Annotated in this window: 95 protein-coding genes and 1 tRNA gene (1 of these 96 running past the window's edge); 60 read left to right on the forward strand and 36 right to left on the reverse strand. The window is 34.3% G+C overall.

Translation table 11 applies throughout. From position 1 onward, the window contains the following. Positions 1-98: 98 nt before the first annotated feature. The 5 genes from pheT to recG form a co-directional block, all read right to left on the reverse strand. On the reverse strand, positions 99-2,519 hold the full coding sequence (gene pheT / locus ACSVH5_RS00005; protein WP_438059417.1) for a phenylalanine--tRNA ligase subunit beta: 2,421 nt from the start codon (positions 2,517-2,519) through the stop codon (positions 99-101). Positions 2,520-2,693: 174 nt separating this feature from the next. Beyond that, a complete protein-coding gene (locus ACSVH5_RS00010; RefSeq protein WP_438059418.1) occupies positions 2,694-3,995 on the reverse strand; it encodes a TolC family protein in 1,302 nt (433 codons plus the stop codon). Positions 3,996-4,182: 187 nt separating this feature from the next. Further along, positions 4,183-7,278, reverse strand: coding sequence for an efflux RND transporter permease subunit (locus tag ACSVH5_RS00015; protein ID WP_438059419.1), 3,096 nt, complete (start codon positions 7,276-7,278; stop codon positions 4,183-4,185). Positions 7,279-7,380: 102 nt separating this feature from the next. Continuing rightward, the gene (locus ACSVH5_RS00020) at positions 7,381-8,439 is read right to left on the reverse strand and encodes an efflux RND transporter periplasmic adaptor subunit (RefSeq protein WP_438059420.1); all 1,059 of its coding nucleotides are present in this window, start codon (positions 8,437-8,439) and stop codon (positions 7,381-7,383) included. A 305-nt stretch (positions 8,440-8,744) separates the two neighbouring features. Further along, complete coding sequence (gene recG / locus ACSVH5_RS00025; RefSeq protein ID WP_438059421.1) at positions 8,745-10,853, reverse strand: ATP-dependent DNA helicase RecG; 2,109 nt, start codon at positions 10,851-10,853, stop codon at positions 8,745-8,747. A 154-nt stretch (positions 10,854-11,007) separates the two neighbouring features. Here recG and ACSVH5_RS00030 point away from each other — a divergent pair, with 154 nt between their 5' ends. Further along, positions 11,008-11,454 (forward strand): YhcH/YjgK/YiaL family protein, encoded by a 447-nt coding sequence (locus tag ACSVH5_RS00030; protein WP_438059422.1) that lies wholly within the window; start codon positions 11,008-11,010, stop codon positions 11,452-11,454. A gap of 11 nt (positions 11,455-11,465) precedes the next feature. Further along, entirely contained in the window at positions 11,466-12,011 is a 546-nt protein-coding gene (locus tag ACSVH5_RS00035; RefSeq protein ID WP_438059423.1) for a DUF1697 domain-containing protein, read from the forward strand. A gap of 362 nt (positions 12,012-12,373) precedes the next feature. Here the strand turns inward: ACSVH5_RS00035 and ACSVH5_RS00040 are convergent, their stop codons facing one another. After that, on the reverse strand, positions 12,374-13,111 hold the full coding sequence (locus ACSVH5_RS00040) for a diphthine--ammonia ligase (RefSeq protein ID WP_438059959.1): 738 nt from the start codon (positions 13,109-13,111) through the stop codon (positions 12,374-12,376). Between the two features lie 308 nt (positions 13,112-13,419). Between ACSVH5_RS00040 and ACSVH5_RS00045 the strand changes: the two genes are divergently transcribed. Beyond that, positions 13,420-15,486, forward strand: coding sequence for a M1 family metallopeptidase (locus tag ACSVH5_RS00045; protein WP_438059424.1), 2,067 nt, complete (start codon positions 13,420-13,422; stop codon positions 15,484-15,486). A 65-nt stretch (positions 15,487-15,551) separates the two neighbouring features. Here ACSVH5_RS00045 and ACSVH5_RS00050 read toward each other — a convergent pair whose 3' ends face one another. Then, positions 15,552-16,073, reverse strand: coding sequence for a hypothetical protein (locus tag ACSVH5_RS00050; protein ID WP_438059425.1), 522 nt, complete (start codon positions 16,071-16,073; stop codon positions 15,552-15,554). Positions 16,074-16,501: 428 nt separating this feature from the next. Here ACSVH5_RS00050 and ACSVH5_RS00055 point away from each other — a divergent pair, with 428 nt between their 5' ends. Beyond that, on the forward strand, positions 16,502-17,269 hold the full coding sequence (locus ACSVH5_RS00055) for a sulfite exporter TauE/SafE family protein (protein WP_438059426.1): 768 nt from the start codon (positions 16,502-16,504) through the stop codon (positions 17,267-17,269). A 32-nt stretch (positions 17,270-17,301) separates the two neighbouring features. Here ACSVH5_RS00055 and ACSVH5_RS00060 read toward each other — a convergent pair whose 3' ends face one another. The 3 genes from ACSVH5_RS00060 to ACSVH5_RS00070 all read right to left on the reverse strand — a co-directional run bounded on the left by ACSVH5_RS00060 (position 17,302) and on the right by ACSVH5_RS00070 (position 21,578). After that, the gene (locus ACSVH5_RS00060; protein WP_438059427.1) at positions 17,302-17,766 is read right to left on the reverse strand and encodes a hypothetical protein; all 465 of its coding nucleotides are present in this window, start codon (positions 17,764-17,766) and stop codon (positions 17,302-17,304) included. Positions 17,767-18,066: 300 nt separating this feature from the next. After that, entirely contained in the window at positions 18,067-19,251 is a 1,185-nt protein-coding gene (locus ACSVH5_RS00065; RefSeq protein ID WP_438059428.1) for a cytochrome-c peroxidase, read from the reverse strand. Between the two features lie 155 nt (positions 19,252-19,406). Beyond that, positions 19,407-21,578: a DPP IV N-terminal domain-containing protein gene (locus ACSVH5_RS00070; RefSeq protein WP_438059429.1), complete on the reverse strand. Its 2,172-nt coding sequence runs from the start codon at positions 21,576-21,578 to the stop codon at positions 19,407-19,409. 231 nt (positions 21,579-21,809) lie between these two features. Here ACSVH5_RS00070 and ACSVH5_RS00075 point away from each other — a divergent pair, with 231 nt between their 5' ends. From ACSVH5_RS00075 to ACSVH5_RS00090, 4 genes are all read left to right on the forward strand, one after another. Next, the gene (locus ACSVH5_RS00075; RefSeq protein WP_438059430.1) at positions 21,810-22,658 is read left to right on the forward strand and encodes a hypothetical protein; all 849 of its coding nucleotides are present in this window, start codon (positions 21,810-21,812) and stop codon (positions 22,656-22,658) included. After that, positions 22,649-23,233, forward strand: a complete 585-nt coding sequence (locus ACSVH5_RS00080) for a hypothetical protein (RefSeq protein WP_438059431.1) — start codon at positions 22,649-22,651, stop codon at positions 23,231-23,233. Before ACSVH5_RS00075 ends, ACSVH5_RS00080 begins: the two co-directional genes overlap by 10 nt. Before the next feature lie 257 nt (positions 23,234-23,490). Continuing rightward, the gene (locus tag ACSVH5_RS00085) at positions 23,491-25,824 is read left to right on the forward strand and encodes an ATP-dependent helicase (protein WP_438059432.1); all 2,334 of its coding nucleotides are present in this window, start codon (positions 23,491-23,493) and stop codon (positions 25,822-25,824) included. Between the two features lie 98 nt (positions 25,825-25,922). Beyond that, positions 25,923-26,543: an L-threonylcarbamoyladenylate synthase gene (locus ACSVH5_RS00090; RefSeq protein WP_438059433.1), complete on the forward strand. Its 621-nt coding sequence runs from the start codon at positions 25,923-25,925 to the stop codon at positions 26,541-26,543. Positions 26,544-26,649: 106 nt separating this feature from the next. On the opposite strand, the gene ACSVH5_RS00095 is transcribed toward ACSVH5_RS00090, so the two are convergent. The 3 genes from ACSVH5_RS00095 to ACSVH5_RS00105 form a co-directional block, all read right to left on the reverse strand. Next, positions 26,650-27,483 (reverse strand): OmpA family protein, encoded by an 834-nt coding sequence (locus tag ACSVH5_RS00095; RefSeq protein WP_438059434.1) that lies wholly within the window; start codon positions 27,481-27,483, stop codon positions 26,650-26,652. A gap of 66 nt (positions 27,484-27,549) precedes the next feature. After that, complete coding sequence (locus tag ACSVH5_RS00100; RefSeq protein WP_438059435.1) at positions 27,550-28,542, reverse strand: glycosyltransferase family 2 protein; 993 nt, start codon at positions 28,540-28,542, stop codon at positions 27,550-27,552. 8 nt (positions 28,543-28,550) lie between these two features. After that, complete coding sequence (locus tag ACSVH5_RS00105) at positions 28,551-29,015, reverse strand: type I restriction enzyme HsdR N-terminal domain-containing protein (protein WP_159685233.1); 465 nt, start codon at positions 29,013-29,015, stop codon at positions 28,551-28,553. Positions 29,016-29,107: 92 nt separating this feature from the next. Here ACSVH5_RS00105 and holA point away from each other — a divergent pair, with 92 nt between their 5' ends. The 8 genes from holA (at position 29,108) to ACSVH5_RS00145 (ending at position 37,198) form a co-directional block, all read left to right on the forward strand. Continuing rightward, positions 29,108-30,112 carry a DNA polymerase III subunit delta gene (holA, locus tag ACSVH5_RS00110; RefSeq protein WP_438059436.1) on the forward strand — a complete coding sequence of 335 codons (1,005 nt, stop codon included), beginning with the start codon at positions 29,108-29,110 and terminating at the stop codon, positions 30,110-30,112. 6 nt (positions 30,113-30,118) lie between these two features. Then, positions 30,119-32,137 (forward strand): type I pullulanase, encoded by a 2,019-nt coding sequence (gene pulA, locus ACSVH5_RS00115; RefSeq protein WP_438059437.1) that lies wholly within the window; start codon positions 30,119-30,121, stop codon positions 32,135-32,137. Between the two features lie 69 nt (positions 32,138-32,206). After that, the gene (locus ACSVH5_RS00120; protein ID WP_159685243.1) at positions 32,207-32,389 is read left to right on the forward strand and encodes a CAL67264 family membrane protein; all 183 of its coding nucleotides are present in this window, start codon (positions 32,207-32,209) and stop codon (positions 32,387-32,389) included. A gap of 25 nt (positions 32,390-32,414) precedes the next feature. Continuing rightward, a complete protein-coding gene (ettA, locus tag ACSVH5_RS00125) occupies positions 32,415-34,109 on the forward strand; it encodes an energy-dependent translational throttle protein EttA (protein WP_438059438.1) in 1,695 nt (564 codons plus the stop codon). 209 nt (positions 34,110-34,318) lie between these two features. Continuing rightward, positions 34,319-34,861, forward strand: coding sequence for a hypothetical protein (locus tag ACSVH5_RS00130; protein ID WP_438059439.1), 543 nt, complete (start codon positions 34,319-34,321; stop codon positions 34,859-34,861). Beyond that, positions 34,861-35,703 carry an ABC transporter ATP-binding protein gene (locus ACSVH5_RS00135; RefSeq protein ID WP_438059440.1) on the forward strand — a complete coding sequence of 281 codons (843 nt, stop codon included), beginning with the start codon at positions 34,861-34,863 and terminating at the stop codon, positions 35,701-35,703. The genes ACSVH5_RS00130 and ACSVH5_RS00135 overlap by 1 nt, the downstream gene beginning before the upstream one ends. A gap of 2 nt (positions 35,704-35,705) precedes the next feature. Further along, positions 35,706-36,539, forward strand: a complete 834-nt coding sequence (locus ACSVH5_RS00140; protein WP_438059441.1) for an ABC transporter permease — start codon at positions 35,706-35,708, stop codon at positions 36,537-36,539. After that, positions 36,539-37,198, forward strand: coding sequence for a hypothetical protein (locus ACSVH5_RS00145; RefSeq protein ID WP_438059442.1), 660 nt, complete (start codon positions 36,539-36,541; stop codon positions 37,196-37,198). The genes ACSVH5_RS00140 and ACSVH5_RS00145 overlap by 1 nt, the downstream gene beginning before the upstream one ends. Before the next feature lie 187 nt (positions 37,199-37,385). Here the strand turns inward: ACSVH5_RS00145 and ACSVH5_RS00150 are convergent, their stop codons facing one another. Next, positions 37,386-39,170, reverse strand: a complete 1,785-nt coding sequence (locus tag ACSVH5_RS00150; RefSeq protein WP_438059443.1) for an ABC transporter ATP-binding protein — start codon at positions 39,168-39,170, stop codon at positions 37,386-37,388. Between the two features lie 185 nt (positions 39,171-39,355). Here ACSVH5_RS00150 and ACSVH5_RS00155 point away from each other — a divergent pair. Continuing rightward, positions 39,356-39,430 (forward strand) — tRNA-Val (locus ACSVH5_RS00155). 357 nt (positions 39,431-39,787) lie between these two features. On the opposite strand, the gene recQ is transcribed toward ACSVH5_RS00155, so the two are convergent. The 5 genes from recQ to aroB form a co-directional block, all read right to left on the reverse strand. Beyond that, complete coding sequence (gene recQ, locus ACSVH5_RS00160) at positions 39,788-41,905, reverse strand: DNA helicase RecQ (RefSeq protein WP_438059444.1); 2,118 nt, start codon at positions 41,903-41,905, stop codon at positions 39,788-39,790. 82 nt (positions 41,906-41,987) lie between these two features. Further along, positions 41,988-42,380 (reverse strand): DNA primase, encoded by a 393-nt coding sequence (locus tag ACSVH5_RS00165; protein WP_438059445.1) that lies wholly within the window; start codon positions 42,378-42,380, stop codon positions 41,988-41,990. 8 nt (positions 42,381-42,388) lie between these two features. Next, positions 42,389-43,360 carry a deoxyhypusine synthase family protein gene (locus ACSVH5_RS00170; RefSeq protein ID WP_438059446.1) on the reverse strand — a complete coding sequence of 324 codons (972 nt, stop codon included), beginning with the start codon at positions 43,358-43,360 and terminating at the stop codon, positions 42,389-42,391. 84 nt (positions 43,361-43,444) lie between these two features. Next, positions 43,445-44,848, reverse strand: coding sequence for an arginine decarboxylase (locus tag ACSVH5_RS00175; protein ID WP_438059447.1), 1,404 nt, complete (start codon positions 44,846-44,848; stop codon positions 43,445-43,447). A 294-nt stretch (positions 44,849-45,142) separates the two neighbouring features. Then, on the reverse strand, positions 45,143-46,210 hold the full coding sequence (gene aroB, locus ACSVH5_RS00180; protein WP_438059448.1) for a 3-dehydroquinate synthase: 1,068 nt from the start codon (positions 46,208-46,210) through the stop codon (positions 45,143-45,145). A 92-nt stretch (positions 46,211-46,302) separates the two neighbouring features. Here aroB and ACSVH5_RS00185 point away from each other — a divergent pair, with 92 nt between their 5' ends. From ACSVH5_RS00185 to ACSVH5_RS00205, 5 genes are all read left to right on the forward strand, one after another. Beyond that, positions 46,303-47,472, forward strand: coding sequence for a proline dehydrogenase family protein (locus tag ACSVH5_RS00185; protein ID WP_438059449.1), 1,170 nt, complete (start codon positions 46,303-46,305; stop codon positions 47,470-47,472). Between the two features lie 251 nt (positions 47,473-47,723). Then, positions 47,724-48,470: a 3-oxoacyl-[acyl-carrier-protein] reductase gene (gene fabG, locus ACSVH5_RS00190; RefSeq protein ID WP_438059450.1), complete on the forward strand. Its 747-nt coding sequence runs from the start codon at positions 47,724-47,726 to the stop codon at positions 48,468-48,470. 92 nt (positions 48,471-48,562) lie between these two features. Next, positions 48,563-50,590 carry a hypothetical protein gene (locus ACSVH5_RS00195; RefSeq protein ID WP_438059451.1) on the forward strand — a complete coding sequence of 676 codons (2,028 nt, stop codon included), beginning with the start codon at positions 48,563-48,565 and terminating at the stop codon, positions 50,588-50,590. 30 nt (positions 50,591-50,620) lie between these two features. Next, entirely contained in the window at positions 50,621-51,517 is an 897-nt protein-coding gene (locus ACSVH5_RS00200; protein WP_438059452.1) for a LysR family transcriptional regulator, read from the forward strand. A gap of 74 nt (positions 51,518-51,591) precedes the next feature. After that, positions 51,592-52,569, forward strand: a complete 978-nt coding sequence (locus tag ACSVH5_RS00205) for a YeiH family protein (RefSeq protein ID WP_438059453.1) — start codon at positions 51,592-51,594, stop codon at positions 52,567-52,569. Here ACSVH5_RS00205 and ACSVH5_RS00210 read toward each other — a convergent pair. Beyond that, positions 52,566-54,665: an LTA synthase family protein gene (locus ACSVH5_RS00210; protein ID WP_438059454.1), complete on the reverse strand. Its 2,100-nt coding sequence runs from the start codon at positions 54,663-54,665 to the stop codon at positions 52,566-52,568. The two genes, ACSVH5_RS00205 and ACSVH5_RS00210, sit on opposite strands and share 4 nt — an antisense overlap. A 180-nt stretch (positions 54,666-54,845) precedes the next feature. Here ACSVH5_RS00210 and ACSVH5_RS00215 point away from each other — a divergent pair, with 180 nt between their 5' ends. From ACSVH5_RS00215 to ACSVH5_RS00250, 8 genes are all read left to right on the forward strand, one after another. Further along, entirely contained in the window at positions 54,846-55,283 is a 438-nt protein-coding gene (locus ACSVH5_RS00215; protein ID WP_438059455.1) for a thioredoxin family protein, read from the forward strand. Continuing rightward, on the forward strand, positions 55,280-56,260 hold the full coding sequence (locus ACSVH5_RS00220; protein ID WP_438059456.1) for an FAD:protein FMN transferase: 981 nt from the start codon (positions 55,280-55,282) through the stop codon (positions 56,258-56,260). Before ACSVH5_RS00215 ends, ACSVH5_RS00220 begins: the two co-directional genes overlap by 4 nt. Beyond that, positions 56,260-56,469, forward strand: coding sequence for a DUF4266 domain-containing protein (locus ACSVH5_RS00225; protein ID WP_438059457.1), 210 nt, complete (start codon positions 56,260-56,262; stop codon positions 56,467-56,469). The genes ACSVH5_RS00220 and ACSVH5_RS00225 overlap by 1 nt, the downstream gene beginning before the upstream one ends. Positions 56,470-56,505: 36 nt before the next feature. Further along, positions 56,506-57,822: a DUF3570 domain-containing protein gene (locus ACSVH5_RS00230; protein ID WP_438059458.1), complete on the forward strand. Its 1,317-nt coding sequence runs from the start codon at positions 56,506-56,508 to the stop codon at positions 57,820-57,822. A 2-nt stretch (positions 57,823-57,824) separates the two neighbouring features. Continuing rightward, positions 57,825-58,487 carry a response regulator transcription factor gene (locus tag ACSVH5_RS00235; protein ID WP_438059459.1) on the forward strand — a complete coding sequence of 221 codons (663 nt, stop codon included), beginning with the start codon at positions 57,825-57,827 and terminating at the stop codon, positions 58,485-58,487. 12 nt (positions 58,488-58,499) lie between these two features. Then, positions 58,500-59,879, forward strand: coding sequence for a sensor histidine kinase (locus ACSVH5_RS00240; RefSeq protein WP_438059460.1), 1,380 nt, complete (start codon positions 58,500-58,502; stop codon positions 59,877-59,879). Between the two features lie 238 nt (positions 59,880-60,117). After that, positions 60,118-60,267, forward strand: a complete 150-nt coding sequence (locus tag ACSVH5_RS00245) for a hypothetical protein (RefSeq protein ID WP_438059461.1) — start codon at positions 60,118-60,120, stop codon at positions 60,265-60,267. 25 nt (positions 60,268-60,292) lie between these two features. Beyond that, positions 60,293-60,772, forward strand: coding sequence for a hypothetical protein (locus ACSVH5_RS00250; RefSeq protein WP_438059462.1), 480 nt, complete (start codon positions 60,293-60,295; stop codon positions 60,770-60,772). A gap of 78 nt (positions 60,773-60,850) precedes the next feature. On the opposite strand, the gene ACSVH5_RS00255 is transcribed toward ACSVH5_RS00250, so the two are convergent. Further along, the gene (locus tag ACSVH5_RS00255) at positions 60,851-62,551 is read right to left on the reverse strand and encodes a putative transporter (RefSeq protein ID WP_438059463.1); all 1,701 of its coding nucleotides are present in this window, start codon (positions 62,549-62,551) and stop codon (positions 60,851-60,853) included. A gap of 295 nt (positions 62,552-62,846) precedes the next feature. Between ACSVH5_RS00255 and pckA the strand changes: the two genes are divergently transcribed. The 16 genes from pckA to rpsA all read left to right on the forward strand — a co-directional run bounded on the left by pckA (position 62,847) and on the right by rpsA (position 81,331). After that, a complete protein-coding gene (gene pckA / locus ACSVH5_RS00260; RefSeq protein WP_438059464.1) occupies positions 62,847-64,451 on the forward strand; it encodes a phosphoenolpyruvate carboxykinase (ATP) in 1,605 nt (534 codons plus the stop codon). Positions 64,452-64,808: 357 nt separating this feature from the next. Then, positions 64,809-65,666, forward strand: a complete 858-nt coding sequence (hisG, locus tag ACSVH5_RS00265; protein WP_024981796.1) for an ATP phosphoribosyltransferase — start codon at positions 64,809-64,811, stop codon at positions 65,664-65,666. Between the two features lie 92 nt (positions 65,667-65,758). Beyond that, positions 65,759-67,045 carry a histidinol dehydrogenase gene (gene hisD, locus ACSVH5_RS00270; RefSeq protein WP_438059465.1) on the forward strand — a complete coding sequence of 429 codons (1,287 nt, stop codon included), beginning with the start codon at positions 65,759-65,761 and terminating at the stop codon, positions 67,043-67,045. An 11-nt stretch (positions 67,046-67,056) separates the two neighbouring features. After that, a complete protein-coding gene (hisC, locus tag ACSVH5_RS00275) occupies positions 67,057-68,097 on the forward strand; it encodes a histidinol-phosphate transaminase (protein WP_438059466.1) in 1,041 nt (346 codons plus the stop codon). A gap of 14 nt (positions 68,098-68,111) precedes the next feature. Continuing rightward, positions 68,112-68,555, forward strand: coding sequence for a hypothetical protein (locus ACSVH5_RS00280; protein ID WP_438059467.1), 444 nt, complete (start codon positions 68,112-68,114; stop codon positions 68,553-68,555). A gap of 29 nt (positions 68,556-68,584) precedes the next feature. Continuing rightward, positions 68,585-69,721, forward strand: coding sequence for a bifunctional histidinol-phosphatase/imidazoleglycerol-phosphate dehydratase HisB (gene hisB / locus ACSVH5_RS00285; RefSeq protein ID WP_438059468.1), 1,137 nt, complete (start codon positions 68,585-68,587; stop codon positions 69,719-69,721). Between the two features lie 71 nt (positions 69,722-69,792). Next, positions 69,793-70,374, forward strand: coding sequence for an imidazole glycerol phosphate synthase subunit HisH (hisH, locus tag ACSVH5_RS00290; protein WP_438059469.1), 582 nt, complete (start codon positions 69,793-69,795; stop codon positions 70,372-70,374). A gap of 76 nt (positions 70,375-70,450) precedes the next feature. Then, positions 70,451-71,176 (forward strand): 1-(5-phosphoribosyl)-5-[(5-phosphoribosylamino)methylideneamino]imidazole-4-carboxamide isomerase, encoded by a 726-nt coding sequence (gene hisA, locus ACSVH5_RS00295; protein WP_438059470.1) that lies wholly within the window; start codon positions 70,451-70,453, stop codon positions 71,174-71,176. 234 nt (positions 71,177-71,410) lie between these two features. Next, positions 71,411-71,776: a four helix bundle protein gene (locus ACSVH5_RS00300; protein ID WP_438059471.1), complete on the forward strand. Its 366-nt coding sequence runs from the start codon at positions 71,411-71,413 to the stop codon at positions 71,774-71,776. Positions 71,777-71,829: 53 nt separating this feature from the next. Next, positions 71,830-72,585 carry an imidazole glycerol phosphate synthase subunit HisF gene (gene hisF / locus ACSVH5_RS00305; RefSeq protein ID WP_438059472.1) on the forward strand — a complete coding sequence of 252 codons (756 nt, stop codon included), beginning with the start codon at positions 71,830-71,832 and terminating at the stop codon, positions 72,583-72,585. A 39-nt stretch (positions 72,586-72,624) separates the two neighbouring features. Beyond that, on the forward strand, positions 72,625-73,221 hold the full coding sequence (hisIE, locus tag ACSVH5_RS00310; RefSeq protein ID WP_438059473.1) for a bifunctional phosphoribosyl-AMP cyclohydrolase/phosphoribosyl-ATP diphosphatase HisIE: 597 nt from the start codon (positions 72,625-72,627) through the stop codon (positions 73,219-73,221). A 218-nt stretch (positions 73,222-73,439) separates the two neighbouring features. After that, complete coding sequence (gene lon / locus ACSVH5_RS00315) at positions 73,440-75,893, forward strand: endopeptidase La (protein WP_438059474.1); 2,454 nt, start codon at positions 73,440-73,442, stop codon at positions 75,891-75,893. A gap of 155 nt (positions 75,894-76,048) precedes the next feature. Beyond that, a complete protein-coding gene (gene porQ, locus ACSVH5_RS00320; RefSeq protein ID WP_438059960.1) occupies positions 76,049-77,065 on the forward strand; it encodes a type IX secretion system protein PorQ in 1,017 nt (338 codons plus the stop codon). 75 nt (positions 77,066-77,140) lie between these two features. Then, entirely contained in the window at positions 77,141-77,836 is a 696-nt protein-coding gene (gene cmk / locus ACSVH5_RS00325; RefSeq protein ID WP_438059475.1) for a (d)CMP kinase, read from the forward strand. Positions 77,837-77,900: 64 nt separating this feature from the next. Next, positions 77,901-79,154 (forward strand): nucleoside permease, encoded by a 1,254-nt coding sequence (locus ACSVH5_RS00330; RefSeq protein WP_438059476.1) that lies wholly within the window; start codon positions 77,901-77,903, stop codon positions 79,152-79,154. 401 nt (positions 79,155-79,555) lie between these two features. Next, the gene (gene rpsA / locus ACSVH5_RS00335; protein ID WP_159685152.1) at positions 79,556-81,331 is read left to right on the forward strand and encodes a 30S ribosomal protein S1; all 1,776 of its coding nucleotides are present in this window, start codon (positions 79,556-79,558) and stop codon (positions 81,329-81,331) included. A 470-nt stretch (positions 81,332-81,801) separates the two neighbouring features. On the opposite strand, the gene ACSVH5_RS00340 is transcribed toward rpsA, so the two are convergent. From ACSVH5_RS00340 to ACSVH5_RS00350, 3 genes are all read right to left on the reverse strand, one after another. Continuing rightward, positions 81,802-83,652: a M56 family metallopeptidase gene (locus ACSVH5_RS00340; RefSeq protein ID WP_438059477.1), complete on the reverse strand. Its 1,851-nt coding sequence runs from the start codon at positions 83,650-83,652 to the stop codon at positions 81,802-81,804. Between the two features lie 5 nt (positions 83,653-83,657). Further along, positions 83,658-84,014, reverse strand: coding sequence for a BlaI/MecI/CopY family transcriptional regulator (locus ACSVH5_RS00345; protein ID WP_024982158.1), 357 nt, complete (start codon positions 84,012-84,014; stop codon positions 83,658-83,660). 134 nt (positions 84,015-84,148) lie between these two features. Further along, positions 84,149-85,366: an MFS transporter gene (locus tag ACSVH5_RS00350; RefSeq protein WP_438059478.1), complete on the reverse strand. Its 1,218-nt coding sequence runs from the start codon at positions 85,364-85,366 to the stop codon at positions 84,149-84,151. Positions 85,367-85,459: 93 nt separating this feature from the next. On the opposite strand from ACSVH5_RS00350, the gene ACSVH5_RS00355 reads away from it, so the two are divergent. From ACSVH5_RS00355 to ACSVH5_RS00375, 5 genes are all read left to right on the forward strand, one after another. Further along, the gene (locus ACSVH5_RS00355) at positions 85,460-86,062 is read left to right on the forward strand and encodes a DUF1684 domain-containing protein (protein WP_438059479.1); all 603 of its coding nucleotides are present in this window, start codon (positions 85,460-85,462) and stop codon (positions 86,060-86,062) included. Beyond that, positions 86,063-86,719 (forward strand): TatD family hydrolase, encoded by a 657-nt coding sequence (locus tag ACSVH5_RS00360; protein ID WP_438059480.1) that lies wholly within the window; start codon positions 86,063-86,065, stop codon positions 86,717-86,719. It abuts the gene before it with no gap. Between the two features lie 371 nt (positions 86,720-87,090). Next, positions 87,091-87,804 carry a tRNA threonylcarbamoyladenosine dehydratase gene (locus ACSVH5_RS00365; RefSeq protein WP_438059481.1) on the forward strand — a complete coding sequence of 238 codons (714 nt, stop codon included), beginning with the start codon at positions 87,091-87,093 and terminating at the stop codon, positions 87,802-87,804. A gap of 89 nt (positions 87,805-87,893) precedes the next feature. Continuing rightward, a complete protein-coding gene (locus ACSVH5_RS00370; protein WP_438059482.1) occupies positions 87,894-88,559 on the forward strand; it encodes an HAD family hydrolase in 666 nt (221 codons plus the stop codon). Between the two features lie 62 nt (positions 88,560-88,621). Beyond that, positions 88,622-89,467 (forward strand): DUF2911 domain-containing protein, encoded by an 846-nt coding sequence (locus tag ACSVH5_RS00375; protein ID WP_438059483.1) that lies wholly within the window; start codon positions 88,622-88,624, stop codon positions 89,465-89,467. 91 nt (positions 89,468-89,558) lie between these two features. Here the strand turns inward: ACSVH5_RS00375 and ACSVH5_RS00380 are convergent, their stop codons facing one another. Both ACSVH5_RS00380 and ACSVH5_RS00385 read right to left on the reverse strand, forming a co-directional pair. Continuing rightward, entirely contained in the window at positions 89,559-91,265 is a 1,707-nt protein-coding gene (locus ACSVH5_RS00380) for a sodium:solute symporter (RefSeq protein WP_438059484.1), read from the reverse strand. Between the two features lie 120 nt (positions 91,266-91,385). Next, a complete protein-coding gene (locus ACSVH5_RS00385; protein ID WP_438059485.1) occupies positions 91,386-93,917 on the reverse strand; it encodes a PIG-L family deacetylase in 2,532 nt (843 codons plus the stop codon). A gap of 552 nt (positions 93,918-94,469) precedes the next feature. Here ACSVH5_RS00385 and ACSVH5_RS00390 point away from each other — a divergent pair. After that, positions 94,470-95,429 (forward strand): alpha/beta hydrolase, encoded by a 960-nt coding sequence (locus tag ACSVH5_RS00390; RefSeq protein WP_438059486.1) that lies wholly within the window; start codon positions 94,470-94,472, stop codon positions 95,427-95,429. A 36-nt stretch (positions 95,430-95,465) separates the two neighbouring features. Here ACSVH5_RS00390 and ACSVH5_RS00395 read toward each other — a convergent pair whose 3' ends face one another. The 5 genes from ACSVH5_RS00395 to ACSVH5_RS00415 form a co-directional block, all read right to left on the reverse strand. Beyond that, positions 95,466-96,002, reverse strand: a complete 537-nt coding sequence (locus ACSVH5_RS00395; RefSeq protein WP_438059487.1) for a mechanosensitive ion channel domain-containing protein — start codon at positions 96,000-96,002, stop codon at positions 95,466-95,468. Positions 96,003-96,012: 10 nt separating this feature from the next. Continuing rightward, a complete protein-coding gene (locus tag ACSVH5_RS00400) occupies positions 96,013-96,594 on the reverse strand; it encodes a Maf-like protein (RefSeq protein WP_438059488.1) in 582 nt (193 codons plus the stop codon). Beyond that, positions 96,587-97,513, reverse strand: a complete 927-nt coding sequence (locus ACSVH5_RS00405; protein ID WP_438059489.1) for a geranylgeranylglycerol-phosphate geranylgeranyltransferase — start codon at positions 97,511-97,513, stop codon at positions 96,587-96,589. The genes ACSVH5_RS00400 and ACSVH5_RS00405 overlap by 8 nt, the downstream gene beginning before the upstream one ends. Positions 97,514-97,630: 117 nt before the next feature. Next, positions 97,631-98,158 (reverse strand): KdsC family phosphatase, encoded by a 528-nt coding sequence (locus ACSVH5_RS00410; RefSeq protein ID WP_438059490.1) that lies wholly within the window; start codon positions 98,156-98,158, stop codon positions 97,631-97,633. Next, on the reverse strand, positions 98,142-98,903 hold the full coding sequence (locus ACSVH5_RS00415; RefSeq protein WP_438059491.1) for a Rossmann-like and DUF2520 domain-containing protein: 762 nt from the start codon (positions 98,901-98,903) through the stop codon (positions 98,142-98,144). Before ACSVH5_RS00415 ends, ACSVH5_RS00410 begins: the two co-directional genes overlap by 17 nt. Positions 98,904-99,102: 199 nt before the next feature. Between ACSVH5_RS00415 and ccsA the strand changes: the two genes are divergently transcribed. Both ccsA and ACSVH5_RS00425 read left to right on the forward strand, forming a co-directional pair. Then, positions 99,103-102,294: a cytochrome c biogenesis protein CcsA gene (ccsA, locus tag ACSVH5_RS00420; protein WP_438059492.1), complete on the forward strand. Its 3,192-nt coding sequence runs from the start codon at positions 99,103-99,105 to the stop codon at positions 102,292-102,294. 132 nt (positions 102,295-102,426) lie between these two features. Then, positions 102,427-103,014: a glutathione peroxidase gene (locus ACSVH5_RS00425; RefSeq protein WP_438059493.1), complete on the forward strand. Its 588-nt coding sequence runs from the start codon at positions 102,427-102,429 to the stop codon at positions 103,012-103,014. Positions 103,015-103,205: 191 nt separating this feature from the next. On the opposite strand, the gene ACSVH5_RS00430 is transcribed toward ACSVH5_RS00425, so the two are convergent. Together ACSVH5_RS00430 and ACSVH5_RS00435 are read right to left on the reverse strand one after the other, a co-directional pair. Then, complete coding sequence (locus tag ACSVH5_RS00430; protein WP_438059494.1) at positions 103,206-104,153, reverse strand: tRNA dihydrouridine synthase; 948 nt, start codon at positions 104,151-104,153, stop codon at positions 103,206-103,208. Between the two features lie 251 nt (positions 104,154-104,404). Next, on the reverse strand, positions 104,405-104,902 hold the full coding sequence (locus ACSVH5_RS00435; RefSeq protein WP_438059495.1) for an N-acetyltransferase family protein: 498 nt from the start codon (positions 104,900-104,902) through the stop codon (positions 104,405-104,407). Between the two features lie 137 nt (positions 104,903-105,039). On the opposite strand from ACSVH5_RS00435, the gene menD reads away from it, so the two are divergent. Beyond that, a complete protein-coding gene (menD, locus tag ACSVH5_RS00440) occupies positions 105,040-106,698 on the forward strand; it encodes a 2-succinyl-5-enolpyruvyl-6-hydroxy-3-cyclohexene-1-carboxylic-acid synthase (RefSeq protein ID WP_438059496.1) in 1,659 nt (552 codons plus the stop codon). A gap of 76 nt (positions 106,699-106,774) precedes the next feature. Here the strand turns inward: menD and ACSVH5_RS00445 are convergent, their stop codons facing one another. Then, on the reverse strand, positions 106,775-108,067 hold the full coding sequence (locus ACSVH5_RS00445; RefSeq protein ID WP_438059497.1) for a mechanosensitive ion channel family protein: 1,293 nt from the start codon (positions 108,065-108,067) through the stop codon (positions 106,775-106,777). After that, positions 108,060-108,344, reverse strand: coding sequence for a DUF3817 domain-containing protein (locus ACSVH5_RS00450; protein ID WP_438059498.1), 285 nt, complete (start codon positions 108,342-108,344; stop codon positions 108,060-108,062). The genes ACSVH5_RS00445 and ACSVH5_RS00450 overlap by 8 nt, the downstream gene beginning before the upstream one ends. A 107-nt stretch (positions 108,345-108,451) precedes the next feature. Between ACSVH5_RS00450 and ACSVH5_RS00455 the strand changes: the two genes are divergently transcribed. From ACSVH5_RS00455 to ACSVH5_RS00465, 3 genes are all read left to right on the forward strand, one after another. After that, positions 108,452-108,985 (forward strand): DUF6155 family protein, encoded by a 534-nt coding sequence (locus ACSVH5_RS00455; RefSeq protein ID WP_438059499.1) that lies wholly within the window; start codon positions 108,452-108,454, stop codon positions 108,983-108,985. Between the two features lie 97 nt (positions 108,986-109,082). Beyond that, positions 109,083-110,621, forward strand: a complete 1,539-nt coding sequence (locus ACSVH5_RS00460; protein WP_438059500.1) for a DEAD/DEAH box helicase — start codon at positions 109,083-109,085, stop codon at positions 110,619-110,621. Between the two features lie 84 nt (positions 110,622-110,705). Then, complete coding sequence (locus tag ACSVH5_RS00465) at positions 110,706-112,019, forward strand: DEAD/DEAH box helicase (protein ID WP_438059501.1); 1,314 nt, start codon at positions 110,706-110,708, stop codon at positions 112,017-112,019. 232 nt (positions 112,020-112,251) lie between these two features. Here the strand turns inward: ACSVH5_RS00465 and ACSVH5_RS00470 are convergent, their stop codons facing one another. Further along, a complete protein-coding gene (locus ACSVH5_RS00470) occupies positions 112,252-112,758 on the reverse strand; it encodes a DUF2911 domain-containing protein (protein ID WP_438059502.1) in 507 nt (168 codons plus the stop codon). A 180-nt stretch (positions 112,759-112,938) separates the two neighbouring features. Between ACSVH5_RS00470 and ACSVH5_RS00475 the strand changes: the two genes are divergently transcribed. Next, positions 112,939-114,855 (forward strand): DUF294 nucleotidyltransferase-like domain-containing protein, encoded by a 1,917-nt coding sequence (locus ACSVH5_RS00475; protein WP_438059503.1) that lies wholly within the window; start codon positions 112,939-112,941, stop codon positions 114,853-114,855. A 1-nt stretch (position 114,856) separates the two neighbouring features. Next, on the forward strand, positions 114,857-115,343 hold the 5' portion of the coding sequence (locus tag ACSVH5_RS00480; protein ID WP_438059504.1) for a 3'-5' exonuclease. Its footprint extends 113 nt past the window's final position; only the first 487 of its 600 coding nucleotides appear in the window; its start codon is at positions 114,857-114,859; its stop codon lies off the right edge, out of view.

The following is a 115,343-nucleotide window of genomic DNA, read 5'->3' on the forward strand; positions in this document are numbered from 1 at the left end:
CTACGATAGTTCCAGATTAGTTACAATATTTCAAAAAAAATCGGTAAAGGAATATTCCTTTACCGATTTTATAATGAAATCTATATTCATGGAAAAAATTATCTCAAAACAGCTCCAAGTTTTGTTTCAAAATTCTTTTGCAGTTTAGACATGATTTTATCAATCTGAGCGTCTTCTAAAGTCTTTGCTGTATCTTGAATTGTAAAACTTAAGGCATATGATTTTTTGCCTTCAGGTAAATTTGACCCAGCATAGACATCAAACAAGTTGATTTCTTTTAGCAATGTTTTTTCTGTTTGTCTTGCAATTTTATAAATAGCATCGTAAGAGACTTCGTTGTCTAATAACAAAGCCAAATCTCTACGAACTTCTGGATATTTTGGAATATCGGTAAATTTAATTTTGCTTGACACTAATTTTAAAACAAGTGCCCAATTGAAATCTGCATAAAAAACTTCTTGTTTAATTCCAAAATACTTTAAAATTGACTTTTTAACAACTCCAAATTCAACTAAAGTTTCTTGACCTAATCCAAAAGCAATACCTTCTGAAAATACATCAGAAGTTACAGGAATACAATTTGTTTTTTGAATTCCTAATTTTTCTAAAATTGCAGTAACAAAACCTTTAAATAAAAAGAAATTAGATGGTTGTGAGGCTTGTGTCCAACTTTCTTGATTTCTATTTCCGGTTTGGAACAAAGTCAAATGTTTGATTTCTTCGTAACCAGAAGGGTAGTTGTGGTATGATTTTCCGAATTCAAATAGTTTTAAATCGGCATTTTTTCTGTTGATATTGTAAGCCAATGCTTCTAATCCTGAAAACAACAAGGATTGTCGCATTGTTGCTAAATCACTGCTTAATGGATTTAGCATCGTCACATTGTGTTCTTCCTTTAGTACAGTTGAAAGTTCCGCATAAGCAGCAGTAGTCAACGAGTTGGCCATCATTTCATGAAAGCCTTGTGCGTTCAATTGTGAAGCAATAGTGTTTTGAACTTTATAATCTTCTGTTCTTGGTGAATTAGCTACAGAAGCATTGATTTTTTTGGATAGACTAATATTGTTGTAGCCATAAACGCGAAGAATTTCTTCGATTACATCTATTTCTCTTTGAACATCAACACGATAGGAAGGAATTGTTAATCCCAAACCAGCATCAGAAACACTGTTTACTTTTATTTCTAAAGAAGCCAAAATTTGCTTGATGGTATCTTTTGGTAATTCTTGACCAATGATTTTAGCCACTTTGCTAAAGTTTAAGAAAACTGTAAAGTCTTCTATTTTCTTTGGATATACATCCACAATATCAGATGTAATTTCTCCACCAGCTACTTCTTGAATTAATAATGCCGCTCTTTTTAAAGCATATTCAGTGATGGTTGGGTCTATTCCACGCTCAAAACGGAAAGAGGCATCAGTGTTTAATTGATGTCTTTTAGCAGTTTTTCGAACGCTTACTGGATTAAAGTAGGCACTTTCAAGGAAAATTGCTGTTGTGTTTTCGGATACACCAGAATTTTTTCCTCCAAATACACCTGCGATACACATTGGTCCTTTGTCATCACAAATCATTACATCTTCTTCATGCAAAGTTCTTTCGACATCATCAAGAGTAGTAAATTTTGTTCCAGTAGGCAACGTTTTTACCTGTACTTTTCCGTTAATTTTATTAGCGTCAAAAGCGTGAAGCGGTTGTCCTAAATCGTGTAAAACATAATTGGTTACGTCAACAATGTTGTTTTTCGGATTGATTCCTATTGCTTTTAAGCGATTTTGTAACCATTCAGGTGATGATTTTACAGTAATTCCAGAGATAGTAACCCCGCAATATCTTGGTACTAATTTGCTTTCTTTTACATCAACATCTATTTTTAAAGTTCTTTTGTCAACTCTAAAATTACTAACAGATGGTGTGATTAATTCTACGTTAACGCCGCTTTGTAGCATTCCAGCTCTTAGGTCTCTTGCGGTTCCAAGATGACTCATAGCATCAGCACGGTTAGGTGTTAATCCTATTTCAAAAACTTCGTCATTTTCAATTTTAAATACTGTGGCAGCTTTAGTTCCTGGAACCAAAGTTTCATCTAAAATCATAATTCCATCATGACTTTCGCCAAGACCTAATTCATCTTCTGCGCAAATCATTCCGTGGCTTTCTTGTCCGCGTATTTTTCCCTTTTTTATGGTAAAAGGGTTTCCTTCTTTATCATACAAAACCGTTCCAATAGTTGCAACAGGTACTTTTTGTCCAGCGCCCACATTACTTGCTCCACAAACAATTTGAACGGGTGTCCCATCTCCTAAATCTACAGTTGTAACTTTTAATCGATCTGCATCTGGATGTGGTACACAAGTGAGTACGTGTCCAACTACAATGCCTTCTAAACCTCCTTTTACAGATTGGTATTTGTCTACAGTTTCTACTTCAAGTCCTAAATCTGTTAGTAATGCTGCTGTTTCTTCAGAATTCCAATCAATCTTAATGAATTGTTTGAGCCAATTATATGATATCTTCATTTGTCATTTTTAATAAGAATGCAAATATAAGGATTGCTGTTTGGTGTGAGAAACATTTTTTATGTTTTTACAATACAAAAAGTACATATTTGGGTATATTACTAAAGAAAGTAGACTTACTTTTGAAACAGTAAATGAGTAAAAACTTCTATTGTTAACTTGAATTTCTGTTTCTTAATAGGATATATTTCCCGCTAATTCTTTTAGTGCAATTTCAGATAATTTCGCTTGGTATTGTGCATTGCTATTTCTAACTCTTGCATTCACATAATTCAGTTGAGCGGCTCTAAATTCGATGGTTGTAATGGTACCAATTTTTAGCTTATCGATTGTTATAGCAAGATTTTGTTTGGCAATCGCTTCGTTATTTTGCTCCAAATTAATCAATTCTAAATTGGTCAAATACGTTTGATAAAAAGTAGACAGTTGCGATTCTAATACTTGAGATTGCTGCTCGATAGCTAGTTTTGTGTTTTCTAATTCAAACTTGGCTATTTTTTCATTTCTGTTTTGAGCAAAACCATCAAATATATTTAAGGTTGCTGAAAAACCGTAATTGAATCCTCTAGCTGCAAATTCACGTGTAAATCCTAAACTTGATTCTGTATTTTGAAAATTGTAACCTGTATTCAAACTCACTATAGGATATCTGGCGGCTTTGACTTGTTTGAGTTGCAATTCCGAAACATTTTTGGCAATAATTTGGGTTTGCAATTGTGGATTTTGCTGTTTAGCTAGTTCAATCAATTGTGGTAATACCAAAGAATTATCAACTTTGATTTCATTCAAAACCGTAAATTCTTTCTTGACATCTCTAGCCAGAATTTGATTCAATTTAATTTTGGTATTGGCATACAATTCTTTTTGTCGCAATAAGGTTACTTTATCGGTATTTAAATCTACCTGAGCATTCAAAACCTCTAATTTTGATGCTTTCCCAATTTTGAATCGATTTTCTGCCAATTGTAATCGCTGTGATGAAATCAGTAAGGTACTGTCAATGGCTATCAATTGCTGTTGTTGTTGCACCAAATCAAAATACGTAGCATTTACTTCGGCAATTTTTAGTAAAATCGTTTGTTTTAATCTTGTTTCGCCTAACTTTTGCAATTCCTTCAATTGATCGTACCTAGCAAACATTCTTAAACCATCAAAAATCGTCCAATCCAAACTCACACCATAATTTAAACTATTGTTTTTGGCATCTTTCAACGAATTTACTTGTCCGTTTTGCAAGGTTTGCGAACTATTCTGAATACGGTTATTATCCACTACCGAACCCGTTATCGTAGGCAACATACCAGCATTTCCCTCAGACATATTGACTTTATCTATGTTCAGGTTGTTACTCGCAATTTTTATTTCGAAGTTATTCTCCAAGGCTATTGCCACCGCGTCTTTTATAGTCAATACTTCTTGAGCATTTCCTAAAACACTGCCAAGCAATACCAAAAAAGCAATTATATTTTTTTTCATTTCTTATTTTCAACTACCAATTAAATTCTAATTTTCTAATTTGAGGAGCACCACATTTGTTTTCAAAACACGATTCCTCCCGCTATCCGCTATATCTTTTTTTATTTTTGAAAAGAAAAATAAAAAAAGGATGCCGCTGCTATCGGGGCTATACTACACCTTTCATTTTCATAAAACGTAGCCAAAATTATTTCGATTCGGCTTCGTATTCTGCAATATGGTCAAATTCAGGATAATGTTTTCTGGCTTTAGACCACATCAAATACAACGCTGGAATTACAAATAAAGTCAACACCAATGAAAAAATGGTTCCACCAACAATCACGACTCCCATACCAATTCTACTAGTAGAAGCGGCTCCAAGTGACAAAGCAATTGGTAACGCTCCTAACGAAATCGCCAAACTCGTCATCAAAATAGGACGCAAACGCGCTTCAGAAGCTTCCATAATCGCTTCAAATTTTGATTTGCCTTGTTCACGTAATTGATTTGCAAATTCTACAATCAAAATACCGTTTTTGGTCACCAACCCAATCAACATTACGGTTCCGATCTGACTGAAAATATTCCAAGTCTGATTAAACAACCACAACGAAAATAAAGCTCCAGCTACCGCCATTGGAACAGTCAAAATGATAATAAACGGGTCAATAAAACTTTCAAATTGTGCTGCCAAAATCAAAAATATCAAGATTAAAGCTAATCCAAAAGCAAAAGAAGTATTCGAACTACTTTCTACAAAATCTCGAGATTCTCCACCTAAGTCAGTAGTAAACGTATCGTCCAAAACTTTGGCTTTGATTCTATTCATCGCTTCAATTCCTTCGCCCAAACTTTTGCCTGGCGCTAATCCCGCCGAAACAGTGGCCGACATATAACGGTTGTTGTGATACAATTGCGGTGGATTACTTTGTTCTTGGATAGTCACTACATTATCCATCTGAATTAATTCTCCTTTGTTGTTTTTGACAAACATAGAAGTAATATCAAGTGGTTTTGTACGGTCTTCTTGGTTGAATTGTCCAATGACTTGGTATTGTTTTCCGTTTTGCATAAAATAACCAAAACGTTGTCCGCTCAACGAAAGTTGTAAGGTTTGTGCAATATCCAAAACCGAAATTCCTAAGCTTTCTGCTTTTTCTCTGTCGATGGTAACGGTAACTTCAGGTTTGTTGAATTTCAGGTTCACATCCGTAATCGCAAAAGTGGAATCTTTAGCAGCTTCTTCCATAAACAATGGAATTTTCTCTTCTAATTTTTTAAAGTTTGGCGCCTGAATAATGTATTGAATAGGCAATCCTCCACGTCGATTTACAGCGATTGTAGGTTGCTCAATCACAGCAGTTTTTGCTTCAGGAAATTGTTTGGTGATTTTGGTTAATTGTTCTGCAATTTCCTTTTGAGAACGCTTCCTTTCTTCTGGTGCTTTTAAGGCAATACGAACACGTCCGCTGTTTACCGTAGAGGCTCCAAAACCTGGTGATGTTATGATAAGTGAAACATTTTTCTCTGGAATGGAATCGTCTACAATCTTAGAGATTTCTTGCATAAAACGATCCGTATATTCGTAAGACGCACCTTCTGGAGTAGTCATTGACATTACGATGGCACTTCTATCATCATAAGGAGCCGTTTCTTTTTTCAAAAGCGAAAAGAATAGATAAATCAATCCAAAACAAGCAATTAGAATAGGGAAACTCAACCATTTCTTTTTCATAAAACGGCCCAATGATTCTGCATAGTTGCTGTTTAATTTTTCAAAATAAGGTTCGGTCATCAAATAGAATTTTGATTTCTTTTGAACCCCACCTTTCATTAAATAGGCATTTAGCATTGGGGTCAAAGTCAAAGAAACAAAAGCTGAAATTAAAACAGCTGCACCAATGACCACTCCAAATTCCCTAAACAATCGCCCCACAAAGCCTTCCAAAAATATAACAGGAAGAAAAACGGCAGCCAACGTAATCGAAATTGAAATTACCGCAAAAAAGATTTCATTCGACCCTTTTATTGCTGCTTCAATAGGAGACATTCCTTCTTCTACCTTTTTGAAAATATTTTCGGTTACTACAATTCCATCATCAACTACCAATCCTGTGGCTAAAACAATCGCCAACAACGTCAATACATTTATCGAAAATCCAAAAAGCCACATAATAAAGAATGTAGCAATCAAGGAAACAGGAATATCAATCAACGGACGGAAGGCTATAGCCCAATCTCTAAAGAATATATAGATAATTAAAATTACCAGAATGATAGAAATACCAAGAGTTTCAGCTACTTCAACTACCGATTTTTTCACGAAAATCGTACTGTCAATGGCAATGTTCAATTTGATATCCTTTGGTAAATCTTTTTGCAAAGAGTTATAGACTTTATAAAACTCTTTGGAGATATCTAAATAATTGGCTCCTGGCAGCGGAACTATCGCCACACCCAATAACGGAAGCCCAGATTGACTCATTTTGGTCTCTAAATTTTCAGCGCCTAGTTCGGCATTTCCAATATCGCTAAAACGGACAATTCTATCGCCCTCACTACGAATGATGATGTTGTTAAACTCTTCAGGTTTAGTTAGGTTTCCAACTGTTTTTACGGTCAAATCAGTATTGTTTCCGGTTAATTTTCCGGATGGTAATTCTACGTTTTGTTTGTTTAATGCAGCACGAACTTCTGCAACAGTACACCCATAAGCTGCTAATTTTACGGGATCAATCCACAAACGCATAGCGTATCTTTTTTGTCCCCAAATTTGAACGCCACTTACACCAGGAATCGTTTCTAGGCGTTGAGCAATTACATTCTCTGCAAAGTCACTTAATTCTAGTGCGTCTCTAGAATCACTTTGTACCGTCATAGAAATAATGGATTCTCCATTAGCATCCGCTTTAGAAACTACAGGAGGAGCATCTATATCTTGTGGTAAACTACGAACGGCTTGTGATACTTTGTCACGAACATCATTGGCTGCTTCTTCTAGATTTTTGCTTAAATCAAATTCAATAGTAATGTTACTACTTCCTTGTATGCTCGAAGAAGTTACATTTCGAATCCCATCTATAGAGTTTATGGCTTTTTCTAAAGGTTCGGTAATTTGAGATTCGATAATGTCTGAATTGGCACCAGTATAATTCGTTCTCACCGATACTTGAGCAGGGTCGATAGAAGGGAATTCTCGAACTCCCAAAAAACTGTAGCCAATGACTCCAAATAAAATGATAGTCAGGTTTAAAACTATCGTTAAAACGGGTCTTTTTATGCTTATGGTGGATAAACTCATTTTTTTCTTTTTCTATTTAAGTCCTTAGTCTTTAGTTCTTGGTTTTAATCTTCAGTTGTTTATGACTAATCACTAATGACTAGCTACTAATTACTAAAAACACTACTTAATTTTAACTTTTACTGGTGTTTCATCTTTCAAAGCCATTACGCCCGTGGTCAGTAAAGTATCTCCAGCTTTTAATCCTGAAAGAATCAAGATGGAAGCATCTGTTCTGGTAGAAGCTTCTACTTTTACTTCTTTAGCCATTCCTTTTTCTGAAATGAATACTTTTTTACCATTTTGAATCGGAACTATTGCTTCCGTAGGGACAATAATTGCATCGTTAATGACATCTAATGGTAATTCGACATTAGCAAAAGTTCCAGGGAAAAGCTTTCCTTCTTTATTATCGGCTATAGCTCTAACTTGTAAAGTTCGAGTTGCTGTGGCTACTTCAGGTTCGATAGCGTAAACAACACCGTGGTATTTTTGAGTGGTACCAGAAACGGAAAAAGTGATGTTGGTATTTAACTTGATTTGTGAAGCATATTTTTCTGGAACTGAAAAGGTAATTTTTAATTTTCCGATATTAACCAAATTCGCAACTAGAGTAGTAGGTGTAATGTAGGTTCCTGGAGAGATAGAACGCAATCCTATTTTTCCAGAAAAAGGAGCTCTTACTGATGTTTTTGCAATTTGAGCTCTAATTAATTGCACTTGAGCCTGCGTTGATTTGTGCTCGGCTCTTGCTACATCATATTCTTCTTGACTGATGGCTTCTTTTTGTAAAAGCAATTTAGCTCTTCTAGCATTTTCTGCGGCTAGACCTTCTTTAGTTGTTGCTTGAATGAGTTGGGCTTTTAATTCTTGGTCGTTGACTTTAAATAACATTTGACCTTTGTTTACAAAACTTCCTTCTTGGAACGAAATCGCTTCTACAATACCCGAAACTTCACTTCTAATTTCAACTTGTTCATTGGCTTCGATAGAACCTGAAAGCGATAAATTGTTTTTAAAAACTTGGGTTTTAATAACGATTCCACTTACGTTCATCGGTTTGTCTTTTCCTCCTTTGTCTTTTGAATCGCCTCCTTTTTTAGAATTCGAAACTACTCTGTAGGCTATAAAACCTCCAATAATAAGAACTAAAAGCGTGTAAACAAGGTTTTTTATTTTCATAAGGTTATTTATTTTTTTTGGTAATTCTTTGGGTGTGGAAAGCAGTTTGTTTTTAACCTTCTAAAGTAAGATAAATTGAATTTTAAACTTGCTTTTTTATTAATTAATTAAATGAGACATTAGAAATAATCAATGGTTTAGTTGGTTTTTGAAAAAAAGTTCAAAAACAAAAGTAAAGCATTTGTAAGAAAGCGATAATAAGAAAAAATAATTTAACATTTGTACATACAAATTAATAAAACAACTCGGAATCGTTTCGTTTTAAATCATAAATTCTTAAAAACAAAGAGAATTTAATAATAGATTTAACTAATATAGTTCCAAATATTTTTTTTCTTGGTAAGTTCCATAAAAACCATTCTAAGGATGTTGTTTTCTGGTTTTTGCATAGAAGGGTCGTCATTAAGGACTTTGAAAGCGTAATTTCTAGCCAAAAGCAATATGTCTTTGTCTTTGACCAAATCCGCAATTTGAAGGTTTAAAACTCCGCTTTGTTGGGTTCCCATTATATCTCCTGGTCCGCGTAATTTCAAGTCTACTTCGGCAATTTCAAATCCGTCATTGCTGTTGACCATAGTTTCCATTCTGATTTTACTATCGCTGGTCAGTTTGTGAGAAGTCATCAAGATACAATAACTTTGTTCAGCACCACGACCCACGCGACCACGCAATTGGTGGAGTTGAGATAGTCCAAAGCGTTCGGCACTCTCAATAATCATTACGCTGGCATTGGGCACATTTACACCAACTTCAATTACAGTAGTGGCTACCATAATATTTGTTTTTCCATCGGCGAAGCGTTTCATTTCGGCATCTTTTTCTGCAGGTTTCATTTTACCGTGCAAAATCGAAATGGAATAGTCGGGTAGTGGGAAATCGCGTGAAATACTCTCGTAACCATCCATTAAATCTTTAAAATCCATTTTTTCGGATTCCTGAATTAAAGGATACACAATATAAATTTGTCGTCCCAAAGCGATTTCATCTCGAATAAATTTCCAAACTTTCAAACGGTTGGAGTCAAAACGATGCACAGTTTGAATGGGTTTTCGACCCGGAGGTAATTCATCAATAACCGAAACATCTAAATCGCCATACAAACTCATCGCCAAAGTTCTAGGAATAGGAGTAGCCGTCATAACTAATACGTGTGGAGGGATGGAGTTCTTTTTCCACAACTTTGAACGTTGTTCTACTCCAAAACGATGTTGCTCGTCGATTACAGCTAGGCCTAAATTTTGAAACTGCACTTTGTCTTCCAACAGCGCGTGCGTACCGATTAAGATTTGCAAACTTCCATTTTCGAGTTCTTCGTGGATGATTTTTCGTGCTGCAGTTTTGGTAGAACCTGTTAGGATTTTGATATTAATATTTAAGGTATTGGCAAATTCTGAAAGCCCGATAAAATGTTGATTGGCCAAAATCTCTGTGGGCGCCATCAAGCAAGCCTGAAAACCATTGTCTATAGCCAAAAGCATACTCATAAAAGCCACAATCGTTTTGCCAGAACCCACATCTCCTTGAAGAAGACGATTCATTTGGGCATTGCTTCCCATATCGGTTCGGATTTCCTTGATTACTCTTTTTTGCGCATTCGTCAAATCGAATGGTAGGTGTTTTTGATAAAAATCGTTGAACAATTCGCCTACTTTTGAAAAAGGATGGCCTTTGATTTTGTGTTTGCGAATCAAATTTTTGGTTATCAATTGCAACTGAATGTAGAATAATTCTTCAAACTTCAGACGGAATTGCGCTTTGGCTAAGGCTTCGCTGTTTTTTGGAAAGTGAATATTGAATAATGCAGCATTCTTTGGAATCAATTTCAACTCTTCAAGCAAATATTGAGGTAAAGTCTCGGTAAACAAGGCCTGTGTTTCTAAAAACAATTGCTGCATCATTTTGTTGATGACTCTGTTGCTAATTCCTCTGTTGGTCAAAGTTTCAGTAGACGGATACACGGGTTGCATAGCCGAACGCAAGCTTTGTTGGTGCTCAGCGAGTAACTCAATCTCAGGATGCGCTATACTGAACTGACTGCCGTATTGGGTACATTTCCCAAAAACAACACACATTTCATTGAGTTTTAAGCTCTCTTTAATCCATTTGTGACCTTGAAACCAATTCAAATCCATTTGTCCTGTCTCGTCAACGAAAGTAGCCACCAAACGTTTTTGATTTTTACCAAACTCCACCGTTTTGATGTGGATAATTTTACCAACAATCTGTACCTCGGCTGTGGTGCCTTGCAATTCATTGATTTTGTAATAACGTGTACGGTCAATGTAGCGATTGGGGTAAAAATTGACCAAATCTCCATATTTGTGAATACCCAATTCTTTGCGAAGCAATGTCCCGCGAGTGGGACCAACGCCTTTTAAATATTCAATGGGAGTTTCTAGGAGGTTATTGGACATTTTTGAATTATCGGTTATAAGTTGTCAGTTATGAGTTACTTTCAATTTTTTTTTTAGCAAAGCGAAGATACTAGATTGTTTCTAGATTTGGAAATGGGTTTGTTTAGGAAATTCCTTCAATTCACAATATCTTTGGAAACTAAATACTAGAAATATGGTTATTGATAAAATAGAGAATTACCGATTATACAGCCAATTGACCCAACGTTTGGCTAAAGGTTTTGAGTTCATAACTACCACCGATTTAAAGGCTATTGCCTCAGGAAAGCACGAAATTGATTCGGATAAAATATTTGCGATTGTACAAGAATATGATACCAAAGACGAATCCGAATGTGTACTGGAAGGGCACCACAAATACATTGATATTCAATACGTCATCAGAGGAGTGGAGTTGATGGGTTTTGCGCCTTTGACCAATCAGAAAATGGTGGAAGAAGACTTAGAAAAGGATTACACCTTTTATGAAGGTGATACTTCGTTATTGAGAGTGGAAGAAGGGATGTTTACCTTGTTTTTCCCCGAAGATTTGCACCGTCCTTGTGTAAAAGTTGGAGAGGTTTCGAAAGTGAAGAAAGTAGTGGTGAAGGTTAAAATTTAATTCAAAAAAGAATGACAACACACTTAGCGCTTCTCCGTGGCATCAATGTTTCGGGTCATAATATGATTAAGATGGAGGTTTTGAAAGCAACTCTTGAAGCCGTTGGTTTTAAGAACGTGCAAACCTACATTCAGTCTGGAAATGTTTTTGTGGATAGCGAAGAGGAAAATCCAGCCAAGGTAGGTTTTATGATAAAGCAAGAACTATTTAAAACGCTGGGACTTGAAGTTCCAGTGGTGGTGATAGGAAAATCGGATTTGGAGGCTTGTTTTGCTAATAATTCTTTTTTGAAAGAAAAAGAAGTGGATTTGAAAAAATTGTATGTCGCTTTTGTTTCGATGGAATTGAAAAGTAACAGTATCAATGATTTAAAAATGAGTCAAGTGAAACCCGATGAAGCGCAGATTGATGGCAGCAGAATTTACATTAAATACGCTGTGGGCGCTGGGAAAACGAGATTCGACCAAAAATATATTGAAAAAAAATTAAACATCATTGCTACGATAAGAAACTGGAATACAGTGACTCAGCTTTTTAATTTGTTCGAAGAAAGATAAAATTTTAAAAAATAAAATAATTGACGCAGCCTCTTTCGATTATGACAATCTAAGCAAAGAGATGCAGTTTGTAGTAGAATACAATTGTTACCACAAAGATTACTTTGGGCTACAGCTTAAATTGTTTATAATTTGATTTTTTGGTTAATTTCAATTATGACGGCACCTTAAAGAGAACTCTAGAGCTTTTGCTTTATTGTTCTCTTTTTTTTAAGACCATTAACCCAAAAAGTACGGATGTAGCCTTTTAGCCCCGGGAGTAGCGGCATCCTTTGCTTTTCCCTTTAGAAAAGCAAAGATATAGCGAATCACGGAACCTTGATGGCTAAAAAGCCCCATTCTTCCTGCTCCTAATACAAGGCTTACTTAGGAATTAAATCGCAATACCAAAAGCCGTAATCAAAGGCATCTGAGGCGCTGGTGTCGCAAGCGGTATCGGACGTATCGGTGGTGGCTGGTTTTTCGTATTTTCGGTAGACTACTTCTCCGATTTCAAAATCAATGGGTTGTTTGAACAAGGGGCCGTCGAAAGTAAAGGTGTGGAATTCGCCATTTTCGCCACAAACATCGACGTTTTCGGGCAAATCGTTGATGAAATCTTGGTCTATGATGCGTCCCACAAAACTTTTGTCTAAATAGCGCTCGTTGACACAAACGACTATGGTTTTGAAACCTAAATCGATAAACTCTTGAATTAGATCTTTTGTTGGGATTTTCCATAACGGAAACACACCTGTTAGGTCCATTGTGGCGAGTTTGTCCTCGCGGTATTGGCGTAAATCTTCGAGGAAAATATCGCCAAAAATCGAGTGGGTGATGCCTCTGGTTTTGAGTTGCCTCAAAGTTGTAGCTAAGGCATTTTCGTAAACTTCCATCGTAGGCATTTCAGGAATTTCGACTATTTCGAGCGGTAAGCCGATGCTTTCAGCTTGCGATTGTAGCAATTCAACACGAAGACCGTGCATAGAAACGCGTTGGAATTTTAGATTGACACTCGTTAAAAGACAGTCGATTTCGAACTCAGGATTTTGTAGTGTTTTGTATAAAGCAAGTGCTGAGTCTTTGCCGCTGCTCCAGTTAAATAAAGCTTTTATTTTCAATTGGGGTTTGTTTTTGTAGGCCGTAAAATTATGAAAGTAGCCACGAATTACACCAATTGCCACTAATTATTTAAGATTATAATTAAATTACTCGAATTCTATTACAATCTGTTGATTTGTTTTAATATTTGATTCTATGTGGTTATTTTTTTTTATTCGTAATTAATAAATCAACATTAACATTAATAATTCGTGTCATTAAAACACATTTTAATTCGTGCTTCATTAGTGAATTCGTGGCGGATATTTTTAAAAGCGGACGCCCTGTTGTAACTTTGAAATTCAAATGCTATCGAAAATCTGTTTAGATGAAATATATTTTTCTTTTTTTAACCTCATTTATTTTTGCACAACAAACGCAATCGGTTGACTTTAAAACCGCCAACGGTCAATTGTTCGTCAACCCAAAGGACAAAACGATTTCGGGCACTGTTACTTACTTGTTTGATGTGTTGCAACCTATCGATACCATTAAGATTGATGCGCAAAATATGCAGTTTACCAATGTGAAATTGAACGACAAACCGATTTCTTTTACCACTAATGGAAAACAACTGTTGTTAATTCATCCGTTTAAAAAAGGAAAAAAATGGGTGCAGTTTTCTTATGAAGCCAAACCTAAGCAAACCTTATACTTTATAGGTTCTGAAGCGAATGCTAATTTACAGATTTGGACGCAAGGACAAGGGAAATACACCAGCCATTGGTTTCCGAGTTTTGATGATGTGAATGAAAAAGTGGTTTTTAACTTGGAAATTGTCTTTGATAAAAACTATCAAGTCATTGCCAATGGAACCTTGAAAGAGAAAATGACTAATGGCAATAACACTTACTGGCGCTATAGAATGCAAAAGCCTATGAGTTCGTACTTGTTGATGATGGCTATTGGTAAATTTGATAAAAAAACGCAACAATCCAATTCTGGCGTACCTTTAGAATGGTATTATGAACCTAAAGATGCAGCGTTTTTTGAACCAACCTATCGCCATTCGGAGGCTATTTTTAATTTTTTGGAGAAAGAAATAGATGTTAAATACCCTTGGAGGAATTACAAGCAGGTGCCTGTTAGAGATTTTTTATATGCAGGAATGGAGAACACTTCGGCAACGACTTTTTCGAGTCGGTATGTGGTGGATGCAGTTGGGTTTAACGACCGAAAATATACCAATGTCAATGCGCACGAATTGGCGCATCAGTGGTTTGGTGATTTGGTAACTGCCGAGAGCAGCAAACATCATTGGTTACAAGAAGGTTTTGCGACCTATTATGCGCTGTTGGCCGAGAAGGAGTTGTATGGAGTAGATTATTTTTATAGTTATTTATACGAAAAAGCACAGCAACTCAAATTCGCCTCTCGCACGGATACCATTCCTGTGTTGAATGCAAAAGCGAGTTCTTTGACCTTCTACGAAAAAGGCGCTTGGGCTTTATTTGTTTTGCATCAAAAAATAGGAGATAAGGCTTTTAAAAAAGCAATAAAAAACTACCTCAAGAAGCACGCTTTTCAAACGGTAAACACCAATGATTTTTTTGTAGAAATTGAAAAAGTTGCCGCTTTTGATACCAAATTATTTTCTAAAGTATGGCTTGAGGATTATAAATTCAATACGCTAGAAGCTAATGATTTACTTAAAAAGAATACAGCAATAAAAGTCCAGCTAGAACTAGACCAATTGCGCAACACTCCATTGGCAGAGAAGAAAGATTTTTTGATGAAAGTTTTGCAATCGGATGTCTATTACACTGTGAAAGAAAGTGTAATTTTTCAGCTTCGAAAAGAGTCCTACGACAATATAAAAGAGTTGTTAGCTGTGGCGATGGCAACAAAGAATTGGTCTATCCGACAGAAAATCGCAAACCTATTTCCTAAAGTTCCAGAAGCCTTCAAAGCCGATTATGAAACCTTGCTAACCGATGCTTCTTATCAAACGCAAGAAATAGCATTGTTTCAATTATGGAATAGTTTCGAGAATGACCGAGTTCGTTATTTGGACCAAACCAAGAATTGGAAAGGTTTTAACGATTATAACTTGAGAATTTTGTGGTTGGCTTTGGCTTTGAATACGCCCAATTACAATGCAGATGCTGCCGCTTTGTCTAAAGAATTGATTCAGTATTCTAGTCTTGATTTTGAAGCGAGTACGCGTCAGAATGCATTAGAGAGTTTGATAGGCTTTCAGATTATAAACCCTGAAGTATTGCATAATTTAGTCAATGCCACCACGCATCATTTATGGCAGTTTTCGAAATTTGGAAGAGACAATATTCGTAAATTATTAAAAGACCCAAAGTATAGAGCAGCTTTTGAAGAACTTTTACCTAAGTTGAATGAGAACGAAAAATCCCAACTTAACCGATTGTTAGTAGAGAAATAGTAATCGGTAACAGCTGTGAGTGATTGAATTACATTCAACTACTAACAGTTGTTAACCGAAAGCAATTACCATAAATCACTTACTTCTTGTTTGATAAATGCCAAAGCCGCGTTACTAGGCGATTGTTTTTCTAGCAAATCATTCAAAATCAACTCACGCATTTGATTGGCATTCTCTATAGATTCTTTTTTGGCAGCCATTCGAATCATTTGAATAGTTGCGTTTTTGGCAGTTAAAATAATACTCCAACATTCATCCGACATATACACTTGTTGCGTCAAATTATGTTCGAATTCTTGTTCGATGTGAGCGATAATCAATTGTTCATAGTCACTCTTTTCAGTCGAAATAGGAGCAATGCGAATCAATAACTGATTCAAACTAATGCGCTCCAAAAACAAAGTCATACGCTCATACGCCTGTAAACGGATGGGTAAAGCTGTTTTTTGAGCTTCTCTATGCAATAAAAAACGACGACGCCCAGCCTCGTCTTTGGTATGTAAATTAAAAAATTGATAGGCCACCACTCCAGTAATTAGTGAGGGTAAAGTGTAACTAGCTAGTTCAATAATTCTTGTTGCGTCCATAAGTATAATTGGGTTTGGGGCACAAAAATAAACTTTTTTGAATTAGGATTGTTGAATTATTGTTTAACTGATTAATCGGTTAATTGTTTAAAATTTGCAGTTAAGTTGTTTTACCACAAAGAACCACAAAGAAGGACCCAAGAAACACAAAGTTTTGTAATTGTCTTAGCGACACTTGCGTAAACCTTTGCGCTCCTTGCGGTTAAGTAATAGACACAAACTCCACAGATTTTCACAGATAGCTACTTCTATGTCCTTATTTGTCTTATATGTTAAAAAAAACAGTTAACTTAAAAAACTGTTATGACTTATATGTTTATATTTTTTGTACCCTTTGTGTTTAAATTATATAAAAATTCCTGATGATTACTACTCAAAATCATTCGATACTCCTATTTTTGCCGCAACCAATACAAAACCACCGCTCAATGGATGTTACTATCTTACTTTTGCTTTGTTTAGCCGCTTTTGCTGCGGGATTTATAGATGCTATAGTAGGAGGAGGTGGACTCATACAAACCCCCGTTGGACTCATTTTGTTGCCCAGTCTTCCTGTCGCAACCGTAATTGGAACCTTAAAAGTACCCGCATTTAGTGGTACCTCTTTTGCTGCTTTTCAGTACTTGAAGAAAGTGGATTTAAACTGGAAACTACTCGGAATTATGATGCTTTTGGCATTTCCGTCCGCGTTTTTGGGTTCAACTTTGCTGACCTATGTGAGCAATGATTTTATGAAACCACTTTTGTTGGTCGTGCTGTCGTTTTTAGTAATCTATACCTATGCCAAGAAAAATTTCGGACAGCAAATAGAAAAGAATATTTCTAATAAACGCCAATTGCTCAATGCTGTTGCCATCAGTTTTGTGGTGGGTCTGTACGACGGATTCATTGGTCCAGGCACGGGAAGTTTCTTGGTTGTGGCGTTTATTGCCATTATGGGGTTCGATTTTTTGCACGCTTCTGCGAATGCGAAAATGGTCAACTTAGCGACCAATTTTGGTTCGATTTGCTTGTTTATGCTCAAAGGCAAAATCATTTGGGCTATTGCGATTCCTATGGCGGCTAGCAATGCGCTCGGTGGATGGTTGGGCGCCAAATTGGCTATCAACAAAGGCAATAGTTTTATCCGAATCTTTTTTCTGGTGGTAGTCATTGGCACGTTAGTCCGATTTGCCTACGACGTTTTTTACAAATAAAAAAAGGAGAAATTATCTCCTTTTTGTGCTAATTATTCTTTACAATCCGTTTCAGAGAATTTGTATTTGACCTTTTCATAATCGATAGGTTGACCTTTCACAAAATAGGTTTTTCCTAAATAAGTTTCTATTTTGCCATTACCAAGGATGAGTTCCTTTCCTTTTTTGAGTAGGGCTAATGGGTTTTTAAAGATTGTTTTATCTGTTTGACCGGAGGTATAAGTATAATCAACTAGTAAAGTGTCTCCGCTAAATTTCCCAGTGATAGTGCCATCTTTAATAGGTGAATCAAATTCTTTCATTACCATCTTGCCGGTAATATGTCCATTTTTTAAGGTGTTAAGTTTTATATTAACGGTGTCCTTTTCATATACCGCTTGGTAACAAGTTACTTGTAAAGGTGGTTGCTCAATTGCTTTTGAATTGTCTACTTCTTTTTTACAACTTGCTAGGCCCAAACACGAAATGATCATGTAAATCCAAAAATTGTTTTTCATGTTTTCTATTTTTTGTTATTTAAATTTAGTCCTAATTTACAAAATAATATCAAGTTATTATAGAAGTCTTCGGAGATTTTTATTTCCATATAATATAACCCTAAAACAAATTCTTAATGAGCACAATCAGCTATATCTTAAGTTTTTAGTTCTTTGTGTTGTTATTTTATATTATCAGAATATACTTATGCATGAAAAATTGGGGGTAATTGCTGGCTTCATTACTGCTAAAGGTTTTATGTTGATCTTGATAAATTATTTTAGACTTAACTATCAAAAAGAAGTCGAAAAATAAATATTTTAAAAAGGGGAAGACCATTTTGGATCAGTATAAACAGCAGTACCAGTGAGGGTTTTAATAAAAGCAATAAGCGCGTTTACTTCAGTAGCGGTCAAATGTAATTGCTGACCAAATCCATTTGGACGTAAACGCGGATCTAAATTGGAATTGCCAGGCGCAATGTTTATGGTTCCGTAATGTCCAATAACATTTTGTAAAGTAGCTAAATTGCCAGTATGCATCATAGGTCCGTTAGGTTCGCCTTTTTGATTGAGTAAGTCTCGCAAGGAAGGCGCTTTTGTATTGGTTATATCAATTCCAGTTGCATTTAATACGCCAATTATTCCGTTGTTTCTGGAGTTGGGATCAATATCGAATTCAGGAGCACCGTGGCAAGCTGCACAGCCTAATCCTCCAGAAATTCTATTGCCTGTAGTATCAAAAACAGGTGGCGTTAAAAACAAATCTTTACCTTGATTTTCTTGAGCAGTAAAGTTATTGAAGTTTTGCTTATCATTGGTGGCTGAAGCTCTTCCAATATCGAATTTGGAATCAAAAGATTGAATGCTTCTGATAAATTGTGCCAAAGCCAATTGAATTTTGGTTTCGGTAATCTCCTCGGAACCATAAACAAATCGAAATAGTTCTTTATAGTATCCAATATTTTGCAATTTGTTAATTAGGCTTGCCAAATTAGCATCACCGTTGGTTCCACTAAATCCCATTTCGATATGATTCTGAATGGGTTGTGTTGTTTGATTTTCTAAACTTGTAGCTCTTTCATCCCAAAAGAATTTATTTTCATTTGAAAATCTAGAATTGACAAGTCGCATAGAATGTCTGGTTGTTGTTCCGTTAATTCCGATGCTAGCGACGGCATCATCCCCAAATGCATTAGCTTGTTTATGGCAAGAGGAACAAGAGATGGTATTGTTGGCTGATAAATTTTTATCATAAAACAAAACCCTTCCCAAAGTAGCTCCTTTATCAGTAATCGAATTGCCACTGGTATTGTCTTTTGTGATGTAAGAGGGAACATTTTGATTTTGATAATTAAACAACTTATTCAAATCTATTTTTCCAGAAAATGTTTTGGAAACATTTGGGTAAGAATCTATTGTATTATAATTAGTATCATTATCATTTTTAGAACATGAACTAATTATTACAGCAATACCTAAGAAAAATAAATGTAGTTTTTTCATAAAGTTTTTAATTAATTTAATTTTAGTATTTGAATAGATTTATGAAAAAAAGTTTAATGACTAATTGAAATTTTAACATTTACTGCTTTAAAAACAAGTTATTTATATAATAACTGTTGAATAAAAAAAGCAATGTGAGAACATTGCTTTTTTGGTTATTTAGGTTGAATCAAAAACTCCTTAGGAGGTTGTGCTTGCAGTAAATGGGTTACGAAATAATCCCATCGTTTGCGCATCATATAGAAAGTGTCTGCACCAAAACCATGACGAGCATTGGGGAAAAGGATGAAATCAAAATCTTTGTTGGCTTTTTGTAACGCTTGAATCACCAGATAAGTGTTGTAAGGTGGTACGTTGTCATCCATTCCGCCATGCGCTAATAATAATTTTCCTTTTAGATTTGCAGCAAAATTAGCATTGGCTTGATCTTCATAATTAGATTTTCCGTTGATGTCTTTGGTCAAAAGACCAATGTATCGTTCCCCCCAATCGTCTTCATAATTTCGATTTTCATGATTACCAGATTCAGAGATACCCACTTTGTAAAACTCTGGATATCTAAATAAGGCTGCTGCTGTAGCATAACCACCACCTGAATGTCCCCAAATCCCCACTTTGTCCAAATCCATAAATGGGTATTTAGTGGCTAATTGCTTAATTCCTGAAATTTGATCTTCTAAAGTGTTGTCGGCCATATTGCCATAACAAGCATCATGAAATGATTTAGAACGGTCTGGATTACAGGTTCCATCAATGATAACTACAATAAAACCCAATTCAGCCAAGGCTTGATGATCACTTCGTGCTGAGAAAAAATTACGACTGCCTACACCGCCACCTTGAGGTCCAGGATAAATGTAATTAACTACAGGATATTTTTTAGTTGGATCCAAATGAGTAGGCGTAAAGAGCAATCCGTATAAATCCCATTTTCCATCTCTTGATTTTACTTTGATGGGTTCCGGTGCTTTCCAACCCGTAGCTACAAGTTTTGAAATATCTGCTTTTTCAAGGGTTGCAATTAATTTCCCATTAGAACCTCTCAAAACCGAAACGGGTGCCACATTGGGTTGAGAATAAGTATCTACAAAATAGTCTCCATTGGGAGATAATGAGATGTTGTGGTTTCCATCTTCTGGAGTTAGTAATTGAAGGTTCTTTCCGCTGAAATCAATTCGGTAAAAATGACTGAAATAAGGATCACGACCTGTTTCCCTACCATTGGCTTCAAAATAAAGCACTCGATTTTTTTCGTCGACTTTTAAAAGTTGGGTTACTACAAAATTCCCTTTGGTAATTTGTGATTTTAATTTACCAGTTTTAGCATCATATAAATACAAATGTCCCCAATCGTCACGTTCACTGTACCAAATGATTTCATTGGAACTTTCTAAATAATGCCAATTTACTTTTCCCTGACCACTTTCGTATTGTGTGGCTACTTTTTCTTCAAAAATGTCTTTTACGGCGCCTGTTAGTGCATCGGCAATTCTGACTTTGGCTTCTTTATGATCACGTGAAGTAGAAACAAAGGCTAATTTTGTTCCGTCAGCATTCCATTCGTTATCATCAAAAGAACCGGAACAAGAAATATCATCACACAAAGTTCCTCTTCGTGGATCGGGAGCCATATTGAAGCGAATAACTTTTGGCGTCTCAACTTCGATAATCACACGCTCAATTTGAATTATTTTTTCATCACCAGGAAGCGGATATTTCCAAGCCTCCAATTTGGGAGCTCCCACATTGGTTGATACCAAATACATATCTTTTACGTGACGTTGGTCTTGTTGAAAAGTTGCAATTTTTTTAGAATCGGGAGACCATAATAAAATAGCTTTATTGCTGTGTTTCCATCCCGCATTATCGGTGGCATAGCCATAATCTTTTACGCCATCGAAGGTAAGTTGGGTTTCTTTTTGTGAAGCCAAATCTTTGACCCAAAGGTTCCAGTCTTTGATGAAAGCGGCTTTTTTACCGTCTGGCGATTTTACTTCAAAAGGAGTAACTGTATAAGTTGGGGTAGTAGGCGTATTATTTTCAGGAAGTAATGACTTTAAATCGGAGCCCGTTTTTCGAGTGCCATCAACTGTATGAATGACTACCATTTCTTTTCCGTTAGGAGTAGTATTGTTGTACCAAAAATCACCATTGGGTAACCAATTTGGGTTTACGTTACTATTGAAAACCAATTTATTGGTATTGAATCCTAAATAGTTTACTGCTTGTTCATAATCGGTTGAGGATAGTGTTTTGTTGCTATTTTGAGCTTGGATACTTAAGGCCAAAAGCATTAGTACAAAATACAATGAGCTTTTTTTAGTCATAGTGGGTAATTAATAATTGTTTAGTGGAGGTTAAATTTAATCAAATTCTATTTAAATATATTCGATTACTTTTTTTCATATTTTATAAAAAAATTAAATAAATCGAGATAAATTTAAATTTGTATCTTTGAAAATATTGATTATCAGTAATTTGTATTTTTTTAATAATTTATACTGCTCAATATTAATTCATGATCTAAATAATTACAAATTTTGATTAAACGAGAAAATATGAAATTATATTTGGTCATTTTACTTATGTTGTCTTCATTTATCACTTTTTCACAATCTGATGACAAAGACGTACTAAAACTTTTGGATAGTATAAAAGCATTTGATCCGATTGAAAATTTAAATTCTCAAGTTAATGAACTGTCTTTTGAACTTGCTAAATATCAAGGGGATTTTAGGAATTTGACACAAGAATATAAAATGCTAGAGGAATTTAGTTTGAGACAATTTCTGTATAGAAAAATTCTTGACCAACTAGAATCAGGTGCTATTCCTAATCTTTCCGAATTTGAACCATTTATTGCATCCAAAATGCGTAGTGTTTGGGGAGTGGAGAATTGGTCTCTCTTTGAAATAACTCCAAGCGGTAATAGTTTACCAATTACAATCTTTATTGATTCTTCTAGTGATATGAATCCTTATTTTAATGACTTTCCTGTAAGAGATTTAGGATTATCACTGTATAATGGAGATGCCATTCTTAAAAAACTATTTCCTAATGTGTTCCGAAAGATACAAAGCGGAAAAATTGTTTTTAAATTCAAACAATTAGCTCCTATGATTTTACAATTTATGGGGGTGCCAAGGCTTCAATTTCCTACTAATTTAAACAACTCTTCAAGTAAATCATTGGAAGCTAAACATAAGTATGCCGATGAACTTCTTGAATGGATTTCTTCAGCTTTAAGTGGCGCAATGAGGTCTGTGGGATATACTTCAGATGTTCTGGGGGATTATATGAAAATTGAAAAAAAAGCCTATACAAAACCAACGATTGATCAAAAAATTGCTTTAAGAATTCAGTATATCCAATTTCTCAAGAAAAAATATGATATGGTATGGAAATAAAAACTAAAAACACCTTATTTGGGGTACTATTACTATATGCAAGTGTAGTTAGTGTAAATGCACAAGATGCAATTGAATCCAAGGAGGATATAGTAACTGAATTTTTATCATCACATGATTCGATAAAGAAACAAAAAATAACGGTAGAAAGCCCACCTAAATTGGAATTTACTTTGGAAACCCCAACTGGAAATTCAGAACGTGATTCTATACAATTTTATAGACAGTTACAACAATACGATTTTGCCGCCATGCACCAACAGCGAAGCTTTGCTTGGCAATTTTACAGTAGTATTATCATTTTTGTCATGGTCATTTTTATTGTAATTATGGGACTTATTTTGTCATATAAACAATTTAAGCTCACGGAAATACAAATAAAATCTAATATTTCTAAACCAAAATCTGAAACTGTTGAAGTAGCATCTGAAACTACAAATATCGAAATTTCACAAACGGGCTTGAAAATCAATACAGGAGTTATTGGGCTTGCTATTTTATTCCTTTCTCTTGCATTTTTCTTTCTTTATCTTAAGTATGTTTATCAAATTGATGTCATAGATACTGGTCATTAGTATTTTATTCGGTTTGCATTTTTTTAAATTAATATAAATCTCGATTTGTAATTTTTCCATTTTTGAGTGAAATATTCGATACTGATTTGTCAACTATTACAGGCCATCAATCTAACAGCATGGAATTTACAGTATTTAGTTCACTCCCAATTTTTTGGTAATCAAATGCATTATTTTTTAAATCAGTAAATTGTAAGCGGCCATTCGGAATTCCTACTTAAATCCTTATTTTTGCCTATCTTAAATAAAAATCATTCATGCACCAATATATCGATCAGCTCAACGAAGCCCAACGTGAACCTGTACTTCAAAAAGATGGACCAATGATTATTATCGCTGGCGCAGGCTCCGGAAAAACTAGGGTTCTTACTATTCGTATAGCCTATTTAATGCACCAAGGTATTGATGCTTTCAATATTTTGGCTTTGACTTTTACCAATAAAGCGGCTAGAGAGATGAAAAATAGAATTTCTCAAATTGTAGGATCTTCTGAAGCCAAAAATTTGTGGATGGGAACCTTTCACTCGGTTTTTGCAAGAATATTGCGTTCAGAATCAGATCATCTGGGCTATCCTTCTAATTTCACTATTTATGACTCCCAAGATTCTGCTCGATTGATCTCGGCAATAATTAAAGAAATGCAATTGGACCGTGATATTTATAAACCCAAACAGGTGCTGAGTCGTATTTCGAGTTATAAAAATAGTTTGATTACAGTTAAGGCGTATTTTAATAATCCTGAATTGATAGAGGCCGATGCTATGTCGAAAAAACCTCGTTTGGGTGAAATTTATCAGCAATACGTTGAACGCTGTTTTAAAGCTGGAGCGATGGATTTTGATGATTTGTTATTAAAAACCAATGAGTTACTAACTCGATTCCCAGAAGTTTTGGCTAAATACCAAAACAGATTTCGATACATACTAGTAGATGAGTACCAAGATACCAATCATTCGCAGTATTTAATCGTACGAGCACTTTCGGATCGCTTTCAAAATATATGCGTAGTTGGGGATGATGCACAAAGTATTTATGCTTTTCGTGGCGCGAACATTAATAATATTTTGAATTTTCAAAAAGATTATGAAGGCGTTAAAACCTTTCGTTTAGAACAAAATTATCGTTCTACTAGAAATATTGTAGAAGCTGCCAATACCATCATCGATAAAAATAAAACCAAGTTGGACAAAGTGGTTTGGACAGCCAATGACTTTGGTCCAAAAATCAAAGTACATCGCAGTTTGACCGATGCAGAAGAAGGTCGATTTGTAGCGAGTACCATTTTTGAACAAAAAATGCAACATCAGTTACATAACGGTGCTTTTGCCATTTTGTATAGAACCAATGCTCAGTCAAGAGCTATGGAAGACGCTTTGAGAAAAAGAGATATTCCCTATCGTATTTACGGTGGATTGTCTTTTTATCAAAGGAAAGAAATCAAAGATGTGTTGTGTTATTTGCGCTTAGTCATCAATCCCAAAGATGAAGAAGCTTTAATTCGTGTTATCAATTATCCAGCGCGCGGAATAGGGGATACCACTATCGAAAAGTTGACTATAGCGGCCAATCATTACAAGCGTTCGATTTGGGAAGTGATGCAAAATGTTGATAAAATTGATTTGAAATTGAATTCGGGAACCAAACAAAAACTAGCCGATTTTGTGACGATGATTCAGAGTTTTCAAGTTATCAATGAAAATCAAGATGCTTTTTACATTACGGATCATGTGGCAAAAAAAACAGGTTTGGTTCAAGAATTAAAAAAAGATGCTACTCCAGAAGGAATGGCTAAAATTCAGAATATTGAAGAACTCTTGAACGGTATCAAAGATTTTACCGAAGGGCAAAAAGAAATTGATGGAGCTCGTGGTGCATTGTCTGAATTTATGGAAGATGTTGCCTTAGCAACCGATTTAGATAAAGATACCAGCGATGAAGATCGAGTGGCTTTAATGACGATTCACTTAGCAAAAGGGTTGGAGTTTCCTCATGTCTTTGTAGTAGGAATGGAAGAAGATTTGTTTCCAAGTGCCATGAGTATGAGTACCCGAAGTGAATTAGAAGAAGAACGTAGATTGTTTTATGTAGCTTTAACACGTGCAGAGCATCAAGCCTATTTGACCTATGCACAATCTCGCTACCGTTGGGGAAAATTAACAGATAGCGAACCCTCCCGATTTATTGAGGAAATCGACGGTCAGTATCTAGAATATTTAACTCCCGCTGAGAGCAATTATCGTTATAAACCACAAATTGATAGTGATATTTTTGGTGATGTAGATAAATCAAAACTTAGATTAGCTAAACCCGTTGCAGGTACTCCTCCTAAGTATAGTACTAGTAGTGAGCCAAAACCTGAAGCTGTTATTCGTAAGTTAAAGCCAATGGGAACTTCAAATTCCTCTGGAAGCACCAATTTGTTTGACAATCAATTAGTGGTTGGAAATGTTGTAATGCATGAACGCTTTGGTAAAGGACAGATTTTAAACTTAGAAGGAGCTGGAGCTGATAAAAAAGCCGAAATTAAGTTTGAAGTTGGTGGAATTAAGAAATTATTGTTGCGTTTCGCAAAATTAGAAGTGATTGGATAACATCAGTTAAAACTTTATAAGAAATTGTACTGTTTTTACTTATTAAATCTGTAACTTACTGGTATAAATTCTATCTTTCAATAAAAACATAATCCTAGATGGCACAATTTATTAAAATATACGAAGATAAGCCAAGTGAAGCTGCTATTGCGAAAGTAGTTAAAGTACTTCGTGATGGTGGATTAGTCATTTATCCTACAGACACTGTATATGGTTTGGGTTGCGATATAACTAATTCAAGAGCATTAGAGAAAATTGCCAAAATTAAGGGAATCAAATTAGAAAAAGCCAATTGGTCGTTTATTTGCCACGATTTGAGCAATCTTTCGGATTATGTTCGACAAATAGATACAGCTACTTTTAAGATTTTAAAAAGAGCTTTACCTGGACCCTATACTTTTATTTTACCTGGTAATAATAATTTACCAAAAGAATTCAAGAAAAAAACAACGGTTGGTATAAGGGTTCCTGATAATAATATTATTTTAGAATTAGTAAGACAATTGGGGAATCCTATCGTGTCAACCTCCATACGTGATGACGATGATGTAATTGAGTACACTACCGATCCTGAATTAATTTTTGAAAAATGGCAAAATTTAGTCGATATTGTGATTGATGGTGGATATGGAGATAATATTGGGTCAACCATTGTAGATTTGTCAGGTTATGAGCCAGTTGTAGTTAGAGAGGGAAAAGGGAGTTTAGATATTTTATAAAAAAAAAACATCAATTGATTATTATACATTGGTAGGTCTTTCGACCTACTTTTTTGCATAAAAAAAGCGCCTTTAAAAGACGCTTTAAAAAATAGTATTAAGAAATTTATTGTTGTTGTTTCTTCATTTCTTTTTCAATCATATCATAGAATTGATCAATTTTAGGTAAAACTACGATACGAGTTCTTCTGTTTTTAGAACGATTTTCTGGTGTGTCATTTTCTACTAAGGGTACATATGAACTTCTACCCGCGGCAATTAATTGAGCTGGTTTTACTCCTAAATCATTAGTTAATACACGGATAATAGAAGTAGAGCGTTTTACACTCAAATCCCAATTGTCTAATAAAACTCCGTTACTTCTGTAAGGAACATTATCGGTATGACCTTCAACCATACATTCAAAATCAGGTTTGTCATTTACTACTTTGGCAACTTTAGCTAAAACAGCTTTTGCTTTATCGGTTACTTCATAGCTACCACTTTTGAATAATAATTTATCAGCAATAGAAATAAAAACTACTCCTTTTTCTACATTGATTTCAATATCTGGATCGGAAATTCCAACGGAACTTTTTAAACTAGTAACCAAAGCGAGTGTTACACTGTCTTTTTTGGTTAATGCATCTTGCATTCTACTAATTTTTAAATCTTTCTCTTTGATTGTTTCTAATGCTTTTTCAATATTTTCAGCTCCTTTTGTTGTAAGAACTGTCATATCTTTTGAAGTATTGATTAATAATTGATTTTTCTCTTTCAATCCTTCTACAGTAGCTGCTAAACCTGCTTTCTCTTCTAAGCAAGAGTTCAATTTAACTGTAGCAGTATTTAATAAATCTTGAGTTTCTTTGTTTTTTGCTTCCAAATCGGTGTATTTCTTCTTAGATACACAAGAAGATAAAAGTGTCAAAACGCATAAGGCAATTACTATTTTTCTCATAATTTTTATTTTATTGATGTTTTACAAAGTTAAATTTTAATATGAATACCTAGGTATAAAATATTGTTAAACTAGCTTTTCAAAAACAGTGCCATTCTTAATAAAATAAGTATAGACGATACTATTTACTTTGAAATAGGATTCATTTTGAAAAGCGCCTCTTTTTTTAAAGTGCTTGCTAAAATACTGATAAAAAGCCAAATGCGCTTTCAAAATTGCCAAAAAATGTTTGGGTTTTCCTTTTGTTAAAAATTGAAGCCCTGCAACACCATCTAGTACCATTCGCATAAACAGTCGACGAAACAAAACCGATTTGGGTAAGTTTTTGGTGAGCATAAACAGTGAATTTCTGAAATTCAATTCGGTTTTTTTGGGATTACCTTGTTGTAATGTTGCTCCTCCTACGTGGTAAACAACGGAGTTTGGTACATACTTAATAATGTGACCTAAATTTATGGCTCTCCAGCACAAATCGATTTCTTCTTGATGCGCAAAAAAATCGGAATCAAATCCGTTTAATTCGTGATAAATCTCTGAGCGAATAAAGAAACAAGCTCCAGATGCCCAAAAAATTTCGATACTATTATCGTATTGTCCGTTATCTTTTTCAAGCGTATCAAAGATACGTCCTCTGCAAAACGGAAAACCATATTTGTCAATGAAACCACCTGCGGCACCAGCATACTCAAAGTATTCTTTGTTTTTAAAGTCTAATATTTTGGGTTGGATGATAGCTGTTTTGGGCTCGTTTTTAAACGTTTCGATAATTGGTTGTAACCAATTGGTAGTAACTTCAATATCTGAATTTACCAAAGCATACAGATCGGCGTCTACATTCTGTAAAGCTTCGTTGTAGCCCCCAGCAAATCCATAATTGGCTTTATTGATAATGATTTTTACTGAGGGAAAATTAGCTTTCACATAAGCCACAGAATTATCTGTAGATGCATTATCAGCCACATAAATGGTGGCTTCTGGTGAATATTGAATAATCGTTGGAAGAAATTGTTCTAAAAGAGATTGTCCATTCCAATTAAGTATAACTACGGCTAATTTCATGGGTGAATTTAAGAAGTTTGTTGAGATATGGGACCATATTCTGGGATTGATCTTAGGAATTCGTATTTTTCATTTTCGAAATCCATTGTACAATAATAATGATTCAAACCATTGGTTACCATCAAAAATTGGGATTGCAATGTCATGTTGTATTGTGCAATTTGATCAAAAGTAGCTTGACTTATAGTGATATGTGGAGCTTTACATTCTATTAATGCGTGAATAGCGCCATTAGGATTAAAAATTACAATATCATAGCGCTTTCGCAAACCATTAACGTGTAACACTTTTTCTACATTTATTAAGGATTTTGGGTATTTTTTTTCTTGCATCAAAAATTGAACTACATGCTGACGTACCCATTCTTCAGGAGTAAGAATGATAAACTTTTTACGTATTTCATCAAAAATAGACACTTTATTTTCGCTATTTTTGAATCGGAAAGAGTAAGAAGGAAAATTAAGTTCTTGCATACTGCAAAAATATAAAATTGTTTTAGGTTTTAAGTTTAAAGTTTCACGTTGTTGAAACAAGACCCGAAATTAGAAATCCGAATATAAATAGAATGGACGAAGTAATAAAGATTGTTAACGATATAAAAGCTGGAAATATTAAACCTATTTATTTTTTAATGGGTGAAGAACCTTATTATATTGATAAACTATCTGATTATATTGAGGAAACAGTTTTAACCGAAGAGGAAAAAGGATTTAATCAAACGGTTTTGTATGGTCGTGATGTCTCTGTAGAAGATATTGTAAGTACCGCCAAGCGTTATCCAATGATGGCCGAACGTCAAGTGGTGATTGTAAAAGAAGCTCAAGAACTTTCTAGAACCATTGATAAGTTAGAAAGCTATGCCGAAAATCCAATGCCTACAACCGTTTTGGTGTTTTGTTACAAGTATAAAACACTAGATAAACGAAAAAAAGTCACCAAAGTTTTGGCTAAAAATGGATTGGTGTACGAAAGCAAGAAATTGTATGAAAACCAAGTTGGAGATTGGATTAAAAGAGTATTGGCAGGAAAAAAATACGCTTTTGAACCCAAAGCTTCAGCGATGTTGGTCGAATTTTTAGGTACCGATTTGAGCAGAATCAACAATGAGCTTGAGAAACTTAAAATCATATTACCTGCTGGAAGTACTATTACAGCGCATCATATTGAGGAAAATATAGGTTTTAGTAAAGATTTTAATGTTTTTGAATTGCGAAAAGCGATTGGTGAACGCAATCAACTAAAAGCGTACACTATTGCTGAGAATTTTGCTCAAAACCCAAAAGACAATCCCCTAGTAATGACAACAGGATTGGTTTTTAGTTTTTTTGTGCAATTGCTCAAATATCATGGATTGAAAGATAAAAACCCCAAAAATGTAGCTGCTGTGTTAGGGGTTAATCCCTATTTCTTAAAAGATTATGATGTGGCTGTTAAAAATTATCCGATGAGAAAAGTTAGCCAAATTGTTGGCTCTTTACGAGATATCGATATAAAAAGCAAAGGAGTAGGAGCCAATGCACTTTCGAATGGTGACTTGCTTAAAGAAATGTTGTATAAAATTTTCAATTAAGTACATATGAATACTTTATTTAAAAATATCATTTTGAGTATTGGATTACTTTTAATGATGCCTTGGGCTAAAGCTCAAAATTCAAAAACGAATACAATAAAATATACCTCTTTTGATACTTATCCTGTGTATTTAAAAGAGGATTTAGGGGTTACTTATTCTCCTCAAAAGACGATTTTGAAGCTATGGAGTCCTAATGCTGAAGAAGTTCTAGTACATCTTTATGCAAAAGGTAATGGAGGAAATGCTATTGCTACAAAAAATTTAACTTACGAAACCAAGACAGGTGTTTGGGTAATCGAATTAAAAGGAGATTTACATAATACCTATTACACTTTACAAGCAAAACATGAAGGTAAATGGTCTAAAGAAATGCCCGATCCTTATGCCCGAGGAGTTGGGGTTAACGGTAACCGTGGGCTAATTTTTAATCCAAAAAGTAGTAATCCAACAGATTGGAAAAAGGACAAACAGCCTGAACTGAAATCTGTTGCTGATATTGTTTTATATGAAGCTCACGTTCGTGATTTTTCTATAGATGCTTCATCAGGTATTAAAAACAAAGGTAAATTTCTTGGTTTAACAGAAACCAACACTAAAAATAGTTATGGCGAAAGTACTGGATTAGATCATCTAAAAGAATTGGGAATTACCCATCTTCATTTGCTTCCAGTTTTTGATTACAAATCTATTGACGAAGCAAATTTAGATAAGCCACAATACAATTGGGGCTATGATCCACAAAATTATAATGCTATAGAAGGGTCTTATGCAACCAATCCTTTTGATGGGTTGGTGAGGATGAAAGAATATAAAGAAATGGTACTTGCCTTGCATCAAGCCAATATTAGATTGGTGATGGATGTAGTATATAATCACACTAGCTCCACTGATATTTTTGACCAATTGGTTCCAGGTTATTATTACAGAAATTGGACTGATGGTAAACGTTCCGATGCTTCTGCTTGTGGCAATGAATTTGCTTCTGATAGAATTATGGCGCGTCAATTCATGCTTTCATCGCTCAAATATTGGGTAAAGGAATATCACGTTGATGGTTTTCGGTTTGATTTGATGGCTATTCATGACATCGAAACTATGAATCTGATTTCAAAAGAACTCAAAAAAATTGACCCCACCATTTTCTTATACGGAGAAGGTTGGACGGCTGGGGACTCTCCACTTCCTTTGGAAAAAAGAGCCTTGAAAAACCATGTGAAGCAGTTGAATGATATCGCCGTTTTTTCAGATGATATAAGAGATGGGGTAAAAGGACATTGGTCTAATGTTGAAGATAAAGGATTTGTAAGTGGGAATAAAAATCTAAAAGAAATAGTAGAATTTGGTGTCGTTGCTTCTACCAATCACCCACAAATAAAGTACGATAAAAACAGAAGTTATGCTCAGTTTCCATATGCTGATAACCCAACTAAAGTTATTGGTTATGTTTCTTGTCACGATAATAATACTTTGTATGATAAGCTAAAAATTGCCAATCCTACTGGTTCGGAAAAAGAATTGGTGGCAATGGATAAATTGGCGAATACTATTGTTTTGACTTCTCAAAGTATTCCTTTTTTGCATATGGGAGTTGAAATGAAACGTACTAAAAAAGGAGTTGAGAATTCCTTTAATTCCCCAGATAGTATTAACAAAATCGATTGGAATTGGAAACATGAGAACAAAGAATTGTATCACTATTATAAAAATTTAGTAGCACTTCGTAAAGCGCATCCCGCTTTTAAAATGACTACAGAAAAAATGATACAACAGCATTTGGATTTTGTAAGCACAAATGATCCTCTGCTAGTAGGTTATACTTTGAAGAATTATGCAAATGGTGATGCTTGGAAAAATATAAGAGTGTACTATAATGGTGATGCTATTGCTAAAACAATTACTTTTGAAGGAACTTGGACTATTGCTTGTAATGGAGAAATAATTGCTCTCAATTCAGGGGAGAAGACTCAAAATCAAATCGTCACCATACCTTCTCATAGCACAATGATTTTATATCAGGAATAAGAATTTTGTTCCAAAATCTATAAAAATTAACGATATTTGCAGTTCCGAAAAAAATAAAATACCACGATTATGGGAATGAATAAAAATACCATCCTAGGATGGGCTACATTTATAATGATTTTAATGGGATTATTACTTATTGCATTGGGAGCTTTTCGCTACAGAGATGTATCTGGATGGGGATTTGCTGCGGTTGGAATTGGTTTTTTAGCCAATGCTTGGGTTTTTAGCTCTTTGAAAGGACGTGTATAAAACAATAAATAAATAAACTTAAAATATGTCAGACGATAAGAAGGTCATTTTCTCGATGCAGAAATTGAGCAAAACCTATCAAGGTGCAGATAAACCAGTGTTAAAAAACATCTATTTGAGTTTCTTTTATGGGGCTAAAATTGGTATTTTGGGTCTTAATGGCTCTGGTAAATCTTCTCTTTTAAAAATTATTGCTGGAGTTGATAAAAATTATCAAGGTGATGTGGTTTTTCAACCTGGTTATACCGTTGGTTATTTAGAGCAAGAACCAATTTTAGATGATTCTAAAACAGTAATCGAAATTGTTCGTGAAGGAGTTGCTGAAACTATGGCGGTACTTGAAGAATACAACCAAATCAACGATTTGTTTGGTCTTGAAGAAAACTATTCTGATCCAGACAAAATGGACAAGTTAATGGATCGTCAAGCGGCTTTACAGGACAAAATTGATGCTTTGGGTGCTTGGGAAATCGATACCAAACTAGAGATTGCGATGGATGCTTTGCGTACTCCTGACGGTGATACGCCAATCAAAAACCTTTCAGGTGGTGAGCGCCGTCGTGTAGCTTTATGCCGTTTGTTATTGCAACAACCCGACGTATTGCTTTTAGATGAGCCAACCAACCACTTAGATGCTGAATCCGTATTGTGGTTAGAGCAACATTTAGCACAGTATTCTGGAACTGTAATCGCCGTAACGCACGACCGTTATTTCTTGGATAATGTGGCAGGTTGGATTTTGGAGTTAGATCGTGGAGAAGGTATTCCTTGGAAGGGTAATTATTCATCTTGGTTGGATCAAAAGTCAATTCGTTTGGCCCAAGAGGAGAAAACAGCTTCTAAACGTAGAAAAACGCTAGAGCGTGAGTTAGAATGGGTACGTCAAGGTGCCAAAGGTCGTCAAACCAAACAAAAAGCGCGTTTACAGAACTACGACAAACTTTTGAATGAAGACCAAAAACAATTAGACGAAAAATTAGAGATCTATATTCCTAATGGCCCTCGTTTGGGAACCAATGTTATTGAAGCTAAAAATGTAGCCAAAGCTTTTGGAGACAAGCTTTTATATGACAACTTGAATTTTACTTTGCCTCAAGCAGGAATTGTTGGAATTATAGGCCCGAATGGAGCTGGTAAATCGACCATTTTTAAAATGATTATGGGAGAAGAACAAACGGATAGTGGTGAATTTACTGTTGGAGAAACCGTAAAAATCGCTTACGTTGATCAATCACACTCCAATATAGATCCAAATAAATCGATTTGGGAAAACTTTGCCGATGGGCAAGAATTGATTATGATGGGTGGTAAACAAGTGAATTCTAGAGCTTATTTGTCACGTTTCAACTTTGGAGGAGGCGAACAAAACAAGAAAGTATCAATGCTTTCTGGTGGAGAGAGAAACCGTTTACACTTAGCAATGACTTTGAAAGAAGAAGGTAACGTATTGCTTTTAGACGAGCCTACGAATGATTTGGACGTAAACACCTTACGTGCACTTGAAGAAGGTTTAGAAAACTTTGCGGGTTGTGCGGTTGTAATCTCTCACGATAGATGGTTTTTAGATCGTATTTGTACACATATCTTAGCTTTCGAAGGGAATTCTGAAGTATATTTCTTCGAGGGAAGCTTTACAGAATACGAAGAAAACAAAAAGAAACGTTTAGGTGGTGATTTGACTCCAAAACGTTTAAAATACAGAAAATTGATTAGAGGATAAACCAACTCAAAAAATTATTTTACATCCACTATTTACTATATCAGTAAGTAGTGGATTTTTTTATGTCGATATTTTATTTTCTATTTTGAAAAATTTTTCACTATAAATTAATAGATTTTTCTTATTTTGGTAATGTATTTATTTAGAGCTTCATAAACAATGCCTTTTGTTTTATAATCGTTCCATAATATAAATCCTTTCTTAATTTTATGATTGTATCCAATTTGCCCAAACAACCGCCATTATTTGTTTCCTATTTGAAGGTGGGTAAATTGCTGTACTATTCTTTACTATTATTTATACTTGAAGCTTGGTTTTATGGTGTGCAATTACGACATGCTTTACTACATCAAGGTTTGTTGCTAATCATTTTATGGTTACTATGTTTCTTGTTTGCCTTTGTGCATATTTTTTTGGTCTTGGCCGATGGTTGGTCTCGTTTTCAAAACTACAAAAGAGCCAAAGATCAGTTTTTTATTCACGGTTTCAACAGACGTATTTGTGATACCTATATTGTTTCAAAGTGTCAACGTATGGCTGCACTTGTGGCTGCTGAAGAGTTAGGGCTAGAAAAGCAGGTAGCAGAATATTATGCGCAAAAAGGCGTAAAATGGTATCATTTCGTACCTTATTTTATGGTTAAAGATCCTTTGTTTTTCTTTAAAAAAAAGTTTTGGAATCGTACTTTTTTGGAACCAAGTTATCGTTCAAAATATAATTTTAACTCGATTTATATGGAGACAATACTCTAATGAAAGTAAAAAATATATATAAATCATACGGGAATTTACAAGTACTACAAGGGATTTCTATGCACTGTGAGCCTGGAGAAATAGTAGGTTTGTTGGGAGCCAATGGTGCCGGAAAGACAACTTTATTCAAAATTATTTTTGGACTCGTTCAACCGGATAGCGGAACGGTTACTTTGCCTCAACATTACGCAAAACCATTAGGTGGAATTATCGAAAAACCGGGTCTTTATGAATATCTTTCTGCTGCTGAAAATATCAGGTTGTTTGCTGGTTTGCAAGGGATAAATACCACTAAAGAGTTTATTGCCGAATGCCTTTTACAAGTTGGTTTGGATATCCAACGAAAAGATCCTGTCAATCGTTTTTCGATGGGAATGAAGCAAAGGTTGGCCATAGCTATAGCATTATTAAATCAGCCTGCTGTTTTGGTTTTAGATGAACCTTTTAATGGGCTAGATCCAGTAGGAGTGACCGCTTTACGCGACTTAATATTAGAACTTTGTGAAAAGAAAAAATTAGCGATTATTTTGTCCTCCCATATTACTGAAGAATTGGCTAAATGCTGCCACCGTTTGTATGTGCTTAAAGGTGGGAAAATGATTCACAGCGGGCCTACTCAAGACATTCTTTCGACGCACACTGTTGGATATGCTTTGTATGGAAAAGGAATAAGTAAAGCTAAAACATTACAAAATTATTCTTTTAAGGTACGTGGACAAATGGTTTGGGTAGCCATTGGTTCCGATAAAATAAGCAAACTATTACAGGATTTACTCACCGAAGGGATAAATATAGAATCTTGTATTCCTGATTATAGTATGAAAGAACTTTTTGAAATATAGGTATGATGTGGCAATTGATGAGAATTGAATGGTTTAAACTTTTCAAACAGCAAAGAACCTATTGGGCTTTAGCTGCCATTTTAATTATCGAAGGATTGGTTTTGGTGGGAGCTTATTTTCAAGGTACAGAAATTATCGAATTGTTATTGGAGAACCTTCGAAAATCCTTTTATTTTAAGGGAAAATTGCTGAATGGCAATCTGATGATTTATCTATTATTGAATACACTTTGGTTTCATTTACCCTTGATTTTGATGATTTTAGTATCTGGAATGATGACCACAGAATACAAAGACAAAACGCTTCAAGCAACCTTTTTGCAACCTGTAAAAAAAGGGAGTTTTATCCTGTCTAAATATTTGGTTGCATTGCAACTAACGATTCTTGTTTTGGCTTTTCTAGCTTTAACTTCTGTTTTGCTGTCTAATATACTTTTTGGACAAGGAGATTTGATTGTGTATTTAGAATCACTCAATTTCTTCACCAATGAAGAAGCGAAGGAGCGTATTCTTTTTGCCTTTATTTCTGGAGGTTTTTCAATGTTGTTTTATACTGTGGTGAGTATGACATTGGCAATCATCATAAAAGAAGCCACAGCCACTTGGATTGCGTCTACTTTTTTTCTGGTTTTTACTAATTTATTGCTAAAAATAGATTTGAATTCTACTTTTTTAAATCAATGGACTTATGTAAAACTAATAGACAGTTGGCAATACTTTTTTTATCCTGAAGTGGAATGGGAACAAGTAAGTTTTAATGCTGTTTTGTTGTTCTTTTATACCCTAATTACGGCACTTTTTGGCATTTATTTATTTATTGAAAAAGACCTCGAATAATGCAAAAATATTTTTTCATTGCCCTTTTTATTACTAGTAGCTTTACTTGTTTTTCACAACAAATCGATAAAGATTTTTTGTTATTAAAACAACGAATGGATTCTGTGGCTTCATTTACTGCAAAATTAGTTTTGAATGTTGACGTTTCTTTTATCAATATGCCAACAAAGCAAGCTACGCTAAACTATAACCGTGGCAAGAGAATGAAAATTGATGCGAAAGATTTTGTGCTTTTACCCAAAAGAGGATTGGATTTTTCACTTAACAGTCTTACGGAATATCCTTATATCACTGTTGATAGGGGAAAAGAAGTGAAAAATGGTAAACTTTGTAAAGTACTAAATATTATACCGATCGATCCTAAAGCCGATTTTTCGATAGCCACTGTTTGGTTAGACCAAAAAGCGAAACGTTTGCATACCACTGAAATCAATACCAAAAAAGATGGCGCATATCAAATGGCGTTGGAATATCAAAAAGCAAAAGACGTTTTACCTCAAAAAGTTGAAGTGAGTTTTGAAATTGAAAAGTTAAAAATTCCAGTAAATTTTTTGGGAAAAGGTTCCTCTATTGACCGTAAAAAAATGAAAGATACTGCTGTTAAAAAAGGTAAAATATACTTACTTCTGCATTACATTTCCATAAAAATGGCTGTTTAACAACTCTAAAAATTCGCTTTGTTTCTTCACAGAAAACAGCAATAAGAAATGAATATTGTTTTGTAGTTTATGAAAAATTCATTTTTTTTTTTTTTTTTTTTGGCAATTAACTTTATTTCAGTTAATAATAAATATTTAATTAGAGTAACACTTTTGATATACTTCAAATTATTTAAAAGTGCATTTTTTAGAAATCGCTAAACTGCAGGTTGCTTAAATTTTTATAAATTCCATTTTCTATGGCAATCAATTCTTGATGCGTTCCTTTTTCAGTAATTTGTCCTTGATCTAAAACCAAAATTTGATCAGCACTACGAATCGTTGATAAACGATGTGCAATTATAATACTCGTTCTTCCTTCCATTAAAACTTCTAAAGCTTCTTGGACTAATTTTTCACTTTCGCTATCCAAAGAGGATGTTGCTTCATCCAAAATCAAAATACTTGGGTTTTTTAGCAATGCTCTTGCAATTGCAATTCGCTGCCTTTGTCCACCGGAAAGTTTAATGCCTCTTTCTCCGACCACAGTTTCAAATTGTTCTGGGAAACCTTGAATGAATTGTAGCGCGTTGGCTTGTTTAGCAGCCAACATAATTTCTTCGTCGGTAGCATTGGGTTTACCATAAGCAATATTTTCTTTAATGGTTCCTCCAAACAAAATTACATCCTGAGGAACAATGCTCATATTGCCACGTAAAGCCTCTAAATCATATTCCAACATGTTTTTGTTGTCAATGCTAATGCTACCTCCAGTAGTGTCATAAAAGCGCAATAACAAAGAGGCAATAGTAGATTTTCCAGCGCCACTTGGCCCAACAATAGCAATTTTTTGACCTGATAATGCGGTGAAACTTACTTCTTTTAAGACTTGAATTTCTTTACGCGAAGGGTAGGTGAAGGCAACATTTTCAAATGATACATCTCCTTTTATCTTTGGGAAATTTTGAATTTCTGTGCTATTGATTTTTTCTGGAATTTCTTCTAATAATTCAAAGACGCGTTCTGTAGCTCCAATGGCCTTCTGCATTTGCGCATACAATTCGGCTATGCCACCAGAGGAAGCACCAACATAACTCGAATAAAGAATAAAAGTGAATAATTCACCAACAGTGATTTCGCCAGCAATGCTTAATTGCACACCATACCAAACTACAGCTACTATTGTACCGAACAAACAAATAATAATAAAAGAAGCAAAATAACCACGTAATTGACCACCTTTTATAGCCACTTTTACGACTTCTTTAATTTTTGTAGTGTAGCGTTCAATTTCATACCATTCGTTGGCAAAAGCTTTTACTATACTAATACCTTGCATTGTTTCTTCGACCACAACTTGGCTTTCGGCTACTTGATCTTGAACTTTTTTAGAATATTTACGAATAAATCTACCGAAAAACACTGCTGCAAAACCAACTAGCGGAACAACAGAAATCATCATTATAGTCAACTTGATATTGATACTTGCCAACATCGCAAAACTCCCTATAATCAGAATGAATTGACGCAAAAACTCGGCAATAGTCGTAGTTAATGTGTCTTGAATTTGACTAATGTCGTTGCTGATTCGGCTGTTCAATTCGCCCACACGTTTTTGAGAGAAAAAAGACATTGGTAATTTGACCAAATTCGTATACAACGCTAATCTCACATTAGCCAAAGTGTTTTCAGTAAAATTAACGAAAAGCGACAATCTAAAAAATGAAAAAACAGATTGTAGAATTAGCACTAGTCCTAATCCCAAGGCTATTTGGTTAGCCAAACCACTATCTTTTTTATTGACACAGTCAACCAGCATTCCCATAAATTTAGGAAAAGCTAGTGCGGTTACGCTAGTAAGTAAAAGGAATACTAATCCGAGGTAAAACTTCCAAGTATTTTTGCCTGCATATTTGAAAATAATTTTGGCTTTGTTTATTGAAGAGGCTGTGATTTTTGCTTTTGGTAAATCGTTTTCTTTAAATCTTCCCATTGGATTTTTATTTATGTTTCAAATGTACCATTCTGAAAATGGAATTCAAAAAAATAATGGACTTAGTAGTTAAAACTAACATACTGGAAGTGAGGTTTTAACTTATTTATAGTCCCTTTTTTTGTTTTTTTTCGCTCCAAAGTCTTGCGAATACGAATTCTAGGTGTATATTTGCACACGCAATCGGGCGATTAGCTCAGCTGGTTCAGAGCACCTCGTTTACACCGAGGGGGTCGGGGGTTCGAACCCCTCATCGCCCACAAACAAAATCCGTAACAACTTGAAAGGCAAGTTTTACGGATTTTTTTGTTTTATTATCTCGAAATTTTTCCGAAATTATTTAATTCTTCTGGATATGTTGCAGTTTATTTTAAATTTAAAAATAGTTCAAAAAGGTTAGGTAAATTTAAATTACAACTAAATGCTTGTTTTCTTGAAGTCTGGGCTATACAAAAAAAAACACTTTTATTAGTAGGTAATAATTTGTAAACCAAGAGAACCATTACAATTAAATTTTTCAACTTTTTTATATTTTTTAGCTAGTTTAGTGAATGAATTTCATTTATTTTTTGCTATTTTATTTTAGTCAAATGTAATCTTCGATGTACTTGGTCGGATCATTGACTTCCTACTTGATTTTCTTTCTCAATAATAGCTAATGCTAATCGAATTTTTTCATAAGGAACTTGATCTTCAAAATAGTTGAAGTATGGCTTTAAAGCATTTGGATTTTCAAGTATGCTTTTGGCTTCCCTAATTTTGGTGATTTCTTCAAGACTGATGTAACTACTTAAGTCAATAGAATGCCCATCTAAATAAAGTTTGGCTAAATGCGATGCAATCGTGCTGACTCCTAAAGTTCTTTTTGTAGCAATTTCTTCCACACTCAAGCCGGTCTGAAATAATTCTAAGGTTTCTTTGTAGGTGTTGGATTCTTTTTTGGTTTTAGTCGTTTTATTTTTTTGAAACTCTATAATTGTCTTTATGAAGATATCACCATATTTTTCCAATTTTGCTTTACCAACTCCATCTATAGCAATAAATTCTGAGTCGCTCATCGGTCGTTGGGTCTCTAATTGTCTTAGAGTTGCATCATTAAAGATTATATAAGCAGGAACATTTTCCTCTTTTGCAATTTCTGCTCGTAGTTTTCTTAAAATTTCAAACAAGGAATTGTTTGTTGTTTTAAGAGTACGTTCTTTGGTTTCAAGTTTTGATTTTTGAAACTTTTGCACGGTGGTTAATTGCACTTTTTCCCCTTCAAATAATACTTTTTTTGCTAATGGTGTTAGTTTAATTTTGTTTTGTAAATGAAATGCAATTTCACAAAATCCAAGATTGATCAATTGTATAATGTATTGATTCCAATCCTGCCAAGAGATGTCCATTCCGATACCATAGGTTTTTAGATGTTGGTATTCTTTATCAAAAATAGAGGCGTTTTTGGAGCCTCTTAAAAAGTCAACGATTACTGCTAATGGCTCCGATTCTTTCAATCTTGCAATTGCAGACAAGGCCTTTTGAGCAATAACAGTTCCGTCAAAAAAAGCGGGAGGATTTTTGCAAATGTCACAATTTCCACAATTATCAGTAACCAATTCACCAAAATAAGAAAGTAAAATTTTTCTTCTACAACTCAAAGCATCAGCATATTGTTTCATTCGTTCCAATTTGGCCAATTGTACTTCGGCATTAGAACCTTCGGATGCAAATTTTTGTAACTGAATCATATCGCCATAACTTTCGAACAAAATAGTTTCGGATGGTAAACCATCTCTACCAGCACGTCCAATTTCTTGATAATATCCTTCAATGTTTTTGGGTAAATTATAATGGATAACCCAGCGTACATTCGATTTGTCAATACCCATTCCAAAAGCGATGGTAGCACAGACTACTTGACATTCATCATTGATAAAAGCGTCTTGTACTATTGATCGAGTTTGGTTATCCAGACCAGCGTGATATGCTTTTGCTTTAATTCCTATTTTTTGAAGCTTTTCAGCAATCTCTTCAGTAGTTTTTCTGCTTAGACAATAAATAATACCACATTCATTTGCTTTTGTATTTATGAAATCAATGATTTGTTTGACGCGATCCAATGCAGGTCTTACTTCAAGGCTTAAATTTTTTCTATCAAATGAAGCAACAAAAGTTTTGGGATTGATTAAATTCAATTGTTCTGCAATATCGGTTCTTGTTGCTTTGTCTGCTGTAGCGGTCAAGGCTAAAATTGGGGTAGAGGGGAAGCGGTTTTTTAAATACCCTAAATTGGTATAAGCGGGTCTAAAATCATGACCCCAAGCCGATATACAATGGGCTTCATCAATCGCTATTAGACTAATAGTCATGTTGTTAAAAAGTTGATCGAGATAGGATAAACTTTCGGGCGCAATATATACTAGTTTGAATTCATTCTTTTGTAATGCTTGGATATGAAATAGTTGTTCATCAGTTGATTGGCTGCTATTAATGAAACAAGCTTTTATCCCATTGGCCTTTAAGCTATCTACTTGATCCTTCATTAAAGCAATTAAAGGAGAAATAACGATAGTAATTCCAGGTAAAATGAGTGCTGGAAGTTGAAAACAAATGGATTTTCCTCCACCGGTAGGCATAATTGCCAAGGTATCTTGTCCAGATAAAATGGAGTTTATGATAGCTTCTTGATTGGGCCTAAACTTTTCAAACCCAAAATTTTCTTTTAGAGTGGCGTGTAAATTTGTTAATGTCATAATGGCGTATAGTTTTAGAGCAATAAAAATATAAAAAAAGGAGCTATATTAAGCTCCTCATTTATTTTTCTTGAAAACAAATTTAATCTTCTTCGTCATCTTCATCTTCGTCAATGGCAATATCTTTATCCCCATCTTCATCATCTTCTGGGTCAAATTCAGGTTTGTCGCTATCGTCATCTTCGTCGTCGTCATCAGATACTGCGTCTTCATCATCAAGCTCAATACCTGAAATTGGAGCAACTACATCATCGATATCTTCGTCAAAATTTTCAATTCTATCCGCCAATTTAGTGCTAACTTTTACTAAATAAATTGTGTCTTCCGTACGTACTTCTACCGCTTCCACTAATTCATTTTTTGCATTTCTAAAACGAATTACATCAGAATCATCATACCCATCAGGAAATTTTTCTACCAAAAGATTTAAAATTTCGTTAGTCAATTTTGCGTAATCAACAATTACTCTTTTCATAAAATATTCTATAAATCTAACAAATAAGCGAAAATTAATGGAGCCACAATAGTAGCATCCGACTCAATAATAAATTTTGGAGTAGTGATATCTAATTTACCCCAAGTGATTTTTTCATTAGGAACTGCACCTGAATATGAACCATAACTGGTTGTTGAATCAGAAATTTGACAGAAATAACTCCAAAATGGAACATCGTGCATTTCCATATCTTGATATAACATTGGTACTACACAAATTGGAAAATCTCCAGCAATTCCACCTCCGATTTGGAAGAATCCAATTCCGTTTGACGAATTTTTAGAATACCAATCGGCTAGAAAAGTCATGTATTCAATACCAGACTTCATAGTTGAAGCTTTCAGTTCACCTTTAATAACATAAGATGCAAAAATGTTTCCCATTGTACTGTCTTCCCAACCAGGAACAATAATAGGGAGATTTTTTTCAGCGGCTGCATACATCCAGCTATCTTTTAAATCAATTTCGTAATATTCTTCTAATACGCCAGAGAGCAACATTTTGTACATGAATTCATGAGGGAAGTAACGTTCTCCTTTATCATCAGCATCTTTCCATATTTTATAAATGTGCTTTTGCAAACGACGGAAAGCTTCATGTTCTGGAATACAGGTGTCTGTAACGCGGTTCAATCCACGTTCCAACAAATCCCATTCGTCTTGGGGAGTCAAATCGCGATAGTGTGGCACTCTTTCGTAATGAGAGTGTGCAACAAGATTCATGATATCTTCTTCTAGATTGGCACCAGTACAAGAAATGATTTGAACTTTGTCTTGTCGAATGATTTCAGCGAAAATTTTTCCTATTTCGGCAGTACTCATTGCACCTGCCATACTTACCAACATTTTGGCTCCGTTGGCTAATTGCTGCTCATAAGCTTTTGCAGCATCTACTAACGATGCAGAGTTGAAATGCAAATAATGCTTTTCAATAAACTGACTGATTGGACCTTTACTCATCTTTTTTTTTATTTAAACTTTTAAAAATAAAAAAATTATATTTCAAATTTAAGTATTTTTAATTTGCATGTTATTACGTAATCTTTATATTTTTTTACCGTAACCTAAAATTTTTAATACATCTTCTGAAGTTTGTTGTTCTGAAAAAACTTCGGTAGCTAAAATCCCATTTTCATCTCTATCTATCAGAATATGTTTAGGTTGCGGAATTAAGCAGTGGTGTAATCCACCATAGCCCCCAATGGTTTCCTGGTAAGCTCCTGTATTAAAAAAGCCTATGTAAAGGGGTTTTTCTTTATTGTATTTAGGCAAATAAATTGCATTCATGTTTTGTTCAGAGTTGTAATAATCATCACTATCACAAGTCATTCCACCGAGCAAAACTCTTTCATAGGTGTCATTCCAACGATTTACAGCCAACATGATAAAGCGTTTATTAATAGCCCATGTATCAGGTAAAGTTGTAATAAATGAAGAATCAATCATGTTCCATTTTTCTCTGTCGTTTTGTTGTTTTTGATACAATACTTGATAAATGGCACCTCCGCTTTCACCTACAGTAAAAGAACCAAATTCAGTAAAAATATTTGGCACATCTACTTCCGCTTCATCACAAGCAATTTTTATTTGATTGATAATTTCGTCAATCATGTATTGATAATCGTATTCAAATGTTAACGAATTTTTAATTGGAAATCCACCTCCAATATTCAACCCATCTAGAGTAGGACATTCTTTTTTTAGGGCAACATATACTTTAATACATTTTACTAATTCATTCCAATAATAAGCATTGTCATTGATTCCCGTATTGATAAAAAAGTGCAACATTTTCAGTTCCAACTTTTTATTTTCTTTTATTTCTTTTTTGTAAAAAGGAACAATGTTTTTGTATCCAATACCTAATCGGGAAGTGTAAAATTCAAACTTTGGTTCTTCTTCTGCAGCAATACGAATACCAATTTTGAATTTGCCTTTAATTTGCGATTGTAATAAATCCAACTCTTCATAATTATCAATAATTGGAATGGTATTTTTATGTCCTGTATTGATCAATCTTGCAATGTTTTCTACATATTGATCTCTTTTAAATCCGTTACAAATTACATAGGTACTTTTGTTGATTTTGCCATTTTCGAGCAAATTCTCTACTATATTGATGTCGAAAGCGGATGAGGTTTCAATATGAATATTATTTTTAAAAGCCTCATTCATAACGTATTCGAAGTGAGAGCTTTTGGTACAATAGCAATAATAGTATTTAGCCTCATACTTGTTTTTTTCCATCGATTTACGAAACCAACTTTTGGCTTTGTTGATGTTATTTGAAATTTGAGGTAAATAGGTAAATTTTAATGGAGTACCATATTTTTCAACCAATTTCATCAAATCAATATTGTGAAATTGAAGATTATCTTTGTTTAATTTGAATTCCTCTTGTGGAAAGTAGTAGGTTTGATTGATTAGGTCAGAATATTTTGTATTCATTAGTTTGACTATTTAAATAAAAATTAATTAAGTGTTTCAACTAAATCAATTTAAATTCAAACCCTAATATTCGCATACCTAATTTGTAGTTTTTCGCTCTCTGTTTTGATGTATTGAAAAGGATCAAAATTAAAACAACCAATCATGGTATAAAAACGATGGAAAGATTTAATTAAAAATCGATCTTGCTTGTTTTTATTACCATTGTTGTTACTATTTTTTTGACTTTTTTTCATTGATGCAAATGTAAAAAATAATATATACGTAATGCAATCCTTTTTATTAAAAAAAAGATTAAGATTTATAATCATCAAAGGCTTCAAGAATCAATTCGTTTTCAACCAATTGATTTATTTTTATGGTTCCGATACCTTCAATTAAGGCAAATTGAATGGTTCCGTATTCATTTTTTTTGTCGTGAATCAATAAATCTATGATTGGTTCTATGTCATTTTCTTCGAAAATAATTTTTTCATAAATACTATTGATGGTTTTTTTTATTTGTTCATATTCATGTACTGAAATCAACCCTTTTTTTAACGAAATGTAACTTTCTAAAATCATTCCAACGGCAATAGCCTCTCCGTGTAATAATGTTTTTTTATCAGTGCTCTCAAGAAAATAACTTTCAATGGCATGTCCTAAAGTATGACCAAAATTTAATGCTTTGCGAAGCCCTTTTTCAGTTGGATCCTGCATTACAATTTCGTTTTTGATGGCCACAGAACGATGGATAAGCGAATCGAAGTCAGCAAAATCTATCGAAGTTAAGTCTAAAAACTTCTCCCAGTATTCTTTGTCATAAATCAAGCCGTGTTTGAGCATTTCGGCAAGTCCAGAACGCATTTCGCTTTGTGATAATGTTTCCAAATAATTGGTGTCAATTAGTACCATTTTAGGGACATTGATTACTCCAATTTGATTTTTTAAATTTCCTAAATCTACACCATTTTTACCTCCAACAGAGGCATCAACCATGGAAAGTAGCGTTGTTGGTACATGAATAAAATCAACACCTCTTTTGAAAGTTGAAGCCACAAAACCTCCCAAATCAGTAACTACACCACCCCCAACGTTAATTACTAATGATTTTCTATCTGCTCCTAAATCTGTCAAAACATTCCAAATTTCGATGCATGTTTCAATATTTTTATGGATTTCACCAGCATCAAATTCAATGATTTCAATGGTTAAATCGGTTTCTAGATAAGGCAAAAATTTTGGCAAACAGCTATCGGTGGTATTACTATCAACGATGATAAAAAGATTAGAATATTTGTTTTCTTTCAAAAACAGATTCAAATGCTCATACGCTTTTTCATTAAAATAAATAGGGTAGTTGTTAGCTATAATAGTTTGCATGGTTTTCAAATTATTTGAGTGGCAAAATAAGGCAATTTTTAGTAAATAGAATTCAAAACTCTAGCTATATTTGCATTAAAATTTAACAAATAATGAAAAATATATTTAATAATACACAAGTTGCCTTTGCTTTAAAAAGTGATACAGAACTCGATAGGGCGTATTTTTTGTTCAAAATGATTGCTAGTGAGCCATTAGTTAGAATCGGAACTGCGGTTACAAATTTTGCTATAAAAGCCAATTTACCTGTAGAAAGCTTGATAAGAGCTACCGTTTTTGATCATTTTTGTGGAGGCGTTAATGAAACTGATTGTTTGACGGTTGTTGATAAAATGTATACCAAAGGCGTGTCTTCTGTTTTGGATTATTCTGTCGAAGGAAAAGAAGAAGAAGAGCAATTTGATGCTGCTTTGAAGATGACTTTGAAAACTATTGAATTTGCTAAGGAAAGACTTGCGATTCCGTTTGCGGTATTTAAACCAACAGGTTTAGGTCGATTGGCTTTGTATGAGAAATTAGGTGAGAAAAAACCTTTAAACCAAGAAGAAACCATCGAATGGAATAAGGTGAAAGAACGCTTTGATGCCGTTTGTAAAGAAGCTTATAATAAAGACGTAGCATTACTAATTGATGCCGAAGAAAGTTGGATGCAAGACGTAGCAGACGATTTGGTTACCGATATGATGCGAAAATACAATAAAGAAAAAGCAATTATATTCAATACGCTGCAAATGTACCGTTGGGATCGTTTGGATTATTTAAAAAAAATACATGAAGAAGCTAAAAGAGATTCGTTTTTCATCGGAATGAAATTGGTCCGTGGGGCTTATATGGAAAAAGAAAATCTTCGTGCACAAGAAATGAATTATCCAACACCTATTTGTCCATCCAAAGAAGCTTCTGATGAAAATTATGATGCTGCAGTTGCTTACATGATGGAACATTTAGATATCATGTCGATTTTTGCAGGTACACATAATGAATTGAGTACTTATAAATTGATGGAATTGATGGAGAAAAAAGGTGTAAAAAGCAATGACAATCGAATTTGGTTTGGACAATTGTACGGCATGAGTGATAATATCAGTTACAATCTTGCCGAAAATGGGTATAATGTTGCAAAGTATTTACCATTTGGTCCAGTTAAAGACGTTATGCCGTATCTAATAAGACGTGCTGAAGAAAATACATCTGTGGCCGGTCAAACCAGTCGTGAATTATCGATGATTAAAGCAGAACGCAAAAGAAGAAAAGAAAAATAATTCATCCAATACAAGAGTGGTGAAAGCCACTTTTTTTTGTTGCCCAAATCGCATGTAAATAGGTTATAATGGTGGCTAATTTTTTTTGAAAAGGAAATATCTTATATTTGGCACTCTAAAAATGTTTTAATACAATAACATTATAAATTATAATTGTTCTTTAAAAATTAATCTTTTGAAAATGAAATCAACTTTTTCTGTAATTACATGAAATGGAATGGACATTTTCTAAAAACAAATATTGACTAAAAATGAAATTACTAGAAGGAAAAGTTGCCATTATTACTGGCGCAAGTCGTGGAATTGGAAAAGGAATTGCTGAAGTTTTTGCTAAAAACGGAGCCAATGTTGCTTTTACCTATAGTTCATCTGTTGCTTCTGCTGAAGCCTTAGAAAATGAATTGAATGCTATGGGAATCAAAGCAAAAGGTTATCAATCGAATGCAGCCGATTTTGATGAAGCACAAAAATTTGTTGATGCCGTTTTGGCTGATTTTGGTACAGTTGACATATTAATTAACAACGCTGGAATCACTAAAGATAACTTGTTGATGCGTATGTCTGAAGCGGATTTTGATCAAGTAATTGATGTTAACTTGAAATCAGTTTTTAATATGACCAAAGCGATTCAAAAAACATTTTTAAAACAACGTTCCGGTTCAATTATTAACATGAGTTCTGTAGTGGGTGTAAAAGGCAATGCTGGTCAAACGAATTATGCTGCTTCAAAAGCAGGTGTAATTGGTTTTTCAAAATCGGTAGCGCTAGAGTTAGGTTCACGTAATATTCGTTGTAATGTAATTGCTCCAGGATTTATTGAAACTGAAATGACTGCTAAATTAAGTGAAGATGTGGTCAAAGGTTGGAGAGAAGGAATCCCATTGAAACGTGGAGGTTCTACAGATGATGTAGCCAATGCTTGTTTGTTCTTCGCCTCAGATATGAGTGCTTACGTTACTGGTCAGGTATTAAATGTTTGTGGAGGAATGCTTACATAATAAAGTATTCAATAGTCAGATTTTAGTATTCAGTATTAAAACTGAAAATAATGCAGAATAGTTATAGAATAAGCCTCAATTAGTATTAAAATATGACAACAAACACCTTACTGCTACTGATTCTTTCCTTAATTATAGCTGCAGGTTTGTCGTATTTTCAGTACCTACATAAAGCCAAAAGTCAATCCAGAGTGTATTGGCTTTTGGCTTTTTTGCGTTTTGTATCAATTTTTGGTTTGCTATTGTTGTTGATAAACCCAATTATCAGTAGAAAATCATTAGAGATTATCAAAACTCCTCTGCCTATCGTGGTCGATAATTCTAGTTCAATTTCTTTTTTAAAAGCTACTACAAAAGCTCAAGAATTATTTGCTGAACTGACTTCAAATAAAGATTTACAACAGAAATTTGAGATACAACCTTTTTTGTTTGATGCAACTTTGCAAACATCGGATACCTTTAATTTTGAAGGAAAACAAACAAAGTTGGATGTTGTAGCCAAAGATTTGAAAAGTTTGAATAAAAACATACACTTTCCTACAGTATTGCTATCAGACGGAAACCAAACTTCTGGAGATGATTATGTTTATAGTTTTGATACGGAAAGTCGAGTTTTTCCTGTCGTTTTAGGCGATACTACGGCTGTTTTTGATGTAAAAATAAGTCAATTGAATGTAAACAAATATGCGTTTTACAAAAATAAATTTCCTGTTGAAGTTTTTGTTCAGTATTCAGGAAAGCGATTAGCTACAGCCAGCTTTTCAATTTCTGAAGGACAAAATACAATTATTAAACAAGCTATACAATTTAGTACTGGGCAGAAAATAGCTACATTCACAGTTTTCCTTCCAGCTGACAAAATTGGTTTGCATTTATACAAAGCCAATATCGCCGCTGGTGAAAAAGAAAAAAACAGCTATAATAACGTTAAGAATTTTGCTGTTGAAGTATTAGATCAAAAAACAGTTGTTGGATTGGTGTCGACAATAAATCATCCAGATTTAAGCGCTTTTAAGCGTGCTATAGAATCTAATGTGCAACGTAAAGTAAGTATTCTTAAGCCGCAAGAAATCAAATCATTATCGGATTATAATGTGTTGATTTTATACCAGCCTAATTCCTCATTCAAGACCGTTTTTGATGGAGCTAGAACCGCTGGAATCAACACAATGGTAGTTACAGGTATGGCTACAGATTTTAATTTTTTGAACCAACAACAAAACGATTTAGTTTTTAAAGCAACCAATCAAAAAGAGGATTATTTACCTGCTTTTAATTCAAAATTCAATTTATTTGCTTTAGAAAATATCGGTTTTGAAAATTTCCCTCCTTTGGTACAACCATTTGGTACAGTTGCGGCAAAAGAAAACGTAACGGTTTTGCTTTCTTCCAAAATAAGAAGCATGGATACAGGTTTACCTCTTTTGGCTTTTTCAGAAACAGGAAGACAACGAAGCGCGTATTTATTAGGAGAAAACAGTTGGAAATGGCGCTTACAATCGCATATAGATAATCAATCTTTTGATAAATATGATGTTTTTATCGACAAAACCATTCAATTTTTAGCTTCGAATAGTGCCAAAAAGGCATTGGTTGTTACTCATGAAAATTTTTATAATTCAGGTGAAGCTATTGCAATCACGGCTCAGTTTTTTAATAAAAACTATGAGTTTGACGACAATGCTCGACTAACTATTTCGGTTCTTAACCTTAAGAATAAGCAAAAAAAGAATTATGATTTGCTCAAAGGAACGAATGCTTATCAAGTCAATTTGGATGGTCTTTCCGCCGGAAGTTATACTTTTACTGTTAAAGAATTGAATACCAATAGCAGTTATTCAGGACGCTTTGAAATTCTAGATTTCGATATAGAAAAACAATTTGTTACTCCAGATTACACCAAATTAGCACAGTTAGCAGAGCAAACTAATGGGAAAGTATTTCTTCCTTCACAAATCAATCAACTGATACAGCAATTGCTTGCAGATGAGTCTTATAAAGCGATTGAGAAAGAAAATTACATCAAATCTCCATTAATAGATTGGATTTGGCTTTTAGTTTTGATTGTAGTTTGTTTAACAACAGAATGGTTTGTGCGTAAATACAATGGTTTGTTGTAACAATCTGTTAGTAATTTTAACCAATACAAAATGGATTTTAGGCTAAAAGTATTTTATACCGTAGCAATTCGACTTAATTTTACTAAGGCGGCTGCGGAATTGTATATCAGTCAGCCAGCCGTTTCAAAGCATATACAAGAATTAGAAGAGACCTACAAAACGAAGCTTTTTGAACGAAATGGCTCCAAAATTGCTTTAACACCAGCTGGACATCTCTTGTTACAACATACCAAATCTATATTTGATATTTATCGTGATATTGAGTTTGATATGAGTTCTTTTGTAACAAAACGCCAAGGATTATTGAGACTTGGGGCAAGCACAACGCTTTCACAATATGTTATTTCTCCAATTTTAGCGCGATTTCATGAAAAAGAAAAAGGTATAAGTATTCATTTGATTAATGGCAATACAGAGCAAATTGAGAGTGCATTACTCAACAAGGAAATTGAAGTTGGAGTTGTAGAAGGGCAGTCTAAAAATCAGTCGATTAAATATGTTCCTTTTTTGAAAGATGAATTGGTATTGGTTTGTAGAGCCAATCATCCTTTGGCACAAACTAATGAAATCGCTATTGCAACCTTAAAAACACTTCGTTTGGTAACTCGAGAACGAGGTTCTGGAACACTTGAAGTTATTGAATATGCCCTAAAACAACGAAATGTCAAATTATCCGATTTGCAAATCGAGATGCAATTAGGTAGTACAGAAAGTATTAAGTCGTATTTATTGCATTCGGATTGTTTTGCATTTATATCGATTCATGCTGTTGCTAAAGAATTGAAAGACAAAGAATTAATTGTTTTGGATGTAGAAGATTTAATTATCGAACGATTCTTCTATAGCATCACTTTAGTTGGAAAATCAGATACTTTATCGGAATTGTTCATTCGTAATATTTCGGACTATTATAACTTGTCGTTATAGTCAATTGTATTTTGGTATTGGCTTTTTAAATGCATTCGTCAGACCTTTGTAGAGTTATTTTAAACTACTTTACGATGGATACTTCATCAAAACATAGTGCTGTTGCACCCACACACTTTTTAAATCTTTCTAGAACGAATCAACAAATTCTTTTTGTTCTACTCTTGATAGTTTGTCTTACTTTTTCTGCGTCACCACCCATTGCATTACTTCTGGGATTAATAATAGCAAATTTATCAGGACATCCTTTTTTACATTTAAATCATAAAGCAACTTCAATTTTACTGCAAATATCCGTAGTTGGATTAGGATTTGGTATGAATTTGCATAGCGCAATTGCAGCAGGAAAAGAAGGAATGCTTTTTACTATTGCTTCCATTTTTTCTACTTTGATTATTGGGATTATCTTAGGAAAATGGCTTGGAATTGACAAAAAGATAACGCATTTAATTTCTTGTGGTACAGCAATCTGCGGAGGAAGCGCCATCGCAACCATCGCGCCAGTAGTGGAATCTAAAGAAAATCAGACGTCAGTAGCTTTGGGAGTTATCTTTATTTTAAACTCGTTGGCTTTGTTTTTGTTTCCTGTTATTGGACATTGGTTACAATTGTCGCAAAACGAATTTGGATTATGGTGTGCCATTGCCATTCATGATACGAGCTCTGTTGTTGGTGCCGCAAATAAATTTGGCGCAGAAGCATTACAAGTGGCAACTACGGTAAAATTGGCTAGAGCGTTATGGATTATTCCCATCGCGATTGGTTCTTCTTATTTATTCAAAAATGGGAAAAAGAAAGTCACTATTCCGTATTTTATCTTCTTATTTATTTTGGCTTTGATAGTAAATACCTATGTTCCTGCCTTCACAACTGTAGCACCATTTTTAGTGTCTATTTCAAAAGTTGGTCTAACTGTTACTTTATTTTTAATTGGAGCTGGGCTTAATTTTTCAAGCCTAAAGCAAGTTGGAATACAACCTTTATTGTTGGGAATTCTACTTTGGGTTTTTATTGCTGGGATTGCTTTGCTGGCGATATTGAATTTAAGCTAATTTTCCTTTTGATATTGCTTGTTTTTTAAAATTTCAGAGGCGGTCTGATAATAAGTAATCGTTTCGTTACTATAATTTTGATTAAGATGACTTTCTGCGATTTCTTCGAAATCTGATTGGTATTCTGGTTGAATATTTTTGTTGTATTTCAATTTTAAATCAAACTGTTTTACTTTTTGCTTAGGCGAAAGAATGGTTAAAACGGAATCTTTAATTAAGCCTAAGTCTTGATAAGTTGCAATAAAAGCTCTTGGTTGATAAGAAGTTTTCAAAACATCTTGTCCATAAAATTTACTTTTATAATCAAAATGTAACAATCCAAAAACGGTAGGCATAATATCAATTTGAGACATTAATTTATTGAATTCACTTTTATCACTTCGATTTGGGTCATAAATAAAAGCTGGTATTCTGTATTTGTTTAACGGAAGTTCTATTTTTCCAGCACTCGAAGCGCAATGGTCAGCTACAATTACAAAGAGGGTATTTTTGAACCAAGACTGATGTTTAGCCATTTTGAAGAACTGTTTCAGTGCGTAATCTGTATATTTTACGCCACCTTCACGAGATTTCGCATCGCCAGGAATATCAATTTTGTTATTAGGATAAGTAAAGGGTCTGTGGTTACTTACTGTCATCCAATGGGAAAAGAAGGGTTTACCTGTTTTAGCATCAGCATTCATAGTTTGAATCGCTTTTTTGGCCATATCTTCATCACAAACGCCCCATACATTAGAGAAAGTAATTTCTTCTTTAGCAAATGATTTTTTATCAATTATAGTATAACCATTTCCTCCGAAAAACGATTCCATATTGTCAAAAAAAGCATCTCCACCGTATAAATAATTTACTTTATAGCCTTTCTTTTTGAAAACATACGCAGTAGTAAATTTATTCTTATTGTCTTTTCTTTTAACGACACTTTCTCCTGCAGTGGGAGGCAAACAAAGTGTTACAGCCGCAAGACCCCTTACAGTTCTATTTCCAACGGCATATAAATTGGTAAATTCTAAACTTTTATCGGCTAGGCTATCCAAAAAAGGGGTAATATTCTTTTCATTACCATAGCGTTTCATAAAATCTGCACTAAGACTTTCAATAGTAATTAGTACTACATTTTTCTTAACTTCGGAAGTGTCAGAAGTAATAGTTCTTATGGAATTTGTGCCTTTAGTTCCTGGTAATAATTCATGTAAATGGGAATATGCTTCATTTTTGGGCAAAGTTTTGTAGAATTTAAAATAATCCAATTCACTATTCATAAATGCCAAGTAGAATTTATAAATTCCGTTGGATTGTAATTCATTGGTGAAAATATTGGTCGAATTTTCTTTTTTAGCCAAAGCAGGAATAGCCCAAAAAGAAAAGGTAAACACACTCAAGAAAACTAAGGATAAATATATTTTTTCTTTGAAAGTAGGTAGTTCAATCAAGTAGCTTTTCGTTCTTCTAACAATAAAAAAAGTTATGATTCCAACCACAACGAATAAGGCTGAAAAAATTGGAATCACAGGATACGATTCCATGATGTTGCCAATTACTTCATTGGTATAAATCAAATAATTGACGGCGATAAAATTATATTTTACTCCAAATTCGTTCCAAAAAAAGTATTCACTAATACCATTTTGTAAGAGCAGTAAAACATACAAAAAGATTACAAAACGGTACATCCACAAGCGCAAACGCTCACGGTATTGCGGTAAAAATAAAAACAAACCAAAGAATACCGTCTTGATTCCGATAAAGGCAATTCCAATTTTGGGTAAAGCACCACCGTATTCATCCAAAATAGTATTTCCAAATGATACATAAGCCAATAAAGTCAGTTGTAGTCCAAATATAATATAGCCGCTTGGCTTGTTGTATTTTGAATTGGAAATAAAAATCAAATAAAGCCACAGAAAGCTATTGGCAATAATGAATACAAAAACATCAGAACAAAGTCCAAGTCCGTAAATCTTAATAATTTCTAGAAAAGAAAAAGAACTTTGAGTAATGGGGTGTACCATTAAGACCGTTCTCAAGACAAAACTAATTAGAAGATAAAATAAAGATAAGTAGTAAAATGGGGTAAGTTTTTTAAAAAGAGGCATTCTAGTTTTTTTGTCAAAATTACATTTGTCTTTTGGAAGCTGTTTTAAGATTCATTTAAGATTAACTTAAGATTTGCTTAAAGTCAATTAAAATTAAGATTCCCTTAAAATAAGAAACGACAAGTTGAGTTTTATATAATATAGAATACTTTTACTATACTAAATTTAATTGTTTTGAACATGAAATTAAAAGCCTTAATGCTATTGTTTTTTTTGACTGCCATTGGTTTTTCTCAAAACTGGAGAACCAACTTTGAAGAAGCAAAAGCCGAAGCGAATAAATTAGATAAAAATATCGTTTTGGTTTTTTCTGGGTCTGATTGGTGTGCTCCTTGTATGAAGTTGGATCAAGTAGTTTGGAAATCTGAAGCCTTCAAACAAGAAGCAGAAAAAAGTTGGGTCATTTATAAAGCCGATTTTCCAAAGAAGAAAGCCAATCAATTAGCTCCAGAACTAACTGTAGCTAATCAAAAATTAGCCGAAAAATACAATCGTGGGGGAAGTTTTCCTTTAGTGGTACTATTGGATAAAACTGGAAAAGTTTTAGGAATGACCGGTTTTAAAAATGTTCCCGCTAATGAATATATACAATTAATTCATTCGTTAGAGAAAAAATGAAAAACGTAACTCTTATATTCCTGTTGACATCCATTTTCGCTTTTGGGCAAGTGACCCACAAGCGAAAATTGTATATGCTGGGAAGCCCTTTTGAAATGACAGTCGTTGCTAAAGATACGATGCAAGCCAATGTTTATATTGATATGGCAGTTGCCGAAGTGAAACGCATTGAAAATCTAATTTCAGATTGGATTCCAACCACACAAATATCTCAAGTGAGTAAAAATGCTGGAATTCAACCCGTAAAAGTTGATAAAGAAGTCTATGATTTGGTAGAACGCGCAATAAAAGTATCGCAACTTACTTCGGGAGCTTTTGATATTTCTTATGCCTCTATGGATAAAATTTGGAAATTCGACGGAAGTATGAAGGCTATGCCAACTCCCGAAGCTATCAAACAATCGGTAGCTAGAATTGGGTATAAAAAAATTGTTTTGGATGCCAAAGCACAGACTATTTATTTGAAGGAAAAAGGAATGAAACTAGGTTTAGGCGGTATTGGTCAAGGCTATATTGCAGATAAAATCAAAGATTTATTGCTATCAAAAGGCTGTACCTCAGGAATTGTAAATGTATCGGGCGATATTAACGCTTGGGGCTATCAAACGACTGGAAAACCTTGGACGGTCGCCATCGTCAACCCTATGAATAAAAGCAAAGTATTCGCTACTTTCCCGCTAGAAAATAGTGCAGTAGAGACTTCGGGCAGTTACGAAAAATATGTGGTTTTTGATGGCAAACGTTATTCTCACATTATCGATCCTAGAACGGGTTACCCGGCTCAAGGAGTGGTGAGTGTTTCTGTTTTTGCTAAACAAACTGAAATTGCAGATGCTCTGGCTACAGGGATTTTTGTTTTGGGTGTAGACGTCGGTTTGGATTTAGTCAACCAACTAAAAGGTATTGGATGTATAATTGTTGACGATAAAGGAGAAATACATACCTCTAAAAATATTGATATTAAAAAGTTTAACTAATGAAAAAAATACTTTTTGCTAGTATACTAGTAGCCGCTTTACAATCTTGTACTACTGTAAAAGAATATGAAAAAGTGGCTATAAATGACCCTGATATGAAGCTTGCTGCAAGAGCATCAGAACGTTACGAAACCACTTTTCAGGTGTATAGAGAAGCTTCTGCAGGGGCTAATGGTGGAAAAACTGGTGGCGGTTGTGGATGCAACTAAAACCTTGAGATAATTTATTGAATTGAAAAAATGATAATGAAAAAAGGGCTAACCATTCTATTGTTGAGTATTATTTTCTTTGCCAATGGGCAAGAAAATGACTCAACCGTTGTTGGATTTAAGAAAAGGGTATTAGAAACCACCGAAGTTGATTTCTTGTTGAGTTATTATAAACAAGATGGAATACATTCGGCTGTTTCTGGAGGAAGTGGAACCGAAAATTTAACTGATGTTACGGCTGCTATTGTAGTAGCAATGCCCTTAAGCGATGATGAAGTACTCACAGCAGATGTGGGTATCTCTGCTTATTCTTCAGCTTCATCAAGTAACATTAATCCTTTTGATAGCAATACACCAAACCCTTGGCAATCTAGTTCGGGAGCATCGCAATCAGACCAATTGACCAGTTTGGCTCTATCGTATTCTGCAAGTTCTGATGATAGAAACACAATTTGGAATGCACACGTTTCTGCTTCGGTGGAGTATGATTATTCTTCTATTGGATTTGGTGGTGGAATTACCAAAGAATTTAATGATAATAATACAGAAGTAAGTCTTTCTGCTAGTGCGTATTTGGATACGTGGAAACCAATTTATCCGAAAGAATTAAAAGATTTCAAAAATAATGGGGATAACTTAAACGGCGGAATATTTGATTATTTTACCATTACTGGAAATACAGCTTATAATCCGAGTCAATTCGAATTTCATAAGGATAAGAAAAGAAATTCTTATTCTGTATCGTTAAGTTTGTCTCAAGTGATTACTAAAAAATTGCAAGCCTCGGTGTTTTTGGATGTCTTACAACAACAAGGTTTATTATCTACGCCGTATCAAAGGGTGTATTTCAAAGATGTGGCTGCTTCCTTTATCAATAATTTTCAATTGGCTAATGATATTGAACGCCTACCAGATTCACGATTCAAATTACCTATAGGAGCGAGGCTGCATTATTACATTAATGAACGTTTTGTACTGAGGACTTATTATCGATTCTATTCTGATAACTGGGGAATACAATCGCATACCGCTAGTATTGAATTGCCAATCAAACTAACGGATCGTTTTACAGTTTTTCCAATGTACCGCTATTACACACAAACCGCTTCAGATTATTTTGCACCAATCAATACGCATTTATCAACCGATCAATACTACACTTCTGATTATGATTTGTCTGCTTTTGATGCCAATCAATATGGATTTGGAGTCAATTATACCGATATTTTTACAAAAGCAAATATTTGGAAGTTCGGCTTGAAAAATATTGATTTCAGATACAATCATTACGATAGGAGTGATGGTTTGAAGGCTGATATTGCTTCTCTAGGATTTAAGTTTATAATGCAGTAACTATGAAAATTCTTATTGTAGAAGACGAAGTTGGAATTGCTGATTTTCTCAAGCAAGGTTTAGAAGAAGAGGGCTATTCAGTATTAGTAGCTTACGATGGCGAAGCTGGTTTGGCCTTGGCGTTGCAGCAAAAAGTAAACGTGATTTTACTAGATTGGATGCTCCCGAAAATGAACGGAATAGACATTTGTAAAGCCATTCGAATAGCCAATATTCAAACGCCTATTTTGTTTTTGACTGCTAGAGATACCGTACAAGAAACGATAGAAGGTTTGAAAGCAGGAGCAAATGATTACATCAAAAAGCCTTTTAGTTTTGATGAATTAATTGAACGAATTAAAATTCATTTTAGAAATACCGCTTCCAATGATATATTGGTTTTGGGCAACATCAGCATTGATCCGTCCAAACATCAAGTGCTGCTGGGCGATCAAGAAGTTAATCTTACGCAACGCGAATATGAATTATTAGTATATTTAATCAAAAACAAAGGAAAAGTTTGTACTCGAAATCAAATTATTGAGGACGTTTGGGATATTCATTTTGAATACGATACAGGAGTTATTGACGTTTTTATGAATGCCATCCGAAAAAAACTCAATCTCAACAAAGAAGAAGATCTCATTAAAACCATTCGTGGCGTTGGCTATATTGCTAATGATTAATTTCACAAAAATATGTTTTCATTTTCATACAAAGACAGAATTGCCTTTCACTATATTTTGAGTACAGGACTCTTGATTTCTGTGGTTTTCATTGCGATCTATCAAAGTATGAAATACAATGTGAATGCGCATATTAATGAAGATATTGAAACAGAAGTCCAAAAACATATTGAAGAAATTGAAATCGATCGCAACAATACCTACCTCATTCAAGTCGATCAGTGGAGAGCTAGAGAGCACAATACCGTAAATGTCAACCCAGTTTTTGTTCAATTTTTTGATAGTAATAATCAATTAATTGACAAATCTCCTAATTTGAAAGGGCTTCAGCTTAAGATGTATAAAAGCGCTTTTGACAACAAATTTATAGATACATATCTCAACAAAAAGCCCATTCGTCAGATTCAGGTGCCGTTGTATGATGGAAAAAAAATTGTTGGACATTTGTTTATCGCGATGTCTTTGGATGATGCTCAAATGATTTTAAACAATTTACGGTACACTCTTTCTGTTTCTTTTCCTTTAATACTCATTTTGCTGTTCCTGATTGCTCGATTGATTGCAGGCCGAAGCATAAAACCCGTTACTGCCATCACCGAAACGTCTAGTAACATTACAAAAGATAATTTAAAAGGACGCATCGTTTTACCCCAAAACAAAGACGAACTCTACACGCTTTCCAAAACAATCAATGATTTGCTGGATCGAATAGAAAATGCCGTAGAGCGAGAAAAACAATTTACTTCGGATGCTTCACACGAATTAAGAACGCCGCTAACGGTTTTGAAAGGTACTTTGGAAGTATTGATTCGAAAACCGAGAACACAAGCAGAATACGAAGAAAAAATTGCATTCAGCATCAATGAAGTCAATCGTGTAAATAACTTGGTGGATCAATTATTGTTATTGGCGCGTTTCGAAAATCAAAAACAACAATTAAAAATTGAAAAGGTGTATTTGAACGCATTGATTTTGGATACTTTGACGATGTATTCAGAAAAAATAAAATCAAAGAAAACAACCGTTGTTAGTCAATTTACTGCTGATTATTATATCGAATCCGATCATTATTTAGTCGCGATAATAATTGGAAATATTATCAGTAACGCCATCAAGTATTCTGGAGAAAATACTGTGGTCACAATTGATTTGAATAAAGACGAAAAAGGCACCCAATGCATCATTACCGACCAAGGAATTGGTATAGCCAAAGCCGATTTGGATAAAATTTACAACCCTTTTTATCGTTCTGATGCGACCAATCATCCTACTATAAAAGGTTCTGGATTAGGGCTTTCTATAGTGAAACGAATTGCAGAATTACTCCCAATGGATGTCGAAATTTTTAGTGAAACTGGTAAGGGAACTAAAGTAGTCTTAAGTTTTCGATAACCAAGGTGTAAGTTTTAAAAGTATTGCTACATATTTGATTAATTTAACATAAATCAAAAAGTGTTTTATATTTTAAAGATTCTTAATACCGTTATTCTTTTGTTTAAAAAGAGCATAATTTATACTTTGATTTAGATTGAATTGAGTATAATTTGTGAACTGGGGACTGATTATATAAGCATCAATTCATTCGCTTTTAAAAAAAAGTTAATCACGAATTGAGTATAACCTTTTTGTTTTGGTTACTAATAAAAATGGATACGCCTTCAAGAAATTAGCTGTATCTTTAGGAGAACAAAATGAGGATTTTAGTGAAATACTTCCAAATACTTCCATCAACGCTTCTACTAAAATTTTGACCAAAGGCGTTTTTGATTTAGCAGAATAAAAAATTTAACTTAAAAATAAAACTTATGAATGAAGCACATTTGCACCTAGTGGTGAACCATTTTCCTATTATCGGGACGATTTTAGGATTAGGAATTTTAGTAGTTGGGTTGTTGTTAAAAAACAATTCGGTCAAGAATACGGCATTTTTTCTGTTTATTGTAGCGGCTATTTTTGCTGCAGTGAGTATGGCAACCGGAGAAGGAGCAGAGGAATTGGTAGAAGACATGCCTGCTATTGGTCACGACATTATTCACGAACACGAAGAAATGGCGGAAAAATTAGCCATTGCTCTTTATGTATTAGCGGCTACTTCTTTATTTGGATTGTATTTGAATTACAAAAAATCGATAAAATCAATATTGGTAACGTATGTAACACTTGTTATTGCTATTGTAGCTGTAATTTTGGCACAGCAAACAGGAACATCAGGTGGGGAGATTCGTCATACAGAGATAAGATCCGTAGCCATTCCAGCTGATGTTCAAATGGAAGATAAGGATTAGTTATAGGATGTACTAACTAAAAAGGATGTCAAACCAATGACATCCTTTTTTATTGTAATTGAAACAATCAAAATACGATTAACTCGCAAAGAGTAATATTAGTAACTGAGCAACCAAAATTCGACTTATTGTAACCAAAGGATAAACGGTTGCATAGGATTGATTTGGGATATCAGAATCTAAGTATTTATTGCTAAAAGTCAAAGCTGCAGGATCGGTATAGGAACCACTCATTATTCCTACCATTTGATAAAAATTAAGCTTGAACACAAAACGACTAACAAGGACTAATATTGTCAATGGAATAAATGTGATAAAACAGCCGTAGTAAATCCACATCCAACCATTATTGGCTACAAAATTTTCATAAAAACCGTGTCCAGCTTTAATTCCAACTGCTGCAAAGAACATACAAATTCCAAGATCTTTCATAAAGTGTATGGCTCCATTGTTGATATAAGAATGAATCACTCCAACACCGCCATATCTACTGATGAACAAGGCTGCTAATAGTGGGCCAGCCGCCAAACCTAATTTTAAAGGAACAGGAAGGGACGGAATCATTATTGGAATAGAGCCAATGATTAACCCAAAAATTAAACCTCCAAACAATGATAAAAAATCAGGTTCTAATAAAATTTTCTTAGAGTTTCCTATGATTTTTTCGGCTTCCTGAATAGCTTCTTTGTTTCCAACAACCATCAAAGTATCTCCATAAAACAACTCCAATGAGGGTTGTGCCAAAATTTCTAGTCCAGAACGAATTACACGAGTAACTTTTACATCAAATTGATTGTATAAATCCAACTCTGCCAATGTTTTATGAACAGCTGTTTTGTGGGTCACACTAAGAATTTTCGTAGTCACATCTTCTTCAGATTCAATGAATAAATCTGTAGAAATTTTACCAACAATTTCAATAAAATGGTTAATGTCTTTTTGTTTGGCTACTACCATCAAAACATCTTTTGCATTTATTACAGAATCTAAAGATGGAGCATAAACAACTTTTGAACCGCTTTGTTTTTGTCTCGAAATGATAACATTGTTAATGTGGAACTCTTTGAATACTTGTTTGAAAGTCTTACCAATCACCTCCGTTTTGGTAACCCTGCATTTTTGACGAACAATAGCATTCTCATGTTCTTTGTTCTTCTTTTTGAATAAAAGCACCTCTTTTTCAGGATCAATTTTCAAAACATTTTTGGCAATAATAATAAGAAGAATTATTCCGAAAACGCCAATAGGGTAGGTAATAGCATAAGCAATTGTGGGATCAGCAAAATAATCCGCTGAGAGATTCAATTGATTTTGAATTTCAATCAAAGTGGATTTGGCAGCTCCTAATCCTGGCGTATTGGTTACAGAACCTGACATTAAACCTACCGCATTTTCAATTTTTAAATTGGCCATAATATAAATGAGATAAGTAATGATTCCTCCAAGAAAAACTGTTCCAACACCTAGGGCATTAAATACCAAACCTTCTTTTTTAAAGGAAGAAAAGAAAGTAGGGCCTACTTGTATCCCTATTCCATAAACAAATAAAATCAAACCAAACTCCCTTACAAACTGAATCAAATCTGTTTGCATTCTGTACCCTAAGTGGCCTAAATAAAGTCCAACAAACATAACAGCAGATACTCCAAGAGAAATTTTGCCTATTTTAAGTTTTCCTGCAAAAAATCCTATACTTATAGTTAGAAATAAAACTATTAACGACTGTGTCATCTCAGGCTCCTCGGTAGGAGAAAACAATATTCCAAACCATTCAAACATACTACCTTAATTTAGTTTTAAAAGAAGTGTAAAGAAATCAATTTTGTAGATTTTTTTTTATGATAAAAGTCAGGATATGAGGGTTTTTTAAAATAAATTCCTAAATTTGTTACTCAATCGTTTTCGTTGTAAAGTCCTAGCAACCAGTAGTGAAATTGAAAACGTTTTCGTTGATTTTTATTCTGTTTCTATGATAAATATCAGTTTTTTCAACGGAAATCAGTAGTAAATTTGAATGTCAAAAAGTAATAGATTTTTAAAATAAATTAGTTCAAAATCAATAAAAAGCAATACAATGAAAAATATTAAGCTCATTCAAGAACTACATAATTTAGGTATAACAGGATATCACGAAGTTGTTCATAATCCAACGTATGAGGAATTGTACAAAGCAGAAGTTTCTTCCAAACGCAAAGGGTATGAAAAAGGTGCTACAACTTCTACAGGTGCTGTAGCAGTAAAAACAGGTATTTTTACAGGGCGTTCCCCAAAAGACCGTTACATTGTACTGGATGATGTAACAAGAGATACTATTTATTGGGATGATAAAGTGAATTTTCCCACCTCTAAATTAATGTATGACGAATGCAAAGAATTGGTTTTAACACAGTTATCCTCTTCGCCTAAATTATATGTGGTTGATGCTTTTTGCGGCACTAATGCTGATACCCGTTTAAAAGTTCGTTTCGTAATGGAAGTAGCTTGGCAGGCCCACTTTGTAACCAACATGTTTATTAGACCTTCTATATATGAATTACAGAATTTTGGTGAACCCGATTTTATCGTAATGAACGGTTCAAAAACAACCAACCCTAATTGGAAAAAACAAGGCTTGAATTCAGAAAACTTTGTCATGTTTAATTTGACAGAAAGAATTCAAATCATAGGAGGAACATGGTATGGTGGAGAAATGAAAAAAGGGATGTTTGCCATGATGAATTATTATTTACCCTTAAAAGGTATGGCCTCGATGCACTGTTCTGCCAACGTAGGAGAGGATGGAGATGTAGCCGTGTTTTTCGGATTATCTGGCACTGGGAAAACCACCTTATCTGCAGATCCAAAACGTTACTTGATTGGGGATGACGAACACGGTTGGGATGATAATGGAGTATTCAACTACGAAGGTGGGTGCTATGCCAAAGTAATTGACTTGAGTGAAAACAACGAGCCAGACATCTGGAGAGCAATTAAACGCGATGCATTGCTTGAAAATGTAATAGTGGATGAATATGGTGACATTGATTATCATGACCGTAGTATAACCGAAAATTCAAGGGTTTCTTATCCAATTTATCATATCAACAAAATAGTTTTACCTTCCAAAGCAGGACATGCTAAAAAAATAATATACTTATCAGCAGATGCTTTCGGTGTATTGCCTCCAGTTTCTATCCTAAATGAGGATCAAGCTCAGTATCATTTCCTTTGTGGATATACTTCTAAATTAGCTGGTACTGAAAGAGGCATTACAGAGCCTGAACCTTCATTTTCTCCAGCTTTTGGTGAAGCTTTCTTAACATTACACCCAACAATGTACTCTAAAACATTGATCGGAAAAATGAAAGAACATGGAGCTAAAGCTTATTTAGTAAACACTGGATGGAATGGTACAGGAAAAAGAATATCTCTTAAAAATACTAGAGCCATTATCGATGCTATCATTAGTGGAGAAATTGATAAAGCTAAAACAACTACCATTCCGTACTTAAACTTAACTATTCCGTTGAGTTTGCCTAATGTAACAGAAGGTATATTGGATCCAAGAGATACCTATGAAAATAAAAAAGAATGGGAAACCAAAGCAAAAGATTTGTCTTCTAGATATATTAAAAACTTCGAACAATATACAGACACTGAAGAAGGAAAACGCTTGGTAGCTGCTGGTCCGCAACTTTAATTCAAGTATTTAAGTACTGTAGTTACATTTTTTTTAACACTCGCTATTTTTGTTATTCTGCACTAAATAGCGAGTGTTTGATTTGTAAAACATTATGATTTAACAATTCCACAATACAATGTTTGAAAAAAATAACTTTAAACCAAAATATTTCTTTATATTTGCACAGTTATAAAACAAATTCAATGTTAACGATACAATTACATCATCATCATTTACATTATTGCTCTCAAGCGATGTGTTAATGGTATGATTGTAAATCATCATATTATAAAACCCGTTTGAGTACATCAAACGGGTTTTTTTTATACCTTCCTAGTTGTACTCAAATTTTATCAACCTAAACAAAAAACTAAAATGAGCACACTAAAAATTGCTATCCAAAAATCAGGACGATTAAACGAAGATAGTATCCAAATTCTAAAAGATGCCGGAATATCAATAGACAATGGTATCGATCAATTAAAAGCCGAAGCCTCTAATTTTCCTCTTGAAGTATTGTATTTGAGAAATTCTGATATTCCTCAATATCTTATCGATGGTGTAGTAGATATTGCTATCGTAGGCGATAATTTGTTAGTCGAAAAAGGAAAAAATATTGAAGTAATTCAAAAATTAGGTTTTTCGAAATGCAAAGTTTCTGTAGCTGTTCCTAAATCCTTCAATTATACTTCCGTAAAAGATTTGGAAGGCATGCGAATCGCCACTTCTTACCCGAATACGGTAATTAATTTTTTTAATTCCAAAGGCGTTACGGTTGATATTCACCAAATTTCAGGATCGGTAGAAATCGCCCCAAACATTGGTTTAGCCGACGCAATCGTAGATATTGTTTCAAGTGGTAGTACGTTGTTCAAAAACAATTTGAAAGAAGTAGAAGTGATTTTCAAAAGTGAAGCGGTTTTAGCCGTTTCTCCCAAAGTAAGTAAGGAATCTCAGAAGATCATCGACACCTTGAAATTCAGAATTGAATCGGTGTTGAGAGCCAGGAGATCCAAATATATTTTGATGAATATTCCCAATGATAAAATCGATGCTGTGGGCAAAATTCTTCCTGTATTGAGAAGTTTGACTGTATTGCCATTGGCTCAAGAAGGATGGAGTAGTGTACACTCGGTTATTGATAAAGACACCTTTTGGGAAGTCATCGATCAATTAAAAGAAGTTGGCGCCGAAGGAATTTTGGTTTGCCCAATTGAGAAAATGGTGCTATAAAATTTTAAATTTCAATACTGAAAAACCAAATTCCAAATTTAGCGATTGGAATTTGGAATTTTAAAAATTAGAATTTTACTAAAAATATAAAAATGAACAAAATATACAATCCAAAACCAGAAACGTGGTCAACCCTCTTAGAGAGACCCACGAAAACAGTAGATGATATAGAAGCTACTGTAAAAGAAATTTTTAAAGAAGTGCAAAAAAAAGGCGACGAAGCCATTACCAAATACACTTCTCTTTTTGACGGAGTAGCAGTAGCCAATCTTGAGGTTACTTCAGAAGAAATCAATGAAGTAATCGCATCAATTCCGCAAGAATTAAAAGATGCTATTCAATTGGCAAAATCTAATATCGAGAAATTCCATGCTGCTCAAAAAACGACTCGTGTTAGCATAGAAACTACTTCAGGTGTTTCGTGTTGGCAAGAAAAACGTCCGATTCAAAAGATTGGCTTGTACATTCCGGGTGGAACAGCTCCTTTGTTTTCGACCGTTTTAATGTTGGCAGTTCCAGCGAATATTGCGGGTTGCAAGGAAATTGTGCTGTGTTCTCCTCCAGATAAAAAAGGAAAAATCAATCCAGCCATTTTGTATGCCGCTCAATTGTGTGGGGTAACTAAAATTTTGAAGGTTGGTGGCATTCAAGCCATTGCAGGGTTGACTTTTGGCACAGCTGCAATTCCTAAAGTGTATAAAATTTTCGGACCAGGAAATCAATTTGTAACGGTAGCGAAACAATTAGCGACACAGTTTGGAGTGGCTATCGATATGCCTGCGGGGCCATCAGAATTGTTAATTGTTGCTGATGAAACAGCTGTTCCGGCCTTTGTAGCTTCGGATTTGTTGTCTCAAGCGGAACACGGTACTGACAGCCAAGTGATTTTAGTTTCAACATCAAAGGACTTAATTGATGCGGTTGAAACTGAAATCCAAACCCAATTGGAAGTGTTACCAAGAAAAGCCATTGCGACAAAAGCCATTGAAAACTCTAAATTGATTTATGTTGAAAATGACCAAATTGCTTTAGATTTGATTGACGAATACGGGCCTGAACATTTCATTATTTGCGCTAAAAACGAAGATTTTTATGTAAATAATATTGGTAATGCAGGTTCAGTTTTTATTGGAAATTACACGCCCGAAAGTGCGGGAGACTATGCTTCTGGAACGAATCATACGTTACCAACCAATGGTTATGCTAAAAATTATAGTGGTGTCAATTTGGATAGTTTCTTAAAATCAATGACGTTTCAAAAAATTACAGCTGAAGGCATCCAAAACATAGGACCTGCAATTGAACTAATGGCGGATGCTGAAGGATTGCAAGCCCATAAAAATGCGGTGACGTTGAGATTGAAAGATGTAAATATTTAAAGATTAAAGTAATGAGTTTTGATATAAATAATTTAGTTCGGGAGAATGTAAAACAAATGAAACCTTATTCTTCCGCTCGTGACGAATTTGAAGATTTTGACACCGCTCAAATGATTTTCTTAGATGCGAATGAAAATCCGTTTGAAAATGGCGTAAATCGTTATCCAGACCCGCAGCAACAATCGGTAAAATCGATTTTAGGGCAAAATAAAGGCTTGCAAAAGAAACAAATCCTACTAGGAAACGGTAGCGACGAGGTATTAGATTTATTGTTTAGAGGGTTTTGTGAACCTAAAATCGATAACATTATTACATTGCCGCCAACGTATGGAATGTATAGTGTTTTGGCCAATTTGAATGATGTTACCAATAAAGAAGTGTTGTTGACCAATGAATTCCAACCCAATGTAGAAGCCATTTTGGAGGCGGTTGACGCCAATACGAAAATCATCTTTTTGTGTTCACCAAATAATCCAACGGGTAACTCATTTTCGGACGAAAGTGTGGTGTATTTATTGAATAATTTCAAGGGATTAGTGGTTATTGATGAAGCCTATATCGACTTCTCTACCAAATCGAGTTGGGTGAACGAATTGGACGCCTATCCTAATTTGGTAATTACACAAACCTTGTCCAAAGCCTACGGGTTGGCAGGTATCCGACTCGGAATTTGCTATGCTTCAGAAGCTATTATTGGAGTGTTGAATAAAATTAAACCGCCTTACAATGTTAATGAATTAACGCAGCAAAGAGCGATTGAACGTTTGCAACAACCAGCTAAAATTGAATTAGAAATTAATTCTATTATAGCGCAAAGAGAACTTTTACTTAAAGCATTACTTAAAGTAAATTTTGTTGAAGTTGTTTATCCAACAGAAGCGAATTTTGTATTGATTAAAGTGGATGATGCGAACAAAAGATACGATGAGTTAATTGCAAAAGGAATTGTGATTCGTAACCGAACTACGCAACCCCTTTGCGACAATTGTTTGCGATTGACGATAGGTACAGAAATAGAAAATAAGAAATTGATAGAAGCTTTATTAGTTTAATAAATAAAAAAAATATGATTCTACTACATAGAAAATGGTTGTTAATTCTCTTGATTTTATTAAGTTTTACAACTTTAATAAAAGCGCAAACCACTAAAGCAGATGAAACTGGCAAAATTTATTTTCTTCGTTCATCAGGCTGGGGAGGAACTTTTTCCAATTTTAAATTTTATATTGATGATAAATTTGTATGTAAGGCAAAATACAAACGATATTCTATACATGAAGTTCCTTCAGGTAGGCACAATTTAAAGCTTCAATATGGTAATAAAGACTTAAAAACATTCAAAAATGGTATGCCGTACATTGAGGTTCAAGTTGAATCTGCAAAATCATTATATTATGAGTTAGTATATGAAACAGGTTTATTTACAACATTAATTTATTTTAAAGAAATAGACGAAAATACTGCCAAAGAGAAAATGAAACAAATGAAGGAGAACACTTCATGTTTGTAAAAAAAAAAAGAGAGTAAAAATTAGAATAAATGAAAAAAGTACTTTTTATAGACCGTGACGGAACGCTAGTTTTAGAACCAGAAGGGTATCAGTTGGACAGTTTGAGCAAATTAGAATTTTACCCGAAGGCGTTTCAATATATGGCGAAAATAGCCAAGGAATTGGACTATGAATTAGCGATGGTTACGAATCAAGATGGTTTGGGAACTGATAGTTTTCCTGAAGATACGTTTTGGCCTACGCAAAATTTTATTTTGAGAGCTTTTGAAAACGAAGGCGTTTTGTTTGATGCTATTTTTGTGGACCGCTCGTTTCCAGAAGATAATGCGCCAACGCGTAAACCTAGAACGGGAATGTTGACCAAGTACATTAACAATCCGAATTATGATTTAGCGAATTCTTTTGTGTTGGGCGACCGCTTGACTGATGTAGAATTGGCCAAAAATCTTGGAGCGAAAGCCATTTTCTTGAAGCAAGAAGAAGGATTGGGAGCCGCAGAATTGTCTAGTAAAGAAGAAGAATTAGAGGCCGTAATCGCTTTGCAAACTACCGATTGGAAAGCGATTTATGAATTTTTGAAATTAGAAGCTCGTTCGGCTAGTATTGCTAGAAAAACGAATGAAACCGATATCAACATTCAGCTGAACTTGGACGGAACAGGAAAAAGCAAAATCGACACTGGAATTGCTTTTTTTGACCATATGTTGGACCAAATTGCGCGTCACGGACAAATGGATTTGGAAATTTCGGTAAAAGGTGATTTGGAAGTAGACGAACACCACACTATTGAAGATACGGCTATTGCTTTGGGAGAAGTTTTTGCTAAAGCTTTAGGCAATAAATTAGGGATTGAACGCTATGGCTTTTGTTTGCCAATGGACGATTGTTTGTCGCAAGTGGCGATTGATTTTGGCGGAAGAAATTGGTTGGTTTGGGAAGCTGAATTCAAGCGTGAAATGGTAGGAAAAATGCCAACTGAGATGTTTTATCACTTCTTCAAATCCTTTTCAGACGGGGCAAAAGCGAACATCAACATCAAAGCGGAAGGCACCAATGAACACCACAAAATCGAAGCGATTTTCAAGGCTTTCGCCAAAGCTATAAAAGTAGCCGTAAAACGCGATACAGAGAAAATGATTTTACCAAGTACGAAGGGAATGCTCTAAAATAAATGGGAAGTTAGAAGTGGGAAATTAGAAACTTCTGACATCTAACTTCTGACATCTAACTTAAAATAATGAAAATAGTTATCATAAATTACGGCGCAGGAAATATTCAAAGCATTATGTTTGCCATAGAACGATTGGGATACAAAGCGGTTTTGAGTAACAATCCTGAGGAGATAAAAGCGGCAGATAAAGTCATTTTTCCTGGCGTGGGAGAAGCGAGTTATGCGATGAAAATGCTAAAAGAAAGCGGACTAGATACTTTGATTCCAACTTTGAAGCAGCCTGTTTTAGGGATTTGTTTGGGGATGCAGCTGATGTGCCAATCTTCTGAAGAAGGGAATACAAAAGGTTTGGGGATTTTTGATGTGGATGTAGTCAAGTTTTCTTCCAAAGTGAAAGTACCTCAGATGGGTTGGAACACGATTTACAATCTAAAATCGGATTTGTTCAAAGGCATTGCTGAGAATGAATATATGTATTTGGTGCATAGTTTTTATGCGCCACTTTGCAAGGAGACCATTGCAACTACAAACTATGAATTAGAGTATTCATCGGCTTTAGAGAAAGACAATTTCTTCGGAACACAATTTCATCCTGAAAAGAGTGGAGATGTTGGAGAGCAAGTTTTAAACAACTTTTTAAAATTATAAGATTGAATAATTTAAAGATTAAAAAAAAACAGAAATCTTTAAATTATTCAATTATTAAATCTTTTAATAAAATAAAATGAGAATAATACCCGCAATAGATATCATCGAAGGAAAATGTGTGCGTTTGTCTAAAGGTGACTACGATACCAAAATTATTTACAATGAAAATCCACTGGAAGTCGCTAAATCATTCGAGGCACACGGAATTGAGTATTTGCATTTAGTAGATTTGGATGGAGCCAAGTCGAGCCAAATTGTGAATTATAAAATCTTGGAGCAAATAGCGACTAAAACGAAATTGAAAATTGATTTTGGTGGTGGTTTGAAATCCGATGCAGACTTAAAAATTGCTTTCGAAAGTGGTGCCAACCAAATTACTGGAGGAAGTATAGCTGTTAAAAATCGAGCGATTTTCGAAAAATGGATTGCTGAATACGGTTCGGATAAAATAATTTTAGGAGCAGACGCCAACAATGAAAAAGTGGCTGTTTCTGGCTGGTTGGAGGATTCTAATGAAGATTTGATTCCGTTTATACAAGACTATCAAAGCAAAGGTATTCAGTACGTTATTTGCACCGATATCGCGAAAGATGGAATGCTAGAAGGTCCGAGTTTTGATTTGTACCAAAAAATACTGGAACAAGCCCAAGGGATAAATTTGATTGCTTCAGGAGGGATTTCTACTTTTGATGAATTGCCTAAATTAGCCGAACTTGGTTGTGAAGGAACCATCATCGGTAAAGCGATTTATGAAGGGAGAATTACGTTGAAACAACTAGAACAATTCATTATTCAAGGTTAGAAATACGAAGTTAGAGGTTAGAAGTGAAGGAAAGTTAGAAATAAGAAGTTAGAAATTAGAAGTAAAAAAGTTAGATGTTTTGTAGCAGAGAATCTTACTAATTAACTTCGTAACTCTAACCTATAATTACTAACCTTTAACCTTTTAATCTTTAATTTCTAACTTCGTATTTCTAGCCTCTTATTTCTAACATCTAACTTCTAACTTCTAACCTCTAACTTCTAACTTTAAATTATGGTTCAAGATTTAAAAACAAGGACTAAAAAATTTGCAATTGATTGCGGGAGATTATGTAGAAATTTTCCTCATTCACGAGAATATAATGCATATGTTAATCAGTTAATAAGATCTTCAAGTTCTGTAGGAGCAAACTACAGAGCCTCTCAAAGAGGTAAGTCTACAGCTGATTTTATAAATAAATTAAAAATAGTAGAAGAGGAAGCTGATGAAAGCCATTTTTTTCTTGAAATTCTGCTAGATTTATATGATTTAGATGATGTTAATGTAAAAGATGAAATGAAAAGATTATGTAAAGAAGCGAATGAATTGGTCGCAATAATAGTAGCTTCAATAAATACAGCAAAAAACAAATTAAAATGATTTTCTCTAATAAGAACTTCTAACCTCTAATTTCTAACCTCTAACTTCAAATAATGCTTACGAAAAGAATAATACCTTGCTTAGATATTAAAAACGGACGAACCGTAAAAGGGGTGAATTTTGTCGATTTACGCGATGCGGGCGACCCAGTAGAATTGGCCAAAATCTATTCCGATGAAGGCGCTGATGAATTGGTGTTTTTGGACATTTCGGCTACTGAGGAGCGACGAAGCACTTTGATTGATTTAGTTCGAAAAGTGGCGGCTACCATCAATATTCCATTTACGGTGGGTGGCGGTATTTCGACCGTTGAAGATGTAGAAGTATTGCTGCAAAATGGTGCTGATAAAGTATCAATCAATTCTTCGGCAGTCAAAAATCCGCAATTGATTAATGATTTGGCACAGAAATTTGGCAGCCAATGTGTCGTAGTAGCTATCGATGCCAAACAAATTGAAGGCGAATGGATGGTGCATTTGGTAGGAGGGAAGGTGCCAACGGAAATCCGATTGTTTGACTGGGCGAAAGAGGTAGAACAACGTGGTGCAGGCGAAATACTGTTCACATCAATGAATCATGATGGCACCAAAAATGGTTTTGCCAACGAAGCTTTAGCGCAACTATCACAATTGGTTAATATTCCGATAATTGCTTCAGGAGGCGCTGGAAATATTCAGCATTTTGTGGATACCTTTGTTGACGGAAAAGCAGATGCGGCTTTGGCGGCTAGTGTTTTTCATTTCAAAGAAATTGAAATTAAAACATTAAAAAAAGAACTTAAAAACAATACTATAGAAGTCAGAATTTAAGTCTTACTACTTAATTCTCAATTCTTAATACTAATAAAAATGAATGTAGATATAAAAAGTGCTCACGGATTAATTCCTGCGATTATTCAGGATGCTGAAACAAAAAATGTTTTGATGTTGGGCTATATGAACGAAGAATCGCTTCAAAAAACCATCGAGAGTCAAAAAGTAACCTTCTTTAGCCGATCCAAACAACGTTTGTGGACCAAAGGAGAAGAAAGTGGTAATTTTTTAGAATTGGTTTCCATCAAAAATGATTGCGATGGCGATACCTTATTGATTCAAGCAAAACCAGTGGGTCCAACTTGTCATACGGGTGCTGATACTTGTTGGCAAGAAGACAATTCTACAAATTATGGTTTTATCTCACAATTGGAGTCAACAATTAAAAAGCGTCGCGAAAATGCCGATTCCGAGAAGAGTTATGTGGCTTCATTATTTGATAAAGGCATCAATAAAATTGCTCAAAAAGTAGGAGAGGAAGCAGTTGAAGTGGTAATTGAAGCTAAAGATGATAATGATGATTTGTTCTTGAACGAAAGTGCCGACTTGTTATTTCATTACTTGATTTTATTGCAAGCCAAAGGCTTTCAATTGAATGATGTGGTGCAAGTGTTAAAGGGAAGGCAAAAATAAGGATTGGTTTGTTGCAACTAAGTAAAAGTCGAGCATAACAAAATATATCAATTCTACAACTCATTCAATAGAGGTCTGGCATAAAGATTGTCTTTGCTACTATGAATTGTACTTCGCTATACAGTATAAGTATTGAATTCCAGATAAATAAAAAGTATAAATCATTAACTTTGCAGGAGATGATTTTTCATTTAATGACAAAATGACTTAATAACGATATGTCGAACCATAAAATACTTACAATTGACAACTTGTCACTTCAAGAATTTGATTCTGAATCAGATTTAATTCCGCTTTTAACTCCCGAGGATGAAGAGGAAATGAATAACGAAACATTACCAGAGACCCTACCTATTTTACCCTTGCGTAATACTGTTTTGTTTCCTGGAGTGGTGATACCAATTTCTGCCGGAAGAGACAAATCCATCAAATTAATTAATGACGCTAATGCTTCAGGTAAAGTAATCGGAGTTGTAGCGCAAATTAATGAAGCGGACGAAGATCCTTCAAAAACAGATATTAACAAAATTGGAACAGTTGCTAGAATTCTACGCGTTCTAAAAATGCCTGATGGTAATGTAACGGTAATTCTTCAAGGTAAAAAACGATTTGAAATAGTTGAAGTTGTAAACGAAGATCCATACATTACAGCTACAATCAAAGAAGTTACAGATAAAAGACCTCGAAAAAACGATACAGAATTCTCTGCTATCATCGATTCTATCAAAGAATTAGCCATTAAGATTATTCAAGAAAGTCCCAATATTCCAACCGAAGCCACTTTTGCTATCAAAAATATTGAAAGTCAATCGTTTTTGGTCAATTTTGTTTCGTCTAATATGAATCTTTCTGTAAAGGAAAAACAAGATTTATTAGCTATTAATGGATTAAAAGAGCGTGCGTTAGAAACTTTGCGATTCATGAATATTGAATTGCAAAAGTTAGAATTGAAAAACGACATTCAATCCAAAGTTCGTTTTGACTTAGACCAACAGCAAAGAGAATATTTCTTGCACCAACAGATGAAAACCATCCAAGAAGAATTGGGTGGCGTTTCGCAAGAGGAAGAAATGGACGAAATGAGTCAAAAAGCCAAAACCAAAAAATGGGACGAAAAAACGCAACAACACTTCGAAAAAGAATTGTCTAAAATGCGTAGAATGAATCCACAATCACCCGATTTTGGTATTCAGAGAAATTACTTGGAATTGTTTTTAGAATTGCCTTGGGGCGAATTTTCCAAAGACAATTTTGATTTGAAGCACGCTCAAAAAGTTTTAGACAAAGATCATTTTGGTCTAGAAGATGTCAAAAAGAGAATGATAGAACATTTAGCGGTACTTAAACTAAGAAATGACATGAAGTCGCCAATTATTTGTTTGACAGGACCTCCGGGTGTTGGTAAAACGTCTATTGGTCGTTCAGTTGCCGAAGCTTTAGGGAGAGAATATGTTCGCATTTCTTTGGGAGGCTTACGAGATGAAGCAGAGATTCGCGGTCATAGAAAAACCTATATTGGAGCCATGCCTGGACGAATTATTCAAAGTTTGAAAAAAGCAGGTACTTCAAATCCAGTTTTTGTATTGGATGAAATTGATAAATTATCGAGTAGTCATAATGGAGATCCTTCTTCGGCTTTGCTAGAAGTTTTGGATCCTGAACAAAACAATGCTTTTTATGATAACTTCCTAGAAATGGGATATGATTTGTCTAAAGTAATGTTTATTGCAACTTCTAATACCATGTCTACGATACAACCTGCCTTAAAGGATCGTATGGAAGTAATCAAGATGTCGGGATATACCATTGAGGAAAAAGTAGAGATTGCCAAAAAACATTTGTTCGCTAAACAACTTGAAGCTCATGGTTTGACTTCAAAAGATTTGACTATTGGAAAAAAACAACTAGAAAAAATCATTGAAGGTTACACTAGAGAATCTGGTGTTCGTGGTTTGGAGAATAAAATTGCTCAAATTGTTCGAAATGCAGCAAAATCTGTTGCAATGGAGGAAGAATATAACAAAAAAGTAACTAACGAAGATATCGTAAAAGTACTTGGAGTGCCAAGATTAGAGCGTGATAAATACGAAAGCAATGATGTAGCAGGAGTAGTTACAGGTCTCGCTTGGACAAGTGTAGGGGGAGATATCTTATTTATTGAATCGTTGATTTCTCCTGGCAAAGGATCCATGACTATTACAGGGAATTTAGGGAATGTCATGAAAGAATCAGCGACTATAGCATTAGAATATATCAAGGCAAATGCTGAGTTATTGGGCTTGAACCCTGAAGTTATTTCGAAATACAATATTCATTTGCACGTTCCTGAAGGAGCTACTCCAAAAGACGGTCCTAGTGCTGGTATTGCTATGTTGACTTCTTTGGTTTCGTTGTTTACTCAAAAACGTGTGAAGAAAAACTTAGCCATGACAGGTGAGATAACTTTGAGAGGTAAAGTATTGCCTGTAGGTGGAATCAAAGAGAAAATATTGGCTGCCAAAAGAGCGAATATCAAAGAGATAATTCTTTGTCACGAAAATAAAAGTGATATTGATGAAATCAAACCGGAGTATTTAGAAGGGCTTATCTTTCATTATGTCAAAGAAATGAGCGAAGTTTTAGCTATTGCTATTACCAATCAAAAAGTGAAAAACGCAAAAGATATCAAATAATTTTTTTCGGATGTATTATAATTCCAAATCCCAACTTGTAATCAAGGTTGGAATTTGGAATTTCTTTTTATATTCAAAAACATGTTTTTATTGGATATAATTTTATCTTCGTTTCATCGTTCTAGTTAATCAAAAAAAACGCCGTCTTGAGGGTAATCAAAAAGCTATTACTTGTACTTATTATATTACTTTGTTTGCCTGTTTTTGGACAAATAGGAGGAAGGTATACCTATCAGTTTTTGAATTTGGTTACTTCTCCACGTCAAGCGGCTTTGGGAGGAAAGACGATAACTATTTATGATGCAGATGTCAATCAAGCACATTTCAATCCAGCTTCGATTAATCCCGAAATGCACAATCAATTAGCGCTGAATTACGGGAGTTATTATGGCGAAGTTAGTTATGGTACAGCCTCCTATGCGTACACTTACGACCAACATTTACAAACCTTTCAAGCAGGTGTCAATTATATCAATTATGGTAAATTTGAGGGTTATGATGAGAATGGTATAGCAACCAACTCTTTTACAGGTAACGAAGTGGCGGTTTCTTTGGGCTATGCCTATAATGTGCCTTTTACAAATTTGCATATTGGCGCCAATGCTAAAATAATCTCATCAGTTTTAGAAAATTATAATTCATTCGGTGGTGCGCTTGATATAGGTGCAGTTTTTTTAGATGAACGCAATGATGTGCATTGGGCTTTGGTGATTCGAAGTATTGGAACACAATTCACTACTTATTCTGGAGTCCGTGAAAAATTACCCTTAGAAGTGCTACTTGGTGTTTCGCAAGAATTAGACAATGTCCCTATTCGATGGCATTTGACGTTAGAGAATTTACAACAATGGAATGTTGCTTTTTCTAATCCAGTTCGCGGGGAAACATCAATTGACGGAACGCAGACCGATGAGAAAGTTTCTTTTGTAAATAATGCGTTGCGCCATGTTATTTTTGGTATAGAATTGTTCCCCAAAAGAGCTTTTAACGTAAGACTTGGCTATAATTTTCGACGCGGCGAAGAATTACGTGTAGTGGATAAACGACATTTCTCAGGGATTTCTGTTGGTTTTGGTTTGAAAATGAACCGACTAAAATTCAACTATTCCTATTCTCGATATACCTTGGCTGCCAATACAAGTTTGTTTGGTTTGACGTTGAACTTGCAATAAGAGTTTGTTAACTTTGTACTTTATTTAAAAATCAGCAATTTTTTCATTGGGAAGATTGCAAAAAACGACTTCATTTTGAATACTAAAATTACTATCGCTATCGACGGATTTTCATCTACAGGTAAAAGCACTTTGGCCAAACAATTAGCTAAACAATTAGGATATATTTATGTAGATACTGGTGCCATGTATAGGGCGGTAGCTTATTTTGCTATGCAAAATAATATTATTACGCCTTCAGGATTTGATAAAACGGCCTTGGTTGCTGCGCTACCTTCGATTCAGTTGTCGTTTCAATATAATGCTGAATTAGGTTTTGCAGAAATGTATTTGAACAATGAAAATGTGGAAACGCAAATCAGAACCATTGAAGTCTCTAGTTATGTTAGTAAAGTGGCCGAGGTTTCAGAAGTAAGAGCTAAACTTGTGGAGCAACAACAAGAAATTGGAAAAAACAAAGGGATTGTGATGGACGGTCGCGATATTGGAACCGTTGTTTTTCCTGATGCTGAATTGAAAATTTTCATGACAGCAAGTGCTGAAACCCGAGCGCAACGACGTTTTGATGAATTGCAAGCTAAAGGCGATCAAGTGAGTTACGAAGAAGTGTTAAAAAATGTTGTAGAACGTGATTATATTGATACGCATCGAGAGGATTCTCCACTAATTATTGCTGAAGATGCTATTGAAATTGATAATTCCTACCTCAATAAACAAGAACAATTTGATATCGTATTAGATTTAGTAAATGAGGCGATTAAAGATTGCTAATTTTTTGTATATATCTTTTTAAATAGTAGATTTACCACTTGTTTTTAAAATTTTAGTAAACGGTATGGGAATAAAAAATAGATTAATTGTAATGAGTTTTCTTCAATTCTTTGTTTGGGGAGCTTGGTTGATTACTATAGCCAATTTTTGGTTTGGCACAAAGCAGTGGGACGGAACACAATTTGGGTTAGTTTTTAGTACCATGGGAATTGCCTCTTTGTTTATGCCCACCCTTACAGGGATTATAGCTGATAGATGGATAAATGCTGAAAAGCTGTATGGAGTTTTACATATTTTGTACGCTTTGGTATTGTTTTATTTGCCACAAATTACAACTCCAGATAATTTTATTTATGTTATGCTTTTGGCGATGTGTTTTTATATGCCAACGATTGCCTTGAGTAATTCTATTTCGTTCACGGCACTCAAATTGAATAATAAGGATATTATCAAAGATTATCCACCGATTAGAGTTTGGGGTACTGTTGGGTTTATAGTGGCCATGTGGGTAACTAATTTAACTGGTAATAAAGCTACAGCTTATCAGTTTTACATCGCCGGTATTGCTGCCCTAGGATTAGGATTGTATGCTTTTACATTACCTAAATGTAAACCTCAAAAATTAACCAAAGAAAATGCTTCGTTTATGGAGTTGATGGGATTGGAGTCATTTAAATTGTTTGCCAATTATAAAATGGCGTTGTTTTTTATCTTCTCTATGTTTTTGGGAGCGGCTTTACAATTAACGAATGCTTATGGTGATGTTTTTTTAGATGAATTTAAAAATATTCCCCAATATGCAGATTCTTTTGTGGTAAAGTATTCTACTATAATTATGTCTATTTCTCAAATTTCTGAAACACTGTTTATTCTAGCGATTCCGTTTTTCTTAAAGCGATTTGGTATCAAGCAAGTAATGTTAATTTCTATGTTTGCATGGGTTTTACGTTTTGGATTGTTTGCTTTTGGTAATCCAACAGATGGCTTGTGGATGATTATTTTATCTTGTATTGTTTACGGAATGGCCTTTGATTTCTTTAATATTTCAGGTTCGTTATTTGTAGAAACGAATACTGATGCTAAAAATCGTTCTTCAGCTCAAGGCTTGTTTATGATGATGACAAATGGAGTAGGAGCTGTGTTAGGAAGTTTTACCTCGGGATGGGCAATCGATAAATTTTTTACTCACGATAGTGTTCGAGATTGGCACAGTATCTGGTTGAGTTTTGCTGGATATGCTTTGGTAATTGCTATTGCGTTTGCTTTATTGTTCAAACACGAGCACAATCCGAAAGAAGTAGAAAACGTAAGTCATTAATATATTATATGATTTATTTCTAAATCCTAACTAGTTGTTGACTTGTTAGGATTTTTTATTACCGATAAATCCTATTCTAACTTCAATAGCCCCGATAGAAGTGAAAATCCTTTTATGTTTTTTTTTTTTTTTTTAACATAAAAGATTGCAACGGATAGACGGATTCCTGCTGGCAAAAATACCTATTCTATCACTTCAAAATGGTCTTAAGAACTCTTTTTATTTTAGTTGACTACATCTACGGTTAAATATTTTGCCATATTGATTAATTGTTTTACTTTTGCACACCTTTTGGTGAATAAGAGTTTCCTTTAGGTATCAACTATTTATGTAAAACAACTTCTGTTTTTTCTCTCGCTTTAAGAAACTCAAGAAATACAGAATACAAATTTTTTATCAGCATGTCTGAACAATTAAAATCACAAGAAGAGTTTTTAGCAAATTTTAACTGGCATAACTTCGAAGAAGGTATTGATGCAGTAGATGAGAAAAACTTATTAGAATTCGAAGAACTAGTATCAAAAACTTTCATCGCTACAGATCAAGAAGAAGTTGTTGAAGGAGTAGTTGTTAGAATTACAGATAGAGACGTTATCGTTGATATCAACGCTAAATCGGAAGGTGTTATTTCATTAAATGAATTCCGTTACAACCCAAATTTAAAAGTTGGAGACAAAGTAGAAGTATTAATTGACATCCGTGAGGACAAAACTGGTCAATTGGTATTATCTCACAGAAAAGCTCGTACTATTAAATCATGGGATAGAGTTATTGCTGCAAACGAAACAGGTGAAATCGTTACTGGTTTTGTAAAATGCAGAACTAAAGGTGGTATGATCGTTGATGTTTTCGGAATTGAAGCATTCTTACCAGGATCTCAAATTGATGTTAAACCAATTAGAGATTACGATGTATACGTAAACAAAAACATGGAATTCAAAGTGGTAAAAATCAACCACGAATTCAAAAACGTTGTAGTATCTCACAAAGCGCTTATCGAAGCGGATATTGAAGTACAGAAAAAAGAAATCATCGGTCAATTACAAAAAGGACAAGTATTAGAAGGTGTTGTTAAAAACATTACTTCTTATGGTGTGTTCATTGACTTAGGTGGTGTTGATGGATTAATTCACATTACTGACCTTTCTTGGAGTAGAATCAACCACCCAAGTGAAGTTCTTGAATTAGACCAAAAATTAAACGTTGTAATCCTTGATTTCGATGATGAGAAAACAAGAATTCAATTAGGATTGAAACAATTAAACGCTCACCCATGGGATGCTTTAGATGCTAACTTAACTGTTGGTGACAAAGTGAAAGGTAAAGTTGTAGTTATCGCTGACTACGGTGCTTTCATTGAAGTAGCTGAAGGTGTTGAAGGTTTAATCCACGTTTCTGAAATGTCATGGTCTACTCACTTGCGTTCTGCACAAGATTTCGTAAAAGTAGGAGATATCGTTGAAGGAGTTATTTTAACTTTGGATAGAGATGACCGTAAAATGTCATTAGGTATCAAACAATTGACTCAAGATCCATGGACTGACATTACTTCTAAATACCCAGTAGGTTCTAAACATACAGGTATCGTTAGAAACTTTACAAACTTTGGTATTTTCGTAGAATTAGAAGAAGGAATTGATGGATTAATCTACATTTCTGACCTTTCTTGGACTAAGAAAATCAAACACCCATCTGAATTTGTAAATGTTGGTGAAAAATTAGACGTAGTTGTATTAGAATTAGATGTTGACGGACGTAAATTATCTTTAGGTCACAAACAAACTACTGCTAATCCTTGGGATCAATACGAAGATTCATTCGCTGTAGGAACTATCCACAATGGTGAAATTTCTGAAATAGTTGACAAAGGAGCTACTGTAGAATTTGGAGATGATATCGTTGCTTTCATTCCTACTCGTCACCTTGAAAAAGAAGACGGCAAGAAATTGAAAAAAGGCGAATCTGCAGATTTCAAAGTAATTGAATTCAACAAAGAATTCAAAAGAGTAGTTGCTTCTCACACTGCTATCTTCCGTGAAGAAGAAGAGAAAAATGTGAAAGCTGCAACTGAAAATACTTCATCTGCTTCTACTAATGCACCAGCTGCAACTTTAGGAGATAACAATGATGTATTAGCTGCATTGAAAGCTAAAATGGAAAAATCAGAGAAAAAATAATTTCTAGATTTTCTAAATATAAAAGCCTCGCAATTTGCGAGGCTTTTTTTATGCTAGTAATGTATTATAAGTTTAAATCTTAGTATAGAAATAACGGTATTTGAAAACCATTATTTAATGTAGTTATCCATTGATTTGTTTTTGATTAGGGCGTTGAATGCCAATTAAACCCAGATTCCGAATTAGAAATCTACTACAACTAATTTACTTTACCATTTTTATATTTTTTAGCGGAGTTCAATGAATGAATTTCTTCTTCAAAAGCAAGAGCTTACTCCTCCCGATAGCTTTCGGGATAAATTCAAAATACAAAATTAGTAGCTCATTGGTATATTTTACATAGGTATTCGCTGAACTTTGTTTCCTTCTTCAAAAATTGTCCACGAGCTTTCGCTAGAGATTAGGCAAAAAAATGAGCCCGATGCATTCGGACTCATTATGAATTTGTTTAGAAAAGATTTATGAATAGACTATATTTTTTGCTTTTTTTGTGCTTCTGCTCTGGTTTTTTCAAGCTCTTTTCTAGCTTTTTCTATTTCTTGTTTTGCTTTATCCATTTCTGCTTTGGCTTTTTGCATTTCTACTTTGGATAATTCAAGTTCTTTCATTGCACGCTCCATTTCAGGTTGCATTCTTTCTTTATCTTCAGCGGCACGAATACTATTCGCTATAGCGCGCTCTGCATCTGCTTGAGCTCTTCTAACTATTTTGTCCACATTTACCTCGGTTTTACCATCTTTTGTAGTAATTACTATTACGCCATTTTTGCCATCGTCTCCATATTTCTCTATTGAAACATCACCTTTATAAACATCCATTCTTTCGATTGAATTAGGATCTAATTTGGAATTTAAGTCCTCCATATTTACATCCACTTTTTTTCCATTGATATACACTATTGGTTTTTCACCATTTTTGCTTCTGGTTACGATTACTCTTTTTTGGATTTGAACTTTTGGTGCATTTGGTGCATCTAAAGCATCTTTAGCTTCTGGAGCGTCTGCTGCATCAGGAATATTAGGTACAACTTGTGGTGTTATATCCTCTTCATCATCACTAAAAGAAAAAGCAAAGTTTGATTCTTCGTCGTCTGAAGAATTTAGTACAATTCTTTTATTGATTTTTCCATTAGGATTGGCTTTTCCAGTATAAAATCCGATACTTGATTTTCCGTTACTATCCGTGTTTTTGATAAAGGTAATAGGCGAAATAGGACGATCACTATCTACTTGATTGGTTCCTTTGTTACCGTTTTTGTCATCAAATTGCACTTTGATTCCTGTAATTTCTTGATTCGCATTACGCTTAACTTTAGAAACTTTAAGGTTTATGCCGTGCAGGTCTTTCAGTACTTGTGCTTCTTGTTTTAACTTGGCATCAGTAGTGTTTTTATCAATAACCAAGATAATATCTTCTGTTGTTGATTTGGACTTTGTGGTGTTTGTTGTTATATTCTCCTGTGCCAAAACCTTAATTTGGAAGATAAATACAAAAGCGATTAAAGCAGGAAGTATTAGCACATACTTCCACGAATTCCATTTTTTTGATTGATTTTTGTTTAACATAACGATTCGTTTTTTGATTAATGATTGATAAAAATGATTGGTAAGGGCAACACAATTTTCGTGTGTTGTTATTTTTACAAGTGCCATTTGATAGGCCTTTTTGTCGTTAAGTCGTTTAGTAGCCTCGCTATCAGCAATGAACTCAAGGTTTTGTAGTATGGCTCTTTGGTACAGCCAAATAAAAGGATTGAACCAAAATACAATACTAAAAAAACGAATAATCAAAACATCTATGGTGTGATGCTGTTCACTATGCACTTTTTCGTGTTCTAAAATACTTTGCAATTCTAATGGTGAATACAAAGAAGAGTTGAAAACAATCGTGTTGAAATACGAAAACGGTGCTATTTTCTCTTGAACATCAATCAGTTTGAAGTCGGCTTGTTGTTGTGCTTTCGTTTTATATAAAACGCGATTCAAACTCCAATAATCCATTCCGAATTTGATAAAAAACAAAGCAGAACCTACTATATAAATCACAATGGCAGTCAAATACCAATTTATTTCAAAGGTTTCCTCTGGCGTGGCTTGCTGAAGTGGCAGTTCTGAAATAGGAAAAGTGATTGGAGTAGGGTTTACCCAAACGATTTTGGTAATGTAAAATAACGGAAGCACCACAGCTGTTCCAAGTCCAGCGAGTAAGAAAAAGCGATTGGCTGTAAAAAAGGTTTCTTTTCGCAGCAAGAAATAGTAAGCCAAATAAAATAAGGCAATCAAACCGCTTGCTTTTAGTAAGTAGATATAGATGGTTTCCATAGCACTTATTTTTGTTCTATCATCGCTAATATTTCACGTAACTCTTCAGCAGATATTTTTTCTTCTTTCGCAAATTGCGATACCATATTCTTGTAGGAACTGCCAAAAAAAGTTTCTATAGCATTCGACATAAATTTCTTGCGATAGTCTTCAATCTTAACGACAGGGAAATATTGATGCGTATTTCCAAAAGCGTTGTGCGATACATATCCTTTCTCTTCTAGATTTCTGACAATGGTAGAAAGGGTGTTGTAGTGGGGTTGTTCTTCTGTGATTTCAGCTTGAATTTCTTTTACAAAAGCTTTTTTAAGCTTCCATAAAATGTGCATAATTTCTTCTTCCTTGTTGGTTAATTTTTGCATCTTGATTAGGTTTGATGTATTGACAAAACAAACCTACAACTATTTTTGTAGTTGACAAACTAAAAATATAGTTATTTAACTAAATTTTAAGTTATTTAAAATTTTACCATCTTAAAATGCAGTAAAATAAGGGGTTATTGGTTTTCTTTTTTAACTAATCGCATCACCCAAACACAACCAAAAATGGATAACGCACCCAATAAAGCCATAAAAATCCAATTGTTTTGGTAGCCAAATCGACTGATGATATCCATTCCAGTTTTGGAACTAACGATATGCGCCAAACTAAAACTCATCGTAAAAAGTGCCATATAACGACCTTCGTGTCCCTTGGGAGCTCGACTCAAAGCAAAAGAATTCGAAAAAGGAAAAATGAACATTTCTCCAAAAGTGATAAACAATAAACTAATCACTAAAAAGCCCACCCAAAAATTGAACAACAACGCTAGGAAACTAAATGACATACAAACGCAGCCCCAAAGAATGATTTTGAGTTTGTTCACGTTTTTGCGTTGGGAAGCGCTTACGATAGGCATTTCTAGGAAAAAGATAATCAATCCATTCAACGACAATAGCAATCCGCTTTGAAATTCAGTCAAGCCAAATTGTTCTTTATGGTACAAAGGCAAAGTAGTAAACAATTGAAAAAATAAAACCGCTGTTATGAAACAAACAAACAAGAAAATCCAAAAAACTGTGTCTTTAAAAACCGAGATTCTTGTAGCATTGATTTCTTTCAGTTTTTCTTTGTCTATAGTGCTTTTCTTTTCTTTTACCAAAAGGGCAAAAATCAAAATAGAAACAATACAAGAAGCACCATCTACCCAAAACAATCCTTGATAGCCCATTCCCATAATGATTAAACCGCCCAGCGCTGGTCCAGCTGCAAAACCGAGATTTACAGCCAATCGCACTAATGTCAAGGCTCTCGTTCTGTTTTCTGGTTTGGCATAAGTTCCTAATGAGACAAACATCGCGGGTCGAAACATATCGGCTATAGACATAATAAAAAACATACTGAAACACAATCCCCAAAAGGAAGTCACATATTGCACAAAAAAGAACAAAACGCCAGTAGTAAATAAACTGAAAATCATTATTTTGTAGAAACCTATTTTATCCGATAGTTTACCACCTAGCCAAGAACCTAGCATAGAGCCTAAACCAAAACAGACCATAATCCAACCAACTTGCCCAAACGAAAAACCAAGGTCTTCTTTCAAGTATTTGGACAAAAAAGGCAACACCATTGTTCCAGCTCGATTGATAAAAGTCATCAAAGTTAGTATCCAAATTTCTCTCGAAAAACCTCGGTAATTGTCAAAATAGCGTTGAATGGCAGTGGTCAGCATCTTTTTTTTCGTTTTGCCAAAGGTAGTAACTTTGTTTGGAAGCACTTTGCTGACTGCTAACTTTAAGTTATTTTTGCCAAAAACGACTAAAAAATGAAAAAAGCACTGCTTGTATTGATGATTATTTGCTCAAATTGGACTTTCGGACAAGCTCAAAAAGGTAGCGAAGCCGTAGAAAAATTTCAAAAAGAACTCAATGCAGAATATGCTTCGGCTGAAAAAAGTCCTTTGCTCAAAGAAGATTTAGCCGTTTTCAAAAGCTTGGATTTTTTTCCTTACAATTCCAACTTGCAAATTGAAGCTCGTTTCGTTCGTACGCCGAATGAGAAGGTGTTCGAAATGAAAACCTCTACGTCAAGAAAGCCTTTGTATGTTAAATTTGGAGAAGCCCATTTCAAAATCGACGGAAAGGATTTAGTGCTAAATATTTATCAAAACATCGAACTTTCCAAAAAGAAAGAATATGTAGACTACTTGTTTTTACCTTTTTCTGACCTGACTTGCGGCAAAGAAAGTTACATCGGCGGACGCTACATCGATTTGAAAATCCCAACAACTGATACCATTTTTATCGATTTCAATACGGCTTACAATCCATATTGTGCTTATAATCACAAATATTCTTGCCCCATAGTACCGCTTGAAAATGATTTGCCAGTAGCCATAAATGCAGGAGTAAAAAAGTTTCACGACTAAATGAAGTATTTCAATTTACATACGCACAAAGCCACCCAAAATTCCAACCGAATCGAGTTGGTCAATCAGTACCCTAATGAGTTCGAGAACTCTTTTCCCTATTATTCAATAGGAATTCATCCTTGGTATATTGTGGAGGAGCGGCTAGCAAACGATTTAGAAATAATCGAGCAACAACTCCAAGACCCCAATTGTTTGGCATTGGGCGAGTGCGGTTTAGACAAGCGAATTACCATTCCGTTCGAGTTACAACAATCCGTTTTTGAGCAACAATTGCAGCTAGCGCAAAAGTACAACAAACCCGTGGTGATTCATTGCGTGGCGGCCTATCAGGAAGTAATAGCTAGTAGTAAGAAACTAAAAATCAGCGTTCCGCTACTCATTCACGGATTCTCAAAGAACGAAACCGTGGCACAATCGTTACTCAACAATGGATTTTATCTGTCTTTTGGGAAGTATTTGGTTCAAAATCCAGCCTTGGCAAGCGTTTTTCAAAAAGTGCCAGACCATCAGTTTTTTCTAGAAACCGATACTATCGAAAACGGAATCGAGGAAGTCTACGCTTTGGCCGCCCAGTATAAAAACACAACTGTCAAAGCCATACAACAACAAATCAACGCAAATAGTAAGCAAGTTTTCGGACTAACTCTCGATTGATTTTTGATAAAATGATTTTTTAGGAGCAGAAAAAATAGGCATTTTAGCCAGCAAAGTCCCGTTATCCGCTATATCTTTGCTTATTTAAAGAAAAAAAGCAAAGGATGCCGCTCCTACCGGGGCTAGAAGGGAAAATTGGGGATTTTTTGGAAACATTAAAAAAATTAAAAATAGATTCAAATAAAAATAAAGAAACATATCAGTCATTGAAAGTTTTAGTAATCGTTTAAAAGTTGAAATTGATACCTAAGCTTTCAAAAGCATTAAAGTTTCACTTTTATGCCCTTTTTAATGATTTAAATAATAAACATTAAAAACTAAAATGACTTAAATGTTTATAAAACAATAAAGAATAACTTTAAACAAAGAATATGGCAGAGTGGACAGAAAGAGCCGAGCTTTTATTTAAAGCCGAAGGATTACAAAAATTACAAAACGCTAAGGTATTAGTCGTAGGACTAGGAGGAGTAGGCTCGTTTGCCGCCGAGTTTTTGGCAAGAGCAGGCGTAGGGAATATGACCATTGTAGATGGAGACGTGGTAGATATTACCAATATCAATCGCCAATTACCAGCCTTACATTCCACTGTAGGGCAACCCAAAGTAACTGTGGTTGGCGACCGATTAATGGACATCAATCCAGCACTTAACCTTACCAGAGTGCAAGAATTTCTATCACCAGAGAGAGCCTTTGAAATTGTAAACAATGACTATGACTATGTTTTAGATTGTATTGATAGTGTTACTCCAAAAATCAATTTAATTTTAGGTGCTCGAAGATATAGAGTAAAAATTATAAGCAGTATGGGTGCTGGTGGCAAAATGGAGGCATCAAAAGTAAAAGTCGCTGATATTTCAAAAACGATCAATTGTAGTTTTGCACGTACCATCAAAAGACGTCTGAAAGAACATGATTTATTCAAATTGAAAGTTGTTTTCTCTTCAGAAATTCAAGACCCTACGAGTTTGAAATTAACAGATGGCTCCAATTTTAAAAAATCATTTTACGGAACCAATAGCTATATGCCAGGTCTTTTTGGATTGCATGCTGCCGAGACTGTTATTCGCCATTTACTGAAGAATTAGTCCTTAGTACCTAGTAATTAGTAATTTGATCAATACAAACAAAGCGACTCAGAAACTTAGCTTCTTAGCAACTTAGCAACTTAAAAAATATGATACAAACTGTAATTTTTGATATGGATGGTGTAATTGTAGATACAGAGCCTGTTCATCGTTATGCTTATTACCAACTATTTGACGAATTAAATATTACTGTTTCCGAGGAAATGTATACTTCTTTTACTGGTTTTTCGACTCGCAATACGTTTCAATTTTTGAAAAATCAGTTCAATCTACAACAAGAAGTAGAACATTTGATTCAAGAAAAACGCAACCGTTTCAATGACGCCTTTGATACCAAAGAAGATTTGACTTTATTGGATGGTGTTGAAAATTTGATTAAAGATTTGCATCAAAACGGAATGCAATTAATCGTTGCTTCTTCAGCTTCAAAAGTTACGATTGATAGAGTGTTTACTCGTTTCAGTTTGCATCAATATTTCTCTCATATTGTGAGTGGTGAAGACTTTCCACAATCCAAACCGCATCCAGCTATTTTTGAGCACGCAGCCAGTTTATCAACTGCTCCAAAAGAAAATTGTATCGTTATTGAAGACAGTACTAATGGAGTAAAAGCCGCCAATGCCGCTGGCATTTTCTGTGTTGGTTATCAGAGTTTTCATTCTAAAGACCAAGATTTAGTTACAGCAGATATTGTGATAAACGATTTTAATGCCATTAATGCAAAAACGGTTTCCAATTTCGGATTCAAATTATAATAAAATTAACAAATCAAAAGCTTCTTATTTGTAAATTTGAGCCACTAACTTAAAAAAATAACATGAAAAAAATTATTATTGCTTTAGCAATTTTTATTGCTAATTTCACAATTGAAGCACAAGTAAAAACACCAGCACCAAGTCCGAAAGCTACTATTATGCAAACGGTTGGTTTAACGGATGTAGAAGTTGTGTATTCAAGACCTGCTGCCAAAGGAAGACCCGTTTTTGGGAATTTAGTTCCTTTTGGAAAATTATGGAGAACAGGGGCAAACGCAAACACTACGATTTCATTTTCAGATGATGTAGTGATTGATGGTAAAACCTTGAAAAAAGGAAAATATGCTTTGTATACGATTCCAAAAATCGAAAGCTGGGAAATTATTTTCTATACGACTACAGACAACTGGGGATTACCAGAAGAATTCAAAGAAGCTAATGTGGCTTTGAGAACTACTGTAAAAGAAGAAGCTTTACCAAAAGCAGTAGAATCTTTCACTATCGGAATCAATAATTTAGATTTGAATTCAGGGCATTTGGATTTGGCTTGGGAAAATTCTTCAGTATCAATGAAATTTGAAGTGCCAACAGAGAAAATTGCAACTGCGAGTATTGAAAAGGTTTTAGCAGGTCCATCTGCAGGAGATTATTTCTCAGCAGCACAATATATTTTTCAAGCTAATGGCGATATAGTAAAAGCTAGAACATATATTGACAAAGCTTTAGAGATGAGCAAAGAAAAACCTTTTTGGTATTTACGTTTAAAATCTTTGATTCAAGCCAAACAAGGAGATAAAGCTGGAGCTATTGAAACAGCAAAACAATCTCTTGCAGCTGCGGAAGCCGCAAAAAATCAAGATTATGTAAAAATGAACAAAGACAGTATTGCGGAGTGGAGTAAAAAGTAGTTCCCTTTATTGTAAAAAAAATAAATCCCGTTCTTGTCAAAAAGAGCGGGATTTTTTTTGAAGTTATTAATAAATTAATTGCTTTCAATTGCTATTTTTTTTTACTAAACATTTGAATCACTACAGAAAGAATAATCGTCAATAGTGCACCTATAAAATTCAACCATAAGTAGCCTAATTTTTCTTCGCCACTCGGATAGATGAAAATCGCAAAATAATAAATGATAAAAATCGTAATTTGACTGATTACTGCACTATAAAACACCGCTTGTGATTGTACTTTTTTTATAAAAAAACCTACTAAGAATATCCCTAGTACAGTGCCATAAAATATAGAACCAATAATGTTTACTAATTGAATTAAGTTCTCGAATAAGGTGCCAATACAAGCAAAAAGTATGGCAATTACGCCCCACATCAAAGTGAAAAACTTCGTAGCATTCAAATAATGAGTCTCAGATTTTTCGGTCTTCAGATTGCGTTTGTAAATATCAATTGCTGTGGTTGAAGCCAAAGCACTCAATCCAGAAGCAGTCGAAGACATAGCTGCCGAAAGAATTACTGCCAATAGCAAACCAATTAAACCCTTGGGAAGATAGTTGAGTACAAAATGAAAAAAGACATAATCTTTATCATTGGTTTCGCTATCGGGGTCTGCTTTTGAAATAATGTCTTTGGCGCGGTCGCGTAAATCTTTTTCTTTATTTGATAAAGCTACCAATTCCTTGCGCAAAGTGGGATTGTCATAATCCTGATTCAATTGGTCGATGTACAAAAGATTAATTACTTTCTTGTCTTCAGAAAGCGCATTAAGTTTGTTTTCTAAGGCTTGATATTCCTTTTTGTATTTCGAATTTTCAATCACCGTTTTGTTATTCGGATTGAAGTTAAGCGGAACAGGATTGAATTGAAAAAAGACAAAAACCATAACACCAGTCAATAAGATAAAGAATTGCATCGGTACCTTGAGGAGCCCATTCATAATCAATCCCATCTGACTTTCTCGAACCGATTTTCCAGACAAATACCGTCCTACTTGTGATTGGTCAGTTCCAAAATAAGCTAAAGCCAAGAAAAAGCCTCCTGTAATCCCACTCCAAAACGTATATTTTTGTTCTGGATCAAAAGAAAAATCTACAATGTTCATTTTGTCATTGGCTCCTGCAATGTGCAAGGCACTAGAGAAAGTCATATCGTTGGGCAAATAGTGTAAAATCAGGAAAAAAGTAATGAACATACCAGACATAATCACAAACATCTGCTGCTTTTGCGTCACGTTTACGGCTTTGGTTCCTCCAGAAAAAGTATAAATAATCACCGAAATCCCAATGAAAATGTTCATATAGGTCAAATTCCAACCTAATATAGCCGATAAAATAATAGCTGGTGCATAGATGGTCAATCCAGTACCTAATCCGCGTTGTACTAAGAACAAAACCGCAGCTAAGGAACGTGTTTTTAAATCAAATCGTTTTTCTAAATACTCGTAGGCTGTATAGACTTTGTATTTGTGATAAATAGGAATGAAAGTCGCGCATATTAACACCATTGCGATGGGTAACCCAAAATAGAACTGTACGAAACCCATACCATCGTGATACGCTTGCCCAGGAGTGGATAAAAATGTGATTGCACTGGCTTGAGTTGCCATCACAGAAAGACCAACTACGTGCCAAGGCGTTTCGTTATTACCTAAAATGAAATCTTCAACGTTTTTACTTCCTTTGGTTTTCCAAACGCCATAAATGACAATGAATAAAAGGGTGGTCAATAAAATAATCCAATCAAATAATTGCATGAGCTAGGCGTATAATTTCATAATAAGACAAAAAATCAATATGTAGACTATATTGGCCACCAATACATAGGTGTAGTCCTTTTTCCAAATTTTTTCTTTATTGGGTTCCATAGTGTGGGGTTAGTTGTTAATTTTTGGAGCAGGCATTTTGGTTTCTGATTTTACAGAAATGGTATTGGCCATCAATTTAAAAGCGCCAATAACGCCTTCTGGAAGTTCTCTAAAAAAGCTTAATCCAGTGTAAATATAGTTGCCTTTTCCGTAAGGTGCTACTAATAAAGCCCCGTTTTTTGGAGTTTCACCTTTGTCACTAGAGGATAAGATAGGAGTGAAGGCAGCATCAAACGTATTTGGATAGTACAATCCTTGTTCTTGTTTCCAGCCTTTGAAATCATTGGAAGTAATCTTATTTGGGTAATTCAAAATAGGATGGTTAGGAGCCAAGAAACGAACTTCTGCATCTTCTTCCGTTACTCGGTCACGAGAAACTTTTAGCGGATAAGGAGCAAGGTTGGGTGTCACCAAATCATCCGTGGTGTTATACTGAACAATCATTGTTTTGCCTTCTTTGACAAATTCAAATAAAAGCGCTTGTTTGTTGGCCAAAGCCTGAACAGTATTGTAGGCTCGAACTCCTGTCATCACCACATCAAACGTAGCCAAACGCTCAGGGGTGATTTCTTCGGGTTTCAAAATAATTACTTGATAGCCCATCTGCTCTAAGCTTGCTGGAACTTCATCGCCAGCGCCCATAATGTAGGCGATTTTTTCATTATTGGTTTTCAAATCTACACGCAAGAACTTAGCCTCAGCATTTTTAAGAACTTGTTGTTTAGTGATATGATTAAAATCGATATTGATTTGGCTTTTGTTCAATTGTTTGTCACCAATAACCACTATACTTTTGGCTACCATCTCTTGATTGTTTTTAGGTGGAGTCACGGTAAAATAAACGGTTTTTTCGTTTCCTTTTTTATCCAAATTTACTTCGATAAAAGCGGGATTTATTTTCCAATCTTTTCCTAATTCCAACTGTAAGATTCCTTTAACCGCATCTTTACCAGCTTTGACTTTCACGCCAACGGTTTTGCTTTTTTCATTGGTAAATAACAAAACTTTTTCGGTAAAGGATGATGTGGCTTCCGGAACGATATCCAAGAAATTGTACATTTCACCTTTTACATCGTCATTGTATTTGTAAACGACTGTACGTTCAAAGGGAATTTCAACACCTTCAATGCTTACGGTAAACACGACTTTGGCATCTCTTTCTTTTTCAGGTAGTCCTATTTCAGTAGGATTACTAACGGTGTACATTCCCACAGTAGCTTCTTCAGCCAACCAATACGGTTGCGTGTACGCTATAGTTTCTGGTAATTGCAAATCAAGAGCAAAGTTGAGTAGTTTGTTAGGTTGTAAAGTTGCATTCTGTACCGTTGTGCTTTGGTTAGGTAATGTGGTCACACTTTTTAAAACCATTGGAATTGTAGAGCGATTAATGGCTTCTATCTTTAATTTCAAACTACTTCCAGGCGTCGTTTCTTGAGTTGGAGCAACGGCCTCTAGGTATAATCCAGCGCAGGCTGCAATAATTTTTTTGGTTTCGGCTGCTTTTTGTTTTGACCAATGATTTTCGTCTAATTGCAACATCATTTGGTAGGCTTTAACTAGTTTTGGAATGCTAGCCGAAGGGTTGTTATGATTGAATTCTTTGCTAATCAAAGTAAGGAGTTCACCAATGGCTTTTCCTCCTTTAACACGATTCCAGCTCGTATCAATTCCGTCAAAAAGAGATCCATTTGTAGGGACTCTTTCACCATTTAAAAATTCTAAGTATTCCGTTTCTTCACCTCGAGTTCCTGTGCTTCCAAATCCTTGTGATTGATGAGAACTTCTGCTCAATGCAGCAATTTCTTGGTTGGATTTTCCGATGTTTGGGTAATAAACCCCAGTTTGCATCGCAATTAGATTAGTTTTGTCTGCAGCATTAAATTTTTCTTGCGAACCATAAAACCACCATGAGGTATTAAAGAATTGGCGTTTGGCTTGCCAAGGCTGAACGTATTTAAGTTGTTCCGGATAAACAGAAGGATTATTGGTTAGATTAAAACTTTCGACACTCAACATTGCTGATGCGGTGTGATGTCCGTGAGTCGTTCCTGGAGAGCGATGGTCAAAACGGTTGATGATTACATCGGGTTGGAATTTACGAATTGCCCAAACTACATCGGCTAGGACTTTTTCTTTCTCCCAAATGGCCAAGGTTTCGGTAGGATTTTTGGAGAAACCAAAATCATTGGCTCTAGAGAAAAGTTGCTCTCCACCATCAATTTTTCGTGCTTCGATCAATTCTTGCGTACGAATAACCCCAAGCAGTTCGCGCAGTTGTGCACCAATTAAATTTTGACCTCCATCACCTCGAGTTAAAGATAAATAGGCGGTTCTGGCTTTGGTTTCATTGGCTAAATAGGAAATCAATCGGGTATTTTCATCATCTGGATGAGCCGCTACATAAAGTACGGAACCCAGAAAATTGAGTTTTTGAATTTGGTTGTGAATTTCAACCGAGTTAAGTTTTGTAGGTTTTTGTGCAAAAGTTAAGGAAGTGGATAGTAATAAAAGGAAGGCCGTTTTAACTATAGACTGCTGCATAGATTTTTTTGTTAATGATAGGTTTCAAAAATAGTAATATACTTTTTGTGTTGTTGGATAATTTATGTTAATGTTTTGGATTGTCGTGTTTTGGTAGGGCAAACGCACCATTTATTTTTTCGCCACGAATTTAAAGAAAGTAAAAAAACTTTGACTGCAGCTTGGCTAACTTTGTTTACCATTGATTCGCTGATTTTCAAAGATTAAAAAAAGTGTTAGATAGAATCGGCAGCTTGGCTAACTTTGTTTACCGCTAATTCACTGATTTTAAAAGATTAAAAAAGTGTTAGATAAAACAATATTACTAAGTACTATTTTTTGTGTTATTAATATTTAAATGACACAAATCTTATCTTTCTTTGGTGGATTTTTGCTATTTATAATATTCTAATTTGTGTTAGTTTGTGTAATTGCTCCGCCAATTTGATAACGCTCGGGTTGTGGCTAGTTTTTATTTTTTTAAACTCATGCGTTTGCCTTGTGTGTTTTTGTAAAAGATTATGTTTAACCATAGATAATTCTTAACTTAGAAGCTCTTCTTATTCTATGTTTATGAAAGACGTTACATATTTCTCTGATTGTTTAGGAGACGGATTTGAGTATACCACAATCGACCAACCCGATGATTATGAAGGTAAAGTCATTGCAACTGTAATCAGAAAACAGTGCAGTATGCCCAGCACCAAAGCGGTCTTGTATGTACATGGTTTTAATGATTATTTCTTTCAGTCGGAGATGGCTCAAAGATTTAATGAAAAAGGGTATCATTTTTATGCTATTGATTTACGTAAATATGGCCGTTCTACTTTGCTCCATCAGAAGAGTAATAACATGCGTAGCTTAACAGAATATTTTTCCGATTTGGATGAAGCTTTAACCATAATTCGACAAGAAGGTAATGAACAGATTTTGTTATCGGGGCATTCAACAGGCGGTTTACTGGTTACTTTATATGCCTCAAAAAGAATTGGTAAAGAAAAATTTGACGTTGTTTTTTGTAATAGTCCGTTTTATGATATGAATATGCCAGAGTATCAAAAAAAAATAGTAATACCGTTTGTTGCATTCATAGGTAAGCTTTTTCCAAATGTATTGGTTCCAGGAAAATTTTCTGAATGGTACGGATACAGTTTGCATAAAGAGCAAAAAGGAGAGTGGGAGTATAATCTCAATTGGAAACCCCATTCAGTACCAGCCTTAAATGCAGGTTGGATTAATGCCATACATCAAGGTCATTTGGCAATGAAGCAAGAAGTAATTGTTGCAAAACCAATTCTAATAATGCATTCTAATCAATCTATTTACTCTAAAAAATGGTGTGATTCTTACTTTGAAGGAGATGCTATTTTACAGGTAAAAGATATCATAAATGGAGCCAAAAAAATTCTTGCGCCAAAGCGTACTATAATAGCTATAGAAGGTGGAATGCACGATTTAATTTTGTCTCCAATGCAAGTCAGAGAAAAAGTATATACTACCTTGTTTGAATGGTTGAAAGGCATTTTGAAGTAATTGTATAACTTAATTGAAGGTTAACCTTGCTTAATTTTAATCGGTAAATTCAGCTGGAGATTCTATTGTTCCTTTTTTGATAATCGATATACCTTTTTGAAAAAAGAGATTATTTGGATAAATAACCATTTCTCCTTCTTTAGATCGGATAGTAACATGATAGGCACCGATATCAATAATTTCGCCTTCGACAGGATACTCTTTGTCATGAATTAAAATTACATCACCAATTTTGAATGGAAATGAAAAAAACAATATAATGCCAGCAGTAATATTACTCAAGATAGACCATTGTGCAAACATTGCCACACCAATGATTGTTGCGATAGATGAAAGGGTAATAAAAATATCTTTGGCTTGTACGCCCCAAATCAAAATCACTGTAATGATGGCCAAAATATGGATTAATATATGGATGTATTTAATGACTAAATTGGTTCGTCTCTCGATAATTTCACTAGATTTAGCAAATCGCCTTACTAATTTTGTCACCAAAGCACGGGTAATAAAAACGAATACCAACAAGACCAATGTGCTGATTTCTTCTTTTAGATAATGATTTAAAAAATCCATAGGAGTTAAATTAAAGTTGACTAAGATACTCAAATACTTTGTCAGTTGGCAATCCCATGACATTAGTATAGGAGCCTTCAATTTTAGAAACACCAATGTAACCAATCCATTCTTGAATTCCATAAGCTCCCGCCTTATCAAAAGGTTGGTAATTGTCTAAATAATAATGAATGGTTTCGTCACTCAATGCATTAAAAGTGACTTTTGTGGTTTCAGAAATGACTTCTGTTTTCTTTTTCGTTTTAAAACATACCGAAGTGATGACCTCATGTGTGTTGTTGGATAACGACTTCAAAATTTCAAAGGCTTCTTGAGCATCTTTAGGTTTTCCTAATGGGGTGTTTTTGTGCCAAACAATAGTGTCGCTAGTAATCAGAAGGTCATTATCTTGTAATTCACCCTCGAATACATTGGCTTTCAGTAGCGATAGATAGTTGGTGATTTCTTCACCTTTTAAAGTAGTAGGAAAAATTTCTTCCACTTCTTTGATTCGGATTTCAAAATCTAAATCCAAATCTCTAAAAAATTGTTGTCTTCTGGGCGATCCCGAAGCCAATATAATACGATACGGAGCTAATTTATTTTTAAGCATGGTGTTGAATAGTGTAAGTAAGAATAGGCAATAGAAAGAGTCCAAAAAACACAATCCATTTTAGAACTGTACTCAAATGGTGAAATTCAGTTTTGACTTTTGCAGTTGTTATTTTTATGGTAAAATACAAAAAAGGAGCAATGATAAATAGTAAGCTGTACAACGTAATGAGATGCAAATCATTCAAAATAAAGTAGCGATAGATATAGTTAAGAAACAACCCAATTGGGATCAGACTCAAAATGGCTAGTAATTTGGTCGTTTTTGAAATACCTAAACGAATGGCTAACGTATTCATTTCTTGTTGCTTATCGCCTTCTATATCTTCTAAATCTTTAGTCATTTCTCGAATCAAATGAAGCATAAAGGCAAAAAAAGCATAGTCGATTAGTATGCTGAAAATTTGTATCATTTGTCGTTGATTCTCTGCATAGGTCACAGGAAATAAATCAAAAACTCCAACAATCAAAACACTTAGAGCTAATAGTAATGAAATAATGATATTTCCAACCAAAAGCATTTGTTTTAGAGTGGTAGCATAAAAATAGAGTGTCGCAGCTATCAAAATAAACAATGCGGCAAAATTAGGTTTGTCAATCACATTCGAAAGATAAAAACCAATACCTACACCAATAATGGTTAAAACTACATACAAGTTATACGCTTGACTCTCTTTGATGGTTTTACCAATAATTACTTTTTCGGGTTTGTTGATGGCGTCAGTATCTTGGTCAAAAATATCGTTGATGACATAACCACCTGCCGCAATGAAAAGCGTGGCTAAAACCAACAAAACATATTGAAAGTTGGATAAAGCCAAGCTGCAATTTTGTTCTTTTAAAAAACCGAAACGCAAAATCATTTGCATAAGCGCGACTAACAGTAAATTTTGGTAACGTACTACTTGGAGGTATTTCATTGTTTTTGGACGGTTTTAGTTTTATAATCTTGAATTGGATTTTGATTCTGAAACTTCAGTATTAGTTTTTTAATTCTATTTTCTGCCTTCTGACATCTAACTTCTGATATCTAACTTCTAATCATGTTTTCCATCAAAGCTTTCCATCCATTTCCCTTGTACTTTCATGACTTGCTCAATGACATCTCTAACAGCACCTTTTCCGCCATTTTTATGTGAAATGTATTTTGAAATGGCTTTAATTTCTGGACTTGCATCTTGAGGACAAGTAGGTAATCCTACCAATTGCATCACGTGGTAATCAGGAATATCGTCTCCCATGTACAGAACGTTTTCGGGTGCGATACCATAAACATCGGTATACTCATCAAAAGTAGCCACTTTATCGGGAGTACCTAAATGAATGTCGGTGATGCCCAAATTTCTCAAACGCACTCGAACGCCTTCATTGCTTCCTCCTGAAATAATACAAACATTATAGCCGTTGTCAACGGCTGCTTTTAATGCGTAGCCATCGCGAATGTTCATTGTCCTAAGCATTTCGCCGGCGTTATTTACAAACACAGAACCATCAGTAAGTACGCCATCTACGTCAAATACAAACGTAGTAATATCATTCATTATTTCTTTATAACTTTTTGCCATGATTTTGTATAGATTGGGTTAAAATTTTATAAATAGTGGATTGATTTTCATTGGATAAAAAAGATTCATGCGCCGCTATGGTCGAAATATCATTGCGTTTAGCAGGCCCTGTTTGAGCTTCTTTTGGGGATAAAGTCAGGAGTTTCTCCGCAGTTTCGAGTATTAAAGGTTTTAAAATGTCGAACGGAACGTGGTTTTCGTTGCAGATGTCATTACCTAATTGATATAAATAGTTGGTAAAATTATTTACAAAAACTGCAGCCACATGCAATGCTTTACGTTGATGAGAGTTAATAGCGTGAACATTGTCTGAAATGGCAGTTGCAACTCTCTCTAAAATGGGATAATCCTCTAGGGTAGCGGTTTCAATACATATCGGAATTACTTTGAAGTTTACTGGTTTTCCTTTAGTAAATGTTTGTAAGGGATAAAAAACTCCTTTTCTATTTTTGTTATTCAAAAATTCTAAAGGAGCTGCTCCAGAAGTATGTACAACCAAGCGATTCTCAAAAGGTAATTGTGCCGACACATGAGCTATGGCGTCATCAGAAACGGCAACGATATAAAGATCAGCTTCTATTAAATCAGAGTACTTCGAAATAATTTTTCTTGAATCCAATTCAGGAATTACTGTAGTAGTGTTTCGTGCATAAACCTGTACAATTTCTATTCCTTTTGTGGTTAGAAATGTCGAAATTAGATGTTGTGCTATGTTGCCAGCACCAATAAGAGTTACTTTGATCATCTCGCAAAAATAGTGATTTTTTTAGAGTGATAAAAGGGATTGTTTTGTCTTAAATAATATGTTGCTTCTAACAATTTCAATCGTTTTCGAACTTGCATTTGAGGCTTAATTTTAGATTTAATTAACAAGTGTGTTCGTTTCATATCAACAATATTTAAGTACTTTTGCGACACTTTTACAAAATCAATTCATAACATAAATGGATAAAAAATACTACTCCTTTTTATTTTCTACACGTTTGATGGCTGTTTTATTTATTGCTTACGCTGTAGCCATGGCGACAGGAACTTTTATCGAAAGTAAATACAATACCGATACAGCAAAAATATGGATTTACAATGCTTGGTGGTTTGAAGCTATTCATGTGTTTTTCTTGATTAATTTCTTCGGAAACATCAAAAGATACCAATTATTAAAAAAAGAAAAATGGGCTACATTACTGCTTCATTTGGCTTTTATCTTTATCATCATTGGGGCTTTTATTACTCGTTATATCAGTTACGAAGGGATGATGCCTATCCGAGAGGGAGCAGCGGAAAGCCGTATTTATTCCGACAAAACCTTTGTTACTGTATTTGTTGATGGCGAGTATAAAGGACAACCTAGACGTCGTACTTTCGAAAAACCAGTGTTATTGTCTCCAGTAACCAACAATGATTTTTCGATTGCTAATGAATTTGCCGATATTCCTTTCGAAGTCAAGTACGAAAACTTTATCATGGGAGCCAAAGAATACATCAAACCCGATCCTAAAGGAATTTTGTATCTAAAAATAGTAGAAGCTGGTGAAGGTGGGCGAGAAGAGCATTTCATAAAAGAAGGCGAAGTACAAAACATTCACAATGTTTTGTATGCTTTGAATAAATTTACCGAAGGTGCAATCAATATTACGACTTCAGGAAAAGAGTATACTATTCAAACTCCTTTTGAAGGTAACTTTATGCGCATGGCCGATAAGTTGCAAGGAAAAGTAAGTAAAGATGTGGTGCAACCCTTGATGCTACGTTCATTATATTCTATTGGTGAGAAGCGCATTGTATTTCCAGAACCAGCTGTTAGAGGGGTAATTGCTTATGAATCGAATAATGATTTTAAAGCCAAAAATCATGAAGATGCTTTAGTATTGAGCATCACTTCACAAGGAAAGACTGAAAAACTAACGATTTTGGGCTCCAAAGGAAAAGTAGGTGAACCTAAAACCGTAAAAATCGGAAAATTAGATTTTGCTATTTTCTACGGAAGCAAAGAATACCAATTGCCATTCAAAGTGAAGTTGAACGATTTTATTGCCACCAAATATCCTGGAACAGAAAAGAGTTATTCGGCTTTTGAGAGTCAAGTTACCGTTTTGGATTCCAATGAAAATTTTGATGCCCGTATTTATATGAATCATGTGTTGGATCACCAACAATATCGTTTCTTTCAATCCTCTTTTGATCCCGATGAAAAAGGAACAGTGCTCTCCGTAAATCATGATTTCTGGGGAACCAACATCACCTATTTGGGTTACTTTTTATTGTATTTTGCCATGATGGCCATTTTATTTACCAAACATTCACGTTTTAGCGATTTGAAAAGAAAACTAGAAATAGTAAAGAATAAGAAAGCGAAATTAATTACTATCTTCTTGTTATTTTTTGGATGGCAAGGTTTTGCACAAAGTCATGAAGGACATAATCATACTGAGGGTGATGGACACAATCACGAACAAGCTGTAATGCATACCCGAAATTCGCCAACCGAAGCTGAATTGGATGCGCTGTTGAAAACCAATACTGTCAAAGCAGAACATGCGGCTAAATTTGGACGATTGATTATTCAAGATGCAGGTGGAAGGATGAAACCAATCAATACATTTTCGTCTGAATTGTTGAGAAAGGTGAGTCATTCAGACACTTTTAAAGGAATGAATTCGGATCAGGTTTTCTTATCCATGACACAATTTGCGAATATTTGGTTGGAAGTACCTTTGATTTATATTAAATCTGGAAACGATAGTATTCGTAAAATTATCGGTATTGATAGCAAAGCTAAATTTGCTCCATTTATCAAATTTTTTGATGAAAAAGGAAATTACAAACTGTCTCCTTATTTGGATGCTGCTTACAAAGCTGCAAACCCGAATCAGTTCGAAAAAGATTTTATCGAAACCGATAAAAAAGTCAACTTGATGGAATCGGCGTTGAGTGGACGCATCTTGAAAATTTTTCCAATTCCTAATCATGAAAATTCAAAATGGGTTTCTTACTTAGAATTGAATGAAGCAGGATTGAAAGGCATGGATTCAACCTATACTAAAAGCATTTTGCCTTTGTATTTTGGCACCTTGAATACTGCCATTAAAACCCAATCGTATGATACCTCCGATGAATTGTTGGAAAGTATTAATGGATATCAAAAGAAGTTCGGTGCCAAAGTAAGACCTACCGAAGAAAAAATCGACCTTGAAATTGCCTATAACAAATATGATGTTTTTCAGAAATTACCGTATTTGTATTTATTTGCGGCTGTTATGATGTTGATTTTTACTATCATTCAAATATTTAAAGATAGAAAAGCGTTGCGTATAGTAATTAATGGATTCCATGTTTTTATTGGTGTTTTATTCGCTTTGCATACTTTAGGATTGATTGCCAGATGGTATATCTCAGGTCACGCGCCATGGAGTAACGCTTATGAATCAATTATTTATATTGCTTGGGCTACCATGTTCTTTGGATTGGCTTTTGACCGAAAATCTAAACTAACTGTAGCATCTTCGGCTTTTGTTACGGCAATGATTTTAACTGCCGCTTATGCCAATTGGATTGATCCTGAAATTGCCAATCTTCAACCCGTTTTGAATTCATATTGGTTAATGATACATGTGGCCGTAATTGTAGCGAGTTATGGACCATTTGCACTAGGGATGATTCTTGGATTTGTTTCTTTGTTATTGATTTTCTTTACTAATGACAAAAACAAAACCAAGATGGATTTGAACATCCAAGAGTTGACGTATATTAATGAAATGGCCTTAACTATTGGGTTAGTGATGCTAACGATAGGAAACTTTTTGGGTGGCCAATGGGCTAATGAAAGTTGGGGCCGTTATTGGGGTTGGGATCCAAAAGAAACTTGGGCTTTGATCAGTATTATGGTGTACGCTTTTGTAATCCACATGCGATTCGTGCCTTCATTAAGAGGAAAATGGGTCTTTAATTTGATGAGCATGTATGCATTTCTTTCGATTTTGTTCACGTATTACGGGGTAAATTTCCACTTGGTAGGCTTGCATTCTTATGCGAGTGGTGAAGCAAAATCCTTAAGTTGGATTTGGTATTCTTTAGGAACCATTACATTCATTGGAGCTTTAACGTATCCAAAATATAAGAAGTATTACAAAAAATAATTGTAATAGGTTTATTATGAAAATCAGCTGATACAACGTCAGCTGATTTTTTTTGTAAAAAATTAACTTTTGTTGAGTCAATTAAGCTAGTTTTGAAACAAAAAAATAGTTATTTTTATAAAAAATTTCAAAATGAAAAATTTAATTTCAATAGTAAGCGTAGTGTTACTATTTTTTAGTTGTCAAAATCAAGCACAAACCTCAAAAGTTAATTCTACAGTTATGACTACCAATCTTGCCAAAGAAACCATCTATCAATTCAAAGTAACTGATTTGTATGGTGAAACCTTTGACTTTGCTACGTTAAAAGGAAAAAAAATAATGATTGTTAATACTGCTTCCAAGTGTGGTTTGACACCTCAATACAAAGATTTAGAAGCCTTATATAAAGAATACAGCAGCAAAGGATTTGTAATTGTAGGTTTTCCTGCCAATAATTTTGCCTCACAAGAACCTGGAACTAAAGAGGAAATTGCTACATTCTGTCAACAAAATTACGGGGTAACTTTCCCTATGATGGATAAAGTTTCTGTTAAAGGAAGTGATATGTGTGCTGTATATCAGTTTTTGACTCAAAAAGCTAAAAACGGATTAATGGATTCTGAGGTAAAGTGGAATTTTCAAAAATACTTATTGAATGAAAAGGGAGAGTTAGTTGATGTAATTGCTCCAACTACGTTGCCAACCGACCCAAAAATTGTGAATTGGATAAAAAGTTAGTTTGTTTTTAATATTTGTTTTTTGGTAATTTAATTGTCAAGAGAGTTTGCTAAGCAAGCTCTCTTTTTTTTTTTGGAAAGTTCAATATTTTGCAAAAAAAAGAACCGCAAATTCGCAAATTTTATATTGCTAAATCCGTGTTTCAATTCAAAACAATTTAAAAAAAAATAATTTGCGAATTTGCGGTAAAATTAAGGCTCTTTAGCAATAATTTCTTTTACTGTAGCTTCATAATTTTTGATGCTTTTGGCTTTTTTGATATGCTTATGCACTTTATGCGGATTGGAAAAAAGTACCGAAAAGTACTCCCATAAATGATGCATTTTCAGTAGAATATGAGTCGCACCAGATAAGGATTCGCTGTAGCCTTCGTATAGTGTATCATGAAACTGACTAAACACTTCCATTTTATTTTTTGGATATTCAAAAGTGTTGTTTTTGATCATATTGGGAAGAAATGGGTCTGCAATCAACCCGCGACCAATCATCCAGTGGTCGATAGTTGGGAAACGTTGCTGCATCTTTTGAAATTGCTTTACCGAAGTGATGTCGCCGTTATAATATAGTTTATGTTTTGTAGTGTCAATGCAGTTTTGAAACCCTTCCAAATCAACACCTCCTTTGTATAATTGTTTTCCCAAACGGGCATGAATAGCAATGTTTTTTAAGGGATATTGATCCAAAATAGGAAGGACGTCCAATATTTCTTGTGGCGATTCGTAGCCCAAACGCATTTTCATCGAAACAATGATGTCGGTTTCGGTATGCGCTCTGTTGAGTATTTGATTTATTTTTTCGGTATTGCTGATGAGTCCAGAACCCATTCCAGATTTAGTGACCATCGGGTAGGGGCAACCTAAATTCCAGTTGAGTTCTTTGTAACCCAATTCTTTTACATAGCGGGCAACAAATAAAAATTCTTCGGCATCGTTTGTGATTACTTGTGGAATTACTTCGATCGTAACATTGTTTTCGGGAAGTAAATCTCTTTGATAGGAGTTTTTAATGACTAATTTTCCATTCAATCGAATGTATGGCGAATAGAAAGTATCGATACCGCCAAAATATTTTTGTTGTGCATTTCGAAATCGGAAATCGGTAAATCCTTGCAAAGGGGAAGAAAGCAATGTAAAACTCATAGTCGTAATAAAACCGCAAAGATAAGTCATTCATATGGAAGGTGACTCATTTATTGATTTTCTGTTTTAGCCACGAATTCACGAATTTGTAAAATAAAAAGAAGTCTAGAAATTACTCAAATTCAAGAAAACTTAAAAATTTGTTTTGTTTTTTAGCTATGAATTTAAAATTTAATTCGTGCATTCGTGGCTATTATTTAGCACAAATAGATAAAAAACAATTCGTGAATTCGTGGCTTAACAATACTGCTTTATTCCAAAAGCAATTGCATGAATACCGAATGCAACCAACGATCAAATTTATAGCCCGATTCTTTGATGATGCCCACAGTTTGGAATCCAAATTTTTCATGAAACAACACGCTACCTTGATTTTCGGAGTCGATAACCGCAATCATTGTGTGGAGTTTTTGGGCTTTGGCCAAAGTAATTAATTCTGCTAAGAGTAGGTTTCCAATTCCTTTTCCGTGGAATTCATTGGCTACATAAACAGAATGTTCGACAGTAAATTTGTAGGCTTCTCTAAAACGAAACTCGCTGTACATACCAAAACCAACCACTTGACCATCAACTTCGGCTACGATTACAGGGAAGCTTTTGGCCAATTTATCCTCCAAAATCGCTTTTTGTTGTTCATACGTTCTGATGTTGTAATCATACAAAGCGGTTGAATGCAAAATATTATAGTTGATGATGTCCAATATGGCTTGTGTATCTTCGGTTTGATAGGGGCGAACTGTGATTTTCATTTTTAATAATTTTCTTTCCAAAAATAATAAAAAATGGTCCTATTTGAAGGAAGTAGGCAATCAAGTTTGTAACTTTGTGCTTCAAATTGAAGTCTTACTACTTCTAACTTTTTAACATTTAATTTCCAACTTCAAAAATGGTTTATCCCAAAATACCTTTAGCACAAAGCCTACTTCAGATTTTTTTAGCCAAAGGAATTCAAACAATAGTCATCTCTCCAGGTTCTCGAAATGCTCCTTTAACCCTTGGTTTTGCGAGTAATCCTGATTTTACTTGTTATAGCATAGCCGATGAGCGTTGCGCTGCCTTTTTTGCGATGGGAATTGCTCAACAGACGCAAAAACCTGTGGCTGTAGTGTGTACTTCTGGTTCGGCATTACTGAATTATTATCCTGCATTTGCAGAGGCTTTTTATAGTCAGATTCCGTTGATTGTACTTTCTGCAGATCGCCCACAAAGTAAAATTGACATAGGAGACGGACAAACGATTCGTCAAGAAAATGTTTTCCTGAATCATTCGTTATACAATGCCAATTTAACTGAAGAAGCTTCTTTCGAGAATGATGTAAAAATCAACGAAGCGATAAATACTTCCATTATTCAAAAAGGCCCAGTTCATATCAATGCGCCATTCGAAGAGCCGTTGTATGAAACTGTTGATACTTTTACCGTAAATGCTCATATCGATGCTACAATTCCTGCTACTGTTGATAAACCTTTGGGTGATTTAACGCCTTTTGCAGAGATTTGGAATGCTTCGAAAAAGAAAATGATTTTGGTAGGCGTGAGTGGTTTGGATGCCAATGCGAAGTCAATTAATGTGATTGCGAATGACGATTCGATTATCGTGATGACCGAAACAACTTCGAATATTCATCATCCGAGTTTTGTTAACAATATCGACACCATCATTACGCCCTTTACAAAAGAAGATTTTGAAGAGTTTCAACCCGATATTTTGGTGACTTTTGGTGGAATGGTGGTTTCCAAACGCATCAAAGCTTTTTTAAGAAACTACAAACCCAAACATCATTGGCACATCGACCCTTTGAGAGCTTATGATACTTTTGGTGCTTTAACGCATCATTTTGAAGTGCATCCTAATATCTTTTTTAGCGCATTTTATCCTTTGGCACAAAAGGTAAAGAGTACGTATTCTTCACAATTAGCACATGTGAAATATTTGCGCAAGCAAAAACACGATTGGTATGTGTCTAAAATGCCGTTTTGCGATTTTATGGTTTTTGATAAAGTAATTTCGAATTTGCCTAAAAATTCACAATTGCAAATCAGTAACAGTTCTGCCATTCGATACGCTCAGTTGATTGATATTGACCCTTCGATTGAAGTGTTTTGCAACCGAGGAACAAGCGGTATTGACGGAAGTACATCTACTGCGATTGGTGCAGCTGTAGCCAATGGAAAACCAACGGTTTTTATGGGTGGTGATATTGGATTTTTCTATGACAGTAACGCTCTTTGGAACAATTATATTCCGAACAATTTTAAAATCATTCTCATCAATAATGGAGGAGGAGGCATCTTTAGAATCTTACCAGGACATAATGAAACACCCGTTTTTAATACTTACTTTGAAACCTCACATCACTTAACCGCGGAACATTTGGCTAAAATGTATGGTTTTGCATATAGCAAAGCGAACGACGCTGCAAGTTTAAATGAGGCAATTACCACTTTGTTCAAGCAAAATGAAAAACCTCAACTATTAGAAATTTTTACACCAACAACAGAAAACGATAAAATATTATTGCACTATTTTAAGGAATTACTTTGATAATTGTTCCAATTCAAGGGGGAAAGCACTAAAAAAAAACCGTTTGAAGTAAATCTCAAACGGTTTTTTTTAGTATCTAAAGTGAACTTTTTGATTTCTTAACGGGGAGTTCATAATCCATATAACCCGTATTGGAAGGCAATTCGGATACTTCTAAATGAAAATATTGAACTGCAGCTATTACATGATCAAAAATATCAGCCATAATGTATTCGTAATTTTCAAATCGTTTGTCTGTCGAAAAGGCATAGACTTCTAGCGGAACACCATAAGGCGTTAGTTGCAATTGTCGACATAACATTATCATGTTTTTGTTGAGTCCAGGATGCTGATGCAAATATTGGTTGATGTACTTTCTAAACAATCCCAAATTCGTCATGTTCCTTCCATTGATGGCCACACTTTTATCAATACCATTGGCTTGGTTAAACCGATCAATTTCAGCTTTTCTAGATTCAATATAGGAACTAATGAGGGTGATTTTTTGTAAATCTTCTAATTCAGAATTGTTCAAAAATCGAATGGTACTTGCTTTGATCAATATATGCCTTTTAATGCGCCTTCCATCAGATTTTAACATTCCTCGCCAATTATGAAACGAATCCGAACTCAAACTATAAGTTGGAATAGTGGTAGTAGTATTATCAAAGTTTCTTACTTTAACTGTAGCCAAATTGATTTCAATTACATCACCATCGGCTCCATAACGATCCATAGTAATCCAATCACCAATACGAACCATATCATTGATAGCTACTTGAACACTTGCTACAAAACCCAAAATAGTATCCCTAAAAATCAAAATAATCAAAGCGGAAACAGCTCCTAGTATGGTCAACATTTCTTTTTGATTAATGCCGAAAAGTTTTGAAATTATGACTGCTATACCAAACATCCAAAGCACAATCATGATGACTTGAATGAAACTGTCAACGGGTTTATCACTATATCTGGGAATGTGTTTTAGATAATCTTGAAGAGTACTCAAAATGGTTCGGATGATCCATAGCACTAACAAAACAATATAGACTCCAACTAATTTTCCAAAAATATCTTCCCAATAATCATAACGTTCTAAAATAATTGGAACTGATTTATAAATTAAAGTAAAAGGAATTAATTGAGCGATATATATCACTGTTTTATTCGAGACGATTAAATCATCAAATTTAGTTTTTGTTTTGGCAGCAATAATTGCCATTACATTGACCAAAATAAATCGAAAAACCTTATAAATAGCGTAGGTGAGAAGCATCAAAATAATGATGTTCAACACTAAACTCAAATAGGAAGCAAAGGAATAACCCAATCCCCATTTTCTAAAAATAGGGTATAAAAAATTAAAAACAGGTTCTAAAGTTTTATGCATTACTCAAGTATTTCTTTTCAATATAAAATGTACCAAACGGAAGTAAAGACCCTAAAATAATAATAGCAAATGTAGACAAGGACCACTTTTGATTTTGTTTCAATAGTATGGCCAATACTACATATCCAATAAACAAAATACCGTGACTCATCCCTATTGGATACAAGAATGTTTTGTACAAGTCTATAGCATTAGGCTTGATAAAAAGCATGTTTGCTAGTAAAACAAGGTAAGAACATCCTTCTAAAATGGCAGTAATTTTAAATAATTTGAGCATTTTTATGTTTAATTTATTTTTTATGGATTCAAAATTAAGGATTCTTCTTGATGTATGAGGTTGCAATCACAAAGTAATTTACTTTTACCATTCTTATTTATGATACAATGAGCAAACGCGAATTAAAAAAATATGCCAACCAATTAACCCAAGAACAATTGGTAGAGCAACTCTTAGAATTGTATGACAAATTCACAGCGGTTAAAGAATACTATAATTTTGTCTTTAACCCAAAAGAAGAGATCTTACTACAAGAAGCTAAATTGAAAATTAGCAACGAGTATTTTCCAACAAGAAATCCAAACAGAAAGAGACCGCTTAGCGCTAAAATGCGTCGTTCTGTGGCTCAAAAAAATATTAAAAAGTTCTTGCTTCTAGGAGTTGATATGTATCTAATTGCGGACTTAATGTTGTATGCAATTGAAATAGCACAAACATTTGCTGCTGAAAACAAAATAAAAAATGATACTTTTTATAAAAGTCATTATAATACTTTCAATCAAGCAGTTAGCTATTGTGTTGCCAATGGAATACTAAGGGAATTTCAATCTAGAATTGTTAGAATTTCCGAAGAAACAAGAAATCAAAAATGGCCCAATCGTCTAGATTTTGAAGTACTATTAGATAAAATTTCCAATTAGTAAATCAAAATTATTTAATTGAAACTATATTTTTTAATTTAATAGTAGTGTTTTAACTCTTTTTTAGGTGTATTTTTGCAAAAATTCAAAAAACACAATGTTAGAAGACACTTTAGAATTTCAAGTTGAAGACAAAAAAGAACTTTATGCTTACCAAAAAGGGGATATTGATGCTATATTTGAAAGAATTGATAATGCACCAAGTAACCACCATTTATTGTATCAATTGCCTACTGGTGGTGGAAAAACAGTTGTTTTTTCTGAAATAGTTCGTAGATATTTGTCTCAACACGATAAAAAAGTAGTTGTACTTACCCATAGAATCGAGTTGTGCAAGCAAACCTCTAAAATGCTTAAAGGATTTGAAGTAAAAAATAAAATCATCAATAGCAAGGTAAAAGAATTGCCAGACCAAAACGATTATTCTTGTTTTGTAGCCATGGTCGAAACTTTAAAAAACCGAATTAATGACGAAAAACTACATTTAGATAATATTGGCTTAGTAATTATTGATGAGGCCCATTACAATTCCTTCCGAAAATTATTAAATTCTTTCAAAAATGCTTTTATTCTTGGAGTTACTGCAACGCCACTTAGCTCGAATATCAAACTACCCATGCATCAGAATTATGATGAATTAATTGTTGGGGACACCATTGCCTCTTTGATTGAAAAAGGTTTTTTAGCTTCTGCTGTGACGTACAGTTATGATGTAGGGTTGACTTCTTTGAAAGTAGGTATTAATGGAGATTATACCGTAAAATCCTCTGATGATTTATACACCAACATGGCCATGCAAGAAAAATTATTGCATGCCTACACCGAAAAATCTTTAGGTAAGAAAACCTTAATTTTCAACAATGGTATTAATACTTCTTTGTATGTATACGAAACGTTCCGCGAAGCAGGTTACCCGATTCGTCATTTAGACAATACTAGCAATAATGAAGAACGAAAAGAAATTTTGCATTGGTTCAAGCATACGCCAGATGCAATATTGACTTCTGTTGGGATTTTAACCACAGGATTTGACGAGCCAACAGTTGAAACCATAATTTTAAATCGTGCCACCAAATCCTTGACACTGTATTTTCAAATGATAGGTCGTGGTTCAAGAAAATTACCTGGTAAAGACGAATTTACTGTTATAGATTTAGGTAATAATGCAGCAAGATTTGGTTTATGGAGCGAGCCAGTAAATTGGCAACACATCTTCAAATCACCTGAATTTTATCTTGAAAACTTAAGAGATGATCATGAGATTGAATTGCATTTTAAATACCAAATGCCTCCTGAATTGAGAGCTAAATTCAGTAATACTGAAGTAGTTACTTTTGATGTTGATGAAGAACATAAATTGGCCATCAAACAAAATTTACGTTCAAAAGTAGTACTTGATAAATCTTTAGATCAACACGCCTCAATGTGTGTAGATAATGCCGAGTTGCCTCAAGAAGCCAAAGCATTGGCTAGAGAATTAGAAGAAGATATAGAATGTCGGATTAAGCGTTATTCTAAATGCCTGAGTCAGTGCAGTAAAAACTACCGCGAATGGCTGGTCGAAGATTACAAACAAAAACTAATTCTGTTAATTGGTAAAAAATACAGAGAAAAAGTGTTAGCCGAATTAGATTAATAATCAGGACCTTTTTCTGGCTGACATTCTATCTTTTCCGGGAATATAGTAAGAAACAAGTATAAATTTTAAACATCAATAACTATGTCAAATCAATTCTCAAAATTAGGAGTTTCAGCACCTCTTGTTAAAGCGATTACCGAAATGGGAATTGTAAAACCAACAGAAATTCAGTCAGAGATTATTCCGTTAGCTTTAGCCAATACTACAGATTTAGTAGGAATTGCCAAGACAGGAACAGGTAAAACTGCCGCCTTTGGATTACCGCTATTAGATAAAATAGACATTACTACTACTTCAGTTCAAGCCGTTATTTTGGTACCTACAAGAGAATTAGGAAATCAAATTTTTGATAATTTAGTTCAATTTGCCAAGTACCAAACCGCTATTTCGATTGCTGTTACTTGCGGGGGAGTACCCATAAAACCTCAAATTGAACGTTTGTCTCAACCTACACATATTATCATTGCAACTCCTGGTCGATTAATTGATTTAATCGAACGTAAAGCTGTAAATTTAAAAGCAACTTCAAAACTAATTCTAGACGAAGCCGATGAAATGGTTGCTATTTTAAAGGATAGTTTGGACATCATTGTTGCCGAGTTGCCAAAAAAACACCAGACTTATCTTTTTACCGCTACACTGCCAGGGACTATAAAACAACTTATTCAGAATTACTTGAACAAAAACGTGGTCCAAGTAAGCGCTAGTATGGAAACTATGGGCAATCAAGGCATTGATCACAAGTACATAGTAGTTGATCCTATAGAAAAATTAGATGTTGTAATGCATTTCCTGAATACTAAAGAAGGGGAGCAAGGTATTATTTTTTGCAAAACCAAAGCGGCTGTGAATAAATTGGCTAAAAACTTAGCCATTCATAAATTTTCATCTGGAGCATTGCATGGAAGTTTGTCACAAGGAATTCGTGACCGAATAATGGATCAATTCCGACAAGGGCATATTTCTATATTAATTGCAACTGATTTGGCCGCGCGTGGTATAGATGTAGCTGCTGTTTCTTATGTAGTCAATTACCATTTGCCAGATACTTTTGAAGCCTATGTTCATCGTAGTGGTAGAACGGCAAGAGCTGGAGCAAAAGGGCTTTCTTTAACCGTTTTACAAGCCGAAGAAGAAGTAGAAATTGCTGATTTTGAAAGAGAATTAGGTCTTCAATTTAGTACCTATGAAAAGCCATCTGAGGCGATTATTGAAGAAAATAATGCGCTTATATGGGCCAAACAGATTTTTAAAACCAAACCCAATCACGATTTGGATCTAGCTTTTAAAACTAAAATTAAAACTATTTTTCATCATCTTACTAAAGAAGAACTAATCGAAAAATTAATCGCTCATTATTGGTTGCAAAACAATCATCACCAAAATAAAAATTAATTCAATCTTTATTTTCTTATTTTTTAATCTTAGTATTAGAATGCTTTAGATTCTTTATAGTATATTTACATGAACTATAATTTATATTATGTAAAATAGAAAATTTCATATTTAAAAATAACTTGCTCCTAAGTAATAAATATGAAATTCTCAACAAACTATAAAAAATGACTTCACACGACAAAAAAAAGCACCAATTGGTGCTTTCAACAAATTAAAATTTCAATACTATTTATTTTACGGAAAATCCTATTATTAACTTTTCCCAAAGTAATTCAATACGAGTATCCAAAATTTTATATTCTAACTTTTCAACCAATTTATCCTGAATTTTATTTTTTACAGTTACTCTCAATTGATCACTACTTTCTTTATAATCATATGCTCCCCATTGCTTAGAAACTTTATTAAAAATAATAACACTTTCCTTTTCATTTGGAATCACAAAGAAAGAATAAATTCCCGCTGGTAATTGTTTACCTTCGATCGTGAGAGTTTTGTCTGTTTCAAAAGTAGTCGCGTCATTGGCTCCAGCTCGCCAAACTTTATCATAAGGAACCAATGCCCCCCAGATAACACGCCCTTTCACAGATGGACTTCCATATTTTATGGTTATGGTAGCACCATTGATTTTTCCAGATACAATTTCTGCTGGACTGGTTGCTTTTTTTTGGGCAAAAACAAATGTACTTATACATAAGACCAAAAATAAGAATATTGATTTGTTTTGAAATTTCATAGCTTTTATAATTTATTATTAATTGATTAAAAGTACTTTAAGAATTGGTATATTTATTCGTATTGTAGTTTTTTTTAAGAAATTATTAAGATATTTGTAAATCATCTAACTCTAAAAAATACCACTAGTTTTATTATTTGATTTAGTTATTTTTACTAGACTTTTAACTTGTAAATTATTATGAACACTATTGCTGAACGTATTGCAGATTTTTTAAAAGAATATCCGCCTTTTAATAATTTAACTTTTGGTGAACTAGCTGAAATAGCTTCTAGTATACATGTAATTAATCTTGAAAAGCATCAAACTTTATTTAAAATTAACGACACATTACATGAAAGTTTTTATGTAGTTGCTTCGGGAACTATTAATTTATCTGTAATTTCTGATGCAGAAGAAACGCTATTGAATAAATGTCATCAAGGTGATATTTTTGGATTGCGACCTTTTTTCGCAAAAAATAATTATATGATGACGGCAAAAGCTAGAGAAGATAGTATTGTTTATGCCATTCCTATTTCGGTGTTTAGACCATTTGTCACTAATAATTCTTTAGTACTCAATTTTTTATTAGAAAGTTTTGCCAATACCTCTCGTTATGCTAGTGATAAAGACAATTACGGAGGTAAATTAATTTCGGACAATGTTTTTAATCCCTATCAACAATCTGAAATTCAATATTTTCAATCTTTAACCTACAATAATTCTCCGATAACAACAACTGCAAAATCTATTATTAAGGATATTGCAAAATTAATGACAGAAGAAAATGTAAATAATGTATTGGTATGTGAGGATAATTTGCCTATTGGTATCGTAACCGATCTTGATATGCGTTCAAAAGTGGCAACAGGTAGGTATTTGATTACAGATACTATTGACAAAATTATGGATTCCCCTGTAATTACGGTAGTAGAAAATGTTTCATTAGCTGAAGCACAATTACTGATGTTAAAGCACAACGTAACACACCTTTGTGTCACACTAGATGGTACTACTCAATCTGTAGTAAAAGGTATTATTTCTGAGCATGATTTAATTATTGCTCAAGCGAGTAATCCTGGTGTGATGATTAAAGAAATTAAACGTGCTCTGGCTTCTAAAGATTTAAAGCAAACTCGAGAACGTCTCACAGATTTGATTCAAAATGCCCTACACAAAAATATTCCATTGTATCATGTGGCTAATATTGCCAGCGAAATTAATTTAGCAATCGTAAAGAGAAGCGTTGAATTGTCTATTTTAGACATGGGCTCTCCTCCTGCTCGTTTTGTATGGTTAAGTGTTGGAAGTCAAGGACGAAAAGAACAATTGTTATTTACTGATCAAGATAGCATGTTGGTTTTTGAAGATGTACCTGCAGACAAATACCGTGAGGTTAAAGATTATTTTATCAAATTAGCCAAAAGAACTACTATTACTTTAGAAAAAGTGGGCTATCCTATGTGTCTTCAAAATCATATGGCCAGTAATTTACAATGGTGTAAATCGTTGTCGGATTGGATCAAACAATACAACAGTTGGATGAATACTCCTGGTGAAAATAGCAATGATATGAGCAGTATTTTCTTTGATTATGAGTTAGTTTTTGGGGATGATAAACTTGAGGAAGCCATCAGTAACGTTGTTTTACAAAATGCTAAAAACAACACTCTATTCTTTGACTTCATTGGAAATGACGTACTGAAAAGCAATGCCCCATTAACTTTCTTCAAAAAATTTATTTTGGAAGAAGATGCAATAAATAAGAACAAGTTTGATATAAAAACCAGAGCCATTCAGCCATTAGTTGACGGAGCGCGTTTATTTTCACTATATTACAATTTAAAAGGCATTAACAACACTTATCTAAGGTTCAAACAATTAGCAATTGTCGATTCAAAAAATGAAGAAATTTATTTAAATTGCGCCGATGCATTTATTACTTTATCAAAATTTAGAACCATAGAAGGGCTAAAAAATGATGATTATGGTCAATACATACCGGTTCATGATTTATCAAAATTAGATAAAGAAAAATTAAAAGCAGCTTTGACCCCAATGAAAGAGTTAGAAGAATTGATAAAAGGAAAATTTAAACTTACACAATTTTCGTGATATGCTAGATTGGCTTAAAAATATTAACAAAGATCATCCTGATTTCTGGAAAAATTACCTAACCAAATTTTCCTCGAAATCCAATCAAGTGATTGTTTTTTCGACTGAGACTTCAGGAATGAATCCTAGTAAAGATGTCATTTTATCCATAGGTTCTTTTGCAATTGAGGACGATAGTATCTCGATTGGTAAAAGTTTCGAAGCAGTGTTATTACAATATAAATATTTTCATGATAATGGCTTATCCAATGAGTTCATTGTAGATAGTAAAATGAAAAAATTAGTTGAAATGGATGCCATACAAATGTTTGTAGATTATATTGGCAATTCCATTTTGATTGGACACCATATTGATTTTGATGTTGAAATGATAAACGCCGCTCTAGAAAAATTGGGTTGTGGTAGATTAAAAAATCAAGCCTTAGATGTAGATGTAATGTACAGAAAGCTTAATGATATTACTGACAAGCAATTTTCTTTAGATGAGC

The organism is Flavobacterium sp. RSSA_27, assembly GCF_051547125.1.
In the GTDB taxonomy this organism is placed as follows: domain Bacteria; phylum Bacteroidota; class Bacteroidia; order Flavobacteriales; family Flavobacteriaceae; genus Flavobacterium.

What these genes read in the sequence shown, in the direction of transcription:
- pheT (WP_438059417.1), bottom strand. Translation starts at nt 2,519, where the DNA reads ATGAAGATATCATATAATTGGCTCAAACAATTCATTAAGATTGATTGG.
- ACSVH5_RS00010 (WP_438059418.1), bottom strand. Translation starts at nt 3,995, where the DNA reads ATGAAAAAAAATATAATTGCTTTTTTGGTATTGCTTGGCAGTGTTTTA.
- ACSVH5_RS00015 (WP_438059419.1), bottom strand. Translation starts at nt 7,278, where the DNA reads ATGAGTTTATCCACCATAAGCATAAAAAGACCCGTTTTAACGATAGTT.
- ACSVH5_RS00020 (WP_438059420.1), bottom strand. Translation starts at nt 8,439, where the DNA reads ATGAAAATAAAAAACCTTGTTTACACGCTTTTAGTTCTTATTATTGGA.
- recG (WP_438059421.1), bottom strand. Translation starts at nt 10,853, where the DNA reads ATGTCCAATAACCTCCTAGAAACTCCCATTGAATATTTAAAAGGCGTT.
- ACSVH5_RS00030 (WP_438059422.1), top strand. Translation starts at nt 11,008, where the DNA reads ATGGTTATTGATAAAATAGAGAATTACCGATTATACAGCCAATTGACC.
- ACSVH5_RS00035 (WP_438059423.1), top strand. Translation starts at nt 11,466, where the DNA reads ATGACAACACACTTAGCGCTTCTCCGTGGCATCAATGTTTCGGGTCAT.
- ACSVH5_RS00045 (WP_438059424.1), top strand. Translation starts at nt 13,420, where the DNA reads ATGAAATATATTTTTCTTTTTTTAACCTCATTTATTTTTGCACAACAA.
- ACSVH5_RS00050 (WP_438059425.1), bottom strand. Translation starts at nt 16,073, where the DNA reads ATGGACGCAACAAGAATTATTGAACTAGCTAGTTACACTTTACCCTCA.
- ACSVH5_RS00055 (WP_438059426.1), top strand. Translation starts at nt 16,502, where the DNA reads ATGGATGTTACTATCTTACTTTTGCTTTGTTTAGCCGCTTTTGCTGCG.
- ACSVH5_RS00060 (WP_438059427.1), bottom strand. Translation starts at nt 17,766, where the DNA reads ATGAAAAACAATTTTTGGATTTACATGATCATTTCGTGTTTGGGCCTA.
- ACSVH5_RS00065 (WP_438059428.1), bottom strand. Translation starts at nt 19,251, where the DNA reads ATGAAAAAACTACATTTATTTTTCTTAGGTATTGCTGTAATAATTAGT.
- ACSVH5_RS00070 (WP_438059429.1), bottom strand. Translation starts at nt 21,578, where the DNA reads ATGACTAAAAAAAGCTCATTGTATTTTGTACTAATGCTTTTGGCCTTA.
- ACSVH5_RS00075 (WP_438059430.1), top strand. Translation starts at nt 21,810, where the DNA reads ATGAAATTATATTTGGTCATTTTACTTATGTTGTCTTCATTTATCACT.
- ACSVH5_RS00080 (WP_438059431.1), top strand. Translation starts at nt 22,649, where the DNA reads ATGGAAATAAAAACTAAAAACACCTTATTTGGGGTACTATTACTATAT.
- ACSVH5_RS00085 (WP_438059432.1), top strand. Translation starts at nt 23,491, where the DNA reads ATGCACCAATATATCGATCAGCTCAACGAAGCCCAACGTGAACCTGTA.
- ACSVH5_RS00090 (WP_438059433.1), top strand. Translation starts at nt 25,923, where the DNA reads ATGGCACAATTTATTAAAATATACGAAGATAAGCCAAGTGAAGCTGCT.
- ACSVH5_RS00095 (WP_438059434.1), bottom strand. Translation starts at nt 27,483, where the DNA reads ATGAGAAAAATAGTAATTGCCTTATGCGTTTTGACACTTTTATCTTCT.
- ACSVH5_RS00100 (WP_438059435.1), bottom strand. Translation starts at nt 28,542, where the DNA reads ATGAAATTAGCCGTAGTTATACTTAATTGGAATGGACAATCTCTTTTA.
- ACSVH5_RS00105 (WP_159685233.1), bottom strand. Translation starts at nt 29,015, where the DNA reads ATGCAAGAACTTAATTTTCCTTCTTACTCTTTCCGATTCAAAAATAGC.
- holA (WP_438059436.1), top strand. Translation starts at nt 29,108, where the DNA reads ATGGACGAAGTAATAAAGATTGTTAACGATATAAAAGCTGGAAATATT.
- pulA (WP_438059437.1), top strand. Translation starts at nt 30,119, where the DNA reads ATGAATACTTTATTTAAAAATATCATTTTGAGTATTGGATTACTTTTA.
- ACSVH5_RS00120 (WP_159685243.1), top strand. Translation starts at nt 32,207, where the DNA reads ATGGGAATGAATAAAAATACCATCCTAGGATGGGCTACATTTATAATG.
- ettA (WP_438059438.1), top strand. Translation starts at nt 32,415, where the DNA reads ATGTCAGACGATAAGAAGGTCATTTTCTCGATGCAGAAATTGAGCAAA.
- ACSVH5_RS00130 (WP_438059439.1), top strand. Translation starts at nt 34,319, where the DNA reads ATGATTGTATCCAATTTGCCCAAACAACCGCCATTATTTGTTTCCTAT.
- ACSVH5_RS00135 (WP_438059440.1), top strand. Translation starts at nt 34,861, where the DNA reads ATGAAAGTAAAAAATATATATAAATCATACGGGAATTTACAAGTACTA.
- ACSVH5_RS00140 (WP_438059441.1), top strand. Translation starts at nt 35,706, where the DNA reads ATGATGTGGCAATTGATGAGAATTGAATGGTTTAAACTTTTCAAACAG.
- ACSVH5_RS00145 (WP_438059442.1), top strand. Translation starts at nt 36,539, where the DNA reads ATGCAAAAATATTTTTTCATTGCCCTTTTTATTACTAGTAGCTTTACT.
- ACSVH5_RS00150 (WP_438059443.1), bottom strand. Translation starts at nt 39,170, where the DNA reads ATGGGAAGATTTAAAGAAAACGATTTACCAAAAGCAAAAATCACAGCC.
- recQ (WP_438059444.1), bottom strand. Translation starts at nt 41,905, where the DNA reads ATGACATTAACAAATTTACACGCCACTCTAAAAGAAAATTTTGGGTTT.
- ACSVH5_RS00165 (WP_438059445.1), bottom strand. Translation starts at nt 42,380, where the DNA reads ATGAAAAGAGTAATTGTTGATTACGCAAAATTGACTAACGAAATTTTA.
- ACSVH5_RS00170 (WP_438059446.1), bottom strand. Translation starts at nt 43,360, where the DNA reads ATGAGTAAAGGTCCAATCAGTCAGTTTATTGAAAAGCATTATTTGCAT.
- ACSVH5_RS00175 (WP_438059447.1), bottom strand. Translation starts at nt 44,848, where the DNA reads ATGAATACAAAATATTCTGACCTAATCAATCAAACCTACTACTTTCCA.
- aroB (WP_438059448.1), bottom strand. Translation starts at nt 46,210, where the DNA reads ATGCAAACTATTATAGCTAACAACTACCCTATTTATTTTAATGAAAAA.
- ACSVH5_RS00185 (WP_438059449.1), top strand. Translation starts at nt 46,303, where the DNA reads ATGAAAAATATATTTAATAATACACAAGTTGCCTTTGCTTTAAAAAGT.
- fabG (WP_438059450.1), top strand. Translation starts at nt 47,724, where the DNA reads ATGAAATTACTAGAAGGAAAAGTTGCCATTATTACTGGCGCAAGTCGT.
- ACSVH5_RS00195 (WP_438059451.1), top strand. Translation starts at nt 48,563, where the DNA reads ATGACAACAAACACCTTACTGCTACTGATTCTTTCCTTAATTATAGCT.
- ACSVH5_RS00200 (WP_438059452.1), top strand. Translation starts at nt 50,621, where the DNA reads ATGGATTTTAGGCTAAAAGTATTTTATACCGTAGCAATTCGACTTAAT.
- ACSVH5_RS00205 (WP_438059453.1), top strand. Translation starts at nt 51,592, where the DNA reads ATGGATACTTCATCAAAACATAGTGCTGTTGCACCCACACACTTTTTA.
- ACSVH5_RS00210 (WP_438059454.1), bottom strand. Translation starts at nt 54,665, where the DNA reads ATGCCTCTTTTTAAAAAACTTACCCCATTTTACTACTTATCTTTATTT.
- ACSVH5_RS00215 (WP_438059455.1), top strand. Translation starts at nt 54,846, where the DNA reads ATGAAATTAAAAGCCTTAATGCTATTGTTTTTTTTGACTGCCATTGGT.
- ACSVH5_RS00220 (WP_438059456.1), top strand. Translation starts at nt 55,280, where the DNA reads ATGAAAAACGTAACTCTTATATTCCTGTTGACATCCATTTTCGCTTTT.
- ACSVH5_RS00225 (WP_438059457.1), top strand. Translation starts at nt 56,260, where the DNA reads ATGAAAAAAATACTTTTTGCTAGTATACTAGTAGCCGCTTTACAATCT.
- ACSVH5_RS00230 (WP_438059458.1), top strand. Translation starts at nt 56,506, where the DNA reads ATGAAAAAAGGGCTAACCATTCTATTGTTGAGTATTATTTTCTTTGCC.
- ACSVH5_RS00235 (WP_438059459.1), top strand. Translation starts at nt 57,825, where the DNA reads ATGAAAATTCTTATTGTAGAAGACGAAGTTGGAATTGCTGATTTTCTC.
- ACSVH5_RS00240 (WP_438059460.1), top strand. Translation starts at nt 58,500, where the DNA reads ATGTTTTCATTTTCATACAAAGACAGAATTGCCTTTCACTATATTTTG.
- ACSVH5_RS00250 (WP_438059462.1), top strand. Translation starts at nt 60,293, where the DNA reads ATGAATGAAGCACATTTGCACCTAGTGGTGAACCATTTTCCTATTATC.
- ACSVH5_RS00255 (WP_438059463.1), bottom strand. Translation starts at nt 62,551, where the DNA reads ATGTTTGAATGGTTTGGAATATTGTTTTCTCCTACCGAGGAGCCTGAG.
- pckA (WP_438059464.1), top strand. Translation starts at nt 62,847, where the DNA reads ATGAAAAATATTAAGCTCATTCAAGAACTACATAATTTAGGTATAACA.
- hisG (WP_024981796.1), top strand. Translation starts at nt 64,809, where the DNA reads ATGAGCACACTAAAAATTGCTATCCAAAAATCAGGACGATTAAACGAA.
- hisD (WP_438059465.1), top strand. Translation starts at nt 65,759, where the DNA reads ATGAACAAAATATACAATCCAAAACCAGAAACGTGGTCAACCCTCTTA.
- hisC (WP_438059466.1), top strand. Translation starts at nt 67,057, where the DNA reads ATGAGTTTTGATATAAATAATTTAGTTCGGGAGAATGTAAAACAAATG.
- ACSVH5_RS00280 (WP_438059467.1), top strand. Translation starts at nt 68,112, where the DNA reads ATGATTCTACTACATAGAAAATGGTTGTTAATTCTCTTGATTTTATTA.
- hisB (WP_438059468.1), top strand. Translation starts at nt 68,585, where the DNA reads ATGAAAAAAGTACTTTTTATAGACCGTGACGGAACGCTAGTTTTAGAA.
- hisH (WP_438059469.1), top strand. Translation starts at nt 69,793, where the DNA reads ATGAAAATAGTTATCATAAATTACGGCGCAGGAAATATTCAAAGCATT.
- hisA (WP_438059470.1), top strand. Translation starts at nt 70,451, where the DNA reads ATGAGAATAATACCCGCAATAGATATCATCGAAGGAAAATGTGTGCGT.
- ACSVH5_RS00300 (WP_438059471.1), top strand. Translation starts at nt 71,411, where the DNA reads ATGGTTCAAGATTTAAAAACAAGGACTAAAAAATTTGCAATTGATTGC.
- hisF (WP_438059472.1), top strand. Translation starts at nt 71,830, where the DNA reads ATGCTTACGAAAAGAATAATACCTTGCTTAGATATTAAAAACGGACGA.
- hisIE (WP_438059473.1), top strand. Translation starts at nt 72,625, where the DNA reads ATGAATGTAGATATAAAAAGTGCTCACGGATTAATTCCTGCGATTATT.
- lon (WP_438059474.1), top strand. Translation starts at nt 73,440, where the DNA reads ATGTCGAACCATAAAATACTTACAATTGACAACTTGTCACTTCAAGAA.
- ACSVH5_RS00330 (WP_438059476.1), top strand. Translation starts at nt 77,901, where the DNA reads ATGGGAATAAAAAATAGATTAATTGTAATGAGTTTTCTTCAATTCTTT.
- rpsA (WP_159685152.1), top strand. Translation starts at nt 79,556, where the DNA reads ATGTCTGAACAATTAAAATCACAAGAAGAGTTTTTAGCAAATTTTAAC.
- ACSVH5_RS00340 (WP_438059477.1), bottom strand. Translation starts at nt 83,652, where the DNA reads ATGGAAACCATCTATATCTACTTACTAAAAGCAAGCGGTTTGATTGCC.
- ACSVH5_RS00345 (WP_024982158.1), bottom strand. Translation starts at nt 84,014, where the DNA reads ATGCAAAAATTAACCAACAAGGAAGAAGAAATTATGCACATTTTATGG.
- ACSVH5_RS00350 (WP_438059478.1), bottom strand. Translation starts at nt 85,366, where the DNA reads ATGCTGACCACTGCCATTCAACGCTATTTTGACAATTACCGAGGTTTT.
- ACSVH5_RS00355 (WP_438059479.1), top strand. Translation starts at nt 85,460, where the DNA reads ATGAAAAAAGCACTGCTTGTATTGATGATTATTTGCTCAAATTGGACT.
- ACSVH5_RS00360 (WP_438059480.1), top strand. Translation starts at nt 86,063, where the DNA reads ATGAAGTATTTCAATTTACATACGCACAAAGCCACCCAAAATTCCAAC.
- ACSVH5_RS00365 (WP_438059481.1), top strand. Translation starts at nt 87,091, where the DNA reads ATGGCAGAGTGGACAGAAAGAGCCGAGCTTTTATTTAAAGCCGAAGGA.
- ACSVH5_RS00370 (WP_438059482.1), top strand. Translation starts at nt 87,894, where the DNA reads ATGATACAAACTGTAATTTTTGATATGGATGGTGTAATTGTAGATACA.
- ACSVH5_RS00375 (WP_438059483.1), top strand. Translation starts at nt 88,622, where the DNA reads ATGAAAAAAATTATTATTGCTTTAGCAATTTTTATTGCTAATTTCACA.
- ACSVH5_RS00380 (WP_438059484.1), bottom strand. Translation starts at nt 91,265, where the DNA reads ATGCAATTATTTGATTGGATTATTTTATTGACCACCCTTTTATTCATT.
- ACSVH5_RS00385 (WP_438059485.1), bottom strand. Translation starts at nt 93,917, where the DNA reads ATGCAGCAGTCTATAGTTAAAACGGCCTTCCTTTTATTACTATCCACT.
- ACSVH5_RS00390 (WP_438059486.1), top strand. Translation starts at nt 94,470, where the DNA reads ATGAAAGACGTTACATATTTCTCTGATTGTTTAGGAGACGGATTTGAG.
- ACSVH5_RS00395 (WP_438059487.1), bottom strand. Translation starts at nt 96,002, where the DNA reads ATGGATTTTTTAAATCATTATCTAAAAGAAGAAATCAGCACATTGGTC.
- ACSVH5_RS00400 (WP_438059488.1), bottom strand. Translation starts at nt 96,594, where the DNA reads ATGCTTAAAAATAAATTAGCTCCGTATCGTATTATATTGGCTTCGGGA.
- ACSVH5_RS00405 (WP_438059489.1), bottom strand. Translation starts at nt 97,513, where the DNA reads ATGAAATACCTCCAAGTAGTACGTTACCAAAATTTACTGTTAGTCGCG.
- ACSVH5_RS00410 (WP_438059490.1), bottom strand. Translation starts at nt 98,158, where the DNA reads ATGGCAAAAAGTTATAAAGAAATAATGAATGATATTACTACGTTTGTA.
- ACSVH5_RS00415 (WP_438059491.1), bottom strand. Translation starts at nt 98,903, where the DNA reads ATGATCAAAGTAACTCTTATTGGTGCTGGCAACATAGCACAACATCTA.
- ccsA (WP_438059492.1), top strand. Translation starts at nt 99,103, where the DNA reads ATGGATAAAAAATACTACTCCTTTTTATTTTCTACACGTTTGATGGCT.
- ACSVH5_RS00425 (WP_438059493.1), top strand. Translation starts at nt 102,427, where the DNA reads ATGAAAAATTTAATTTCAATAGTAAGCGTAGTGTTACTATTTTTTAGT.
- ACSVH5_RS00430 (WP_438059494.1), bottom strand. Translation starts at nt 104,153, where the DNA reads ATGAGTTTTACATTGCTTTCTTCCCCTTTGCAAGGATTTACCGATTTC.
- ACSVH5_RS00435 (WP_438059495.1), bottom strand. Translation starts at nt 104,902, where the DNA reads ATGAAAATCACAGTTCGCCCCTATCAAACCGAAGATACACAAGCCATA.
- menD (WP_438059496.1), top strand. Translation starts at nt 105,040, where the DNA reads ATGGTTTATCCCAAAATACCTTTAGCACAAAGCCTACTTCAGATTTTT.
- ACSVH5_RS00445 (WP_438059497.1), bottom strand. Translation starts at nt 108,067, where the DNA reads ATGCATAAAACTTTAGAACCTGTTTTTAATTTTTTATACCCTATTTTT.
- ACSVH5_RS00450 (WP_438059498.1), bottom strand. Translation starts at nt 108,344, where the DNA reads ATGCTCAAATTATTTAAAATTACTGCCATTTTAGAAGGATGTTCTTAC.
- ACSVH5_RS00455 (WP_438059499.1), top strand. Translation starts at nt 108,452, where the DNA reads ATGAGCAAACGCGAATTAAAAAAATATGCCAACCAATTAACCCAAGAA.
- ACSVH5_RS00460 (WP_438059500.1), top strand. Translation starts at nt 109,083, where the DNA reads ATGTTAGAAGACACTTTAGAATTTCAAGTTGAAGACAAAAAAGAACTT.
- ACSVH5_RS00465 (WP_438059501.1), top strand. Translation starts at nt 110,706, where the DNA reads ATGTCAAATCAATTCTCAAAATTAGGAGTTTCAGCACCTCTTGTTAAA.
- ACSVH5_RS00470 (WP_438059502.1), bottom strand. Translation starts at nt 112,758, where the DNA reads ATGAAATTTCAAAACAAATCAATATTCTTATTTTTGGTCTTATGTATA.
- ACSVH5_RS00475 (WP_438059503.1), top strand. Translation starts at nt 112,939, where the DNA reads ATGAACACTATTGCTGAACGTATTGCAGATTTTTTAAAAGAATATCCG.